The organism is Mesorhizobium sp. WSM4849, from assembly GCF_055811385.1.
The window spans coordinates 57672-165984 of sequence record NZ_JBVVPW010000012.1 but is presented as its reverse complement, the minus strand read 5'-3'; the positions used below and the strand labels follow the sequence as shown (position 1 = coordinate 165984).

The 108313-nt window shown below is 61.7% G+C and carries 118 protein-coding genes, 3 tRNA genes and 4 pseudogenes (2 of these 125 only partly in view); 61 read left to right on the top strand and 64 right to left on the bottom strand.

Features of this window, described 5'->3' with window-relative positions; translation table 11 throughout:
• Positions 1–1858 carry the 5' portion of an elongation factor G gene (locus tag AC0L3L_RS15935; RefSeq protein ID WP_473638272.1) on the bottom strand. Its footprint begins 194 nt before the window's first position, so 1858 of the gene's 2052 nt are visible here — the first part of the coding sequence; its start codon is at positions 1856–1858; its stop codon lies off the left edge, out of view.
• Positions 1859–2217: 359 nt separating this feature from the next.
• On the opposite strand from AC0L3L_RS15935, the gene AC0L3L_RS15930 reads away from it, so the two are divergent.
• Positions 2218–2625, top strand: coding sequence for a (R)-mandelonitrile lyase (locus tag AC0L3L_RS15930; RefSeq protein ID WP_473638270.1), 408 nt, complete (start codon positions 2218–2220; stop codon positions 2623–2625).
• Positions 2626–2682: 57 nt separating this feature from the next.
• The gene (locus AC0L3L_RS15925; RefSeq protein WP_473638269.1) at positions 2683–4200 is read left to right on the top strand and encodes a DHA2 family efflux MFS transporter permease subunit; all 1518 of its coding nucleotides are present in this window, start codon (positions 2683–2685) and stop codon (positions 4198–4200) included.
• Between the two features lie 65 nt (positions 4201–4265).
• Here AC0L3L_RS15925 and AC0L3L_RS15920 read toward each other — a convergent pair whose 3' ends face one another.
• On the bottom strand, positions 4266–5468 hold the full coding sequence (locus tag AC0L3L_RS15920; protein ID WP_473549119.1) for a pyridoxal phosphate-dependent aminotransferase: 1203 nt from the start codon (positions 5466–5468) through the stop codon (positions 4266–4268).
• Between the two features lie 206 nt (positions 5469–5674).
• Here AC0L3L_RS15920 and AC0L3L_RS15915 point away from each other — a divergent pair, with 206 nt between their 5' ends.
• The 3 genes from AC0L3L_RS15915 to AC0L3L_RS15905 all read left to right on the top strand — a co-directional run bounded on the left by AC0L3L_RS15915 (position 5675) and on the right by AC0L3L_RS15905 (position 8157).
• A complete protein-coding gene (locus AC0L3L_RS15915) occupies positions 5675–6568 on the top strand; it encodes an EAL domain-containing protein (RefSeq protein ID WP_123148391.1) in 894 nt (297 codons plus the stop codon).
• A complete protein-coding gene (locus AC0L3L_RS15910) occupies positions 6565–7419 on the top strand; it encodes an EAL domain-containing protein (protein ID WP_473638268.1) in 855 nt (284 codons plus the stop codon). The genes AC0L3L_RS15915 and AC0L3L_RS15910 overlap by 4 nt, the downstream gene beginning before the upstream one ends.
• 126 nt (positions 7420–7545) lie before the next feature.
• Complete coding sequence (locus AC0L3L_RS15905; RefSeq protein ID WP_473638267.1) at positions 7546–8157, top strand: glutathione S-transferase family protein; 612 nt, start codon at positions 7546–7548, stop codon at positions 8155–8157.
• Between the two features lie 235 nt (positions 8158–8392).
• Here the strand turns inward: AC0L3L_RS15905 and AC0L3L_RS15900 are convergent, their stop codons facing one another.
• A complete protein-coding gene (locus AC0L3L_RS15900; RefSeq protein WP_473638266.1) occupies positions 8393–8593 on the bottom strand; it encodes a hypothetical protein in 201 nt (66 codons plus the stop codon).
• 255 nt (positions 8594–8848) lie between these two features.
• Positions 8849–9061, bottom strand: a complete 213-nt coding sequence (locus AC0L3L_RS15895; RefSeq protein WP_023678332.1) for a cold-shock protein — start codon at positions 9059–9061, stop codon at positions 8849–8851.
• 330 nt (positions 9062–9391) lie between these two features.
• Between AC0L3L_RS15895 and AC0L3L_RS15890 the strand changes: the two genes are divergently transcribed.
• Complete coding sequence (locus AC0L3L_RS15890) at positions 9392–9718, top strand: hypothetical protein (protein WP_473638265.1); 327 nt, start codon at positions 9392–9394, stop codon at positions 9716–9718.
• Positions 9719–9879: 161 nt separating this feature from the next.
• Here the strand turns inward: AC0L3L_RS15890 and AC0L3L_RS15885 are convergent, their stop codons facing one another.
• Positions 9880–10449, bottom strand: a complete 570-nt coding sequence (locus AC0L3L_RS15885; protein WP_473638264.1) for a methylated-DNA--[protein]-cysteine S-methyltransferase — start codon at positions 10447–10449, stop codon at positions 9880–9882.
• A gap of 180 nt (positions 10450–10629) precedes the next feature.
• Between AC0L3L_RS15885 and AC0L3L_RS15880 the strand changes: the two genes are divergently transcribed.
• The 5 genes from AC0L3L_RS15880 (at position 10630) to AC0L3L_RS15860 (ending at position 14314) form a co-directional block, all read left to right on the top strand.
• Positions 10630–11493 carry a transglycosylase SLT domain-containing protein gene (locus tag AC0L3L_RS15880; RefSeq protein WP_473638263.1) on the top strand — a complete coding sequence of 288 codons (864 nt, stop codon included), beginning with the start codon at positions 10630–10632 and terminating at the stop codon, positions 11491–11493.
• 5 nt (positions 11494–11498) lie between these two features.
• Positions 11499–11987 (top strand): GNAT family N-acetyltransferase, encoded by a 489-nt coding sequence (locus tag AC0L3L_RS15875; RefSeq protein WP_473638262.1) that lies wholly within the window; start codon positions 11499–11501, stop codon positions 11985–11987.
• Between the two features lie 172 nt (positions 11988–12159).
• Positions 12160–12597, top strand: coding sequence for a lysozyme inhibitor LprI family protein (locus AC0L3L_RS15870; RefSeq protein WP_473638261.1), 438 nt, complete (start codon positions 12160–12162; stop codon positions 12595–12597).
• Positions 12598–12873: 276 nt separating this feature from the next.
• Positions 12874–13617, top strand: coding sequence for a DUF899 family protein (locus AC0L3L_RS15865; RefSeq protein WP_473638260.1), 744 nt, complete (start codon positions 12874–12876; stop codon positions 13615–13617).
• A gap of 145 nt (positions 13618–13762) precedes the next feature.
• Positions 13763–14314, top strand: coding sequence for a DUF4142 domain-containing protein (locus AC0L3L_RS15860; protein ID WP_473638259.1), 552 nt, complete (start codon positions 13763–13765; stop codon positions 14312–14314).
• A gap of 124 nt (positions 14315–14438) precedes the next feature.
• Here AC0L3L_RS15860 and AC0L3L_RS15855 read toward each other — a convergent pair whose 3' ends face one another.
• Positions 14439–14759: a DUF1476 domain-containing protein gene (locus tag AC0L3L_RS15855; RefSeq protein WP_123148382.1), complete on the bottom strand. Its 321-nt coding sequence runs from the start codon at positions 14757–14759 to the stop codon at positions 14439–14441.
• Between the two features lie 268 nt (positions 14760–15027).
• Here AC0L3L_RS15855 and AC0L3L_RS15850 point away from each other — a divergent pair, with 268 nt between their 5' ends.
• The 3 genes from AC0L3L_RS15850 (at position 15028) to AC0L3L_RS15840 (ending at position 18032) form a co-directional block, all read left to right on the top strand.
• A complete protein-coding gene (locus tag AC0L3L_RS15850; RefSeq protein ID WP_473489011.1) occupies positions 15028–15417 on the top strand; it encodes a DUF6152 family protein in 390 nt (129 codons plus the stop codon).
• The gene (locus AC0L3L_RS15845) at positions 15418–15879 is read left to right on the top strand and encodes a DUF6644 family protein (protein WP_473638258.1); all 462 of its coding nucleotides are present in this window, start codon (positions 15418–15420) and stop codon (positions 15877–15879) included. It abuts the gene before it with no gap.
• A gap of 401 nt (positions 15880–16280) precedes the next feature.
• Positions 16281–18032: an NACHT domain-containing protein gene (locus tag AC0L3L_RS15840; protein ID WP_473638257.1), complete on the top strand. Its 1752-nt coding sequence runs from the start codon at positions 16281–16283 to the stop codon at positions 18030–18032.
• A gap of 181 nt (positions 18033–18213) precedes the next feature.
• On the opposite strand, the gene carB is transcribed toward AC0L3L_RS15840, so the two are convergent.
• The 4 genes from carB to AC0L3L_RS15820 all read right to left on the bottom strand — a co-directional run bounded on the left by carB (position 18214) and on the right by AC0L3L_RS15820 (position 24498).
• Positions 18214–21711, bottom strand: a complete 3498-nt coding sequence (carB, locus tag AC0L3L_RS15835) for a carbamoyl-phosphate synthase large subunit (protein WP_473638256.1) — start codon at positions 21709–21711, stop codon at positions 18214–18216.
• Between the two features lie 200 nt (positions 21712–21911).
• A complete protein-coding gene (locus AC0L3L_RS15830; protein WP_473638255.1) occupies positions 21912–22826 on the bottom strand; it encodes an SH3 domain-containing protein in 915 nt (304 codons plus the stop codon).
• 212 nt (positions 22827–23038) lie between these two features.
• Positions 23039–23797 carry a metallophosphoesterase family protein gene (locus AC0L3L_RS15825; protein WP_473638254.1) on the bottom strand — a complete coding sequence of 253 codons (759 nt, stop codon included), beginning with the start codon at positions 23795–23797 and terminating at the stop codon, positions 23039–23041.
• A gap of 344 nt (positions 23798–24141) precedes the next feature.
• Complete coding sequence (locus AC0L3L_RS15820) at positions 24142–24498, bottom strand: ArsR/SmtB family transcription factor (RefSeq protein ID WP_473638253.1); 357 nt, start codon at positions 24496–24498, stop codon at positions 24142–24144.
• 195 nt (positions 24499–24693) lie between these two features.
• Between AC0L3L_RS15820 and AC0L3L_RS15815 the strand changes: the two genes are divergently transcribed.
• Complete coding sequence (locus AC0L3L_RS15815; RefSeq protein ID WP_473638252.1) at positions 24694–25872, top strand: MFS transporter; 1179 nt, start codon at positions 24694–24696, stop codon at positions 25870–25872.
• A 161-nt stretch (positions 25873–26033) separates the two neighbouring features.
• Here the strand turns inward: AC0L3L_RS15815 and AC0L3L_RS15810 are convergent, their stop codons facing one another.
• Positions 26034–26633, bottom strand: a complete 600-nt coding sequence (locus AC0L3L_RS15810) for a LysE family translocator (RefSeq protein WP_473638251.1) — start codon at positions 26631–26633, stop codon at positions 26034–26036.
• Positions 26634–26730: 97 nt separating this feature from the next.
• Between AC0L3L_RS15810 and AC0L3L_RS15805 the strand changes: the two genes are divergently transcribed.
• Positions 26731–27600 (top strand): LysR family transcriptional regulator, encoded by an 870-nt coding sequence (locus tag AC0L3L_RS15805; RefSeq protein WP_473638250.1) that lies wholly within the window; start codon positions 26731–26733, stop codon positions 27598–27600.
• 64 nt (positions 27601–27664) lie between these two features.
• On the opposite strand, the gene AC0L3L_RS15800 is transcribed toward AC0L3L_RS15805, so the two are convergent.
• Both AC0L3L_RS15800 and AC0L3L_RS15795 read right to left on the bottom strand, forming a co-directional pair.
• Positions 27665–28318 carry a dihydrofolate reductase family protein gene (locus AC0L3L_RS15800; RefSeq protein ID WP_473638249.1) on the bottom strand — a complete coding sequence of 218 codons (654 nt, stop codon included), beginning with the start codon at positions 28316–28318 and terminating at the stop codon, positions 27665–27667.
• Positions 28319–28465: 147 nt separating this feature from the next.
• Positions 28466–29308: a protein-L-isoaspartate O-methyltransferase family protein gene (locus AC0L3L_RS15795; RefSeq protein WP_473638248.1), complete on the bottom strand. Its 843-nt coding sequence runs from the start codon at positions 29306–29308 to the stop codon at positions 28466–28468.
• A 94-nt stretch (positions 29309–29402) separates the two neighbouring features.
• Here AC0L3L_RS15795 and AC0L3L_RS15790 point away from each other — a divergent pair.
• From AC0L3L_RS15790 to AC0L3L_RS15770, 5 genes and pseudogenes are all read left to right on the top strand, one after another.
• Positions 29403–29547: pseudogene (locus tag AC0L3L_RS15790) on the top strand (manganese-binding transcriptional regulator MntR); the annotation flags it as partial.
• A gap of 22 nt (positions 29548–29569) precedes the next feature.
• Positions 29570–29644 (top strand): annotated as a pseudogene (locus AC0L3L_RS15785) (manganese-binding transcriptional regulator MntR); the annotation flags it as partial.
• Positions 29645–29740: 96 nt separating this feature from the next.
• Positions 29741–29929 (top strand): hypothetical protein, encoded by a 189-nt coding sequence (locus AC0L3L_RS15780; protein WP_473638247.1) that lies wholly within the window; start codon positions 29741–29743, stop codon positions 29927–29929.
• A gap of 200 nt (positions 29930–30129) precedes the next feature.
• A complete protein-coding gene (gene ypfJ / locus AC0L3L_RS15775; RefSeq protein ID WP_473638246.1) occupies positions 30130–31065 on the top strand; it encodes a KPN_02809 family neutral zinc metallopeptidase in 936 nt (311 codons plus the stop codon).
• A gap of 193 nt (positions 31066–31258) precedes the next feature.
• A complete protein-coding gene (locus tag AC0L3L_RS15770; RefSeq protein ID WP_473638245.1) occupies positions 31259–32509 on the top strand; it encodes a TCR/Tet family MFS transporter in 1251 nt (416 codons plus the stop codon).
• Positions 32510–32521: 12 nt separating this feature from the next.
• Here the strand turns inward: AC0L3L_RS15770 and AC0L3L_RS15765 are convergent, their stop codons facing one another.
• The 3 genes from AC0L3L_RS15765 to carA all read right to left on the bottom strand — a co-directional run bounded on the left by AC0L3L_RS15765 (position 32522) and on the right by carA (position 34457).
• Entirely contained in the window at positions 32522–32905 is a 384-nt protein-coding gene (locus AC0L3L_RS15765) for a helix-turn-helix transcriptional regulator (RefSeq protein WP_473489207.1), read from the bottom strand.
• Positions 32906–32919: 14 nt separating this feature from the next.
• Complete coding sequence (locus AC0L3L_RS15760; RefSeq protein ID WP_473489206.1) at positions 32920–33171, bottom strand: type II toxin-antitoxin system RelE family toxin; 252 nt, start codon at positions 33169–33171, stop codon at positions 32920–32922.
• Between the two features lie 71 nt (positions 33172–33242).
• Positions 33243–34457, bottom strand: coding sequence for a glutamine-hydrolyzing carbamoyl-phosphate synthase small subunit (gene carA, locus AC0L3L_RS15755; RefSeq protein WP_473638244.1), 1215 nt, complete (start codon positions 34455–34457; stop codon positions 33243–33245).
• A 277-nt stretch (positions 34458–34734) separates the two neighbouring features.
• On the opposite strand from carA, the gene AC0L3L_RS15750 reads away from it, so the two are divergent.
• The gene (locus AC0L3L_RS15750; protein ID WP_292163708.1) at positions 34735–35184 is read left to right on the top strand and encodes a GatB/YqeY domain-containing protein; all 450 of its coding nucleotides are present in this window, start codon (positions 34735–34737) and stop codon (positions 35182–35184) included.
• A gap of 81 nt (positions 35185–35265) precedes the next feature.
• Here the strand turns inward: AC0L3L_RS15750 and AC0L3L_RS15745 are convergent, their stop codons facing one another.
• Positions 35266–35721 carry a DUF1801 domain-containing protein gene (locus tag AC0L3L_RS15745; RefSeq protein ID WP_473489204.1) on the bottom strand — a complete coding sequence of 152 codons (456 nt, stop codon included), beginning with the start codon at positions 35719–35721 and terminating at the stop codon, positions 35266–35268.
• A gap of 56 nt (positions 35722–35777) precedes the next feature.
• On the opposite strand from AC0L3L_RS15745, the gene AC0L3L_RS15740 reads away from it, so the two are divergent.
• On the top strand, positions 35778–36785 hold the full coding sequence (locus AC0L3L_RS15740; protein ID WP_473638243.1) for an arginase family protein: 1008 nt from the start codon (positions 35778–35780) through the stop codon (positions 36783–36785).
• 13 nt (positions 36786–36798) lie between these two features.
• On the opposite strand, the gene AC0L3L_RS15735 is transcribed toward AC0L3L_RS15740, so the two are convergent.
• Positions 36799–37308 (bottom strand): DUF1801 domain-containing protein, encoded by a 510-nt coding sequence (locus AC0L3L_RS15735; protein ID WP_473529641.1) that lies wholly within the window; start codon positions 37306–37308, stop codon positions 36799–36801.
• Between the two features lie 95 nt (positions 37309–37403).
• Between AC0L3L_RS15735 and AC0L3L_RS15730 the strand changes: the two are divergent.
• Positions 37404–37523 (top strand): annotated as a pseudogene (locus AC0L3L_RS15730) (GNAT family N-acetyltransferase); the annotation flags it as partial.
• A 10-nt stretch (positions 37524–37533) separates the two neighbouring features.
• On the opposite strand, the gene AC0L3L_RS15725 reads toward AC0L3L_RS15730, so the two are convergent.
• From AC0L3L_RS15725 to AC0L3L_RS15715, 3 genes are all read right to left on the bottom strand, one after another.
• On the bottom strand, positions 37534–38715 hold the full coding sequence (locus tag AC0L3L_RS15725; RefSeq protein ID WP_473638242.1) for an MFS transporter: 1182 nt from the start codon (positions 38713–38715) through the stop codon (positions 37534–37536).
• A 133-nt stretch (positions 38716–38848) separates the two neighbouring features.
• Positions 38849–39058 (bottom strand): DUF2061 domain-containing protein, encoded by a 210-nt coding sequence (locus AC0L3L_RS15720; protein WP_095491496.1) that lies wholly within the window; start codon positions 39056–39058, stop codon positions 38849–38851.
• Positions 39059–39291: 233 nt separating this feature from the next.
• The gene (locus AC0L3L_RS15715; protein WP_473489200.1) at positions 39292–40956 is read right to left on the bottom strand and encodes a Na/Pi cotransporter family protein; all 1665 of its coding nucleotides are present in this window, start codon (positions 40954–40956) and stop codon (positions 39292–39294) included.
• A gap of 387 nt (positions 40957–41343) precedes the next feature.
• On the opposite strand from AC0L3L_RS15715, the gene AC0L3L_RS15710 reads away from it, so the two are divergent.
• From AC0L3L_RS15710 to rpoD, 3 genes are all read left to right on the top strand, one after another.
• The gene (locus AC0L3L_RS15710; protein ID WP_473489199.1) at positions 41344–41709 is read left to right on the top strand and encodes an RcnB family protein; all 366 of its coding nucleotides are present in this window, start codon (positions 41344–41346) and stop codon (positions 41707–41709) included.
• 135 nt (positions 41710–41844) lie between these two features.
• Positions 41845–43821, top strand: coding sequence for a DNA primase (gene dnaG / locus AC0L3L_RS15705; protein ID WP_473638241.1), 1977 nt, complete (start codon positions 41845–41847; stop codon positions 43819–43821).
• Positions 43822–44192: 371 nt separating this feature from the next.
• Entirely contained in the window at positions 44193–46214 is a 2022-nt protein-coding gene (gene rpoD, locus AC0L3L_RS15700) for an RNA polymerase sigma factor RpoD (protein WP_029350162.1), read from the top strand.
• Between the two features lie 471 nt (positions 46215–46685).
• Here rpoD and AC0L3L_RS15695 read toward each other — a convergent pair whose 3' ends face one another.
• The 6 genes from AC0L3L_RS15695 to AC0L3L_RS15670 form a co-directional block, all read right to left on the bottom strand.
• Complete coding sequence (locus AC0L3L_RS15695) at positions 46686–47378, bottom strand: SCO family protein (protein ID WP_473638240.1); 693 nt, start codon at positions 47376–47378, stop codon at positions 46686–46688.
• Between the two features lie 51 nt (positions 47379–47429).
• Positions 47430–47894: a c-type cytochrome gene (locus AC0L3L_RS15690; protein WP_473638239.1), complete on the bottom strand. Its 465-nt coding sequence runs from the start codon at positions 47892–47894 to the stop codon at positions 47430–47432.
• On the bottom strand, positions 47891–48016 hold the full coding sequence (locus tag AC0L3L_RS15685; protein WP_473638238.1) for a hypothetical protein: 126 nt from the start codon (positions 48014–48016) through the stop codon (positions 47891–47893). Before AC0L3L_RS15685 ends, AC0L3L_RS15690 begins: the two co-directional genes overlap by 4 nt.
• A gap of 9 nt (positions 48017–48025) precedes the next feature.
• A complete protein-coding gene (locus tag AC0L3L_RS15680) occupies positions 48026–48466 on the bottom strand; it encodes a DUF411 domain-containing protein (protein ID WP_123148359.1) in 441 nt (146 codons plus the stop codon).
• Positions 48467–48494: 28 nt separating this feature from the next.
• Positions 48495–49991: a multicopper oxidase family protein gene (locus AC0L3L_RS15675; RefSeq protein WP_473638237.1), complete on the bottom strand. Its 1497-nt coding sequence runs from the start codon at positions 49989–49991 to the stop codon at positions 48495–48497.
• A gap of 138 nt (positions 49992–50129) precedes the next feature.
• Positions 50130–50486, bottom strand: a complete 357-nt coding sequence (locus tag AC0L3L_RS15670; protein WP_473638236.1) for a hypothetical protein — start codon at positions 50484–50486, stop codon at positions 50130–50132.
• Positions 50487–50865: 379 nt separating this feature from the next.
• On the opposite strand from AC0L3L_RS15670, the gene AC0L3L_RS15665 reads away from it, so the two are divergent.
• The 5 genes from AC0L3L_RS15665 (at position 50866) to AC0L3L_RS15645 (ending at position 53605) form a co-directional block, all read left to right on the top strand.
• The gene (locus AC0L3L_RS15665) at positions 50866–51159 is read left to right on the top strand and encodes a GYD domain-containing protein (protein ID WP_095491492.1); all 294 of its coding nucleotides are present in this window, start codon (positions 50866–50868) and stop codon (positions 51157–51159) included.
• A gap of 96 nt (positions 51160–51255) precedes the next feature.
• Complete coding sequence (locus tag AC0L3L_RS15660; RefSeq protein WP_473489191.1) at positions 51256–51891, top strand: sulfotransferase family 2 domain-containing protein; 636 nt, start codon at positions 51256–51258, stop codon at positions 51889–51891.
• Between the two features lie 126 nt (positions 51892–52017).
• Entirely contained in the window at positions 52018–52398 is a 381-nt protein-coding gene (locus AC0L3L_RS15655; protein WP_473489190.1) for a thiol-disulfide oxidoreductase DCC family protein, read from the top strand.
• Between the two features lie 135 nt (positions 52399–52533).
• Positions 52534–53205: a PadR family transcriptional regulator gene (locus tag AC0L3L_RS15650; protein WP_473638235.1), complete on the top strand. Its 672-nt coding sequence runs from the start codon at positions 52534–52536 to the stop codon at positions 53203–53205.
• Positions 53206–53311: 106 nt separating this feature from the next.
• A complete protein-coding gene (locus tag AC0L3L_RS15645) occupies positions 53312–53605 on the top strand; it encodes an HlyU family transcriptional regulator (RefSeq protein WP_095491489.1) in 294 nt (97 codons plus the stop codon).
• A 148-nt stretch (positions 53606–53753) separates the two neighbouring features.
• Here AC0L3L_RS15645 and AC0L3L_RS15640 read toward each other — a convergent pair whose 3' ends face one another.
• Complete coding sequence (locus AC0L3L_RS15640) at positions 53754–54389, bottom strand: FMN-dependent NADH-azoreductase (protein ID WP_473489188.1); 636 nt, start codon at positions 54387–54389, stop codon at positions 53754–53756.
• Between the two features lie 109 nt (positions 54390–54498).
• Between AC0L3L_RS15640 and AC0L3L_RS15635 the strand changes: the two genes are divergently transcribed.
• Positions 54499–55446: a LysR family transcriptional regulator gene (locus AC0L3L_RS15635; protein ID WP_473489187.1), complete on the top strand. Its 948-nt coding sequence runs from the start codon at positions 54499–54501 to the stop codon at positions 55444–55446.
• Here AC0L3L_RS15635 and AC0L3L_RS15630 read toward each other — a convergent pair.
• Complete coding sequence (locus tag AC0L3L_RS15630; RefSeq protein WP_473489186.1) at positions 55388–56005, bottom strand: TetR/AcrR family transcriptional regulator; 618 nt, start codon at positions 56003–56005, stop codon at positions 55388–55390. The two genes, AC0L3L_RS15635 and AC0L3L_RS15630, sit on opposite strands and share 59 nt — an antisense overlap.
• Before the next feature lie 67 nt (positions 56006–56072).
• Here AC0L3L_RS15630 and AC0L3L_RS15625 point away from each other — a divergent pair, with 67 nt between their 5' ends.
• Positions 56073–56495, top strand: a complete 423-nt coding sequence (locus tag AC0L3L_RS15625) for a VOC family protein (RefSeq protein WP_473638234.1) — start codon at positions 56073–56075, stop codon at positions 56493–56495.
• Positions 56496–56701: 206 nt separating this feature from the next.
• Positions 56702–57517, top strand: coding sequence for an arginase family protein (locus AC0L3L_RS15620; RefSeq protein WP_473638233.1), 816 nt, complete (start codon positions 56702–56704; stop codon positions 57515–57517).
• Between the two features lie 3 nt (positions 57518–57520).
• Here AC0L3L_RS15620 and AC0L3L_RS15615 read toward each other — a convergent pair whose 3' ends face one another.
• On the bottom strand, positions 57521–58468 hold the full coding sequence (locus tag AC0L3L_RS15615) for a S1C family serine protease (RefSeq protein WP_473638232.1): 948 nt from the start codon (positions 58466–58468) through the stop codon (positions 57521–57523).
• Positions 58469–58740: 272 nt separating this feature from the next.
• Here AC0L3L_RS15615 and AC0L3L_RS15610 point away from each other — a divergent pair, with 272 nt between their 5' ends.
• A complete protein-coding gene (locus AC0L3L_RS15610; RefSeq protein ID WP_473489182.1) occupies positions 58741–59613 on the top strand; it encodes a S1C family serine protease in 873 nt (290 codons plus the stop codon).
• An 8-nt stretch (positions 59614–59621) separates the two neighbouring features.
• Positions 59622–60272: a helix-turn-helix transcriptional regulator gene (locus AC0L3L_RS15605; RefSeq protein WP_473489181.1), complete on the top strand. Its 651-nt coding sequence runs from the start codon at positions 59622–59624 to the stop codon at positions 60270–60272.
• A gap of 7 nt (positions 60273–60279) precedes the next feature.
• On the opposite strand, the gene AC0L3L_RS15600 is transcribed toward AC0L3L_RS15605, so the two are convergent.
• Complete coding sequence (locus AC0L3L_RS15600) at positions 60280–60669, bottom strand: type II toxin-antitoxin system VapC family toxin (RefSeq protein WP_473489180.1); 390 nt, start codon at positions 60667–60669, stop codon at positions 60280–60282.
• The gene (locus AC0L3L_RS15595) at positions 60666–60932 is read right to left on the bottom strand and encodes a type II toxin-antitoxin system VapB family antitoxin (RefSeq protein ID WP_473489179.1); all 267 of its coding nucleotides are present in this window, start codon (positions 60930–60932) and stop codon (positions 60666–60668) included. Before AC0L3L_RS15595 ends, AC0L3L_RS15600 begins: the two co-directional genes overlap by 4 nt.
• 168 nt (positions 60933–61100) lie before the next feature.
• Here AC0L3L_RS15595 and AC0L3L_RS15590 point away from each other — a divergent pair, with 168 nt between their 5' ends.
• Positions 61101–61967 carry an SDR family oxidoreductase gene (locus AC0L3L_RS15590; RefSeq protein ID WP_473489178.1) on the top strand — a complete coding sequence of 289 codons (867 nt, stop codon included), beginning with the start codon at positions 61101–61103 and terminating at the stop codon, positions 61965–61967.
• Between the two features lie 369 nt (positions 61968–62336).
• Here AC0L3L_RS15590 and AC0L3L_RS15585 read toward each other — a convergent pair whose 3' ends face one another.
• Complete coding sequence (locus AC0L3L_RS15585; RefSeq protein ID WP_473638231.1) at positions 62337–64331, bottom strand: OmpA family protein; 1995 nt, start codon at positions 64329–64331, stop codon at positions 62337–62339.
• 210 nt (positions 64332–64541) lie between these two features.
• On the opposite strand from AC0L3L_RS15585, the gene AC0L3L_RS15580 reads away from it, so the two are divergent.
• The gene (locus tag AC0L3L_RS15580) at positions 64542–64988 is read left to right on the top strand and encodes a YcgN family cysteine cluster protein (RefSeq protein WP_095491649.1); all 447 of its coding nucleotides are present in this window, start codon (positions 64542–64544) and stop codon (positions 64986–64988) included.
• 294 nt (positions 64989–65282) lie between these two features.
• Positions 65283–65645, top strand: a complete 363-nt coding sequence (locus AC0L3L_RS15575; protein WP_473489176.1) for a hypothetical protein — start codon at positions 65283–65285, stop codon at positions 65643–65645.
• Positions 65646–65799: 154 nt separating this feature from the next.
• On the opposite strand, the gene AC0L3L_RS15570 is transcribed toward AC0L3L_RS15575, so the two are convergent.
• The gene (locus AC0L3L_RS15570; protein WP_123148533.1) at positions 65800–66510 is read right to left on the bottom strand and encodes an SIMPL domain-containing protein; all 711 of its coding nucleotides are present in this window, start codon (positions 66508–66510) and stop codon (positions 65800–65802) included.
• 232 nt (positions 66511–66742) lie between these two features.
• On the opposite strand from AC0L3L_RS15570, the gene AC0L3L_RS15565 reads away from it, so the two are divergent.
• Positions 66743–66818, top strand: a tRNA-Ile gene (locus tag AC0L3L_RS15565).
• Between the two features lie 107 nt (positions 66819–66925).
• Here the strand turns inward: AC0L3L_RS15565 and AC0L3L_RS15560 are convergent.
• The 3 genes from AC0L3L_RS15560 to AC0L3L_RS15550 all read right to left on the bottom strand — a co-directional run bounded on the left by AC0L3L_RS15560 (position 66926) and on the right by AC0L3L_RS15550 (position 68683).
• Positions 66926–68116: a site-specific integrase gene (locus tag AC0L3L_RS15560; protein ID WP_473638230.1), complete on the bottom strand. Its 1191-nt coding sequence runs from the start codon at positions 68114–68116 to the stop codon at positions 66926–66928.
• The gene (locus AC0L3L_RS15555) at positions 68116–68367 is read right to left on the bottom strand and encodes a helix-turn-helix domain-containing protein (RefSeq protein ID WP_473638229.1); all 252 of its coding nucleotides are present in this window, start codon (positions 68365–68367) and stop codon (positions 68116–68118) included. The genes AC0L3L_RS15560 and AC0L3L_RS15555 overlap by 1 nt, the downstream gene beginning before the upstream one ends.
• Positions 68368–68431: 64 nt before the next feature.
• Positions 68432–68683, bottom strand: coding sequence for a helix-turn-helix transcriptional regulator (locus AC0L3L_RS15550; protein ID WP_473638228.1), 252 nt, complete (start codon positions 68681–68683; stop codon positions 68432–68434).
• Positions 68684–68882: 199 nt separating this feature from the next.
• Here AC0L3L_RS15550 and AC0L3L_RS15545 point away from each other — a divergent pair, with 199 nt between their 5' ends.
• Positions 68883–69146: a hypothetical protein gene (locus AC0L3L_RS15545; RefSeq protein ID WP_473638227.1), complete on the top strand. Its 264-nt coding sequence runs from the start codon at positions 68883–68885 to the stop codon at positions 69144–69146.
• 89 nt (positions 69147–69235) lie between these two features.
• Positions 69236–69562: a hypothetical protein gene (locus AC0L3L_RS15540; RefSeq protein WP_473638226.1), complete on the top strand. Its 327-nt coding sequence runs from the start codon at positions 69236–69238 to the stop codon at positions 69560–69562.
• A gap of 426 nt (positions 69563–69988) precedes the next feature.
• On the opposite strand, the gene AC0L3L_RS15535 is transcribed toward AC0L3L_RS15540, so the two are convergent.
• From AC0L3L_RS15535 to AC0L3L_RS15460, 16 genes are all read right to left on the bottom strand, one after another.
• Positions 69989–70801 (bottom strand): ComEC/Rec2 family competence protein, encoded by an 813-nt coding sequence (locus AC0L3L_RS15535; protein ID WP_473638225.1) that lies wholly within the window; start codon positions 70799–70801, stop codon positions 69989–69991.
• A gap of 28 nt (positions 70802–70829) precedes the next feature.
• The gene (locus AC0L3L_RS15530; protein ID WP_473638224.1) at positions 70830–71558 is read right to left on the bottom strand and encodes a hypothetical protein; all 729 of its coding nucleotides are present in this window, start codon (positions 71556–71558) and stop codon (positions 70830–70832) included.
• Positions 71555–73795, bottom strand: a complete 2241-nt coding sequence (locus AC0L3L_RS15525) for a hypothetical protein (RefSeq protein WP_473638223.1) — start codon at positions 73793–73795, stop codon at positions 71555–71557. The genes AC0L3L_RS15530 and AC0L3L_RS15525 overlap by 4 nt, the downstream gene beginning before the upstream one ends.
• Positions 73796–73799: 4 nt before the next feature.
• On the bottom strand, positions 73800–74972 hold the full coding sequence (locus AC0L3L_RS15520) for a ComEC/Rec2 family competence protein (RefSeq protein WP_473638222.1): 1173 nt from the start codon (positions 74970–74972) through the stop codon (positions 73800–73802).
• Between the two features lie 732 nt (positions 74973–75704).
• The gene (locus tag AC0L3L_RS15515) at positions 75705–78152 is read right to left on the bottom strand and encodes an AAA family ATPase (RefSeq protein WP_473638221.1); all 2448 of its coding nucleotides are present in this window, start codon (positions 78150–78152) and stop codon (positions 75705–75707) included.
• A 519-nt stretch (positions 78153–78671) separates the two neighbouring features.
• Positions 78672–79979 (bottom strand): tyrosine-type recombinase/integrase, encoded by a 1308-nt coding sequence (locus AC0L3L_RS15510; protein WP_473638220.1) that lies wholly within the window; start codon positions 79977–79979, stop codon positions 78672–78674.
• Positions 79980–80191: 212 nt separating this feature from the next.
• Positions 80192–80267 (bottom strand) — tRNA-Phe (locus tag AC0L3L_RS15505).
• 197 nt (positions 80268–80464) lie between these two features.
• Positions 80465–80662 carry a DNA gyrase inhibitor YacG gene (yacG, locus tag AC0L3L_RS15500; RefSeq protein WP_095491465.1) on the bottom strand — a complete coding sequence of 66 codons (198 nt, stop codon included), beginning with the start codon at positions 80660–80662 and terminating at the stop codon, positions 80465–80467.
• A 13-nt stretch (positions 80663–80675) separates the two neighbouring features.
• The gene (locus AC0L3L_RS15495; protein ID WP_123146617.1) at positions 80676–81302 is read right to left on the bottom strand and encodes a Maf-like protein; all 627 of its coding nucleotides are present in this window, start codon (positions 81300–81302) and stop codon (positions 80676–80678) included.
• A gap of 27 nt (positions 81303–81329) precedes the next feature.
• Positions 81330–81548, bottom strand: a complete 219-nt coding sequence (infA, locus tag AC0L3L_RS15490; RefSeq protein ID WP_006200926.1) for a translation initiation factor IF-1 — start codon at positions 81546–81548, stop codon at positions 81330–81332.
• Positions 81549–81638: 90 nt separating this feature from the next.
• Positions 81639–82046: an arsenate-mycothiol transferase ArsC gene (locus AC0L3L_RS15485; RefSeq protein ID WP_123146618.1), complete on the bottom strand. Its 408-nt coding sequence runs from the start codon at positions 82044–82046 to the stop codon at positions 81639–81641.
• A 43-nt stretch (positions 82047–82089) separates the two neighbouring features.
• Positions 82090–82575 (bottom strand): UPF0262 family protein, encoded by a 486-nt coding sequence (locus AC0L3L_RS15480; protein ID WP_123146619.1) that lies wholly within the window; start codon positions 82573–82575, stop codon positions 82090–82092.
• 6 nt (positions 82576–82581) lie between these two features.
• On the bottom strand, positions 82582–83874 hold the full coding sequence (gene hisD / locus AC0L3L_RS15475) for a histidinol dehydrogenase (RefSeq protein WP_473638219.1): 1293 nt from the start codon (positions 83872–83874) through the stop codon (positions 82582–82584).
• A 10-nt stretch (positions 83875–83884) separates the two neighbouring features.
• On the bottom strand, positions 83885–84319 hold the full coding sequence (locus AC0L3L_RS15470; protein WP_473528186.1) for a DUF2948 family protein: 435 nt from the start codon (positions 84317–84319) through the stop codon (positions 83885–83887).
• 375 nt (positions 84320–84694) lie between these two features.
• Positions 84695–85987, bottom strand: coding sequence for a UDP-N-acetylglucosamine 1-carboxyvinyltransferase (murA, locus tag AC0L3L_RS15465; protein ID WP_473638218.1), 1293 nt, complete (start codon positions 85985–85987; stop codon positions 84695–84697).
• A gap of 128 nt (positions 85988–86115) precedes the next feature.
• A complete protein-coding gene (locus tag AC0L3L_RS15460) occupies positions 86116–86364 on the bottom strand; it encodes a hypothetical protein (protein ID WP_473638217.1) in 249 nt (82 codons plus the stop codon).
• Positions 86365–86623: 259 nt separating this feature from the next.
• Here AC0L3L_RS15460 and AC0L3L_RS15455 point away from each other — a divergent pair.
• Positions 86624–86698, top strand: a tRNA-Thr gene (locus AC0L3L_RS15455).
• Positions 86699–86810: 112 nt separating this feature from the next.
• Here the strand turns inward: AC0L3L_RS15455 and AC0L3L_RS15450 are convergent.
• From AC0L3L_RS15450 to AC0L3L_RS15430, 5 genes are all read right to left on the bottom strand, one after another.
• Positions 86811–87284 (bottom strand): DoxX family protein, encoded by a 474-nt coding sequence (locus AC0L3L_RS15450; protein ID WP_473638216.1) that lies wholly within the window; start codon positions 87282–87284, stop codon positions 86811–86813.
• Between the two features lie 11 nt (positions 87285–87295).
• Positions 87296–88081, bottom strand: coding sequence for an HvfC/BufC family peptide modification chaperone (locus AC0L3L_RS15445; protein ID WP_473638215.1), 786 nt, complete (start codon positions 88079–88081; stop codon positions 87296–87298).
• Complete coding sequence (gene bufB, locus AC0L3L_RS15440) at positions 88068–89099, bottom strand: MNIO family bufferin maturase (protein ID WP_473488546.1); 1032 nt, start codon at positions 89097–89099, stop codon at positions 88068–88070. The genes AC0L3L_RS15445 and bufB overlap by 14 nt, the downstream gene beginning before the upstream one ends.
• Positions 89100–89143: 44 nt before the next feature.
• On the bottom strand, positions 89144–89413 hold the full coding sequence (locus AC0L3L_RS15435) for a BufA1 family periplasmic bufferin-type metallophore (RefSeq protein ID WP_473638214.1): 270 nt from the start codon (positions 89411–89413) through the stop codon (positions 89144–89146).
• A 232-nt stretch (positions 89414–89645) separates the two neighbouring features.
• The gene (locus AC0L3L_RS15430) at positions 89646–90506 is read right to left on the bottom strand and encodes a patatin-like phospholipase family protein (protein ID WP_473638213.1); all 861 of its coding nucleotides are present in this window, start codon (positions 90504–90506) and stop codon (positions 89646–89648) included.
• A gap of 356 nt (positions 90507–90862) precedes the next feature.
• Here AC0L3L_RS15430 and AC0L3L_RS15425 point away from each other — a divergent pair, with 356 nt between their 5' ends.
• The 11 genes from AC0L3L_RS15425 (at position 90863) to AC0L3L_RS15375 (ending at position 101041) form a co-directional block, all read left to right on the top strand.
• The gene (locus tag AC0L3L_RS15425; RefSeq protein WP_473638212.1) at positions 90863–91012 is read left to right on the top strand and encodes a hypothetical protein; all 150 of its coding nucleotides are present in this window, start codon (positions 90863–90865) and stop codon (positions 91010–91012) included.
• Positions 91013–91082: 70 nt separating this feature from the next.
• Positions 91083–91481 (top strand): hypothetical protein, encoded by a 399-nt coding sequence (locus tag AC0L3L_RS15420; protein ID WP_473638211.1) that lies wholly within the window; start codon positions 91083–91085, stop codon positions 91479–91481.
• A gap of 242 nt (positions 91482–91723) precedes the next feature.
• On the top strand, positions 91724–92638 hold the full coding sequence (locus AC0L3L_RS15415) for a LysR family transcriptional regulator (RefSeq protein WP_473638210.1): 915 nt from the start codon (positions 91724–91726) through the stop codon (positions 92636–92638).
• A 194-nt stretch (positions 92639–92832) separates the two neighbouring features.
• Entirely contained in the window at positions 92833–93333 is a 501-nt protein-coding gene (locus AC0L3L_RS15410) for a cupin domain-containing protein (protein WP_473638209.1), read from the top strand.
• A 92-nt stretch (positions 93334–93425) separates the two neighbouring features.
• Positions 93426–94631 (top strand): MFS transporter, encoded by a 1206-nt coding sequence (locus AC0L3L_RS15405; RefSeq protein WP_473638208.1) that lies wholly within the window; start codon positions 93426–93428, stop codon positions 94629–94631.
• A 109-nt stretch (positions 94632–94740) separates the two neighbouring features.
• A complete protein-coding gene (locus AC0L3L_RS15400) occupies positions 94741–95205 on the top strand; it encodes a DUF302 domain-containing protein (RefSeq protein ID WP_123146630.1) in 465 nt (154 codons plus the stop codon).
• Positions 95206–95423: 218 nt separating this feature from the next.
• Positions 95424–96206, top strand: a complete 783-nt coding sequence (locus tag AC0L3L_RS15395) for a 3-hydroxybutyrate dehydrogenase (RefSeq protein ID WP_128169136.1) — start codon at positions 95424–95426, stop codon at positions 96204–96206.
• 26 nt (positions 96207–96232) lie between these two features.
• On the top strand, positions 96233–97390 hold the full coding sequence (locus AC0L3L_RS15390; RefSeq protein ID WP_473528175.1) for a patatin-like phospholipase family protein: 1158 nt from the start codon (positions 96233–96235) through the stop codon (positions 97388–97390).
• A gap of 44 nt (positions 97391–97434) precedes the next feature.
• Complete coding sequence (locus AC0L3L_RS15385) at positions 97435–98829, top strand: NAD(P)/FAD-dependent oxidoreductase (protein WP_473638207.1); 1395 nt, start codon at positions 97435–97437, stop codon at positions 98827–98829.
• A gap of 19 nt (positions 98830–98848) precedes the next feature.
• Positions 98849–100195, top strand: a complete 1347-nt coding sequence (locus tag AC0L3L_RS15380) for a dihydrolipoyl dehydrogenase family protein (protein WP_473638206.1) — start codon at positions 98849–98851, stop codon at positions 100193–100195.
• A 141-nt stretch (positions 100196–100336) separates the two neighbouring features.
• The gene (locus AC0L3L_RS15375) at positions 100337–101041 is read left to right on the top strand and encodes a peroxiredoxin-like family protein (protein ID WP_473638205.1); all 705 of its coding nucleotides are present in this window, start codon (positions 100337–100339) and stop codon (positions 101039–101041) included.
• Here the strand turns inward: AC0L3L_RS15375 and AC0L3L_RS15370 are convergent.
• Entirely contained in the window at positions 101025–101930 is a 906-nt protein-coding gene (locus tag AC0L3L_RS15370) for a LysR family transcriptional regulator (protein ID WP_192358417.1), read from the bottom strand. The genes AC0L3L_RS15375 and AC0L3L_RS15370 overlap by 17 nt on opposite strands.
• 545 nt (positions 101931–102475) lie before the next feature.
• On the opposite strand from AC0L3L_RS15370, the gene AC0L3L_RS15365 reads away from it, so the two are divergent.
• From AC0L3L_RS15365 to AC0L3L_RS15350, 4 genes are all read left to right on the top strand, one after another.
• On the top strand, positions 102476–103165 hold the full coding sequence (locus tag AC0L3L_RS15365; protein WP_473638204.1) for a Crp/Fnr family transcriptional regulator: 690 nt from the start codon (positions 102476–102478) through the stop codon (positions 103163–103165).
• Between the two features lie 194 nt (positions 103166–103359).
• Positions 103360–103605 carry a hypothetical protein gene (locus AC0L3L_RS15360; RefSeq protein WP_352952673.1) on the top strand — a complete coding sequence of 82 codons (246 nt, stop codon included), beginning with the start codon at positions 103360–103362 and terminating at the stop codon, positions 103603–103605.
• Between the two features lie 7 nt (positions 103606–103612).
• Complete coding sequence (locus AC0L3L_RS15355) at positions 103613–103837, top strand: hypothetical protein (protein WP_473488572.1); 225 nt, start codon at positions 103613–103615, stop codon at positions 103835–103837.
• Positions 103838–104417: 580 nt separating this feature from the next.
• Positions 104418–104717, top strand: a complete 300-nt coding sequence (locus AC0L3L_RS15350; protein ID WP_473638202.1) for a DUF1236 domain-containing protein — start codon at positions 104418–104420, stop codon at positions 104715–104717.
• On the opposite strand, the pseudogene AC0L3L_RS15345 reads toward AC0L3L_RS15350, so the two are convergent.
• Positions 104708–105073: pseudogene (locus AC0L3L_RS15345) on the bottom strand (transglutaminase-like domain-containing protein); the annotation flags it as partial. The gene AC0L3L_RS15350 and the pseudogene AC0L3L_RS15345 sit on opposite strands and share 10 nt — an antisense overlap.
• A gap of 37 nt (positions 105074–105110) precedes the next feature.
• A complete protein-coding gene (locus AC0L3L_RS15340) occupies positions 105111–106010 on the bottom strand; it encodes a transglutaminase family protein (protein ID WP_473638291.1) in 900 nt (299 codons plus the stop codon).
• Positions 106011–106226: 216 nt separating this feature from the next.
• Here AC0L3L_RS15340 and AC0L3L_RS15335 point away from each other — a divergent pair, with 216 nt between their 5' ends.
• Positions 106227–106427, top strand: a complete 201-nt coding sequence (locus AC0L3L_RS15335; RefSeq protein WP_123147414.1) for a hypothetical protein — start codon at positions 106227–106229, stop codon at positions 106425–106427.
• 147 nt (positions 106428–106574) lie between these two features.
• On the opposite strand, the gene AC0L3L_RS15330 is transcribed toward AC0L3L_RS15335, so the two are convergent.
• Positions 106575–106775: a CsbD family protein gene (locus AC0L3L_RS15330; protein ID WP_095483513.1), complete on the bottom strand. Its 201-nt coding sequence runs from the start codon at positions 106773–106775 to the stop codon at positions 106575–106577.
• A gap of 208 nt (positions 106776–106983) precedes the next feature.
• Positions 106984–107247 carry a hypothetical protein gene (locus AC0L3L_RS15325; protein ID WP_029348484.1) on the bottom strand — a complete coding sequence of 88 codons (264 nt, stop codon included), beginning with the start codon at positions 107245–107247 and terminating at the stop codon, positions 106984–106986.
• A gap of 218 nt (positions 107248–107465) precedes the next feature.
• Here AC0L3L_RS15325 and AC0L3L_RS15320 point away from each other — a divergent pair, with 218 nt between their 5' ends.
• Positions 107466–107750, top strand: a complete 285-nt coding sequence (locus tag AC0L3L_RS15320; protein ID WP_473638201.1) for a DUF3606 domain-containing protein — start codon at positions 107466–107468, stop codon at positions 107748–107750.
• On the opposite strand, the gene AC0L3L_RS15315 is transcribed toward AC0L3L_RS15320, so the two are convergent.
• Positions 107707–108313 carry the 3' portion of a YihY/virulence factor BrkB family protein gene (locus tag AC0L3L_RS15315; protein ID WP_473638200.1) on the bottom strand. Its footprint extends 395 nt past the window's final position, so 607 of the gene's 1002 nt are visible here — the last part of the coding sequence; the start codon falls outside the window, past its right edge; the stop codon is at positions 107707–107709. The genes AC0L3L_RS15320 and AC0L3L_RS15315 overlap by 44 nt on opposite strands.

Genomic DNA, 108313 nt, shown 5'->3' with positions numbered 1-108313 from the left:
CGTAGCCGAGGATCTGGCCGCGCCGCTGCGGGATCAGGGCGATGATCCTCGACGTGGCGTCGGACGGCGTGACGATCTCGACCTTCATGATAGGTTCGAGCAGCACTGGCGAGCAGGCGGCCATGCCTTCCTTCATCGCCAGCTTCGCCGCCATCTGGAAGGCCATGTCCGACGAATCGACGGCATGATAGGAGCCGTCGGACAGGTTGACCGCGACATCGACCACCGGAAAGCCGAGCGGGCCGGATTTCAGATAATCACGCACGCCGGTCTCGACCGACTGGATATAGGTTTTCGGCACGGCGCCGCCGGTGATGGTGTCGGTGAACTGGAAGCCGGAGCCGCGCGGCAGCGGCTTGATCTCGATGACCACGTCGCCGAACTGGCCATGGCCGCCCGACTGCTTCTTGTGGCGGCCACGCTGCTGCGCGGTTTTGCGGATCGTCTCGCGATAAGGCACGGCCGGCGGATGGCCTTCGACCGGGATCTGGTTCTTGCCTTCCAGCCGCTCGCGCACGACGCGCAGATGCATCTCGCCATGGCCCGACAGCACGGTTTCGGCCGAATCCTGATTGTGGCGCAGGCTGAGCGAGGGATCTTCTTCGGCAAGGCGCTGGATGGCCGCGGACATCTTCACCTCGTCCTTGCGTTCCTTCGGCCGCAGCGCGAAGGCGAAGACCGGTTGCGGCGGCGCCAGCGTCACCAGCGGCTTGATGCCGCCCTTGGCCGAGCTCAGCGTCTGACCGGTCGTGACGTCGTCCAGCTTGCCGAGCGCGACCGTGTCGCCGGCCTTGGCCGAGGTGAGCTTGGTCTGGTCCTTGCCGAGCATCCTGTAGATGCCGGAGACCTTTGCCGTGGCGCCATTCGAAAGGAACAGCTCGGAGGCGTCGGCAAGCTGGCCGGACAGGATGCGCGAGACCGACAGCTTGCCGCCATGCGCAGTATGGATGGTCTTCATCACCTGGACTACGGTCGTATTGCCGTCAGGTGCACCGAGGCGCTTGCGCGTTGCTTCAACATCAGGCGCGTCGTGGCGGATCGTCTTTAGAAGCCGCAGCACACCATTGCCCTTCTCGGCGGTGCCGATCAGCACCGGCGTCACCGCGCCGTCACGCAGGTCGGCGGCGAGGTCGTCGAAGATCGCGTCCTTCGGCGGCTCGATCTCTTCGAGGAGCTGCTCCATCAACTGGTCGTCATGGTCGGCAAGCGTCTCCAGCATGGAAAAGCGCGCCTCCAGCTCGCGCGCCTTGTCGTCGCTGGGAATCTGGGCGACCTCGCTTTCGGCATATTCGCGATAAATGTAGGCGCGCTCCAGAGCGAGATCGATCGAGCCGATGACGACACCGTTCTTGCGCAGCGGAATCTGGCGCAGCAGCAACGGCGCCGAGCTTGCCGGCTGCAGCATCTTCAGCGTGTCGCGCACGCCTGATATCGCCTTATCGACCTTGTTGAGGAACATGATGCGCGGCACGCCGAGATCGTCGAGCTTGCGCATGATCAGCTGCAGGGCAGGGATTTTCTTCGCGTCGGCTTCAGCGACGACCACGGCGATGTCGCAGGCGGCAAGCACCGGCTCTGCCTCGAAAGAGAATTCGATGGAACCGGGACAATCGACGAAGGTGAGTTGCTCGTCCATGAATTCGGTGGTCGCAAAGGTCGCCTCGACGCTCATGGCGTGGGCGCGTGCCTCGGGCGAATGATCGGAAACGGTATTTCCCGAGGAAACGGGATTCTGGCGGGGAATGGCGCCCGTGCGGGCCAATATGGCTTCGAGAAGTGTCGTCTTACCGCTTGCAAAGGGACCGACTATGGCAATGCATTTCGGTCCCGTGCGTCGTCCTCCGGCGCGAGTTCCCATGACTGACCTCCACTCAGGCGTTTCCCTGGGAGCGGCGGCCGGCCTGTCGACCGTCGCGGGCGGGCTTTTTTCAGTTTGCCACCTACCCAAAGGCATCGTCCCACGGGTTAGCCGGGAGGGCAAGTGATTTGAGAATCGGGGATTTGAGGATCGCCTGATGTCGCGGATGTTGAGCCATCATCGGCGAACCCGTCGGATGCGAGCCTAGCCTCCCATCAAATCCCGCGACAAAGCCTGTCGCCGAACAGCCGCAAAAGCGGTTGCGCCATAATGGTTATCGGACGAAACTGCCCGCTTCTTGCGACAAAAAGGAACGGCCGTCGCCGACCGATCCGCCATCAGCTTGAGGCCTCGCGACGATGAAGATCATTGCCTGCGGCAGCGTGCCGACCGTCATTGCGCCGGAAAAGTACTTCACCGGACGTGTGTGGCAGACGCCGATCATCGAGAAGGAAGCGCCAGCGCGGCTGCGCGCCATCATCGTCAGTTTCGAGCCCGGCGCGCGTACCCACTGGCATACGCATCCGCTGGGCCAGACGCTCTATGTCATATCAGGCGCCGGCCTCGCGCAAAGCTGGGGCGAGCCGGTACAGGCGATCAGGGCCGGCGACGTCATTTCGTTCGCGCCTGAGGAAAAGCACTGGCATGGCGCCGGCCCGAAATCGGCGATGGCGCATATCGCCATGCAGGAGGCGCTCGACGGCGTCCATGCCGACTGGCTGGAGAAGGTGACAGACGAGCAGTATGGCGGCGTTGATCGGACCTAAAAGCGCGTCGCGTCCGATCATTATAGGTGATTTTCCATACTCAGGTTTGGAGTCGACATGTCGAAGCGTCGCTTGCCTCTTGTTGCCGCCGTCTATCTCGGCACATTCGTCGCACTGCTCGACATCAGCATCGTCAACGTCGCCCTGCCGACGATCCAGCTTGCGCTCGGCATCGATTTCGCAGGGCTGCAATGGGTGATCGACGCCTACACGCTTTGCCTGTCGGCCTTCATGCTGTCGGCAGGCCTGATCGCTGACCGCTACGGGCGCAAGCGCTCCTGGCTGGCAGGGATCGGCATTTTCGTGGCCGGTTCCGCCATCTGTGCAATCGCGCCCAACCTGCCGGTGCTGCTGGTCGGCCGGGTGGTGCAAGGGATAGCCGGATCGCTGATCATTCCGGGTGCGCTGTCGATTCTTACGCAGGCGTTTCCCGACGGTCGCGAGCGTGCCGGCGTCATCGGCGGCTGGGCGTCGTTCGCAGCTGTCTCGCTGCTCGCCGGCCCGGTCCTCGGCGGCATCCTGATCGAAACCGCCGGATGGCAGAGCATTTTCCTGATCAACCTGCCGCTCGGCCTGGTCACGATCGTGCTCGGTGCGGCTTCGATCGTAGAGACTTCACACCCCGAGCATGCCCATCTCGACCTTGTCGGCCTGGCGCTTAGCATTCTGTGGCTGGGCGCCTTAACCTTCGGCCTGATATCGGCAGGCGAAAAAGGGTGGGGCGATCGAGAGGCTGTTATCGCCCTTGTCGTCGGCTTCGCCGGCCTAGTGGCATTCCTTGTCTTCGAGGCACGCACGCCGCGGCCGATGCTGCCGCTTGGCCTGTTCCGCGACATTCGCTTTGCCGTCGCCAATGTCGCCTCGTTCGCGCTCGGCCTCACCTCCTACACCAGCGTCTTCCTCTATTCGATGTTCCTGCAGCAGGCGCAGGGCTGGTCGCCGACACAGACCGGCCTGCGCATGGCGCCGCTGTTCCTTGTCCAAATGGTCGTGTCGCCGGCGATCGGCAGGCTCAGTCAGCGCTACGGACACTCGGCGCTGATGACATCGGGCTATCTTTCGAGCGGTCTTTCCATGCTGGGAATGTGCTGGGTTGGACCCTCGACAACCTATGTGACGATCGGCCTGCTGTTTGCCGTCGGCGGCCTCGGCAATGCGCTGTCCATCCCGACCGGCAGCGCTGCCGCGATGTCGTTTGCGCCGCGCGAGCGTTCGGGCATGGTGTCGGCGGTGATCAACGCAACCCGCCAGGGCGGCACCGCCATCGGCATCGCCCTGCTGGGCGCCTTGATGAGCATGCGGGCAACAGCCCTGCTGACGGCGCATCTTGAAAATGCCGGTGTCGCCAATGCCGGAGCGGTGGCCCGCGCCGCCGTTTCAAGGTACGATTTCGCAGCCGATGCGGCGATGGGCGAGGAGAGCCTGCGCGATCTGTTCGCAGCCGCTTATGCCGGCGGTTTCCATGCGGCGATGCTGACGGCGGCCATCGTTTCGTTCGTCACGGCCGGGCTTCTGGTCACCGTTCTGGCGCCGGCCGAGGCACGTTCGGCACGCGAAACCAATCAGCGGGGATGAGGCTGGTGCCTATCGTGATGAAAACCCGGCTCGCGGCAGGGTTTTGGTGTTTGAGATGCGCCTGATCAGATCAGCGAGGCGGTGAAGCGCTGGATTCGTGTGCAGGCCTCTTCGAGCAACGCCTCCGATGTGGCGTAGGAGATGCGGAAGTTCGGGCCGAGGCCGAAGGCCGAGCCGAACACGACCGCGACGCCCTCGGCCTCGAGCAGCTCCGAGCAGAAGGCTTCGTCGCTGTCGATCACCTTGCCGGCTTTGGTCTTCTTGCCGATCAACTGGGCACAGGACGGATAGACATAGAAGGCGCCTTCCGGCGAGGGACATGTAATGCCGCGCGCCTGGTTGAGCATCGACACGACGAGATCGCGCCGAGCCTGGAAGATCGCCTTGTTTTTCGCAATGAAATCCTGCGGACCGTTCAGCGCCTCCACCGATGCCCACTGGGCAATGGTGCAGGCGCCGGAGGTCTGCTGGCCCTGGATCATATCCATCGCCTTGATCAGCGCCACGGGCCCGGCCGCATAGCCGATGCGCCAGCCGGTCATGGCATAGGCCTTCGACACGCCGTTCATCGTCAGCGTGCGCTCATAAAGCTTCGGCTCGACCTCGGCGATGGTCCTGAAGACGAAATCGCCGTAGATCAGGTGCTCGTACATGTCGTCGGTCAGCACCCAGACATGGGGATGTTCGAGCAGCACGTCGGCCAGCGCGCGCAATTCAGCCTCGGTGTAGGCGGCGCCCGACGGGTTCGACGGTGAGTTCATCAACAGCCATTTGGTGCGCGGCGTGATCGCCTTTTCCAACGCCGCCGCCGTCAGCTTGAAGCCGTTGTCGATGGAGGTGTCGGCAAATGCCGGGGTGCCGCCGCAGATCGCCACCATCTCGGGATAGCTGACCCAGTACGGCCTCGGAATGATGACCTCGTCGCCGGGATTCAGCGTCGCCATAAAGGCATTGAACAGGATCTGCTTGCCGCCGGTGCCGACGATGGTCTGCTCCGGCCGGTAGTCGAGATTGTTTTCTCGCTTGAATTTTTTGGCGATCGCCTCGCGCAGCGGCACGATGCCGGAAACAGGAGGATATTTCGTTTCGCCGCGGCGGATGGCCTCGATCGCAGCGTTCTTGATGTTGTCCGGCGTGTCGAAGTCCGGTTCGCCGGCACCCAACCCAATCACGTCACGGCCGGCGTTTTTCAGCTCGCGCGCTTTCTGCGTCACCGCGATGGTCGCGGAAGGCTTTACGCGGGAAAGGACGTCAGCAAGAAAGGCCATGACGATGTTATCTCCTTGGGGATGCAGGCGGTCCATCCAACCGCGGCGCTTCTCATGTCGCATCATTCCGCCAAGCGCAAGCATTGTCGGATGAGCCAGATCACAAACCCCGGCAAATCCGGCAACAATAAATTCACCTACAGGCGGTAAAACCCCGAGTGGCTGGATCCACGACCCATTCCGCCAGTCTCGCAGAGCGAGGAACCGTGTCGCGCAGCATCGAGCATGCCCATATCGTCCGTCATGACGACGGCACCGCCAGCGGTGTCTGGGGCATCTATACGCTGCAGAGCGCTTTCCAGCCGATCTTCGCCTTCAGCAACGGCAAATTGTCCGTCACCGGATTCGAGGGGCTGATCCGGCCGTTCCGCGACGGCGAGCCGCAGTCGCCGGTGAGCTTTTTCAACACCTGTCCGACGGTCGACCGCCTGCATATCGAGGCGCTGACAAGGACGCTGCATCTTTTGAACGCCGGCGCTTGCCTGCCGCAAGAGGCATCCATCTTCATCAACTTCGATCCGTCGGTGTTCACCGACCGCAGCATCGCCGACAAGGCGCTGCGCGACATGCGGCTGGTGCTGCATGAGGCTGAGATCGATGCGAACCGCGTCGTCTGCGAGGTGACCGAGCAAAAATCAGCGTCGCAGGAAACGCTCTACAATTTCGTCGAGGCACTCAGGGCCAACGGGTTTCGCATAGCCGTCGACGACTACGGCGCCGACGAGTCCGACATCAACCGCATCAAGGAGCTCCGGCCGGACATCGTCAAATTCGATGCCCGCTGGGTCATGCAGCTGATGGAGTCCGGCGCCGGTTTCGCACTGCTGACCGCCATGGTGGCAAGTTTCGAACAGCAAGGCATCCGCACCGTGTTCGAGGGCATAGAGGAGGGCTGGCAGCTTGAACTGGCCGAGAAATCGGGAGCCTCGATGGTGCAGGGATTCGCACTGGCGCGCCCCGAGCTTGCACCGACCAGCTTTCACGCCTTCGGCAAGGACAGGCAGATGCCGGTGACAGTGCCAGATGCCGGCGAGGCGCCTGCGACTGTCTCGCCTTCGCCGCGGCCGAAACGGGCTTTCGGGCGCAAGGCGGTGCCATGACCGGGCGGCCGGACAGGCGGCGCAATGTCGGCGAAGCAATCTTTACCGATGAGGTCGGTATCGAATACGGCGTCTATGGCGCGTTCCGGTTGAGAAGCGCCTATCAGCCGATTTTTGCCCCGCGCGGCAGGTTTTTGAAGGCCGTCGCGGTCGAGGGCCTGATCGAGCCGCACCGCGCCGGCAGGTCGGTCGCGCCGCGCGTATTTTTCGAGGGCGTCCCCGTGGCGGATCGCCTGTTCGTCGAGACGATGTGCCGGGTGCTGCATCTCCGGAACTTCCGCAACATCGGCGTCGATGGGCTCGACCTATTCTTCAACTACAATCCGCTGATCAACGATGACCCCGGGCGAGCGCTGGCTGAGATCAGGCTGATGACCAGGCATCTCGCCGAGTTCGATCTCTACCCCGGCATGCTGGTCTGCGAAATCACCGAACAGGCGGCCGACGACAAGGTGCTCGTCAGCCTGGCGCGCGAGATGCGGCGTGACGGCATCCGCATCGCCATCGATGATTTCGGCACCGGGCATTCGACGGAAGAACGGGTCGCGCTTGTCCAGCCCGACATCGTCAAGATCGACGGCACCTGGTTCGCGGAATTCTGCCGCCATGCCGCCGCCGAGCGGTTTTTCCGGCCGCTGGTCTCTGCGCTGCACGACCGCGACACCAAGGTGCTGGTCGAAGGCATCGAGCAATCCACGCATCTGCGCGTCGCGCTGGACGGCGGCGTCGATCTTTTGCAGGGTTTTTACCTTGCCCGGCCGGCGCTGGCCGGCACGCTGTTCGACGAGGAACCGCTATCGATCGACAGGCTGCTTGGCAGGGACAACAACGTCGTGCCGCTGTTTGGGTGATCCATCAGCGGCGCTGATGGTTGCGCCAAAACAAATCACTGGATGAAGCCGTTGCTGCCGGGATAGAGCCCTGAGACCGGACTCAGGGCCCAAAGGGCTGTCGTTGCACAAGCGAGCGGAGCGCCAATGACCATACTCTACGGAATGATCGACAGCGGCAATTGCTACAAGCCGCGACTGTTGATGGCCAAGCTGGGCATGGCCTTCACCAATGTCGAGGTCAGTTCGCACACCGGCGACACGCGCAGGCCGGACTATATCGCCAAGAACCCGAACGCCATGGTGCCGCTGCTCGAACTCGACGACGGCCGGCGGCTTGCCGAATCCAATGCCATCCTGCTCTATCTCGCCGAAGGCACGCGGTTCCTGCCGGCCGACAGATACGAGCGGGCGCTGGCCTATCAATGGCTGTTCTTCGAGCAGTACAGCCACGAACCCTATATCGCGGTGCGCAAGGCGCTGCTGACCTTTCCCGAACGGGCCAAGGATGCGACGCCGGAACGGCTGGCGGTGACGCTGGAGCGCGGCAACAAGGCGCTCGGCGTGATGAACAAGCATCTGGCGGGCAGTGCGTTCTTTGCCGGTGCGGCATTGAGCGTCGCCGATATCGCGCTCTATGCCTATACGCATACGGCCGAGATGGGCGGATTTCAGCTCGATGCCTATCCGGCGGTGGCGGCCTGGCTGAAACGGGTCGAGGTCGATCCGAGGCACGTGCCGATCGAATGGCTGCCTTAGTTCTGTCCTCAGGCTCGTCGCCGCTTCGCGGCTCGCTCCGGACGGGGCGCTAGCGCACCCCGAAAATCGGAAATGATTTTCGGTAAGGATTGTGCGCAAGATCAAAGTGCTACGCGTCCTTTGCGCGTCCAAAAGGACGCGCGGGGCGCTGTAGCCGGCGCGACGCCCGGTCGGGCTTGCGGCCTTCGGCCGTGGCGCGTATTTCGGATTGTGTGATGAGGCGTAGCCGTGTGATTCAGAAGGGGCGGGTCTGGCCGGCGCGATGGTCAGCCAATGCCTGCTCGGCAAATTTGCCCAGCCTGCCAGCCTTGGCGTCGGCTAACATCTGCCGATCCCACGCGTCCGCTTGCAGCGCCTCGAACCAGGCGGCAAACGCCTTCAACTCCTCAGGGCTCAGTTCGGCAACGGATTTTTCGATCTGTTCGAGCTTGCTCATCGGCTAAAAATACCATGATTGATACAGGCCAAGGTGGCTGTTTCATTGGAAATTCGGACAGCAAAAAGGCGGGACATAATCCCGCCTTCCCATGCTTGGTAGCCTGATCGGGAGCGTTTGGTCCGGGCCGACAGCAATCTGCTGCTTCGGCTTGTCGGTGTCTTTCCGCTCCGGTGCGCTTCTCGCGCGACCGTCAGTACATCCGTGACTTGCCGCGCGCCCCGAGCTGTCGCCCGGCGCGCGCCATTCGCAAAATCAGGCTGCCTTGCTCAGAGACCCAGCGGACGACTTGCCAGTGCGGCGGTCCTGCTCGATCTCGAAGTTGATCTTCTGGCCTTCGACCAGGGTCGACAGCCCAGCGCGCTCGACTGCAGAGATGTGGACGAAAACGTCCGCGCCGCCGCTGTCAGGCTGGATGAAGCCGAAACCCTTGGTGGAATTAAACCACTTGACCGTACCTGTTGCCATTTCGATAGTCCTTATACGTTTGCTTTAGCTTGACCGAACCTAAGTCCAGCCGGTTTGTATCGAGATTTTGGGGATAGACGTCAGCAAACGCGAATATCGCGAGGCCCGGATCGATCGGCCGAAATATCAATGGACCTCATATAGTCTGCTTCTCCGCAAAAAACAAGACTGCACGAAAAAAGGTGCTGATGCGGCGCTGCCCAATGGCCGCCCCAATCGCCTGAAAGCCTTGCAAAGTCGCGCGTTGCGGAGGGTCGAATCCCTATCGCGCACGTTGCGGGGAAGGATCGCGCCGCCTTCGAGCGCCCGGTCCTGTTTGGGGAGAGGACCATGAAAACTGTTCTGCTTGCCGCCTGCCTGACGCTGGTGGCCGCCGAGGCGCAGGCGATCTCGCGCTACGACCCGAGCCGCATGAGTTGCGGTACGGTGCGGGCGACGATCCCGCGTGAAGGCGCCGTCATCCTGCGTTACCAGTTGACGCGCACGCCGGGGCTGCCGCTCTACGACCGCTATGTGCGAAGCCAGCGTTTCTGCAACATGGGGGAGGTCAGGGCACGCGCCTCGGTGCCGAGCGCCGATACCACGTCCTGCATCGTCTACAAGTGCAAGCGCGTGGAAACAGACCGGCATTTCCGCCGGCGCATCTTTCCGAACTAGGTCTTCGAGATCTGCGCCGGGGTGTGTTGAGATTTACGTCAGGCCGAGCCGAAAGCGGCGGGTTCCGAGAACCGGAGCGGAGCGTACTTTTGGGTACGTGAGCACCGGAAGCGCAGGAAGCCGCCGTTTGCAGGCCGGCAGCACCTGAAAATCAACATACCCTAGAAGCCGAACGAGACCTGCGCCGGAGGCGGCGGACCGACGCGCACGCCTTCCATCGCCAGCATCTTTTCCTTGGTGGTCGAGCCGCCGGGCGCAGAAAAACCGCCGATCTTGCCGCCGGCGGCAAGAATGCGGTGGCATGGGATGACCAGCGGCACCGGGTTGGCGCCGAGCGCCGCGCCCGTCTCACGCGCCAGCCCGGCATGGCCGGCGCGCTTGGCCAGTTCGCCATAGGTGGTGGTCTCGCCGAAGGCGAGCTTTCGCGCCGCGTCGTAGATGGCGAGGCGGAAATCGTCGACGCCGGTGAGATCGACCGGCACACCGGAGAAATCGACGTCCTTGCCGGCTGCATAGGCCTGTATCGACAGAATCAGCTCGCTAATCCATTGCGGTTGGGCGCTCGAAGCGGCACTGCCGGCATGTCGAAAAAGCCGGCGTTCCACGGCGTCGCGGTTGCGCTGGGGCAGGCAGAGCCGGGTCAATCCGGCCTCGCTCCAGGCGATGCCCATGAAGCCGATCACGGTTTCGAAGACCGCGTGGCCGGCGACGGCTTGAGAGGTGCTTTCCATGATGTGCTCCTTTCCGCAGAAACGGATGGGAATCCAGTACATATCGAGAACGAGATATCGCATTTTCAGGGATCTGCTGCCACCCGAAAACCATTCGAGGTCCCAACTGGCTGCGGATTGCCGGGGCAAAGGCGCTGGTGTAAGGACTTTCTTAACAGACGAACCGGACCCGAGCGCGGCTTGCCAGCAAAAATCATCTTTCCCGCGATCGGCGTGATGCTCGCTGCGGCCGGTCTCAGCGGCTGCACTTCGACCTCGCAGACGAAGGCCGTGCCTTCCCTGACTGAAACCACCGCCGCGGGCGCTGATGCCGGCTTTACGCTGGCGCTGCCCGACACGGTTTCGGTGCTGCCCGAATCGTCCGGCATCGCCCCTGTCCAGACGGCGGCGCTGGCTGTCGACCCCACCGCGATGCCTGCCCAGCCGTCCGCCTTTGCCGGCCCGACTCCGCTGGCCGCAACTGCACCTGCAGCCATGACGGCCGATGCCGCGCCAGCCGGCGCAGCACCTGTCTATGCGACGGCCGCTGTCGCCATGCCGGTCACCGGCGAGACAGGCAAGACGATGCCCGGCGTTCAGCAGGCCGCCTATGTCGTGCCTGAGAATCCGTCCGCCCTGCTTTCGACCAGCCCTGCCAAGGAGTATTCGGCGGGCCCGCGCGGCGAGATCGAGCGGCTGATCGAGAAATATGCCGTCCTCTATGAGGTGCCGGTCGATCTGGTGCGCCGTGTCGTCAGGCGCGAGAGCACCTTCAATCCCAAGGCTTACCATCGCGGCCATTGGGGGCTGATGCAGATCAAGCATGCGACGGCGCGCGGCATGGGCTATGACGGGCCGGCGAGCGGGTTGTTCGACGCCGAGACCAATCTGAAATATGCGGTGAAATATCTGCGCGGCGCTTGGCTGGTGGCCGGCGGCAACGCCAAGCGCGCCGACCGGCTCTACCAGAGCGGCTATTATTACGACGCCAAGCGCAGGGGCATGCTGGAACAAACCGGCCTAGGCCGCGACCGCGGTCGGCATCGCCTGCAGCCCGATGCCTGAACACCATGCCTGAGCCGCGACCGCCGGCGCCGAACGACATAAGGCTGCGCAAGATCCTCGATGACACGCTTGCTCCGCCGCGCTGGCCGGAAGGTTTTGTCATGCGCGGCTTCGAGGCCGCCGACGCGCTCGCTTTGCATGCGCTGCTGACCACTGTCTTCGACGATGGCGCCGATGGGCCGTTCGAGGAATGGTGGCCGCGCATTTCAAGCGACGCGGAATTCGACCCCGCTTTGTGTTTCCTGGTTATCGACAGCAAGGGTCGGCTGGCGGGCGCGGCACTGTGCTGGACGAGGGCGTTCGTCAAAGACCTTGCCGTCCACCCCGAGGCGCGCGGCCGAGGCATCGCCGAAGCGCTGATGTGGCACGTCTTCGCCGCCTTTCGCGCACGGGGCGCTGAGCATGTCGATCTCAAAACCAGCACGGTGGAGAACGCCGCCGCCGTCAGGCTCTACGAGCGGCTGGGGATGTTCGAAGTCGATTGGGCGGGATGAGGGGCGGTCGGCGAAGCCGATCAGCGAGCGAGCGGCCGAGGGGCAAAGTGGGGAAAGGAAGTGTCCACCAAGGCGGCGGGCTGCATCTTGCCGGCAACCGCTCGGGCGTTAAGCTGCGATCCTGCGGCTTTCGTGCCGCGGGCGGGGTCTCGACCGAAACCGGAGAAACACGATGCGGCTTTTGCTTTCCAAAACGGGTCTGGCCAAAACGGGCCTCGCCACCTTGATCCTCGCCATTCCGCTTGCTGCAGGTGTTGCGCGCGCCGACGATTGCGCCAACGCGCAGGACCAGGCGACCATGAACGAATGCGCCACCAAGTCGTTCACCGAAGCCGACAAGAAGCTCAACTACGTCTACAAGCAGATCGAGGGCCGGCTGAAGGACGATGCGGCGACGAAGAAGCTGCTGGTAAGTGCGCAGCGCGCCTGGGTCGCCTTCCGCGATGCCGAATGCGCTTTCCAGGGTGGCCCGACCGATATGGCAGGCAGCATGTATCCGATGGTTATCGCCGACTGCAAGGAGAGCCTCACCAACATCAGGCTGAAGGATTTTCAGGGCTATCTCAACTGCCAGGAGGGCGACACGAGCTGTCCGGTGCCGCCGCAGTAGCTTCGTTGTCCCGCTATCCCATGTGAGGTCCCCCTCATCCGGCCGCTTCGCGGCCACCTTCTCCCCGGCGGGGAGAAGAGGTTGGCGCCGGCGTTGATAGTCTCCTCTCCCTTGAAGGAAGAGGTCAGCCGAGCGAAGCGGAGGCTGGGTGAGGGGGTCTTCTGCCGCCTGTGTGCGCAAAAATGTCGGAACCCTCCTTCGCGATGCGTCCTTGAGAGGCAAAGGCGCGTTGCCGTACGGGGAGCGCCGCCACAAGCACGGCTGATGGAGATGACGATGATCACCTTTCCCAATGAATCCGCTGAATATCGTGCCGCCCGCGAAACCCTCTTGCAGAAGGAGATCGAGCTGCGCCGCGTCATGGAGGATGTGGCTGTCGCCCGCCGTGCGCTGCCGCCGGGCGGGCTGGTGCCTGAGGACTATGTGTTCGACGGGCTTGGCCCCGACGACAAGCCGGCCCGCATAAAACTGTCGGAGCTGTTTTCGCCCGGCAAGGACACGCTGATCGTCTACTCGATGATGTTTCCGCGCCATCCCCAGGAGACGCGCGACGTGGCGACAAGCGGCGGCACGGCGAAGCTCGCACGGCCGGACCAGCCATGCCCGTCCTGCACGGCGCTGCTCGACCAGTTCGACGGCGCCATTGGCCATCTTGAGGCCGCCGGCTTCAATTTCGCGGTGGTGGGCAAGACCGCGCTCGAAAACCTGATCACGCTTGGCCGCGATCGCGGCTGGACGAACATGCGGCTGGTCTCCTCGGCCGGCAACAGCTTCAAGCGCGACTACCACGCCGAGGCCGACGACGGCGCACAACTTCCGATGCTGTCGGTGTTCCATCGCGACGCTGACGGCATCCGGCATTTCTGGAGTTCGGAGCTTGGCTTCGCGCCGTCCGAACCCGGCCAGGATCCGCGCGCCGTCGGCACCTGCGAGAACCTGTGGAACCTGATGGATTTCACGCCGGAGGGCCGGCCGGACTGGAACGAACAGCTGCAATATGCCGGCGCCTGCTGCCACTGACCTTTGCCAAGCATATTTCCGGCGTATCGGCGCCGAGCGGGGGGTGTTGGCAGGATCGCCGACACCTCATTCCTGTCCCCGTCGCGCAACTTCGCTGCTTGTGTCGCGTTGAACTCTCCGAGGATCACAAACCCGGAGATTTCCTGTGAAAACGCATCTCACGCTTGCCATGGTCGCTTTGCTGGCCGGCGCGCCGGCGGCCTTCGCCCAATCCGCCACGCCGGCCGATATACCTGCTGTCGGCCAAACCAAGATCGAGACCGAGACCTTCACCAAAACGGTCCCCAGCGCCAACCGGTTCGAGATTGAAAGCAGCAAGCTGGCCGAACAAAAGAATGTCGCCGCCGATGTGAAGGATTTCGCCTCGCTGATGATTAGGGATCACACCAAGGCTGGCGAGGATTTCAGGGCAGCTCTCGAACAGAGCCAGACCACGGCCTCGGTGACAGCGAGCGGCCCCGCCCTGTTGTCGAAGGATCAGGCGACGCTGGACGAGCTCAAGAAGCTCGACGGCGATGCTTTCCAGGCGAAATACATCGTCCTGCAGACGGAGGCGCACAAGCAGGCGTTGGCGCTATTTTCCACCTATGCGCAGTCGGGCGAAGACCCGGCGCTGAAGGAATTCGCCAAGAAGACACTACCGACGCTGCGGATGCACGAAGAGCGCATAAAGGATCTGGTGGCCGCCCACAGCTAATGCATGTCGCCCAAAAGCATGTCCTCGGGCCTGACCCTGGGCCTGACCCGAGGGTGCGCAGCGGTTTTGGGCGACAAAAACAAGAAACGTAAAGCGCGTCGCGACGCGCTTTACGTTGGCGCCCTCAGGTGTTTTTGATCTGCTCGACCGCCGTCGCCAGCAGGTCGTCCATGACGCCGCGAATCTGAACATCCGACTGGGCGACGCCCGCCGCGTCGAAATCGGCGCGTATCTTGCGGAGCACATCGTCGTCCCCGGCCTCTTCGAAGTCCGCGCGCACCACCTCTTTCGCATAGGCGTCGGCGTCCGCACCGGTTTTTCCGAGTTTTTCGGCGGCCCATAGGCCGAGCAGCTTGTTACGGCGCGCCATGGCCCTGAACTTCGTGTCCTCGTCCATCGCAAACTTCTTTTCGAAGCCTTCCTGACGGTCTCTCATACTGCTCATAATTTGCCTCGTTCAGGTGTGAGTCTCCGACCTTCATCCGATGGAGAAGAAGAGCGGCGGGTAGGGGCCGAACATGGCGTGCATAGATGTCATAAGCAAGACCGGGCCGTTCATTCCAGTGATTGATCGGGCCGGTGACTAATCGGGCGGCGCCTGGACGAACGGCACATGGCGGCCGTCGCGGAAGGCCTTCGCACCGATGTGATTTGACGTTGCCGCGCCGTGACCTACTCTCGAATACTGACGGCATGAGCCGAGGAGACGAGCGATGCAGTCACCTTTCAACGGGATTCGGAGCGTCGCGCTGACAGCAGCAGTGATGCTTGCCGCCGCCACCGCAGCCTATGCCCATCACGGCTGGTCGTGGACCGAGGAAGGTTTCTTCGAACTCCGGGGCAAGATCACGGCCATCTATATCGGCAATCCGCATGCCACGCTGGATGTCGACGCAGAGGGCGAGGTCTGGCGGGTGGATTTGGCGCCGCCGTCCCGTACGATCGCCGCCGGCTTCACCGAGGAGGTCGCCAAAGTCGGCGACGAGGTGACCGCGATCGGCCACCGCTCGCGCGACGAGACCGAGAAGTGGATGAAAGCATCCCGCATCATCGTCAATGGCAAGACTTATGATGTTTATCCCGACCGCGTGCCGCCGGCCTGAATGGACGAGCTCCTCGCCGGCATCGAGCAACTCGCCTTGGTGCGGGCATTGAAGGCCTCCTTCGTCGCCTATCCCATAGTCAACGCGCTGCACATCATGTCGATCGGCGCGCTGCTGACCAGCGTCTGGCTGATGGACCTCAGGATCCTCGGCGCCTTCCGTTCGCTGCCCTACGCGGCGTTCATTGCGCTGCTGCGCCGCACTGCATTTGCCGCGTTCGCCGGCGCGCTTGTCACGGGCTCGCTGCTCTTTTCAGTCAGGGCGAGCGAGTACGCGGCGATGCCGATTTTCCTCACCAAGATGACACTCATCCTTCTCGCCGGCGCCAACTTCCTCGTCTTCATGCGCCGCGCAAAAGGCGGTGACGAGCCGGCTGGTGGGACCGCAACCATCCTGGCTGTGTTGTCGCTGGTGCTGTGGACATCCGTGCTTTTCGCCGGACGGTTCATTGGGTTTCTTTAACTGAACAGGGCGTTGGCATGACCTTCGCAAGCGGGATGATGAAGTCAATTAGCGACGACTCGGCTACGAGAAATTTGCCAAGAAAGCGCTGCCGCCTCCCCAAGATGCACGAAAGCACGTGAAAGCGCGTAAAGAAACGACAGGAGGCTTTTAGGTATGAAGCGACCTTAGAACGTCCGGGGCCGCCGTAAAATTCCAGGGTAACTAGCTCGAGCGATTGCCGGTTTAAAATCCTGTTGTTTCGTTCACTTGGGTATTAAGAGGTGCACTTGAAAGACTTCGAGCCTGGGCTGAATGGGCCTAAGGGCGCAGGAAAATTGTGTGTAGATCGAGAGTCCCTCTGGATGAATCGTATTATTTAATGATAATTCGTCAAGGGGCAAACATGTGTGGGGGCTTTAATGTCAGATCTGGATCCGAACAAGATTGCTATTGGAGTAGGGACAGCTCTCGTAAAAGATTTTCTCAGGAATCTTTCTGAATCTGTTACTAGAACAATAAGCAAGAAATATGCGAAATATTTTTCGAATTTCGCTCCATATTTGGAAAAAATGTACACTACGTGCAGCAGTGTAAAAACTATTGTTAATAAAGAGAGGCCTGTTAAGATAGGCGAGATATATGTAAAGACAAAATTTAGATGCGACAACGAAGTTGTGGACGACGACAGTCTTTGCCAAGAAATAAGAGACAACAAAAGAATTGTCGTTACTGGGTTTGGGGGAATTGGCAAAACGATATTTTGTAAGTATTTGTTCATGAGTGTTTTTCAGAACCCTGGCGGGAAGATACCCATATTTCTGGAATTGAGGCGACTGAACGAAATTTCGCAGAAGAATCTTTTAGCTATAATGCATGTCTCTTCGTCCGCCGAGGGAGACGTGGTTTCTGAAGATGTTTTTAAGGCCATGATGGAAGATGGAAGGTTTATATTTATACTCGACGGATTTGACGAGATCCCCGATGAGTTTAGGAACGATATACAGCGCCAAATACTAGAGCTGGGACACCTGTATCCGAACTGCGGTATCGTAGTTTCGAGTAGAAATGACGACCGGTTCTCATCTTGGCAGCAGTTTTTCCTTTTCCAGGCGCTGGCTTTTGAAAAAGATCAAACACTAGAAGTGATAACCAAAACCGAATTTGATTCGGATACGAAAAAAGAGTTTATTCAAAATATACTTAATAAGCGCTACGCCGAATACAAAGGATTTTTTTCTACTCCGCTTTTGACTCTGATGATGTTGATGACGTACCTGCAGATAAGGCACATTCCTGATAATATTCACGTATTTTATAGGTATGCTTTCCAAACTCTATTTACTCTGCACGATGCCAGCAAGCAAGGGTTCCAGAGGAAAAGACGCCTTTCTCTAGGTGAGCAGGAGTTTATTGAGATTTTTTCTTACTTCTGTATTTCAACTTATGTTGAAATGGAGCATACGTTCACGGAGCAGAAATGCCTAGAATATATTGACCGTGCGAAAAGACGAGCGAACCAAACGTTCGACTCCAGGGACTTCTTGGTGGATGCGACAGAGTCCGTCAATATGCTTTTTAAAGACGGTGATCAATACTCGTTTATACACAGAACTTTTCAAGAGTATTTCACGGCTTACTCCCTTACTCACTACTTTGTGCCCAGCTTGAGGGAGGCAATCAAGATAGTTCCACTCCGCGAGACAGATTCTGTCTTTGCGATGATCAGGGCCATAAATCCTACCTTAGTCGATGATTTGTACACAATACCCGAGTTCAATTATTGGGCAAGGGTGATAAGGGAGATACTGCGAGAAAGAGATCCCGTAGAAATACTGAAGTTAAATGACCATAATATTCAAATTGGATTTACCCTCAAGGGAACTCACGCCTCTACCTACATGTATGGTTCCTACGCCGACTCGGGCGTAGAAAATTTCATCAATTCGGTTTATTTGATGTTCAAGCCTGAAGCTCCTAGGGAGCTGGATTATCCAACAACTATGAAGCCGGTATTAGATTCTACATCAGCAATCGGAAGATATTTGGCCAAGAGAGGTATGACGAAAAGAGGCCGAGAAATGGAATTTGAAGCCAAATTTGATTTTGAAAAGCGAGTTGTTCTGCTTCGATCCGATATTAATGTTACCATGACAGCGGAGCGTCACCGGTAATACTTTCTTTTGAGGAACGACAGTGGTATAAAAGCTTACCTATAATAATAACATCTGCCGAAAAACTGAAAGCGAGAGTCGCTTTCGTTAAGCGAAAGATAGACGAGATCACACGTAGCCGCAGACACTCTCGCGGGACTGGAGGAGACATACTCGCGTTATAGTTCGTTGTCTGACAAGCTCAGGCAAAATACTCCTGCAGCGGCCTGACCTCCAGGCTCCCCGCCCTCAGCGCCGCAATAGCCTCAGCCACCGCAGCCGCACCCGACAGCGTCGTGTAATACGGCACTTTCTGCATCAGCGTGGCGCGGCGCAGCGACTTTGAGTCCGACACCGCCTTCTGGCCGTCCGTGGTGTTGAAGACGATCTGCACCTGGCGGTTGCGGATGGCGTCCTCGATGTGCGGGCGTCCTTCCAGCACCTTGTTTATTTTCTCCGCCACAACGCCGTTTTCGGCGAGGAAGCGCGCAGTGCCCGAGGTAGCCATCACCTTGAAGCCTTGGCCGGCGAGGCGCTTGACCGCTGGCAAGATGCCCTTCTTGTCGTCGTCGCGCACCGAGACGAACAGCGTGCCCGCGCGGGGGAGATCAACACCCGCCCCGAGCTGGCTCTTGGCGAAGGCCAGCGCGAAGTCGCGGTCGAGGCCCATCACCTCGCCGGTCGAGCGCATTTCCGGCCCGAGCAATATGTCGACGCCCGGGAAGCGGGCGAACGGGAACACCGCTTCCTTGACCGCGATGTGGCCGGGATCGCGTGGGTCGGGCATGGCGCCGTAGTGGGCGAAGGCGTCTTCCAGGCTCTCGCCGGCCATGATGCGGGCGGCAATTTTCGCTATGGGACGGCCGATGGTCTTGGCGACGAAGGGCACTGTGCGCGACGCCCGCGGATTGACCTCCAGCACATAGACCGTGCCGTCCTTGATTGCATACTGCACGTTCATCAACCCGCCGACATTGAGCGCGCGGGCGAGGGCCGCCGTCTGACGCTCCAGTTCGTCGACGAGGTCGGAAGGCAGGGCGTGCACCGGCAGCGAGCAGGCGCTGTCGCCCGAATGGATGCCGGCCTCCTCGATGTGCTCCAGGATGCCGGAGACGAAGGTCGACTTGCCGTCGCACAGGCAGTCGACATCGACCTCGATGGCGCCCGAGAGGTAGGTGTCGAACAGCAGCGGGTTCTTGCCCAGGAGCGTGTTGATCTGGCCGGTCTTGTCGTTGGGGTATTTCTGCTTGATGTCCTCCGGCACCAGGCCGGGCACGGTGTCGAGCAGGTAGGTCTGCAGCATGCTTTCGTCGTGGATGATCTGCATGGCGCGGCCGCCGAGCACATAGGACGGGCGCACCACCAGCGGGAAGCCGAGCTCGCCGGCGACGAGGCGGGCCTGCTCGACCGAATAGGCGATGCCGTTCTTTGGCTGGCTGAGGCCAAGCTTGTGCAGCAGCTTCTGGAAGCGGTCGCGGTCTTCGGCGAGATCGATCATGTCGGGCGAGGTGCCGAGGATCGGGATGCCGGCCTTCTCCAGCGCATCCGCCAGCTTCAGCGGCGTCTGACCGCCGAACTGGACGATGACGCCGACCAGCTCGCCCGACGCCTGCTCGGCGCGCAGGATCTCCAGCACGTCCTCCGGCGTCAACGGTTCGAAATAGAGCCGGTCCGACGTGTCGTAATCGGTCGAGACGGTCTCCGGATTGCAGTTGACCATGATCGCCTCGAACCCGGCATCGCGCAGCGCGAAAGCCGCGTGGCAGCAGCAATAGTCGAACTCGATGCCCTGGCCGATGCGGTTCGGGCCGCCGCCGAGGATGACGACCTTCTTGCGCGACGAGACCTGCGCCTCGTTGGCGAGCGTGCCGGCGAAGGGCGTCTCATAGGTCGAATACATGTAGGCGGTGGGCGAGGCGAACTCGGCGGCACAGGTGTCGATGCGCTTGTAAACCGGATGAACGTCGAGCTTTTCGCGTATCCTTTGTACATCTTCGACGTCTTTCCGGACCAGCGACGCGAGGCGGGCATCGGAGAAACCCATCGCCTTCAGCATGCGCAGATTGGCGGCGTCCTCGGGAATGCCGTGCTCGCGGATGCGGTCTTCCATGGCCAGGATGCCGGCGATCTGCTCGAGGAACCACGGGTCGATCTTGCACATGGCGTGGACGTCTTCGAGCGAGGTGCCCATGCGGATGGCCTGCGCCACCATGCGCAGCCGGTCGGGCGTCGGCGTGCCCAGCGCGGCGCGGATGGCGTTGCGGTCGTCGGCGTGGCTGGCTGCGCCGTGCGCGATGCCGGGGATCTCGATCTCGTCGAGGCCGGTGAGGCCGGTTTCCAGTCCGCGCAGCGCCTTCTGTAGCGATTCCTGAAAAGTGCGGCCGATGGCCATGACCTCGCCGACCGACTTCATCGCCGTGGTCAGCACCGGCTCGGCGCCGGGGAATTTCTCGAAGGCAAAGCGCGGAATCTTGGTGACGACGTAGTCGATCGACGGCTCGAACGAAGCTGGCGTGGCGCCGCCGGTGATATCGTTCTCCAGCTCGTCCAGCGTGTAGCCGACGGCGAGCTTTGCCGCGATCTTGGCGATGGGAAAGCCGGTCGCCTTGGAGGCGAGAGCCGACGAGCGGGAGACGCGCGGGTTCATCTCGATGACCACCAGGCGGCCGTCGGCCGGGTTGACGGCGAACTGAACGTTGGAGCCGCCGGTCTCGACGCCGATCTCGCGCAGCACCGCGATCGAGGCGTTGCGCATCATCTGGTATTCTTTGTCGGTCAAGGTCAGGGCAGGGGCGACGGTGATCGAATCGCCGGTGTGCACGCCCATCGGGTCGATGTTCTCGATCGAGCAGATGATGATGCAGTTGTCGGCCTTGTCGCGGACAACCTCCATCTCGTACTCCTTCCAGCCGAGCACGCTTTCCTCGATCAGCACTTCGGTGGTCGGCGAGGCGTCGAGGCCGGACTGGACGATCTCGTAGAATTCGGCGCGGTTGTAGGCGATGCCGCCGCCGGTGCCGCCCATGGTGAAGGACGGGCGGATGATGGCGGGAAGGCCGACATGGTCGAGCGCCTGTGCGGCGATCGCCATGCCGTGGCTGATGTAGCGCTGCTTGCGGTCGCCCTCGCCGAGGTTCCAGCGCGTTTCCAGCGCGTCGAGCGCGGCGTCGAGGTTTTCGGGCTTCTCGGCCTTCAGCGCGGCGCGTTCGGCCTCGTGCGTCTTGCGGTCGGCGTTCTTGACGTCGGTGGCGTTGGCCAGCATCGACTTCGGCGTTTCCAGGCCGATCTTCCTCATCGCCTCGCGAAACAAAGCGCGGTCCTCGGCCTTGTCTATTGCCGTGGCGTCGGCACCGATCATCTCGACATTGTAGCGCTCGAGAACGCCCATGCGGCGCAGCGACAGTGCGGTGTTGAGCGCGGTCTGGCCGCCCATGGTCGGCAGCAGCGCGTCCGGCCGCTCCTTGGCGATGATCTTGGCCACCACTTCGGGCGTGATCGGCTCGATATAGGTGGCGTCGGCCAGTTCCGGGTCGGTCATGATGGTGGCCGGGTTGGAATTGACCAGGATGACGCGAAAACCCTCTTCCTTGAGCGCCTTGCAGGCCTGGGTGCCGGAATAGTCGAACTCGCAGGCCTGACCGATGACGATGGGGCCGGCCCCGATGATCAGGATCGACTTGATGTCGGTGCGTCTTGGCATATCGAGGGTCCGTTCGGCAGGCGGCTTGCACGAAAAACCGGACGGGAAGACCCGGCCGGTTGTGCTCGCGATTCTGGTATCAGGCTAGGAGGGCCTTATAGGGAAGAGTTTTGCCTGATGTAACCCCCTAAAATGCGAGTAGGGCAGTAGGGCAGTAGGGCAGTGGTTCGAGCGCCTTTTAAACATATTGCCCTACTGCCTTACTGCCTTATTCCCCTTAGCCACTCATCCCCCAGCGCCAGGTCGTCGGTAATCTCGAAGCGTTCGGAAACGCCGACACGGATCAGGTTCAGGCTGCCCTCGCGGGTGTAGCGGAATTCGCCTGATGCATTCGAACCGGCGGGCCGACCGGCCTGGAAGCTGATGACGCGGGTGCCGCCATCGGGCCAGGTCACGGTCACCTCGGCTTTGTCGCCCGTGTGGACAACGCCCGCCTTGCAGCTGGTCATCGGCTGGCCGACATAGCGGGCACAGGGAATCTCGTTGCGGGCACCCAGCGCCGGCGCGGGCCGCCCTGGCGGCTGCAGCCGCGCAACGGTTTGTGCATTGGCCGGAGCCGCTGCATTGGCGGCGCGATTTTGGCTCGCTTTCGCCGCCGCGGGCGTCTGCATCTCCCCGGTCGAAGGATTTCCGCTGGCAGCGAGCGCCAGGCGGTAAGCGTCCTCGATGGCGGCCCTGCCGATTGCCTCAGCGGCTGTCATTGTGGTTTCGGGATCGGTCGCGCCCAGGCGCGCTGTCAGGTCGGGCAGCGGCTGGTCTGCGGTCGGATCAGTATCCGCATCCGAAACGGCCACCGGATTCTCGGGGTTCAGGTAGCGCGCAGGAGCCCATCCGGCCAGCTGCGGGTTTTCGATTTCTGCAACCTTGCACCAGCGGTAGCCATTGACGTCGTTGCAGCCGAGATTGTTCACGCTCGTACCATTCGGCAGCCGAGCCTTGATCTTGCCCATCGCCGATGCCGTGGCGCGGACGTTCAGGAGATCGCCTGGAGCGAGGTCGGTCACGATGGACACGACCGGCGCCTCCTCGGCCCTGGCCGGCAGCAGCGCCGTCAACAGGAGAGGGGCGGCAGTGAGCGCGTACAGTGTCGTTCGGAGCGTAACTGTGCGCCTCATTATGTTGGCCGTGGCGATAGATTCATTACCGAAGGCGCGGCCAGGCACGGAAACGCCACCGCAGGCCAAGTCGATTTTATAAGGGACGACATGGCACTATGTAAGCCCGAAAATGCGGCTGCGACGTCAACGTGTTCAGTGTGCGGCATGAGCAAGCTCAGCGTGCGGCATGAACGCGTTTCCGCGTTCAGCCGGACATGAACGCGTTGCGTTCAGCCGGACATAAATCCGGTGCGCAGCGCGTGGGCCCATTCCGGCCGCCCCGCCTGTTCGGCTTGCCGCGCCGCCGCCTCGTGATCATAGTCGACGGCAATGGCCTCGAAGCGGTCGGGGCGGCCCGGCTCACCCAGTTCGACGATTCCGTAGCGTGCATGTGGGGAGCCTTGCTCGGAGACATGCGCCGGCGGTGTCGAATCGCCATAAGCGGGACAGCCGATGCTGCCCGGATTGAAGACGACCGGGCCGCCTGGGATTCGGATCAGCTCGCTGCGGTGACTGTGACCGCACAGCACTATGCGGCAAGCCGGATCGAGCGCGGCCAGCCGTCGCTTGATGGCGGCTAGTGGTGCTCGCACCAGCCGGCCATCTTCTATCGTGTCGGACAGATATTTTTCGTCGTGGTCGGGCTGGGCATGGAAGGCGGTCACCCCCGGCGCGATCTCCAGCGTGAGAGGCAAGGCGAACAGCGCCTCGCGCTGCGCCGATGTCAGCCGTTCCTGCGCATAGCGGTCGGACGGCCACATGGCTTCATCGGCGGCGTCGCGGGCGACGCGGCGGTCGTGATTGCCGCGCACCGTCGGCAAGGCGAGCGCTTCAAGCCGCTCCATGGTTTCGCGCGGCCAGAGCGGGCCGGAGACGCAGTCCCCGAGATTGACGATGAGGTCAGCACTGCCGCGCTGCCTGAGATCGTCGAGCACGGCGTCCAGGGCGACGATATTGCCGTGAATATCGGCGAGGACGGCAATGCGCATATGGGTAGCTCCGTTGGGTCGACGAATGACTGGTCGGGAAGGGCGGGCCTGGCAGACTTTGGTTCCTCTCCCCTGTTACACCAGGGCTACCGCAGCTGGAAAGCCGAGGCTTTCGCTCTACGATGTACCCCACCCCTAACCCCTCCCCACAAGGGGGAGGGAGACTTCCGTTGGCGCTGATAGTCGTGTGTGTGTCTTCTGCTGGCGTGGCATTCAGCGGTGACGTTGGCGTGTCCGCCGCGCGGCGTTCCCTCCCCCTTGTGGGGAGGGTTAGGGTGGGGGTCCACCTTCGCAAGAATCCAAACGCGGTTGCCCTGCCTGTTACACGGGGGCGAGTTACGGCCTCAGGCGCGGACTTCGATCTCGGGGGCGCCTACCGCGGGCAGCGCCATATCGTTGGCGGCAGCGGCAATGACGCTATCGAGCAGCCCCGGAAAGCGGGCATCGAGATCGTCGCGGCGCAGCGTGATCAGCCGGCTGGTGCCGACCACCTCGGTGCGGGTGACACCGGCTTCGCGCAATTTGGCCAGATGGTAGCTGAGATTGGTCTTCGAACCGAGATCGAGGAACTGGCTGCAATTCAGCGGCACGCCTTCCTTGCTGGCGAGATAGCGCACAATGGCCAGCCGGGTGGGATCGCCGAGCACGGCAAGAACGTTCGACAGGCTGATTTGGTCGGCGGCGGGGTGGGGCAGTGTCATGCCGGAGAACTAAGCGCAATCAGGACCGATTTCAACGCATCTCCTCCTTGGCGGATGCACGCAGTTTCTACCTGCTGCCACCTTGTCCTGACATAGAGCTGTCAGGAGAGTTCCGCTATTCTCGGGTGGCTTCATTGACACCATGCCCCATTATGTACAATTGTTCAATAACTTTTGAACTAAGGATTTGCCGCTATGGACAAGCGCCTCATCTGGCTTGCGCTCGGGTCTTTCACGATCGCGACCGAAGGTTTCGTCATTTCAAGCCTGTTGCCGGACATCGCGGCCGATGCCGCCATCTCCGTTCCACTCGCCGGCGCGCTGATCACCGCCTTCGCGCTCGCCTATGCGCTCGGCACGCCGATCCTGGCGACGCTGACCGGCGAATGGGACCGGCGGCGCGTCATCTTATGGACGCTGGTGTTTTTCGTGCTGGGCAATCTGGCGGCGGCGCTGAGTTCCTCTTTCGAATTGCTGCTGATCGCGCGCATCGTCATGGCGCTGTCGTCCGGCCTGTTTGCGGCGACGGCGCAGGGGACGGCCGTGGCGCTTGTCGATGATCATCACCGCGCCCGCGCCATTGCCGTCGTCGTCGGCGGCACTACGGTGGCGGTGGCGGTCGGCGCACCGCTCGGCGCGCTTGTCGCGACCGTTGCCGGCTGGCGCGGCACGTTCTTTGCCATCGCCGGGCTCGGCGCGCTGGCCGGCGCAATCCTGTGGTACCGGCTGCCGCGCGGCATTGTCGGCACCAAGCTGCCGCTCAGGCAGCGGCTGGCCGCAATCCTTCGCCCCGGCGTGCCATCGATCCTGCTGACCACGCTGCTGGCGCTCACCGGCGCCTTCACGGTCTTTGCCTTTGTCGCGCCGCTAGCCATCGAAGGCGGCGGCTTGAGCCCGATCGCGCTGCCCGGCATGCTGCTTGCCTTCGGCGTCGGCGCCGTTATCGGCAACATCGCCGGCGGGCAGGCTGCCGATCGCTTCGGCGCGACGCGCACCGTCAGCTGGTCGCTGGCGCTGAGTGCGGTCATGCTGGTCATGCTTTCGGTCATCCCGGCATTCCTGCCGCAAAGCATCGCCGGGCCGGCGCTGATGGCCATGATGGTGCCGTGGGGCATCGTCGGCTGGGCCTTCCCGCCGGCGCAGGCCAGCCGCATCATCAGGCTGGCGCCCGACGCCGCGCCCATCGTGCTGTCGCTCAACGGTTCGGCGCTCTATCTCGGCGTGGCGCTGGGCGCCGTCGTCGGCGGCGCAGTTTTGCGCTATGGCGCGCCAGCCGATCTCGGCCTGGTCGCAGCAGTGTTCCCGATCCTGGGTCTTGGCGTCATGCTGGCCGGCCACCGGGCGGCGCGGGCGATTGCCATGCCGGCGGAGTAAGTCTGACTACCGCCGGCCGTCCGAGACCTCAGGGCGCTGCCGGCGGTATACCAAAATCCAGCGCGGCGATGTTATCCAGCGCCGCGCGCAGCCTTGCCGCCTGCTCCTTGTCGACCATGTCCTCGAAACGCTGCTGGGCTACGCCGCCTGAACATCAGCATCTATGCTGGCTGCCACATCGGAATGATCGAGGCGGCCAGCAGCAGCCCAAGCACGGCGTTGAGCACGCGCCACTGCCGCTCGGTTCTGAGCAACCGCGCGAGCAGCGTGCCCGCCACGCACCACCCCGACAGTGACAGCGCGGCTGCCAGGCCGAAGACCGTGCCGAGCAGAAAGGCGAGCTGCAGCGGTCCGTTGGCGAGGGCGGCAAAGGATGCCGCCGCTCCCAGACCCATGGCCCAACCCTTGGGGTTCATCCATTGCAGGCCCGCGCCACTGAAAAAGCTGTTCGGCTTGGACATGGCCACGTCCAGATTGGGTGGACCGCTGCGGCCGATCTTCCATGCGAGCCAGATCAGATAGAGCGATCCGGCTATCTTCATCGCCAGCTGCAGGGACGGAGCCGCCGCCAATAGGCCGGCGAGCCCGGCCGCACCTGCCGCGGCCACCGTGGCCAGGCCGGCCGCACTTCCGGCCATCAGCGGAACAGAGCGGCGAAAGCCGAACTGTGCCCCGGACGCCGTCGACAAGGTCGTGGCCATGCCGGGCGTGGAAGTCGAGACCAGCGCAAACAGGACGAGCGGAAAGATGGTCTCAAACATGCCGTTTCCTCTGTTGGGAACCAGCATGCTAAGCATGAGCGTGCATCAGTAAATGCAATGTTTGTCATATTTGGCATTAGAGAATATAATACAAGCCATGATCCGCAATCTCGACACGGCCCTGATCCGGACCTTCGTCACCGTCGCCGACACGGCCAGCATGACGGCGGCGGCGAACGCGCTGCACCTGACGCAGGGCGCCGTCAGCCAGCAGATCAGGCGGCTGGAGGAGGTTCTCGGCTGCAGCCTATTCGAGCGCGACCGGCGCGGCCTGAGACTGACCCGTTCCGGGGAGCGACTGTTCGGTAAGGGCAAGCGCCTGCTCTCCCTGAATGACGAGATCTGGGCCGAGATGGCGACCAGTGCGGTCGCGGGTGAGGTGCGGTTGGGCGTGCCATACGACCTTGTCGGCACAATGCTTGCGCCAGTGCTGAAGACCTATGCCGAGACCTATTCGCAGGTCGAGATTTCGCTGGTCTGCGCCTCGTCGCCGGAGCTTACGGCGGCCCTGGCAGCTGGCACGATAGACCTTGCCGTAATCGAGGAACCGGTCGGTCCGTCCGCCGGCGAATGTCTCGCCATCGACCGGCTGGTCTGGGTCGGCGCCAAAGGCGGCATAGCCCGGCGCAAGCGGCCTTTGCCGGTTTCGATGGTGGCCGACACCTGCGCCTTCCGCCCAGCGGTGCTGGCGGCGCTCAACGAGCATGGGCTGGAATGGCGGACCGTGTTCGAGAACGGCAACCTCGACGCAACGACGGCGACGGTGCGTTCGGACCTGGCCGTCACCACCTGGCTGGCCTCCACCGTGCCGGCCGACCTTGATATTCTGGCCGCCGATCCGGAGCTTCCAGCCTTGCCGAATTTCTCGATCAATCTGCACCTGCCGAAGCATGGTGTCGGGCCGGCGGCGCGGGAATTTGCCGCGTGTATCCGCGACGGACTGGCCCGGCGGCAACAGGCGGCGTGATCGGCAAAATAGCAAGGGGACAGCTGGTGCCCGGCCATCCCCTGTTAACGCAATGCGCGGTCGCCTATTTCCAGTTCTTGCGCCTCTCGATTTCGGCCTCTGAAGGCTGTTGTTGGGCGAAGGACCCAGTCTTGATCTCACCGCCACGTTCATAGGTCGCCATGATGACGCCGGTGGTCGATGCCTGTGAGCGGTTCAGCTTGAAAGCCGCCGGGATTGCGCCGCTGCCGAACAGCCGCTTGCCCTTGCCCAGCACCAGCGGGAAGGTCAGCAGGCTGATCTGGTCGATCAAGTCATTGGCGAGCAAGGTCTGGATCAGCTCGCTCGAACCCTGGACGAGCAGGTCGGGGCCGTCCTCCTGCTTGAGCTGGCGCAGTGCGGCCACGACGTCGTCGCCCAGCGACTGGCTGTTTTGCCACGACAGCGTATCGGGCCGGTGAGTGGCCACATATTTGGTGGCGGCGTTGAAGCTGTCGGCGATCGGACCGCTCTTCTGGTACGGCCAATGCGCGGCGAAGATGTCGTAGGTCTTGCGGCCGAGGAGCAGCGCGAAGGGTTTTGCGAAGATCTCACCGATAAAGGCGCCCCCGACGTCATCCCAGTAATGGAACGTCCAGCCACCGAATTCGAAGCCGCCGACCGGGTCTTCTTCCGGCCCGCCAGGCGCCTGCATGACGCCGTCGAGGCTGACGAATGTCGCAGTGATGATCTTCCTCATTGGATTCTCCCTTTTCATTATCCGGGCCGTCGGTGCCGGATTTCGGCCAAAGGACGTGCGAGCGGACGCCGGTCCGACAGGGCCGGAAAAAAGTTCCTGCGCTGCCGCGGGCGACGGGCAAGCATCGGATGCCTCGCCTCGGCGACGTCATTGCGACCGCCTGCCGCCAACATCTTGCGACGAGAACCAGACGTCGCCGATGATGGCAATGACGGTGCGGTTCGGTGCCTTGTCGGCCGTCAGCCAGATCGAACGGCTGCGTGCCGCCTTATCGCGGTCGAGGATCTTCAGTGCGGGAGTTGCCGCCGAGGCACCGATGCAAGGGATGAACCATGACCGCATGAACGGGTCGCAGGCAAAACCCTGCTCGGTGCGGGTTACCATCACCGCCAGGCCAACGCGCTCGGCCGGACGCCACGGAAAGACCATGCGGGCGCCGGGCTTCAGCGCCTTCAGCCACTCGGCCGGTGGTGCTGCGACGCCGGCATTGACATAGATGATGTCGGACGGTGGCAAGCTGCAGATGACCGCATCGCCATGGATGACGGTCACATTGCCATAGGCTTCGAGATTCTTTCTCGCGCGGTCGGCGAGACTGGATTCCAGTTCGAAGGCGGCGACTGCGCCGTCCGGCGAAACCAGCTGTGCCAGCAGAGCTGTGTAGTAGCCGGTGCCGGCGCCGACATGGGTGACCGTCTCGCCGGGTTTTGGCGCCACTTTGCCGATCCACATGGCGTGCAGGAACGGCTCGCCATTGTTGATGCCCTTGTCGGCGTCGAGTGACACCAGCACGTTCTGATAGATGTGAACAGGATCGGCACTCGGCGTTTCGACCTTGCCGTTGCCGGCGACGACCGTCCACGGCCCGGGCCCGAGAAAAGCTTCGCGCGACACCGCGGCGAAAGCTGCTTCGAGACGTGGATCGGCCGAACCTGCATTGGCAGCCATCAGTCGTGCGTAGAATTTTCGGGCTTCGGCAATTCTGGTCATGTTGCGTCAGAAGATAGCGCAACCGGCCGAATTGTCGCGCTAGCCCCACGAGCTCACTCAATGCACGGCCGAGAAACCCTCAGCCGAAGCCGGCGAAGCGCGTCGCAGTGCGCTGGTCGAGGATTATGTCAAGCTCATCGCCGACCTGATCGAGGACGGCAACGACGCGCCAGGTCGATATCGCGGCGCGGCTCGGCGTCGCCCGGCCGACCGTGGCCAAGATGCCGACACGGTTGTGCTCGTTTACCCATCGTGGCGTGTGCCGAGGGCATCGAGCACCATGTCAGGGCCGAGACGCTAGAAGCGTTTCGCAACGCAATGACGGCGACACGCTAAGTCTACCGCCATTGCCGACAGTCCTGCCGGAACCGCCGCGTTGCCGCTGCGTTTGAGATCGTGCCACGCGATTGGCGCGAGGCCGAGGAAGATACCATGGGCATTGAACAGGCACCGACAGCGAAGGGCAAGCAAGCGGCCAAGGAATTGAAGCAGGCATCGGCGAAGGACGAACGCAAGACCGAAGCGGATACTGGACGCCCGCTCAAGAAGGGTGAGGCCCGCTTCGAGGAGCGCTCGAAGAGCTCGGACGGCAAGAGCGCGGGTACCAAGCAGAAGATCTGAGCTAGCCGCCAAGTCCGGACCAAAAAAGGCGCCGGCAGGCTTCTCAGCCGCGGGTGTCGTGCATCGATCCACCCCAGAGCCTGCGGCCCTTCATACGAAAAATACTGTGACTTGGCGCAACCATTGAGATAATTGTTTGTTGGGTCGGATCGGGCCATGAGATCGGCAGGTTACCGATACGCGCGTCGCGGAGAGTTGCCATGCTCTGGAAGGGTCGTCGTCAAAGTGACAATGTCGAGGACCAACGCGGCCAGGGCGGCGGGTTCAACCTGCCGCGCGGCGGCCCCGGCCGTCTCCGCATCCCGATCGGCGGCCGTTCCGGCGGCGGAATGTCGCTGTCGACTATCGTCATTCTCGTGGTTCTGTATTTCGGTCTGAAGGCCATTGGCATCGACCCTCTGCAGATCCTGGCCGGCGGCGGTGGCGGCTTGCTGCCAGGCGGCGATCAGATCACCGACAACAGCGGAGAACAGGGCGGTGGCACCGGCGCGCCGGCCTCCGACGAGATGAAGCAGTTCGTCTCGACGGTGCTGGCCGAGACCGAGGAGACCTGGACCGGCCTTTTCAAGGCCGAGGGCCTCACCTACGAAGACCCCAAACTGGTTCTGTTCAGCGGGCAAATCCGTTCGGCTTGCGGCTTCGCCTCTTCCGCGGCCGGCCCGTTTTACTGCCCCGGCGACCGCAAGGTCTATCTCGACACCACTTTCTTCCAGCAGCTCGACCAGCAATTCGGCGCCTCGGGCGATTTCGCCCAGGCCTATGTGATCGCGCATGAGGTCGGCCACCATGTGCAGAACATCACCGGTATCCTGCCCAAGTTCAATCAGATGCGGCAGCAAATGGGCGAGGCCGAGGCCAACCACATGTCGGTGCAGGTCGAGCTTCAGGCCGATTGCTTCGCCGGCGTCTGGGCGCATTTCACCGGGCAGAAGGGAATCCTGGAGCAGGGCGACATGGACGAGGCGCTGAACGCCGCCCAGCAGATCGGCGACGACACGATGCAGAAGAAGATGCAGGGCTATGTCGTGCCGGAAAGCTTCAATCATGGCACCTCGCAGCAGCGGCAGACCTGGCTGGCGCGCGGCTACAGGAGCGGCAAGCTTTCGGACTGCGACACGTTCAAAACTCCGATCTGAGGTGCTCGGACCTTCCTGTCGAATGACCGTTGAAGCGCCGGCGGTTATGCAGGGTTGTGGCCGCATTCATGTCGACAGTTGATGTCAGGATAAAAAAATCCTGGCGTGTTCCCTTATTGTTCTGAGCGGCTGACTCGCCTATAACGAGCCCTTCCGCCTTCGCTCCGAGGCGGCTCCAGGAGTCGATACCGTCATGATCGAAGCCAAAACCGCCAGGCGGGGCCTTGCGCTTGTTTTCACCACGCTGCTGCTCGACATCACCGGCATCGGCATCATCATGCCGGTGCTGCCGGCCTATCTGCAGGAGCTGACTGGCGTCGGCGTCAGCGAAGCGGCAATCGAAGGCGGCTGGCTGTTCTTCGTCTACGCGGCCATGCAGTTCCTGTTCGCGCCGCTGGTCGGCAATCTCAGCGACCGCTTTGGCCGGCGCCCGATCCTACTGGCCTCGGTGCTGACCTTCGCCATCGACAATCTGATCTGCGCGGTGGCCTGGTCGTATTCGGTCCTGTTCATCGGCCGGGTGCTGGCCGGCATCAGCGGCGCCAGCTATTCGACTGCCTCCGCCTTCATCGCCGATGTCAGCACCGACGAGAACAGGGCGAAGAATTTCGGCCTGCTTGGCATCGCCTTCGGTGTCGGTTTCATCATCGGCCCGGTGCTGGGCGGGTTGCTTGGCGAGTTCGGGCCGCGGGTGCCGTTCTGGGGCGCGGCGGTGCTTGCTCTCATCAACTTCATCGTTGGCTGGTTCTTCCTGCCGGAAACCCTGGAGCAGCACCACCGTCGGCGATTCGAATGGCGCCGCGCCAATCCTCTCGGCGCCCTCAAGCAGATGCGCAACTATCATGGCATCGGCTGGATCGGGCTGGTGTTCTTCCTGATGACGCTCGGCCACATGATGTACCCTGCCGTGTGGTCGTTCGTCGGCAGCTATCGCTACGGCTGGAGCGAACAGCAGATCGGCTTCTCGCTCGGCGTCTTTGGCCTCGGCGGCGCACTGGTGATGGGTTTTGTCCTGCCGCGCGTCATTCCACGGCTCGGCGAATGGCGGACCGCTGCCATCGGCCTTGCCTTTACCGCGCTCGCCGCCTTCGGCTATGCCGCAGCATGGAAGGGCTGGATGATCTATGCGGTGATCGTGGCGACCTGCCTCGAGGCGCTGGCCGACCCGCCGCTGCGGAGCCTGGCGGCGGCCAAGGTGCCGCCCTCCGCGCAAGGCGAATTGCAGGGTGCCATGACGAGCGTGTTTTCGATCACCAGCATCGTCACGCCGTTGCTTTATACCGGAATCTTCGCCTGGTTCACCGGGCCAAGCGCGCCGGTGGCGTTCGGCGGCGCGCCCTTCGTGCTCGGCGGCATTTTTCTTGCTTTGTCGCTGATCGCGTTTGTGCTCAGGGTCGAAAGACCGGTCGCGGTGAAGAACGTCACGACGGCGACGGTGGCCTAAGGGCCATGCGCACTAGGATTCAATCCATTCGCCCGGAATATCCAGTGCCTTCGCCAGCATCGCGCTGGTCTGCGCCGATGGCTTACGGCGATTGGACTCAAGATCCGACAGAAAACCCTGGCTGACACCGACCGTGGTCGCCAATTCGGCCTGCGTCAGGCGCCGCCAGTTGCGCAGCGCCTTGAGCCGGCTGGAGCCCCGCAGAATTTCCATGGTCACATCCGCAGGCAGGGGTTTTTCCGTTTTGAGACTAGCCTTTCGCTCGTCGTAAATCGCCACATCCGCAGCGTCTTCAAGAGCCTCTTCGGCCGCATGCAACAGAGCCTCGTAGTCCGCCTTTGGGATAACGACCAGCTCTTCTCCGGTTGGCGTCTTTATGATTTGCGGGGCGTTCATGGTGTCCTGTCCTGCTATGACCGACGGTAGGTTGTCGTTTTGCGTTTGCCGATATAGATCGCGAGGATCGTCGTGCGGTCTTCATCAAATATGACGCGGTAGCGACCGATCCGCAGTCTGTAGCCGTCCCTGCCAGCAAGGCGCTTGATATCTCCCCGCCCGCTGACGGCATAGGAGATCAGGCCTTCGGCGATCTGCTCGCGGACATCGGCCGGCAGGTTGTCGAGATCGCGAGCCGCCGACACCGAGAGGATGATCGTCTTCACGGTGATGATATCGCAGATTTATCGCGGAAAGTTAAGCGATATTATTGCCAGGGCTTCTCGCGTACAGATAGTCAGCGCTCTGCCAGCGCCGGCTCGCCGCGCTTTTCGCGGATGAGGTTGACGAAGCGGCGGAACAGATAGTGCGAATCCTGCGGGCCGGGCGAGGCTTCGGGATGATGCTGGACCGAGAACACCGGCCTTCCTGTCAGCGTGATGCCGCAGTTCGAGCCGTCGAACAGCGAGACGTGGGTTTCTTCGACTCCCGTGGGCAACGAGTCGGCATCGACGGCAAAGCCATGATTCATCGAGACGATCTCGACCTTGCCGGTGGTGTGATCCTTGACCGGATGGTTGGCGCCGTGATGGCCCTGATGCATTTTGGCGGTCTTGCCGCCCAGCGCCAGCGCCAGCATCTGGTGGCCGAGGCAGATGCCGAAGACCGGGATGTCGGTCTTCAGCAGGTCCTGGATGACCGGAACGGCATAGTCGCCGGTGGCTTCCGGGTCGCCGGGACCGTTGGAAAGAAAGATGCCGTCGGGCCGCATGGCGAGGATCTCCTCGGCGCCGGTGTTGGCCGGCACCACGGTGACCTTGGCGCCAAGACCGGCAAGCAGGCGCAATATGTTGCGCTTGACGCCGTAGTCGATGGCGACGACGTGCATGGACGGATCGATCTGTTCGCCAAAGCCCTCGTCCCAGACCCAGGGCGTCTCGCGCCAGACCGAGGACTGGCCGGAAGTGACGTCCTTGGCCAGGTCAAGCCCGATCAGGCCGGACCAGGCGGCGGCGCGGCGCTTCAGATCGTCGATGTCGAAGATGCCGTCGGGCGCATGCGCGATGACGGCGTTGGGCATGCCCTTTTCACGGATCAGCGCGGTCAGCGCACGGGTGTCGATGCCCGAAAGCGCGACGATGCCGCGTTTCTTCAGCCATTGGTCGAGACCAGCTGCGGCGCGATAGCTGGACGGGTTGGTGACATCGGCCTTGAACACGGCGCCGACAGCGCCGGCGCGGGCAACCGGATTGAGATCCTCGATGTCCTCGTCATTGGTGCCGATATTGCCGATATGCGGAAAGGTGAAGGTGACGATCTGGCCGGCGTAGGACGGGTCGGTGAGGATTTCCTGATAGCCTGTCAGCGCGGTGTTGAAGCAAACCTCGGCGACGGCGGAGCCGGTGGCGCCAAGGCCGCGGCCCTCGATGACGGTGCCGTCGGCCAGCACCAGCAAGGCGGTCGGCTTCTCGGTGGCCCAAGGGGGGGTCGACGCGGCGGTCATCGTTGCCATGGCGGCACTCCTAAAAGGCTGCACCCTTCAATCGGTCCGGCGAACCATTCTGCGCAGCAAACCGCGCGCAGCGGCGATTTCGCAGCCAGCGCGCGCAACAAAAATTCAGTTCATGCAAGGCCCAGTACATAGGGGAAGGCGCCAGAGCGGTCAATGACGCTACGCCCGCAGGCGCGATTTATTTCGTCGAACAATATCAGCGGTTTGCCGGGCGGCGTCGAATTGCCTTGGGGTTTCGGCACGGTTATTGTTCGTCGCATTCGAAGGAGAAAGCATCATGCGCGGCAAAATCGCCGAATCCCTGAAGAGCGCGATGAAGGCGCAGGACAAGCGCCGGCTGCCGACATTGCGGCTGATCCAGGCGGCCATTCACGATCGCGACATCGCCAATCGCGGCGCCGGCAAAGAACCGGCCAGCGATGACGAGATCCTGCAGATCCTGGCCAAGATGGTAAAGCAGCGCGAGGAGTCGGCCAAGGCTTTCGACGACGGCAAGCGGCCGGAGCTTGCCGCGCAGGAGCGCGACGAGATGGCCATCATCCGCGATTTCCTGCCGACGCAACTGGGCCAGGCAGAAACCGAAACGGCGATCCGCGCCGCCATCGCCGAGACCGGTGCCAGCGGCGTCAAGGACATGGGCAAGGTGATGGCTGCACTCAAGGAGAAATACGCGGGCCAGATGGATTTCTCCAAGGCGAGCGGCATCGTCAAGGGACTGCTGCAGTAGGGATTTTCCCGGCTGCAGCGATGCTCAAGGCCGTGAAGGAGGCGGCTGCAAGGAGCAGCGCTGGCCGGTTGTTGATGATCCTCAAGCGCCCTTTGGTTTCTGAGAGCGGGCGGTAGCTCGCCCCGACATGTTCAGTGCCACGGCGCCGCGAATGAGAGCCTTCAACGCCTCTTCATCGATCTTGTCGCCCTCATGGATATCGATAGCGCGCCTGGTGTTGCCTTCGAGGCTGGAGTTGAAGAGGCCTGAAGGATCCTCCAGCGAGGCGCCCTTGGCGAAGGTCATCTTGACGACATTCTTGTACGTCTCACCGGTGCAGATTATTCCGGCGTGCTCCCACACCGGAACCCCTCTCCACTTCCACTCCTCGACCACTTCGGGATCGGCCTGCTTGATGAGGGTTCTGACCCGAGCGAGCATCTCGCCCCGCCAATCGCTCAGCTCGTTGATTCTCGCATCTATCAACTGAGAGGGAGTGTCTCCTCCTGCTCCTTCCATCGAGCCGCTCTTCTTCATGGCTGTTGTCGCTTTGGTCATGATTGGTCCCAGTGGCTTTGAGAACGTTCGGCGTCCGGCGTCTCACGACGGCATCAATGCGGCAAGCCGTTTGCCGTTCCGGCGCGGGCGACAAACTCTCGACGTCGAGGAGGAACCTTCCTCCCTCCAGACCCGTTTTGCAACGAGGATCATACGAAAATGGAGCTTCGATTTTGGCGGCGCGTCTGTTGAACATTATCGGCGCCGCCACCAGCGCCGGCGCCTATTCGCCGGGGCAGGAACGAGCCCCCGCGGCGTTTCGGCGACATGGGCTCGCAGAAGCGCTCGCGAGCCGAGGCAGAGCCGTCAGGGACCATGGCGATGTTGCATCGTTCCGGTGGCGGCCGGATCCCTCGCGGCCGCAGGCCATGAACCTGGAGGCCGTGCGCGGGGCTTGTGACTTGGTCGCAAGCCACGTGGCGACGGCGATTGCAGCGCAGGAAGACGTGCTTGTCTTAGGCGGCGATTGTACTGTGGAGCTGGGAACGGTCGCTGGAGCGAACGCGGCCGGCGCGCGGATCGGACTCGTCTACATAGACTTTGACGCCGATCTCAACACACCTGACACGAGCGACGGCGCCTTGGACTGGACTGGTGTCGCTCATCTGCTCGACATCCCGGGACGCGAGCCTTCGCTCGCCGGGCTCGGCCCAACCCGTCCGATGCTCGTGCCTCAGCAGCTCCTCTATTTCGGCGTCGAGAATATCACTCCGCCCGAAGCCGCCGCCATCAGAGATAATGCGGTCAAGGTTATATCGCGTGAGGAGGCTTTGAGTGATATCGAGGCGGCGGCGGCGCGCGCGGCCGAATGGGCGGCGCGCTTTGACTGCGTGCTTATTCACTTCGATGTCGATGTGCTCTCCTTTATCGATTTCCCGATTGCTGAGAATGTGCGCCGTTGCGACGGTCTCAAACTGGAGCAAGCCGCCTTCGTGCTAAAGCAGTTAACCGCCCTGCAGCAATGGCGCGGCCTGACCGTCACAGAAGTTAATCCGGCCCATGCGCCAGACGAGCCCACCGCGTTTGCACGCTTGAATGAGGTTCTTGCGGATGCCCTTGGCTAATTCGCGATGCATCTCACAGTCGTTCGCCTGGCAATTGGCTGGCTTGCTTCACCCAAGCGGCGAACTGAGCTTCGTCGAGCTGGTCCTCATAAATATCGAGATAGCGCACTTCCTTGTGCTTGGACTCGCCGAGAGGAAGAGGACGCAGCGACGTGCCTCGGAAGAAGGTCACTTTGACGTAGCGGGTGAAGACGTGGAGCGACAGGAACCAGCCCTGGCCTTCGATGCCGTAAAACGGCGAGTTCCATTTGACTGCCTTGTGCACGCCCGGCACGGTGCGCTCGATGATCGCGTCGAGACGGCGCCCGATGTCGCTTTTCCAGCCCGGCATGGCCGCGATGTAGGCCTGCACGGGAGCGTCGCCTTCGGCCTTCGCGATCTGGGGGTTGCCGCCTGCGAGGAGGGTCGGCTTCGCGGCCTTGCCGGACTGCGGCTTCGGCGTCGCCTTGCGCGGTTTGGTCGCCTTCGTAGCGGCCCGCTCGGCGACGGCCTTCGCCGATTTCTCGGACGTGTTGCCGGCCATTGGGTTCACTCCAAGTGGTAGTGTGTAGTCGATGATATCTGATTTTAGAAAGCCGTCCCTGAAGATCAACTTCCGAATCCTGTTGATCTCCGCCCAGACCCGTAAATCTCGCCCCGCAGAAGGTGGTGCTGGCCAATGGCGGACGGCTCGTCGGGCGTTTCTTCGAGGATGCTGCCTATGGCGGCGCCGAAAGCCTACGCCGGATCGATTTGTAGAGTCTGCTGTCTACTCGGCTGCAGCCTGTAGCGGTGGCGTCGTGTTGCGGCGCCACTCCCAGACATGCGAGGCAAGCGCGACCGCCACGGCGACCAGCATGGCTATGGCGCCAACCACCGGCAGGCTGCGATAGCCATAACCGGCATTGAGCATGGCAGCGCCGAGCGAGGCGGCCAGCGCGATGCCGACATTGAAGCCGGCCGGGATGAGCGATGAGGCCAGGTTGGAGGCATCCGCCGTCCAGGTCAGGATACGGGTCTGGATCGGCGTGCCGATGGCAAAGCTGAGACCGCCCCAGATGATGATCGCCACCACCATCGGCACCGGGTACGGGCTGACGGCGTAAATGACGGCAAGCGTCACCGCCTGCATGAAAAGCATGGTGATGAGCGACGGCATCAGTTTCCAGTCGGCGAGCCGCCCGCCAAGGAAGACGCCGATCGTCGCGCCGACACCGTTGAGCAGGAGCACCCAGGGCACGAGGCTCTTGTCGAGGCCGGTGATTTCAAGCAGCGTCGGTGTGATGTAGGTGAAGAGGCCGAACTGGCCGATCATCAGCATCAGCATGAGGATCAGCGACGTCCAGACCTGCTGGCGTGCGAGCACGCGAACCTCGCTGCCGAAACTGACGGACTGGCGCGACGATCCCGTCTTGCGCGGCAGCAGCACGGTCATGGCAGCGATGGACGCCACTCCAAGCGCGCACATCACCCAGAACGTCGCGCGCCAACCCCATATGTTGCCGATCGCCGTGCCGGCCGGCACGCCGATGACATTGGAGACCGTGAGGCCCGACAGGATGAGCGCCACGGCCATTCCACGCTGGTCCTGGCGGACCAGGCCGACCGCGACCACCATCGCGACGCCGAAATAGGCGCCGTGCGCCACGGCCACCGCAATCCGCAGCAGCAACATGGAGGCGAAGTCGGGTGCAAGGGCGCAGGCGGCCTGGCCGATGGTGAAGGCTGCGGCAAGGCCAACCAGCAAGGCCTTGCGGGAAATCGTCTTGGTGGCGAGCGTCAACAGCGGTCCGCCGATCGCGATCCCACCGGCGTAGCCGGAGACGAGGTAGCCGGCAGTTGGGATGGAGACGCCAAGGCCATCGGCAACTTGCGGCAGCACGCCGGCGATGACGAACTCGGTGGTGCCGAATGCGAATGCAGCGATGAACAGAGCGATAAGGGGAAGCATGGCGCTGGGAGGCGATCCTTGAATGAGATGGCCTCAAATCACGAGCGAGAGCCGCGAGCAATCCAGAAATTGTCGACGACGCTTTAGGTTTTCTTGATCGGTTCAGCCAGGCTCCGGCCGCATCCGGCAAGCGCTAGATGGTCGTCTTCCTCCCATAGGGAATTTTCAGCCACGCCCGCTCGTGAAAATAATAGAGCAGCGACTTGGTGATGACTTCGGTCAGGCCGATGGCCGCAGCGAGCTTGATGCTGCCTGTCACGACGAGCGAAATGATCATCGTGTCGATGGTGCCGGTGACGCGCCAGGAAAGCGCCTTGGCGAAACTGCGCGAGTGGGTATCCATTTACTTTTCTCCCGGCGGATTGACCGATCCTTAGAGCGCTTTGCGTTTGGTGGAGCCAAAACCGCGCCCCACGTCTTTGTTGAGGCATTCTGTCGGACGCCAAATGAAGGCGTCTGGCTGCAAAATGCTCTAGCCGACAGACGGGAGGTTGAGCAAAGGCTAATTTTCGCGGCTGGCTCGAAGCAATTGCCGCGCTGATGGTCGGGCAATTGGCTTCCGCCTGCAGGCCCAGTCTATCCCGCCTTCAGCCGCGAACCGGTGAGCAGGCCGCGTTCCTCGAGCACGGGATAGGCCATCGAGGCGAGCAGTGAGTTGATCTGCTTCAGGTCGCGGATGGTGTCGAGATGGATGGAACTGGTCTCGACGCTCTTGGCGGTGCCGTCGCGCAGCCGCACGAAATGGCTGGCGCTGGTCTCCTTCTCGCGGTCGCGCAGCCGGTCCTTTTCGAGCACCAGCTGGCGGGCGGTCTCCGGATCGCGCGAGACCAGCACGTTGAAGGCAAGCCGTGCGTTGGCGAGCACCGAGGCGTGGAAGGCGCTAAGCTCGCGCCAGCCCTCGGGCGTGAACTCCAGCCCGCGCTCGAGCTTCTTTCTGACATGCACCAGCATGTTGCGCACGATGATGTCGCCGACCTGTTCGAGCTTGACGCAGGCGCCGATCAACTCCTGGCAGCGCAGCGCCTCGTCCTCGCTCAGCGGGTTCCTGGTCACCTTGGCCAGGTAGAGCTTTATCGACGCATGTTTCTTGTCGACGCGGTCGTCGAGCGCGGCCAGCGCCTTGATCTTGTCGGCGTCGGCGCTCTCATAGAGCTCGATGATGCGCTTCAGCATGATCTCGACCGTCTCGCAGACCCGCACCACCTCGCGGGTGGCGTTGGCCAGCGCCTGGCTCGGCACGTCCAGGGCGCTGTCGTTGAGCGCGGAAAGCTCGACGACGTCGAGCGCATCGGCCGGCGCCGGTTTGGTGCCGAGCGCCACGATCTTTTCCGAAACGCGGTAGACGAGGCCGGCCAGTGGCAGGCCGGCAACCAGGATCAGGATGTTGAACAGAACATGCGCGTTGACGATCTGGTCGGGCACGGTGGCGCCGATAAAGGCGACCGGCGGCTTCAACCACATAAACAGGATCAGCATGGCCAGAGAGCCCATGCCGCGCATCAGGAGATTGCCGATCGGTACGACACGCACACCCGGGTCTGCGTTGCGGGTGAGCAGCGGTGCGATGATCGACGAGCCCAGATTGACGCCGAGCACCAGCACGATGCCAAGTTCGGGCGGGATGAAGCCGCGACCGGCCAGCGTCACCATCAGCAGCACCGCGGCGATCGAGGAATGAAACAGCCAGGTGACCAGCGCCGCCAGGAGATAGGCGGTGACCGGGTCGCTGGAAAAGTAATCGACGATGACCGGCATCAGCGTGCTCTGGCGCAGCGGCTCCGATGCCTGGCCGATCATCTCCAGCGACAATACCAGCAGGCCGATGCCGACCAGGATACGGCCGAACTGGCGCCAATCGCGCCGCTCGGTGGCCATGAACATGACAGTGCCGGCGACAAGACAGATCGGCACCAGCAGCGACAGGTCGAAGGTGAGCAGCTTGACCACCAGCGCCGAGCCGATCTCGGCGCCGCGCACGGCAAGCTGGCCCGATATGCCGCTGACAATGCCGGCGCCGGCGAAGGAGCCGACCAGCAAGGTAACGGCGGTGGAACTTTGCAGCGCGATCGCCAGGCCGCAGCCGGCCAGAACCGCCATGAAAGGATTGCGCATGGTGGCGCGCAGCTTGTGGCGCAGCACATCGCCGTAGGCGCGCTCGACGCCGGTCTTCACCAACCGGGTGGCAAACAGCATCAGCGCCACCGCGCCGGCAAGATGCAGCAAAACGACCGAACCGCTCATATCAGGCTCGCAGCCTGACAGGCGCCAGCGATACGGTCACCGTGACGGCAAAGGAGCAAAAGAGGGAGCGAATCAAGGGCATTACAAAGATCGATGCTACTCCGATTAATTTTAGCCGGATAATAAATTTTGCCCAATTCGGCCGGCTGTTGGTGCGCGACAGGGCGTGTCGGAAATGGATGGATCGCAAAATGGTTGCATTGCCGGCCGGCTTCCGGATGACCGCGCAGTCAGTGCAGGCGACACCTTCAGATCCGGTTTGAGTGGAGTGTTGAATTAGTTATTATAAATATATGAAATCATTACAAAAACGTAATTCTCATGTTCAGTTTCGGTTCATTCTTCGGGCCCTATTGCTTGGGTATCGACAACCAAGGAGTACCCGTGATGAAACGCATCATTCTTTCCGCAGTCGCCGTCTCGATGCTGGCTGCCACGTCGCTGCAGGGCCAGGCCGCGCCGCTGAACGTACCGAACGCGCCGCAGTCGACCCACAGCCAGGTCGACTGGAAGAAGCCGGACAGGCACGTGAAGAAGCGCGTCGTGGTGAAGAAGAAAGTCATCGTGAAGGGGAACCATTGGCGCAACGGCCAGAAATATTCGAGCTGGAAGCGTCACCAGCCGATCCGCGACTATCGCCACTATGGCCTGCGTCGTCCGGGCCGTGGCCAGGAATGGATCCGCGTCGGCAACGACTATCTCTTGGTCAGCGTCGTCTCCGGCATCATTTTCGGCGCGATCGCCGCGCACTGACCGTCGCCGGAATAGGAAAGAAGGCGGCCCGCAACGGCCGCCTTCTTTTGCCCTGTGAAAACCGGGTATGGTCCGCATTAGGAGTCGTCGGGTTTCGCCGGCGTGATTATATGGAGGACAAACGAGCCGTTCCCGATGCGCTTTCCACCTGCCTTCCTCGACGAGATACGCGACCGCGTGCCGATTTCATCGGTGATCGGCCAGCGCGTGGCGTGGGACAGGAAGAAGACCAACGCGCCGCGCGGTGATTATTGGGCGTGCTGTCCCTTCCATGGCGAGAAGAGCCCGTCCTTCCATTGCGAGGACAAGAAGGGCCGCTACCATTGCTTCGGCTGCTCGGTTTCGGGCGACCACTTCAAATTCCTCACCGAACTCGACGGGATGAGCTTTCCCGAAGCAGTCGAGAAGATCGCCGACATGGCCGGCGTGCCGATGCCGGTGCGCGATGCCCAGGAGGAACGGCGCGAAAAGGAACGCGCCAGCCTGACCGAAATCATGGAAATGGCGACCGCCTTCTTCCAGGAGCGGCTGCAAGGGCCGGAAGGCGCAAAAGCCCGCGCCTATCTGCGCGACCGCGGGCTGACGCCGGCGACGCAGCAGTCGTTCCGGCTCGGCTATGCGCCCGACAGCCGCAATGCGCTGAAGGAGCATCTTGCCGCCAAGGGCGTGCCCAAGGCCGATATCAAGGCATGCGGGCTGGTGCGCCATGGCGACGACGTTCCGGTTTCCTACGATTGGTTCCGCGACCGCATCATGTTCCCGATCCCGGACTCCAGAGGCAAGATAATCGCCTTTGGCGGGCGGGCGCTGGCAGCCGATGCGCTCGCCAAATACATGAATTCGCCCGACACCGAGCTCTTCCACAAGGGCAACGTGCTCTATAATTTCGCCCGGGCGCGCCAAGCGCTGGCAAAGGGGGCGCTGGCCAAGGGCGGCACGGTCATCGCCGTCGAGGGCTATATGGACGTGATCGCGCTGGCGCAGGCCGGTTTCGAGAATGTGGTGGCGCCGCTCGGCACCGCGCTGACGGAAAATCAGCTCGAACTCCTGTGGCGGATGGCCGGCGAGCCGGTGCTGTGCTTCGATGGCGACCAGGCCGGACTGAAGGCGGCGTGGCGCGCCGCCGACATGGCGCTGCCGGCGGTCCAGGCAGGCCGCTCGGTGCGCTTTGCGCTTCTGCCCGAAGGCAAGGACCCCGACGATCTGGTCAAAGCCGATGGGCCGGACGCGTTTCGCGCCGTGCTTTCCGAGGCGCGGCCGCTCGCCGACCTTTTGTGGGTGCGCGAAACGGCCGGCGGCATCTTCGACACGCCGGAACGGCGGGCGGAACTGGAAAAGACGCTGCGCGAACTGACCAGCCGCATCCGCGACGAGAGCTTGCGCTATCACTACCAACAGGAAATGCGCGAGCGGGTGCTAAGCTTTTTCGGCACCCAGCGTGGCGCGCGCCAAGGCTATCCAGGGGGGCGTCAAGATGGCCGGCCCGGCGGGCGCTTTCAGGGCAAGGGCTCAGCTCCTGGCGGACAGTTCGCACGCGGCGGCAATGCCGGTGGACGCACCGCGATTACCGAAAGCCTTGGCCGCTCGGCGCTAGTCAAGCGCGGCGGCGAGGGGATGTCGGTGCGCGAGGCGACGATCATCGCAGCCCTTGTCAATCATCCGGCGCTGATCGACGAGAATTTCGCACATGTCGAGTTCCTCGACCTCGCCAACACCGATCTGAAGCGATTGCATGCGGCCATTCTCGATGCGATGGCGCATGACATGGCCAACGACCGCAACGCGGTGATCGCGACCATCGAACGGGCGGGCTGCGGCGAGATCTGGGCGCGCGTGGTGGCGCTGATCAAACGGGCGCGGCAATGGCCGGCGCTCGAAACAGCCGGACTTGACGATGCCCGCGACGCCTTCAGCCAGGCGCTCCACTTGCAGCGCAGCGCGCGCACCTTACATAAGGAGCTGAAACAGGCGGAAGCGGCGCTCGCCAGCGATCCCACGGACGAAAACTACCGGCATCTCGTCGAGATCCAGGCGCAATTTCGTGATGTGCAGGCAACGGAAGCGCTGATCGAAGGGTTCGGCGTGTCTTCGGGCAGGGCCGGGCGGGTGTAGGTCGAAGCTTACGAAAGAGTGAAAGTGCAGAACCGTGCTTGCGCGTCGAATCAGCCGCGGCGCTTTAAGTCGGGTAATTGATTCGCTTTTTTCATGCGAATCATGCGAGAGGCGCTTGACCTTCGGGCAGAATGACGGAATCAGGACGATTCGAAACGTTAACCCGTGCCGGCGTCGACGGGAAATGCAGCGATGTGAGGTACCGGTCACTGGACAGGCAGTCAGCCTGCCACAGATACCAGGGTTAATCTGGACTTAACGAGAGATGCAGTTACTGGCCCGGGGAAGCGCGTTCTAGAGCGAGCGCATCTGATTTAACCGGTACGGCAGCTTACGCGGCTTGATACTTGGCCGCTTGGAGAAAATAAAGAATGGCGACAAAAGAAAAGGAAGAGGTCGAGACCGAACGTGAAGGCGCCACCGATGGCCCTCTGCTCGACCTTTCCGACGATGCTGTCAAGAAGATGATCAAAGCCGCCAAGAAGCGCGGCTATGTCACCATGGACGAACTGAATTCAGTGCTGCCCTCGGAGGAAGTGACCTCCGAGCAGATCGAGGACACGATGGCCATGCTCTCCGACATGGGGATCAACGTGGTCGAGGACGACGAGCAGGGCGAGGAGCCCGAAGCCGCCGACGCGGCTGCCGACGCCGAGGAAGACGCCAACGAACTGGCCGAGCAGACCGGTACCGCCGTTGCCGCGACGACCACCAAGAAAGAGCCGACCGATCGCACCGACGATCCGGTTCGCATGTATCTGCGCGAAATGGGCTCGGTCGAGCTTCTGTCGCGCGAGGGCGAAATCGCGATTGCCAAGCGCATCGAGGCTGGCCGCGAGACGATGATCGCGGGCCTGTGCGAAAGCCCGCTGACCTTCCAGGCCATCATCATCTGGCGTGACGAGCTCAACGAATCGAAGATCCTCTTGCGCGAGATCATCGACCTCGAAGCGACCTATGCCGGACCGGAGGCCAAGCAGGCGCCGGTGGTCGAGCGGATCGAGGAAGCCAAGACCGAGGACAAGCCGCGCCGTTCGCGCGAGGACGAGGACGACATCACCAATGTCGGCGGCGACACGCGCGGTCTGACTGATGACGACGAGGAAGACGAGGACGAAGCCAGCCTGTCGCTGGCGGCGATGGAAGCGGAGCTGCGCCCGCAGGTGATGGAGACGCTCGACGTCATCGCCGACACCTACAAGAAGTTGCGCAAGCTGCAGGACCAGCAGGTCGAGAACCGGCTGGCTGCCGCCGGCACGCTGTCGCCCAGCCAGGACCGCCGGCTGAAGGAGCTGAAGGATCAGCTGATCAAGGCGGTGAAGTCGCTGTCCTTGAACACGGCGCGCATCGAGGCATTGGTCGAGCAGCTCTACGACATCAACAAGCGCCTGGTGCAGAACGAAGGCAAGCTGTTGCGGCTGGCCGAAAGCTATGGCGTGCGCCGCGAGGAATTCCTGAAGGAGTATCAGGGCTCGGAACTCGATCCCAACTGGACGCGCTCGATCGGCAATCTGACGTCGCGCGGCTGGAAGGAATTCACCAAGAACGAGAAGGACGCGATCCGCGACCTGCGCGCCGAGATCCAGAACCTCGCCACCGAAACGGCGATCTCGATCCTGGAATTCCGCAAGATCGTCAACCAGGTGCAGAAGGGCGAGCGCGAAGCCGCGATCGCCAAGAAGGAAATGGTGGAGGCCAATCTGCGCCTCGTCATTTCCATCGCCAAGAAGTACACCAATCGCGGCCTGCAGTTCCTCGATCTGATCCAGGAAGGCAATATCGGCCTGATGAAGGCGGTCGACAAATTCGAATACCGCCGCGGCTATAAGTTCTCGACCTATGCGACGTGGTGGATCCGGCAAGCGATCACCCGCTCGATCGCCGACCAGGCGCGCACCATCCGCATTCCGGTGCACATGATCGAGACGATCAACAAGATCGTGCGCACCTCGCGCCAGATGCTGCACGAGATCGGACGCGAGCCGACGCCGGAGGAACTGGCGGAAAAGCTCGCCATGCCGCTGGAAAAAGTGCGCAAGGTGCTGAAGATCGCCAAAGAGCCGATTTCGCTCGAAACGCCGGTCGGCGACGAGGAGGATTCGCATCTCGGCGATTTCATCGAGGACAAGATGGCGATTCTGCCGATCGACGCGGCGATCCAGGCCAATCTGCGCGAGACGACGACGCGGGTGCTTGCTTCGCTTACCCCGCGTGAAGAGCGCGTGCTCAGAATGCGCTTCGGCATCGGCATGAACACCGACCACACGCTGGAGGAGGTCGGCCAGCAGTTCTCGGTCACCCGCGAGCGCATCCGCCAGATCGAAGCCAAGGCGCTGCGCAAGCTCAAGCACCCGAGCCGCTCGCGCAAGCTGCGGAGCTTCCTCGACAGCTGATGCCGGGTAACGGATAGGCAATCTCTGAAGGGCGCTGCGCAGGCAGTGTGAGAATCGAAACGATCCCGCTGGTTGGCGGGGTCATTTCGATGATGCAGCCCTATGCGGATTGGGCTGATCTGAGATTGATGCTGCGGATGATGTCGTAGGCTAAAGCGCGTCGCGTTCGAACGGATTCATGCTACGCGCTTTAAGCTTTTGTTTTTATGCATGTCGTTATCGCAAAACCGCTGCGCACTTTTGCGCGACATGCATTAGGACCGAGAGCGCCATTTCGGTTCTGATTCCCCTGAGGCTTCTGATGAGGAACCGGCCGCCTGGCATCATTCGCTTTGTGGTTCCGGAAGCTCGGCGGCGCATTGTCGCTTTCGCCTCAGATTCGAATCGGCCATCCAGCGATCATTCATGCGTTGCAGCGCTTCCTCATGGATATGTCGTGAACCGCGGCATCGCCGAAAGTGGCGTCAATGTTCATCGGAACATTACCTTGAGCCTGTCCCACCAGCCGGGCTCGGGTTTTGCCGGTTTCCGGACGCTGTTGGTGAGGCCGTTGATATAAAGAACCATATTCAGCGGGTCGAACCTGAGGCCGTGGAACTTGGCAGCGAAGCGTCCGCCGCGATCGATGACGTGGGTGACGGCCCCATGCATCTGCTGGCCGTCTTCCAGCGGCTCGAAGCGTACATTGTAAGCCTCTGACAGTTTCCGGGTCGTATCGTCCGGTTGGCCTGGCCGTGTCGTCAAAAACATCCAGTTGCCCGCATCCAATCCATGCGCTGGACCATAGGCCTCGAGGACTTCGGACGTGTCCCTTACCGGGTCGGTTGTCACTGCCAGGAACTGCACCCTGTCTTTCATCAGCGTAGCGTTGACCTTGCGCTGAACGTCCGCGATCACCTCGGAATGGATTGGACACAGATCGGTGCAACTCGCGAAGATGAAGTAGAGCACCACGATCTTGTCCGAGAAATCAGAAAGGCGGACGGCCTTTCCGTCCGCGTCGGCCAGTTCGAACGGCGGCGCGGCCGGTTCGTCGATGATCTGAAAGAACTTCTCCTCACTGCCCATCATCTTGTCGAGATCGGCGCCCGGATGATGCGCTCGCGCGGGCGACGCGGCGGCCAGCAACAGAGAAAGCGTTGCGATCAGGATTCTTGCTTTCATACCCATGCTTCCAGTTGAGGAGGGATTTGGCGGGGCGCGGTCGGACCGCGTTCATCGCGCCTGCTCCTGCTCCCGGCGGCTCATCTCCGCCTGATATTGCCGTTCCCGTTCGGGCCAGGTGCTCTTGATGAAGGTGAGCACGGCCCGGATTTCCTCGTCGGCCAACACACCCGCAAATGCCGGCATGTCGCTCTGGTAGCCGCCGCCGACGACCGCGGCCGGTCCTTCCTTGGTGACACGGAAGAGCACGCCGTCCGGATGATGCCAGGAGTGGCCGGAGGCATCGTGCGGCGGAGCCGGCATGCGTGCCGAAGGCAGCTGGCTTTTCCAGTCGCGTTGTCCTTCGAGGTTGGCGCCCTGACAGGTGGCGCAACGCTCGGCATAGATCGTCTTTCCGAGCGCGACAGTGGCAGCCGAGGCGCCGCCGGCCATCCGGTCCGCGAGCCAGGGCCAGGAAAATCCAAGGACTGCCGCAGCCACCCCGAGCATCGAGAAGAGGACCGGCGTTCTTTTCATTTGCTGCCGCCGAAGAACAGGTACTTGACCAGTGCGGCCACCCCAAGGACGAGCACAAGCACGGCGAGCAGCCACACGAGGCTCATGCCCCACATCATCATTCCGCTCGTGCCATCCATCATCGCAGCCTCCTATTCCTTGGCGTAGACGCCGCCGGTCCCACCAGACTTCTGGATTTCGAGAATCTCGAACGGACCCTCTTTCGTGCCGCTCATGCCGGGGGAGCCCATTGGCATGCCAGGCAGCGTCACGCCCTTGATGTCGGGCCGCTCGGTCAAGAGCTTGTTGACCGTGCCGACCGGCACATGGCCGCTCACCACATAGCCGTCGATGAAGGAAAGATGGCAGCCCTCGGCTTCCGCCGGAATGCCCGCTTCCCGGCTCATGGCAGAAAGGTCATGCGTCGGCTTGACGGTGACCGCGAAGCCGTTCTCCCTGAGATAATCGGCATAGCCTTCGCAGCAGCCGCATTGCGGGTTCTTGTAAAGCGTGACGTCCTTTTCGCCCGCAAGCGCCGGAGCGGCACTGGAGAGCAAGGACGCAAGGGCGAGAGCTTTCAGAATATTGGACATGTTTTTCTCCTTTTGGTTTTTCGGAAGATTAGGCGACGCGGAAGACCCCCATCATGCCACCAGCCTGGTGTTCAAGAATGTGGCAGTGGAACATCCAGTCGCCGGGGTTGTCGGCGACGAAGGCGATCTCGACCTTTTCGCGGGGCGAAACCAGCACTGTGTCCTGCCATTCGCGATGACGGGTGGGCTGGCCATTGCGGGAAATCACCCGGAACGAATGGCCGTGGAGATGGATCGGATGATGCCAGGCTGTCGCATTGGTCATGGCGATGACATGGCTCTTGTTCCGCGCGAGCGTCAGCGCCGGTTTCATGTCGTGGCGAGCCTGGTCGGCGGCGATGCCATTGATGAACCAAGCAGTGCTGGAATTCATCATCTGCATCATCCCTCCGCCCATCATCGAATTCATGTCGCGCGTCATGCCGCCCGGCGCACCCGGGCCCATGATTTCACCCATGTCCTGGGCGACCATCTGGCCCATCATGCCGCCGGTGAAAACGACCTCGTTGTGGGACGCGGTTTCCAGGTCCGGCTCCAATAGCGGGTTGGCCGGCAAGGCCAGCGGCCAGTCGGGCGCGCCCTCGCGGAGCGGAGTGTCGGAATAAGCGATATCGACGAGCTTGTATTCCAGCCCTTCGTAGAACCGGTCGAAGATCGAAACCCGTCTACCGGGCTTGCCCGTCATGTCGAGGATCAGGTCGGCGCGCATGGCCGGGCCAAGCATCACCAGCCCGCCATCCGGCGGGTATGGCGCGACCGGCTGGCCGTCGAGCGCGATGACGATGGGCTGAAGATCCGTGAAGTCGGGGCTGAAGATGCGCGCATTGGCGGCGTTGATCAACCGCAGGCGGATGCGCTCACCCGCCCTGACGGCGAAGGTATCCGGCACGCGACCGTTGATGGTAACCGTGTTGCCGACGCGGCCGTTGTGGTGGATGTCGTGCCGGTTGCCGAAATCCTCGCTGATTGCGCCCGATTTGGTCAATCGCCAGTCGTCGAGCATCCAGGTCACGTCGCGGTCGACGTGCGCCGGTTCGCGTTCCTCGATAATCAGCGGTCCGTAAAGCCCGCGCTCGACCTGCTCGAAACTCCGCTGGTGCGGGTGATACCAGAAGGTGCCGGCGTCGACCGCATCGAATTCGTAGACGAAGCGCTCTCCCGCTCCGATCGGCTTCTGGGTGAGGTGCGGGACGCCGTCCATGGCGTGCGGCACGCGCACGCCATGCCAGTGCACGGTCGTTTCCTCGGCGAGGCCGTTCTCGACCACGACCCGCAGCCGCTCGCCCTGCCGGACCCGTATCTCGGGACCGGGAACAGTTCCGCCGTAGCACCAGGCGGCAATCTCGCCGGATGGTTCGGGCATAAGCCGCGTACGACCCGGCGCCGCCCGCAATTGCACCTCGTGCGGAGCCGCGGCATGGACGGGCGACCGCCACAACACTGGAAGCACCGCACCCGCCGTACTCGCGGCTGCCGATGCAAGAAAGGCTCGACGCGTCTGCGCCGGCATGGGAAATCTGGACATGGTTCAACCATCCTGAAAAGTCGGTCGTTCGCGCACATGGCGGCGCGGAAAAGACACCTCATGCGAAACTGCGATCACGGGCGGTACGACGCGCCCATGGTCGTTGCACCGGCAACGGGCAAGCCCTGCCGGCGTCAGCTACAGGATGATGGTTCGGGGAGGAGAGGGATCGGGTGGGTCGGTGTGGCCGACCAATTCCACCAGCGGTGAAGTCGCAATTTCGGCTGCCACAAAGGAAAGCACGAGACTGATCCGCGCAGGAATTGCTGCGAAAGGCACAAGGCAGGCCGCACTGCATAGCTGAGGCTTGCCGCTGTCGTCGGGAGGGCAGGCATTACAATCGCCCATGTCTCCGTCAGCCCCCATGTCTCCGTCAGTCATCGCGGCGGAAGACATCGCCAGTGCCATGCTCGTTGCGTTAGTTGCATGCGCAACCGTGCCTGCTGCGAACACTACGAGCAGCACAATTGCGAAGATGCGGGCAAGTCTGCGCATGACGCGGCATGCTAGTCTGTTTCTGCGCCAAGTCCAGTTACAGGTTGTCGCAACTCGACCTCGCGAATTGCTCCCTAGTCCTTCCGTTCGGGGGCAGGAAGGCGACATTCCACCCGATTCAGACTTTATCCTGCTTGTTCACGCGTCAAGAAATCGAGCGAAGGCCAGCGCCTTTGCAGGTCCTCATCATTTTTAACACAGCCTGTGCGGCGTCCTTTTTCGTTCGTGCCAGGAATTGTCTCGCCAGACGGTGCGGTTGTTGTTGCAGCACACCTGCTGTGGGAGGATAATCTCGTGTCGGATGCATTTTTCGGGCGACAAACCCGGATGCCCGCCCCGGCGGTGACGCCGTGCTCCGAGGCTCCGGAGGGAGGTGTGCATGACAAACTATATCGTGCTGATCAACTGGACGGAGCAGGGCGCCAAAAATGTGCGCGAGTCGCCGAAGCGGCTCGATGCCGCCAAGAAGCTGCTGGGAGACATGGGCGGCTCGTTCAAGGCGTTTTATCTCACCATGGGCGAATGCGATATGGTGGCGATCGTCGAAGCGCCTGACGATGCGGTGCTCGCTCGTTTCTCGCTGATGCTGGCGTCAGGCGGTAACGTGAGGACGCGGACGCTCAAGGCTTTCCCGGAATTGGCGTATCGCGAGATCATCGCCTCGCTCGGCTGAGGCTTGCGCGGCTACAGATCCGCGCAAGCTGCCGAGCCCGGATATCGACGGTCAGGCGCCGCTTGACGGCGCCCGATCCGCTGATCATGAGGAGGAATGCTGCTCTCGCTCGAAAAGAACTTCATTTTCATCCATATCCCGAAGACGGCTGGGACCTCGGTCACCCGTGCGCTGGAGCCGTGGAGCCCGAAACCGCAGCGAACGCAATGGCGTCGCCTGCTGTCACACCTTCCCGTGCGCGAGACGCCCCAAAATGCGTTCCTCAGGCAGCATGACAAAGCAAGCTGGGTGAAGCACAAGCTGCCGGCCGAGATTTATGACAGCGCGTACAAGTTCGCTGTCGTGCGCAACCCTTTCGAACTTGCTGTCTCGACCTACTATTTCCGCCGCGACTATCTCTCCGGCCGGCGCCGGAACAGAGCCAGGGTTCTGGATTTCAAGACTTTCCTGCGCTATCTCGAACGCAAGAACCGTTTTGTGCAGGTGGACCAGACGAGCTGGATTTCGGACAGGCAAGGAAACCTTATCATCGACGAGGTTTTGCGGTTTGAAACACTGGCCGAGCAATTCAATGCCCTGGTCGAACGGCTCGACCTGCCGGGCGAAGTGAAGCTTCCACGGGCAAACGTCAATGCACCCTACGACTATCGCGCCGTCTACGATGGCGAGGCGAAAAGCATCGTGCGACGGCTCTATTCCAGGGATTTCGAGCGCTTCGGCTACGAATTTTGATTTTTTCGAGACATCCGCAATTCATCGGCACGATGCCGCGGCGCGGCCAGTCTGGTCCGAAATATTGCGGGCCGAAGGGATTTCCCGGATAGTCAGCGCAGCCCTTCAGCTCGCGTCTCGAAACACATGCCCAAGCCTCAACTGACCGTCTGGTACAACACCTGTTGTCCGGTTTGCGATGCCGGGATCAGCCGGCAAAAGCGGCGGCTGGTCGAGGCGATCAAGGCCGGGCGGATCACGTTTCGCGACATCAATGCCGAGCCGGCGGCACTGGCCGGATACGGCGTGTCGCTGGAGGACATCCGCCGCCGGCTGCACGCAACCGAGGCGGACGGTAAACTGCTGGTTGGCGCCGATGTCGCAATTGCTGTCTGGCTGAGAACGCCGGGCGAGGGCTGGCTTGCAACGCTGTTCGGCAATCCCGCCGCGCTGCCGTTGACGCGCTATGCCTATGATCGCTTCGCCGATCTTCTCTATGCCTGGAACCGGCGCAAGGGCCGCTGGTAACCGGTATTAGCCAAGCTCGGTGACGAAATCAATCTGGTGGCACCGTTCTCAGATACATCGTAAGATATATCTTGACTCAACGGCCTCATCCGCATAATTGAGATATATCGTAAGACATAACTCAAGGAGCAGACAATGCACGGACATCATCATTTCGGCGAGCATGCCGAGCGCGTTTTCATGCATACGGCCGGCAGGTTCGGCGGCCGTGGCGGCGGCTTCGGCCCATTCGGCCACGGCATGAGGGGCGGCGGGCGCGGCGGGCCGGGCGACATGTTCCGCGCCGGGCGTATGCTGGCCGACGGCGATCTCAAGCTGATCACGCTGTCGCTGCTGGCCGAGGCGCCGCGCCACGGCTATGACATCATCAAGGCGCTGGAGGAACGTACCAGCGGCGTCTACAGCCCGAGCCCAGGCGTGGTCTATCCGACGCTGACCTTCCTGGAAGAGGCCGGCTATGCCGTCTCATCGGCGGAAGGCAACAAGAAGGTGTTTTCGATTACCGAGGCAGGGCAGGCGCATCTCAACGATAATCGCGAGATAGTCGACCACGTGCTCGACCATCTCGAGCGTTTCGGCCGCAAGATGGCGAAGGCGCGCGAGTGGTTCGGCTGGAACGACGACGGCGAAGACGGCGGACGGCGCGGCCGCGGCGGTTCGGAAAAGCGCGACGAATTCCGCGCCGTGCGCCACCGGCTGCGCGCAGCCCTCGGCAATATCGTCGACGCGCCCGCGGAAAAGCAGGCCGAGGCGATTGCGATATTGAAAGGGGCGGCCGAAGCCCTCGAAGCGCTGTCGCGCGACTGACTTCCGGGCCGGATGCGGCCCTTGCCCGTTTGCCTAAGGACCGCTAGTGAAATCATCCTGCACCACGCTATGTGATGCAGGATGATTGCCGTTGGAGGGCGCTCCCATGTCTTTTCTGAAACGTCTTTTCGGTGGTGGCGGCGGTGACGCGGGCGAACCAAAGAGTGCTGCACCGGCAAAGCAGATCGAGCACAAGGGATTTTTGATCAGCGCCACGCCCTACAAGGCAGAAGGCCAATACCAGACCTGCGGCGTGGTTTCGAAGGAAATCGACGGCGTGGTGAAGGAACACAAATTCATCCGCGCCGATCGTTTTGCCGGGCTCGACGACGCTGTCGACATCTCGATCAAGAAGGGTATCCAACTGGTCGACGAGCAGGGCGAGAAGATCTTCGGTTAGCTTGGCGAATGGCGATGTCGCGCGACAGCGGAGCGACGTCAGAAAGCTGTAGGAACCGCCGACGCCTCGTCGGGCATCAGGCGGCAAGTGCAAAAAAGGCAGGCACCCGGCGCCTGCCTTTTTTGGTTCTGATTACCTGTTGTTCGCGCTACGCGGCAGCGGCAACTGCCCCGGTCGAGGCCACCACCGCATCCACCTTGGCCGATGCCTTGGCCAGAGCGGCCGTGACGGCCTCGGGGCCCATGCCGACACCTTCGATGCGGATGACGTCGACGTCGGTCATGCCGATGAAGCCAAGCACGCTGCGCAGGTAAGGGATGGCGTGATCCATCTGCACGGCAGCGCCTTCCGAATAGATGCCGCCCGAGGCAAGGACGATGTAGACCTTCTTGCCGGTGACGAGGCCCTTCGGGCCATTCTCGCCATAAGCGAAAGTCTTGCCGGAGCGGGCGACGTGATCGACCCAGGATTTCAGCGTCGATGAGATGCCGAAATTGATGAAGCCGGTAGCGAGGATGATGGTGTCGGCCGCAAACAGTTCATCGAGTACGGCGTCGGAAACGCCGACGACTTCGGCCTGGCGCTGGGTGCGGGCCTCAGCGGGGGTATAGATGCCGGTCGAATAATCAGCATCGATGTGCGGTAGCGGGTTTGCGACGAGATCGCGTACGACAAGCTTGGCCGAAGGATCGGCGGCAAGCAGCTTCTCGGCGAGGTCGGTGGCGATACGGGTCGAGTGCGAGGCATTGCCGCGCGGGCTGGATGTGACGAGAAGGATGGACACGGCGGGTCTCCAAGGTTGGAATGAATTGTCCCGACCTATATGGACTCGCTGACCCATTTGAAAAACCGGTATATTTTATGTATGTTCCATCTAAACATTGGATATAACGATGCAGCCAAACCCGACGCTCGATCAACTCCATATCCTTGTCACCGTCGCCGACACCGGCAGCTTCTCGGCCGCCGGCCGCAAGCTCAACCGAGCGCAGTCGGTCATCAGCTACGCTATCGCCAATCTCGAGGCACAGCTTGGGCTGAAACTGTTCGAGCGCGAGGGGACGCGCGAGCCGCAGCTGACCGATGTCGGACGGGCGACGCTGGAAGATGCGCGGCGAATGGTCGGCGTGCTGCAGCGCATTCGCTCGCGCGTCGATGGCCATCGGCAAGGGCTTGAGGCTGAAGTCGCGCTGTCGGTCGATGTGGCGCTGCCTTCCACCGTGCTGGTGCGCGTGTTGAAGGCGTTCGAGGCGCAATTTCCAACCGTGATGCTGCGCCTGCATATCGGCACGCTCGGCCTGATCCCCGATCATGTCGTCAATGGACAGGCCGATCTCGGTATTGGCGGCCTGCTGGGCGAGGTCGACGCGCATCTTGTGCGCATTGGCTTCATGTCGATGGTGCCGGCGGCCGCGCCAAGCCATCCGCTGGCGCTGCTTCCCAAGCCGGTGCCGCTCGAGGAGGTGCGCGAACACATCCAACTTGTCGTCAGCGACCAGTCCGAGCGCACCAAAGGGCGCGATTACGGCGTCTTTGCCTACCGCACTTGGCGACTTACGGATATGCGAACCAAGCATGCGCTGATGCGCGAAGGGTTGGGCTGGGGCGGACTGCCGCGATGGTTGATTGCTGACGATCTGGCCAACGGCCGGCTGGTGGAACTCGATCTGGAGCCGTATCGCGAAGTCCGCTCGCCACTTTATGCCATGCACCGCGCCGACCGCAGCCCGAAGCCGGCTGCGGCTTGGCTGATTGATCAGTTCAAGCGCCAGCTTGGCTGTTTCAACGAGTTCGAGCCGAACCAGGTGCCTGAGGAGACAGCCCATCAATCAGCGCCATGAGAACGGCGCGATAGTCCTCGGCTGAAGCGCCAGCCTCGACGGCAAGAGCAGCACGGTCGAAGGCGGCGGCGAGCAGCGCGGTCAGCGCTTCCACCGGCAATCTCATCATGGCCTGCGAGCGCATCGCCGCGACGAGGCCCTCGCGCAGCGAGCGGTTGCCATAGCGGTTGTCGATCTCGTCCATGGCGGCGCGACCGAGCACGGCCGGCCCGTCGAGCAGCAGCAGTCGGGTGCGGCCGGGCGCGCGCATGGCCGCGAGGTAGGCATCCGAACCGGCGATCAGCGCGTCGCGGGCAAACAGCGAGGGAGGCGAGGCGCGTTCGATCTCTTCAGCCACCGCCGCCGCCTCCTGCTCGACCACGGCGGCAAACAGCGCCTGCTTGTCGGCAAAATGGTGATAGAGCGCGCCACGCGTGACGCCGGCCGCAGCCACGATCTCGGGCGTGCCGGTCTCCGCATAGGACTTTTCGGTGAACAGTTTTCGTGCCGCGGCGATCAGGTCGGCGCGCGTCGCTTCGGTGCGATCGCGGTTGGAGCGGCGCGTGGATTCCTGTTGCATACATGCAGCCTGTATGTTAATGTAAATCTACATGCAGACTGTATGTTATTCGATAGGAGAAGGAAAGATGAGGACGACGAGCTATTATCCAGTGCTGATGACAGGCGACGTTGCCGGCACAACAGCCTTCTATGTCGCGCATTTCGGTTTCCACCCATTGTTCGAAAGCGACTGGTACGTGCATCTGCGCTCAGTCGCGGATCGCCGTGTCAATCTCGGCATCGTGCAGGGCGATCATGAAACGATCCCTGAAGAGGGGCGCGGCCATACATCCGGCCTGCTGATCAATTTCGAGGTCAAGAACCCGGATGCGGTCTACGAGCGGATCACCGCCGCCGGCCTGCCGATCCTGCGAACGCTGCGCGACGAAGCCTTCGGACAGCGCCATTTCATCACCAAGGATCCCAATGGCGTGCTGATCGACGTGATCAAGCCGATCCCGCCAAGCGCCGAGTTTCTGGAGCAGTATGCCGAAGCGGCGGCGGGCTGAGCGAGATGGGCTGGCAGGAACTGTCTGTAAATGTGACGTGAGGGCTTCGGCCGCGTGGCCGATCATGTCTTTGCGGTCTATGCTGAGGCTCATCAGCCTGGGCCCATTCCATGCGTGAAATCTGCCTTGTCCGCGCACCCTCAAACCTTGGCCTCCGCCCGCTGAGGCCAGGTCATATACCGGGGACTTGGCGTGCGCCGCAGGCATTGACCGAAGCCGGCTTGATCGAGACGCTTTCGCCCCTCAATGTGGTCGATCTTGATCGGCCCGCCTATAGCACGGAGCCGCAGCCTGGCACCCGGCTGCGCAACGGCAACGAGATACGCAGCTTCAATCTCGAACTTGCAGAAGTTGTTGCCGGCGCGCTGGGACGAGGCGAATTCCCGCTGGTCGTCGGCGGCGACTGCGCGGTCCTGCTTGGCGCACTGGCTGCTGCACGGCGATCTGGTCCGCTGGCGCTGGTCCATGTCGACGGCCACAGCGATTTCCGCCATCCGGGCAATTACGACATCAACGCTTCGCTCGGCTCGGCCGCCGGCATGGACCTTGCGCTCGCCACCGGACGTGGCGAGCCGTTGCTGACCGATTGGCCCGATATCGCAAGCCCCCTTGTTGCGGACGAACAGGTGATTCAGATCGGCGAACGCGAGAACCGCGACCCCGACTTTGCCTGGCCGGACATCAATTCGACTGCGATGACGCTGATCGATGTCTTTGCCGTGCGAGAGCTTGGCGCGGCAAAGGTTCTGGAAAAGACCTGGAACACGCTGGCGCGAACCGGCTCGCCCTATTGGGTGCATTTCGATGTCGATGCGCTCGACCAGACGGTGATGCCGGCGGTCGATTCACCAGGCAGTCCCGGCATCGATCCCGACGATCTCATCGCCATCCTCGCGGCGCTGGTGGCGGATTCGCGCTGTACCGGAATGGACATGACCATTTTCGATCCGGACCTCGATCCGACCGGCGAGTTGGCAGTGCTGTTGGTTTCGCTGCTTGGCCAGATCTGTGCGCCGCGATAGTTGTCAGGTCCGCGCCACCGGCATCACCGTGACCTGAGTAATGCCGGAGCGGCGCACCACCGTGCACCGCGTCTCGCGGCCGATGCGCTCGGCGTCGAGCAGGCGCACCAGATCGTCGACGCCGGTGACCGGGCGTCCGTCGATGGCGGCGATGATGTCGCCTTCCCTGAGCCCGGCCTTGGCCGCCGGGCTGTTCACCTCGACGCTGCGCAGGCGCACTGCCGTGCTGCTCGACACTTGCGACAGAAGGGCGGCGCGGCGCGGCAGGTTTGTCGTGTCGGCCGAGACGCCGATGAAGGCGCGGCGGACGCGGCCGAAGCGGATGATCTCCGAAATGACGAAATTGGCGGTGTTGGAGGCAACCGCGAAGGCGATGCCTTGCGCGCCGTGGATCATGGCGGTGTTGACGCCGATGACCTCGGCCGCCGACGACACCAGCGGTCCGCCGGAATTGCCGGGGTTGAGCGCTGCGTCGGTCTGGATGACATCGTCGATCAGCCGGCCGGTGGAGGCACGCATCGAGCGGCCGAGCGCCGAGACGACACCTGATGTGACGGTCCATTCGAAGCCGAGCGGGTTGCCGATGGCAATGGCGATCTGGCCGCGCCGCAGGCGCTTGGAATCGCCGAGCGGAGCGATATCGGCAAAGCTGCCGTCGGCACGCACCAGCGCGATGTCGGTGTCGGGGTCGCGGCCGAGAACACGGCCTTCTCTGGAGACGCCGTCCGGCATGGTGACGCGGACGCTGCGGGCATCGCCGACGACGTGGAAATTGGTGACGACCAGCCCGTCCGGCGTGATGACGAAGCCTGAGCCTTGGCCGCCGGCGCCACCGATGCGCTCAATGCGGCAGACGGCGGGACCGATGCGGTCCACGGCATCAGCGACCGTTGCCGAATAATCATCGAGCAGCGCATCGTCGAACTGCAATTGCTGGGCGGGGAGGGACATGGCAGGGCTCCGTGTCTTTAGAGCAAGAAAAAGGATGCCTATATGTGCGGAGCGGCCGGATCGGCCGCGACCTGACCAGATGGCCAGTCCAACGCCCAACTAGCCGTCAGGCGAGTATCCGCCAACGCGCTGCCGAGCGATATCTGGGTTAGAGCGATGGCCGTCCATTGGACGCTCAAGTGCGCTCTAAGACTTTGAGTTCTCGCATCGTGCTTTCCGGAAATCGATTTCCGACTTTCGGGCCGATGCGATAAAAACCCAGGAGACCCAAGATGAGCGACTTCAATCTGAGAGCATTTTCCGACGCCATCGCCGATATCGCGGCCGCAGCGGCGCCGGCGACGGCGAGCTTCGCCACGCATCAGCATCGCACCGCGACCGCCTTCCACTGGCGCGACGGCTATTTTGTCGCTGCCGAGGAGGCGGTGGAGGCCGGCGAGGAGATTGAGCTGACGCTTTCTTCGGGCGACAAGGTGAAGGCTGAGCTGGTCGGCCGCGATCCATCCACTGGGACGGCCCTTCTGAAGCCGACTGGCGCGCCGGACGTGCCGCCGCTGGCCAAGGCAGGCACGGTGCGGCCGGGCAATCTCGCCATCGCCGTCGGCAATGGCGACGGTGCGGGACTCGTCGTATTCGGCACGGTCGGTGAGGTCGGTCCGGCCTGGCGCTCGATGCGCGGCGGCACGATCGACCGGCGCATCAATCTGGCCGTCAATGCCGGCGGCCGTTTCGAGGGCGGCCCTGTGCTCGACGCCAAGGGCGCACTGATCGGTATGCTGCTGTTCGGCCCGCGCCGGCGGGCGCTGGTCATGCCTTACGAGACTATCGAGCGGGCGGTAACGACGCTACGAGAGAAGGGCCATGTCGCGCGCGGCTATCTCGGCGCCGGCCTGCACCCGATCCGCAATGGCGACACGCATGGCGCGATGGTGATGAGCCTCGACGATAATGGCCCGGCGAAAGCGGCCGGCCTGCATCTTGGCGACATCATCGTGTCGTGGAACGGCGAAGCCGCGCATGGTCCGCGCGAGCTGATCCGCAGGCTCGGGCCGGACAGCGCCGGCGCGTCGGTGACGCTCGGCGTGATACGCGGCGGCGAGCAGCGCGATGTCGTGCTGACCATCGGCGAAAAGCCGCTGAACTGAGAAGATCGATGGCAAGTCACGGGATCACGAGGCGGCGACTGACGGTACTGATCGCGCTCGATGACGCCGTGCGTGCCGAACACCTGTCCACGGCCCTTGCCGCGACTGACGATCTGCTGCCGATTGTGGCTGGCAGCAGCGATAGCGGCGACAGAGCGGATGTCGCGATCATCGATGACAATAGCCTGGAAGGCAGGGGGCTGGAAGGCCGGGTGACTGATCCAGCGATACCACAGGTGCTCTTGTCCCAACGAGTGAGCCGGCAGCGGCCGGCCGACACCGTGTTTGCCGTGTTACCGGCGGCAGCTGACGATCTGCTGATCGCTGCCGCCGCGCGGCTGGCGGCGGCTGGCTACCGGATCTCGGGCGAGGGCCGCCCCTTGTCCGATCGGCATGACGATTTCGCTTTCCATGACGACGATCTCTCCGACGAGGAGCCGGTCGACGACAGGGCCGGCCGGCCGGCGCTGTCGCCGCGCGAGAGCGAAGTGCTGGCGCTTTTGGCCGAGGGCGCGCCCAACAAGGTGATCGCGCGGCGCTTGAACATTTCCGTGCATACGGCGAAGTTCCACGTCGCGGCGATCCTGATCAAGCTAGGTGCGGCCAACCGCACCGATGCGATCGCCATCGCCATGCGGCAAGGCCTGGTGCTGGTCTGACGGTGGACTACACAGCCGGTTCGATATCCGTCAGCCGGAAATCGTCGCCCTTGAACAGCAGTGGCATGGCTTCGAGACGGGCCGTGGCATAGGAGATGCAGTCGCCGAAGTTGAGAGCGGCCGGATGTCGGCCCTTGCCATAGCGCAGGAAGGCCTGACGGGCCACAGCGGCGTGGTCGGCCGTAAAAGGAATCGTCTCGATCGAAGCGGTGCGCAAAAAGGCTTCGAAGCGGTCGACGATCTCGTCCTGCCAGCGGCCGACTAGCACCATCGTCGTCTCAAGCAGGGTCGGTGCCGCGAGCAGCCGTCTCTCAGCCTGAGCAATCGCCAGCACGAAACGATCATAGCCTGGTTCCGTACGCAAAATAGCGACAAGGACAGAGGAGTCGATGATCATCGCGTCGGGATTCCGAGTTCGTCGTAGCCGAGGATTTCGTCGTCGGTCATCGCATCTTGGCGTTTCGGTACCTGCGCGGCTCTTTCGGCGATCGCCATCAGGCGCTGAAAAAGGTCGTCGGCCTCATCGCGCGGCACAAGCCGCTCGCGCGCAACCTCGCGCTCGAGGCTTTGACGGATCGCTTCCGTCACCGACACGCGACGGCGGCGGGCAAGTTCCCGCGCCAATTGCTCGACTTCCGTGTTCTTGATCGACAGGGCCATTCTATATTCAACCTCTTTTTACAGAATATATATATTACTCCTCCGTTGAGTCCATGGCTTTCGTGGCGCCTCCGCAGCGTCACCATCTCTCGATGCTCCCCGCTCTTGTATCCTGCGACGGCGCGGGCAAGGATCGCGACCAACAGATTTGCAAGGGAGGCGCAAGACATGTCGCTCAAGGGAAAGACGCTGTTCATCTCCGGCGGGTCGCGCGGCATCGGGCTGGCGATCGCGCTGCGCGCCGCGCGCGACGGCGCCAATGTGACGATCGCGGCCAAGACCGCCGAGCCGCATCCAAAGCTGCCGGGCACGATCTACACTGCGGCGCAAGAGATCGAGCAGGCCGGCGGCAAGGCGTTGCCGATGTTGTGCGACATACGCGAGGAGGGGCAGGTGGCCGAGGCGGTCGCCAGGACCGTCGAAAAATTCGGCGGCATCGACATCTGCATCAACAATGCCAGCGCCATCCAACTCACCGGCACGCTGGAAACCGATATGAAGCGCTACGATCTGATGCACCAGATCAACACCCGCGGCACGTTCCTGGTTTCCAAAATGTGCATTCCGCACCTGAAGTTGGCTGACAATCCTCACATCTTGAATCTGGCGCCGCCGCTCGACATGAAGGCCAAATGGTTCAAGAACCATGTCGCCTATACGATGGCCAAATTCGGCATGTCGATGTGCACGCTGGGCATGAGCGCGGAGTTCGCCAGGGACGGCATCGCCGTCAATTCGCTGTGGCCGATCTCGACAATCGATACGGCAGCGGTGCGCAATCTTCTGGGTGGGGCGACAGTGGCGGCGATGAGCCGTTCGCCCGATATCATGGCCGATGCCGCGCATGCGATCCTGCTCAGGCCGTCGCGCGAAGCGACCGGCAATTTCTACATCGACGAGGAGGTGCTGCGCGCCGAGGGCGTCAGCGATTTTTCGATCTATGCGCCTGATGCGACAGGTCCGCTCGCCGGTGACTTCTTCGTTCCCGACGAGGTGTTTGCGAATTCGGAAACCAACATCAAAAGTATCTACTGACGGGCACCGGACGCCGTTCGGGCTTCAGTTCAACACCGAAGCCGGAAACAAAAACCCCGCCGGCGAGGGGGTACCGGCGGGGCTCATGTGTCCCGCTGGAGTCGGGACAGGGCAGGGAAGCCCTAGCCAGAATCTGGGGTGGACGACCTCGCGATTCAATGCCTGGTTAAATCGCGACTTACATTCTCCTTCAACCTCGGCTCATTGCCGGAAATTGCCCATCCCGGTGAAACCGGGGTGGGCTACGTCTTCCGTATAGATTCCAGAAACCAGTTCAGGTTTCTGGAATCGTTGCTTTTAAGCTGGCCATGGTCTTTACGAAAACCGGTTTCCGCCTTGCGTCGCTGACCTTCGGTTCGGGACCATGGCCTAATTCGCACTGGCGACCGGCGCCACCAGCGAGGTGATGCGGCGGATGGCGACGCGACGGTTCTCGCGCTCAGGCTCCGACGTGTCGACCTTGAGGTACTCCTCGCCATAGCCCTGTGTCGTCAGGTTCTCCGGCGGGATGCTGAAGGCATTGGTCAGGGCTTCGGCGACCGCCTCCGCGCGACGGTCGGACAGAGCGAGGTTCGCCTCCGGCCTACCGACGGCATCGGTATGGCCTTCGATCAGGAAGGTTTCCGCCGGGTTCTTCTCCAGCAGCTTCTCCATGGCGCTGGCGACGCCTTCCAGTTTCTGCACCTCGGTGTCGGGGATCGAGGCTGAACCGAATTCGAAGTTCAGCGTGTCGAGGTCGATGCGGCGGGCGATGTCGCGGACGCGGGCAGAGCGCTTGACCTCGTCGATCGAGTAAAGGCGCTGAACCCTTTCCACCGGCGGCTGTTCGAGGAAGGTATAGTAGTCGTCCGGATCCTCGACCTCTTCGGAATCCAAAATGTACTCCTCGCGCGAAATGTCGATCCGAATCGGCGGCAGGTCGTCACCCGGATCACGCCAGTCGCCATAGTCCTCATAATACCGCTCGTCGACATAGCTCAGCACATATTCGCGTCCGTCGGGCGCGATGCGTGAACGCTGGATGACGTCGCCGTAGCGGTTGCGGATGGTGACGATCTGGATTCCGTTGTCACGCTCGACGATTTCCCGGGTGCGATCGCCCGACAGCTCCTCATAGTAGACGTTCCTCGCGCCACGGCGCATGCGCGGGGTATCGTCGCTTTCCACGATCGTCTGGTTGTTGAACTGGAGGATAACGCGGTCGCCGAGTTCCCTGACGACGTCGACCCCTTGCGGACGGGGACGGCGGCGAATGTCCTCGACGTCGGGCACACGCTCGACGCGTTTGCCCTTTTCCTCCGTCACCGGAACCATCCTCTCAAGCTTGATCGCCTGCTGGGCCGTCCTGTCGTCGGTGGGCGGCGGTCCCTGGTCGACCGGAGCCGGCTTCGGGGCCTCCGCCTGCTCGCCGTTCTGCTGGGTGGGCTGACCACCCGCGTCCTGGCCGACCGTCTCTTGCGCGTTGTCCCTGCCGCCCTTGCGCTTGCGCCTGGCATCCTTCTGGCTGTCGAACACGGGAGCCTCGCCCTGGGCCGGACCTTCCCCTTCGGCGGGCGCGGCCTGTTGGTCCTCGGCGGGCTGTTCGCTGGTTGCGGGCTGCTCTTCCGTCACCGGCTGTTCGCCGATAGGCTTCTTGCGACGTTCCTTAGCCTGCTCCCGGGGCTTTTCGCCCTCAGCCGGAGCCGCTTGCTGGTCGGTCGGAAGCGGCTCGCCCTGCTCGCCGGCGGGCGTTTCCTTCCTGGCTGGCTGTTCGGCTGGCGCAGCCTCGATCTGCTGATCCTGGTTCCGCTTCTTGCGCGGCTTGACCTGCTCGTTGTCATTTGCAGGTGCGGCCTTCTCGCCTTGCGCCGCCTGTCCGGCAGGCTCTTCGGAAGGTGCCGTTTCGATCTGCTGTTGCTGGTCGCGCTTCTTCCTGCGCGGTTTTTGCTCTTCAGCCGGGGCGGCCTGTTCGGCAGGGGCTGCTTCGATCTGCTGTTGGTCGCGCTTCTTTCTGCGCGGTTTTTGCTCTTCGGCCGGGGCCGCCTGCTCGGCAGGGGCTGATTCTGTCTGCTGTTGCTGCTCGCGCTTCTTCCTTCGTTGATTGCCCTGCTGCTCGTCGCCGGAAGGCGCGGCCTGTTCCGCAGGAGCCGATTCAGTCTGCCGCTCGCGCTTCTTGCGGGGCTTCTGCTCAGGTTCTGCCTGCTCTGCGCAGCCTTCCGCCGACTCGCCTTCGGGGCAATTCGATTGCGCCAGGATCAAGGGCGTTGCGGTACGCTGCAGTGGGCCGAACGCGGCGCCGCCCTGCAGCGGGAATGCGCCCAACGGCGCGGACGCCATCAACAGGCCAAGTGCCGTGCCTGCCAGAATCCGTGGTTGGCGTTTCATTAGAAATCCTCCTTTGGCGTCCCATCCCGGCCCAAACTGTTCATCAACCGGATTGGTTCCGGTTAGCAGGCATTAACGGCCACGAAGGGCGATTGGCCGGCGTTTTGAAGGCGACTTCGTGTCATTCCTATGGTGCCGGCCTATGGTGCCGGCGGGGTTTGCGTCGCCGCGGTGCTTGACCTTGACGCCGGCGGGGGCCACATGCCGTCAATGGAAACGCCGTTCTGGAAAACCAAGACGCTCGAAGCGATGACCCCGGCCGAGTGGGAATCGCTTTGCGACGGCTGCGGCAAATGCTGCCTGTCGAAACTCGAGGACGAAGACACCGGCGAGATCTACTGGACGAGCGTCGGCTGCCGGCTGTTCGACGCCGAAACGTGCCGCTGTTCGGACTATGCCAACCGGCTGGCGCGCGTTCCGGACTGCGTCGGGCTGACGCCGCAGAATGTGCGCACCATCAGCTGGCTGCCCAAGACCTGCGCCTATCGACTGGTCGCCGAGGGCCACGATCTCTACTGGTGGCACAGGCTGGTGTCGGGGAGTGCCGAGACGGTGCATGAGGCCGGCATCTCGATGCGCGGCCGGGTCAGCGCCAGCGAGACCGATCTTGCCGAGCCGGACGACTATTTCGAGCACATGCTGGACGACGAGCCTTAGGGGAGCCTTGAGCCAGGACCCGGAACCGGCTGCGCGACAGGGCGTTTTCTATCCAGATTGTTCAGAACCGGCCAGTTGTTCAGAACCGGAAAGTTGTTCAGAACCGGAAAGCGGAGAAAACTGCGAAATTACCTCTTGTTGCCACATGAACCCAATATGAACGGCTGGTTCGTAAAAAGTTCAGATACGCAGGCGCATTCTCCTCCCCATCGGTTCGACCAAGACACATCGGTTCGATCAAGACACACCAGTTTGATCAAGACAGGCGGATGCCCTGAACAAGGAGAGAAGACAATGTTCAACACGATCAAGACGGCGGCCCTTTCGGCGCTTATCGGCCTCGGCACGCTTGCCGCTATCCCCGCCACTGCCCAGGCAGACAGCATCTATCTCGGCTTCGGCAATAACGACGATCCGCGCGTCGGCGTCTATACGGGCGACGACGATGATTTCTACCGCGAACGCCGCCGCGAACGCGACTGGCGCCGGTCCTGCTCGCCATACCGTGCCCTCAATAAGGCAGAGCGCTTGGGTCTGCGCCGCGCCCGTATTGTCGACGTCAGCCGCCGGACGGTGAAAGTCGCGGGCCGCCAGTACGGCGACCGCGTGATGATCGTGTTCGCCAACGAGCGCGGCTGCCCGGTCATCTACCGGTAATCATTCATCTGCCGGCAAACGGCACGTTGCCGACCGGCAGCGGCCTGGAGTAGTAGAGCCTTTCCGGGAGGAAGGGTGTGGTTCGGAAAAAACCCCGGAGGACCAGTCCTCCGGGGTTTTTTTGATGCAGCAAAGGCTGAACCGCAGGCGGCGGTCACTTCAACTCGAAAGTGACAGTGACCTGCACCGTGTAGGAATTCTCGCCGGCCTGCAGCGGGACCGATTCGCGGGCCGCGTCGAAGGCCTTGGCGTTCATCGGTATCGGCGGCGGCGCGACATTCTGGTCGGTGATTTCCAGCACCCGCCCGATGCTGACGCCGGCGGCTTCAGCCAGCGTCTTTGCCTTGGCCATGGCGTCGGCGACCGCCTTCTTGCGGGCTTCGGTGAGAGTTGCAGCCGGATCCTCGTTGGAAAACGAGATGCCGCCGCCCTGGTTGACGCCGAGCGATACCGCCTTGTCGAGAATCTCGCCGGTTTTGTCGATGTCGCGGATGCGCACCGAAAGCGTGTTGGTCACCTGGTAGGCGATGAGTTCGGCTTCCTGGCTGCCGTCCGGCTTGTTGGTGTAGTTGTAGCGCGGGCTGATCTGGATGCCGGCTGTCTGCAGGTCGCGCTCCTTGATGCCAGCCGACTTCATAGCGGCGATCACGGAGGCCATGGCGTCGTTGTTGGCATCGAGCGCGGCACGCGCGGTCTTGGCCTCGCGCATGACGCTGAGCGTCAGCAGCGCCAGATCGGGGGCCGCGGTCGCTTCGCCTTCGCCGGTGACGACGATACGGGGCGGGGGCGGCGAATCGGTCGCGCCGGCCATCGTCGGAAACGCGATTGCGGCGGCGAGCGCCAAGGGCAAAAGATGTCTGGTCATAAAAATCTCCTCGGTCTGCGATCCAGTGGCGCTGTCGACTACCGCATCGGCCCAAGAATCGGAATCGATTTCGGGAAGCACGATGCGTAGATTCAAAGCGTTAGAGCTTCGCGCGTCTAAGTGGACGCACATCGCTCTAATGTCTGAATATGGGCTGATTTGGACGATCTCGGCCAGCCAGTTCGGAAAGCCTTGTGCGATTCGGGGAAAAACATTAATCCAGCCGCGTGTGGGGCCTGTAGCTCAATGGTTAGAGCCGGCGGCTCATAACCGCTTGGTTGGGGGTTCGAGTCCCTCCGGGCCCACCATAACCATTGATTTCATTGGCAAAAACTGCCATCGGCCCAAAACGTTTTGGGCCCATTATGGGCCCAAAGCAAACACGGTGGTCCCGGTTTGTTCCGACTCGATTTGATTATTTGACAATGCGGAGGTTTGCCCGCCGCTTCATGGCATCACGCTTGGCCTCGCGCTCGTTGATGGCACGAGCGATATCGACCGCGATCCGCTTCTTGTTGGCCTCACGCACATATTCATCTGTTACCGTCATGGAGGAATGGCCCATCGCCTCCATGATAGCCCGCGCTTGGATGTTGCATTCAGCGAGGTAGGTGCCGAAGGTGCGGCGCAGGCCATGGAGCGTGTAGCCGCTAGGAAGTCCCGCCTGCCGCGTCCAGTGCTGCATCATCCCCGTCAGGCTCTTTTCCGAGAATGACCTGCCATAGGCGTTCTTTAAGACAGTGCCGCCTTTCGAGCGTTCAAGCGGCTCCAAGGCCGCTGCTAGCTTGTCTACGACTGGAATGAACATCTCCCGCCCGCCATGGCGGTTGCGGTTCTTCTTCTGGCGGAAATCAAAGGCCTCGATTAGCACCAGCGAGCCGTCGAACAGTTCGATCTCTTCGGTTAAAAGATCGTCCCACTCAAGAGCAGCGATATCCCCGCGCCGATTTCCAAGCCAGAAGCCGAGTGCATAGCAGGTGCGTGCGGCTGTGCCGATGGGGTGTCGCTCCTCGAACCTTTCGCGCATCGCAATTGGCCAAGCTGGGTTCTTCGTCGATTTGGGCACCCGCACACGGATAGATAGCGATGGATCATCCTGCGGCTTGATCCATTTTTCGACATCGGTCGCGACCCATAGAAGTTTCTTGATGGCGCCCAACATGTGTTTGGCGACTGTGCGGTTTGTCCTGAAGATGCCTTCAATGACGGCGCGAAGCCGATCCGCGTCGAGATGTTCAACAGGAGTATCGCGCCAGGTGAGTGGGTAGTTGGGATCGACCCGCAGGTTGAGAAAACGCTCAATCAGTCGCGCATTCTTCCGCTGCGTGGCTTCATCAAAATCCAGCCACTCCATTGTCGTTTCAAGCCGGCGCGCGGCATGGCCAAAGGTTTTTGGCAGTGCCCGACCGGGCAAATCGATGATAACTGCCTTCTTGCCTTGACCCTGCGTGGCCTTCTCGTAAGCCGCCTCGAACTCGGGATCGCCGGGCTTACCGGGAAGGCGAATTTCAGGCATGCCCTTTGCGCGGTAGCGATAGACGAGCTTGCCGTCCTTGAGGCGCGACGAGACCCCAGGGTAACTGGCATCCTTGAATGGCCTGCCCATCAAAAGCTCCTTTCAGGCTTTTGCCGCCGATGCGCCACGCGCGGGGAGTCTTCCAGCATCGCATGTAGTGAAAGGGTGTTGTTTTTGATGGCAACGCGCAGGAGCACCGGGTAAGGGAATCCTCTGCCTTGCTCTATGCCTTCAAAGGTGCGCTTCGGTATTCCAAGCACCTTGGCCGCGGCTTCGGCAGTGAATCCTCCCTTGGCCCGCCAAGCTTTCACTTCTTGCGCAAGTTTCTCATTCTCGTTCACGTCATGCCTTTCGCCCGGCACTGATCGTACTACGCCTACAGCGTATACGCAATGAGCGTATTTGTCATCTTCTTTCTCTGTCCCGCCTGCTTCTTTCCAGCAGTTCCTGAATACCGCTATCTTTATCCGGCAACGAGGTGAAAGCTATGTCAAGGGCCACACGATCCCAGACAGCGCGGCTGTTGATGCGCTTGGGCTTCGGCATGCGCCCATCGGCAACCATTTCATCAAAAAGTGTTGATCCGACACCGATGTAGCGAGCTGCTTCCTCACGAGTTAGCCCTCGTGGGGGATACGAGATTGCATCACTCTTCATGGGCGTTGCCTCGCTTCTGAGACTCCTGGCGTGTTGTTGTCGAAGCACAAAGTTGCATCCTAGTTGCCATTTCGCAGCGAGGAGATTGTCTCGCCGTAAAATAAGAAGAGCCTCGCCAAGCGGAAGCGGCCTGACTCGTTCGTTCGGCATAAACTGGCAGCAATGTGTCAAGGTGTGGATCACGGCAGGAAAGCGAGAAGTGGGACAAGTCGGCGGACGGCTTTGCGCCGGGCTGGCGATGAGCGAGCCACTACTGGCGTCGCGTTTGGGCCGGAAGCGGAAAGGCTCCGATGCCGTGCAAACCCGAATCGGCATCGCCGCCGCCAAAATGATCGACCACGAGACCATGATGATGTTTAAGGCGGACGTGGAGCTGTCCACGGCGCAAGAAATTGGCGGATGGCAGCTATTGAGCCAACAACCAGAGCCTGTTGATGCAACCAGGTCGAGCGGTCCGAGATAGGCTTTGAGCGTGGGGCTGGCCGTGGGCGTATATCCAGGGCCTGTCAAATCGCTGGTTAGCCCGATCGGCACATTGGCATGCTCCCGTCAGTGAAACTGCTGCAATGGCTTCTTGAGATAAATACCCTGTCCATGGACCGTATCAGAAGCATTTTGTTCCGCGACCTTAACGCCGTGCGCGTAAACGGCAGATACCATGAGCCGGATTTGGTTGAGCATGCCTCACCAAGCTCTCTTGACGAGAGCACGGTCCGTGAAGAGCGGAGTGGGGCCGATGTAGTCAAGGTCGACTGTCGAAGGAAAGGGTTGTTGAAGATTTTCAACCCTTCGAAGGCTCGCTCGCTCGCCTCCGAGGGCGAACGGATCGATTTCATCAATGATTCTGGCGTCCTCGCAGTCGTATTCGGGCGGACATGACGACCATCGTGCCATCCCCGGCCTCGAAAATGATGATAACGACCATGAGAGTGCTCGCTAGGCTGAAGGCGAATGCTGGGCGTCGTTGAGGCATCGTTTCCGGCTCCTGTCGCCGAGGCGGGAGGTCGTCTCCCGCTTGAGAGGCGCCCGATGGCCGATGGCCGCAACGCCCGCGTCCGCGAGCCGAGCCGCAGTATCCTCGCATAGCGACCCTTTGGGTTGATCGCTCCAGGCCCTCGGTTGAACCAAGAATTAGCCCATCGACAGCGGAGGGAGTGTTGCCCCGAGACCGGTCTAAGGCGCCGCAGGCAACCTCGATGACGTCGTCGCCGCAAAAGTCGCGCGAAGTAATTTCTCGGCCTCGTGCGAGATGCGGCCGAGAGAGGCCTGGTGGCTTCAGGGCTTGGGGCCTCAGAAGCGACCTGGTCAGAACGTGTCGACCAGGCAGTTCCCTTGATGGGTCGTTTGGATGCGGATGCGACCGTCGCGGCGGGTGGTCAACACGCGTCGCGTCTCCCCGCCGAGTGTGAAGCCTCGGCACCGTGCGCGATACCAGGCTACCGTTTCCTGTGTCGTATACTCGACACCGGAGTCGGAGATTATGACAAAGACAGGATACATACCGGTCGCATCGAACAGACGCTCGCTACAGCCGTTACGCCTGCCGTGGTGCGAGGCCACGAGGATGTTCACGCCGCTCATGGCTTGGCGGAAGTCCTCGCGCCGAAGCAACTTCTCCCAGCCATCGACTTCCATGTCTCCTGGAAAACAGATCTTCCATCCCTGACTTTCGAAAATCGTTACCAGGCTCAGGTTGTTTTCATCCTCGAACTCGTACGGGTAGCTGTTCCAGAAATGTGTCATCGCTACGTCGCCATAGTCGACGGCACTTACTGTTCCTGTATAAGACGCCATCATGTCAGCCAGCGTGTCGATCCCACGGCCTATGCCTCCGAGTTTTTTCAGATTCCTGAGGTCCGCGGCCCTGACGGAGGGATTTTTGGTCAGCGTGCCCACGTCAATCGTTTGGACCAGGTTGTGCAAATCGCTGACGTGATCCTCGTCGTAATTCGAAATAATCAGCTGGTCGACGCGGTTAATGCCACGTGCAGGCAAGTACCGCGACGGGCGCCAATTCGAGGATGAATTGTGGCCGGCATCGATCATGATGTGCCTGCCGGTGCTTGTTTGGATTAGCGAGCACTGGCCGTGTTCGACGTTAAAGATCTTGAGATCCACGGGTCATTTGTCCGCATTGGCCTGGGGCCTATTTCATCTGTACCATCAGTGTCTCGCAACTGAGCGTGAGCTGACGTGCGTAAGCCTTCGACGCGTCCAGCGCAGCCTTTTTCGTCACCCCGAACAGCAGATAACTTGCGTGCACGGCGGCCAAAAGCCCCAGCGCAACCAGCTTGCCATGGGTAAGCTCGGCAAAATCAGGCTTGTAGCGGATGATCGCGGCCGCCGCCGCGATGGTCAGCAGGTTGAGCGCGATCCCATACGGCTTGAGCGCAAGCAGGTTCCGGTAGTAGCCGTAAGCGATATTCTCGTTGAACAGGATGTGGAATTTCTCGGTGTCGCGGGTGTTTTCGCGCAGCCAATTGTAGCACTGCACGTAGAATGCGACCGCCTCGTCCGGATCTTCGATTTCCATGTCTCGCGACGGCGCCGGCTGGCCGAGCTGCTTGGCAAGGAACTTGCGGTAACGGTCCTTGGTCTTGTCATCCAGTGTCTTGTCGAGATGGCTAAGCTCGCGATTTTCTGGCCGTCCGCCGGTCGTCGCGAAGAGTTGCCGCTCCTTCCTTTTGCCGAGACGGCGGGCCACATTCGAAGCGGCGAAGAACAACACCATCACGGCGAGGCCGATGATGGCTTCAGGAAGGCTGGGCTGCACCCAGTTGAAGGCCAAAACGATCAACACAATCGCCGGGGCAATCGCCAACGCTGCCGGTGCGAGGCGCGCTTTGATGGAATAGGCGTCGAGGTAATCTTTCATGGCGCGTCCTGATGCATGATGGCGTGATAGGTGCTGGGGGTTGCGATGAGCAGGATCGCGGGCGGGGAGCGCTCGGCCGCCACCTGCCTGGCCGTCTTTCGGTCGGTCCGGGAAGGCCCCTGTTCGGCCAGATGGCTGTGCCAGGTCCCGACATCAAGCAGCGAGCGGCCGCTGTCCTCGAAACGGGCTTCGATACGCTTTTTCATACCGCTTGTGCCGAGCATGAACAGCGTCGGCGTTCGCTGGCTGTCCTCCGGCGCTTCGATCAGATCGACAACGGTCACTGTCTTCATGAGCGTACTGCAGGAGCCAATCAGAAGGCCGCCGGTTTCGACGCCTGGAAACTGTGCGATGTCCTCGCGGATCAGGCCGGCCACCTGCGCGGAGAGGCGTAGCGTCCACTCGCCCCCCTCAACCGGGATATCGAGAAATTCGGGGACGGTTAGGCGGCGCCAGGTGGTCGAAGCACTGTCGGGCGCCGATACCCCGACTGCGATTTCGCCGTGGTCGGCATTGGCGCCGGCCAGCCGCATCAGCTCCTCGGTGGCCATGGCAGTCATGGCCGAAAGCCGGGCGTCGGTCATGGCCATGGTCAGCGAACCGCAGCCTTCGCCGATTTGGATCTGCGCCAGGCCGAAGGCCGGATCGAACAGCAGTCGCCGTTCGTCCGCCGTGACATTGGCACAGAGCACGGCGTGCAGGTCGGACAGACTTGGATTGCGGTTCGCCCCTTCATGGTAGACGAACGCACCGCGGCCGCGGCCAAACAGCGCGATTTCCGCGACGCGGGCGGGCAGATCATGCGGCGCGACGATCGACAAGGCTTGCCGCGCCAGTTTCGAGGCGGTCGAGTTGATGAGTGTCGTGGTTCCAGGCGGCGCGATTCGCAATCGGTCGTCGGCGGTCTTCAGGGCCTTGACCACGTCGATGACGCAAGCCGCCGGCATCTGTCCGAGACTTGACAGTTCGTCGGCAAGTTCGAACGCCTTCGGCCAGGGCAGCGGCGGCCGAACCAGAGCGTGGCGGGCCATATTGTGCGGTCGAAAATCGCGGCTGTCCGACACCGCGCGTATTTCGCCGCCGGCGCGGGCCAGATGCAGGGCGACCTTGGATCCAACGCTGCCGCAGCCGACCAAGCTGAACGGCGCGAAGGGCGGCGCCGCTGAAAGAGTGCGCAAAAGCTTCGGGGTCGTGCGGTCAAGCTGCTCGACGGGCACGGCACCCTTGCCGTTGGGGCCTTCGAACAGCGACTGCCGCTCTTGTGGAGCGGTGATTTCCAAGAGATAGGGGAGCAGCTCGATTGCTGAGTCCCGGCCGATCAGCGGGAAAGGGCGCCGCACACAGAACACCACCGCCACCGGAAACACCGTGCCGGACCGCTTGCGGCGCCAACGCCGGTCAAGCCGGTCCAGGAAGGTGGCAAATTCGGCGCCACAGCCAACCTCCCCAGCGCGTTTGGCCAAATCGTCGAGGTTCTCGATCGTTTCGCCAAGGACCTCTTTGGTGACGGCTCCGCGGGCGGGCCAGATCAGCGCGGTGACCGTAACGCCGCTGTAGCGGGCCTCGGTTCCCGAATCGAAGGGGAAAGGGGCTAGGTCGCCCACCGTGGCGGCAAATTCGTTATTGGCCGAAAGCAGGAAGGATCGTCTGCCGCCGCGGGTGTCTTCTGGCATATACCTGGTCGCCAGCCACACACAGCCGGCCTTGTTGGTGATCTGGCTTCGCGCAAAGTCGGCATCGACGATAAGGCGGTTCGGCAAACCTTGTCGCATCACCGGTTCCCAGCCCTGTTCGGCATTCATCAACGTGCCGATCGCCGCCCGACCCAGCCAGATGCCCATCTGATTAACGATCGCACCGATGCTGAGCTCGAGAAGACCGTGCTGGTTGAAGAATTCGTCCGGACTGCCGTCCACCAGACAGGGACTCGGGTTGAGGCTCTCCGACCCGGGCGTCAGGTGGGCAAGGTTGCGCGGGAAATCCTTGCGCAGGCTGAAAGACGGGCAGCGCCACGGATAATCCGACCCGAGCACGACCTCGACGCGTTCGACGGGCAGGACGCCGTTCGGGGCGCAGCCCCTGGCCTGCCAGTGCGTCGGCATCTCGACGGCCAAGTCGAGGAAGATTGTCGCAACCTGATCACTGACGGCAACCAGCCCGCAGCCCTTGCATTGCGGAATGTCTTGCGCGACACGCAGAAAGTGTTCCGCGTGTCGCTGCATGTCTGCCAGGGCCATTGGATCAGCCGTGTTCCCTGGTGGCGGTGGTTACCTTGCTGACACCGGCGATGGCGGCGGCCTTCTTCGGCGTCAAGGTCTGCTGTTTGGAGGTCCCGACGCTGGTGATGTTGAACTCGACCGGACCGTCGTGCTGTTCGGCATATTCGGTCGTGCAGATGAAGCGGTCGCTCGAGGTGATCGAGACATACTCGCGCTTGGCCCGCTCATGCGGCGGGTTGTCGTCGTCCTTCTTGATGGGCTTGCACGAGGCGACGATGATGGCGCCCTCGCGGGTCTGGGACAGCGCATTCCTGGCGTCCTCGGAGACCTTGACCTTCTCGCCCATCTCCGACCAGCGGTCGTGGCTCAGGGTGCGCCACGAGCAGTGGTGCGGCGTTTCCATCACATCATAGCTCAGCCAGTCCTTGTTGCTGTCCTTGTGGCGCAGCCACAACCGGTCCCAGATCGAAACGTCGGCGTCGCCGCCGGTCAGGAAACGGCATTGGTCGGCCACGCCGTCGCCGGCAATGGAGAACCGCACGATTGCCGACGAGTTGTTCTTCTCGAGTATCTCGATCAGCTCCTTATCATTTTCGTCAACAGACATCGGCGCCAACAGGCGGCCCGCGAACTGGTTGGCCTGGACGCGGTCGGCGGCGGTGAGCAGGCCGTCCTGCTCGATCAAGATAGCCGTGAGGTCGTCGGTCTTGCCGTCCTTGTCCTTGCCGAGGATAAGGATGCGGTCGCCCGAGCCCGTGCCGGCCAGACCTTTCTCCCGGAACAGTTTGACGCGGCGCCGGGCTTCGCTGGCCCAGGCCTTGGCCTCGTCACAGAGCGTGTGCTGCGTGCTGGCCCGGCGAAACACAATCGGCGACGACCACATCTCGCGGATGAGAATGCGGTCTTCATCGCCCTCCGGGAAGTCCTCCGGCGGGCCGAGATGGAAGTGGGTTGTGAGGCCCGTCACATGGTCCGAGTCCGGATGGGAGAGCAGGAAAGCGTCGAGATAGAGCCGGCCCTTGTCGTCGCGCGAAAGTCTCTCCTTGAGGTCCTTAGCGACATCGTAGGTTGCGTCATCGGGATCATCGGCGGCGGCGCGGATGTTGATGTCCACGAGGATCGTCTGCTTGTTGTCGAGCTTGATCAGAGCCATGTCCCCGTTGCCGACGGGGAAGAAGGTCAGTTTTGCAGCCATTAACGTCGGTTCCTCTGAGGCCGGAACGGGCACGCAACGGAGCAACTCCGCGTGCGCGCCGCCGGCAGCTAAGCCTGTGGCTTGTCAATGGGGCCTTTGGGCACTAGAACCGACTTGCTACGGTACGGACCGGTGGTCTGGGCAGCCTTACGGCGCCACGTCCGCAGGTACGCACAAACAAAAGGCAGGCGGTAGAATCACCGTCTGCCTTTTTCTATGGCATGAAGTAAAGTTTGGGTAAATACGTTTCTGCAGCGCGTTACACTATGGCGACGAGTTATTTTCTAGTTATCAACAGCTCGTGTTGTTTCGAGATGGCCCAACTACTCTGGTTGGACCAGATGGCTTCATGTGAGTGCAGATCTGCACCCACGCAAACTTTTCGGCGTTATTTGTATCTACGGCCAAACAGGTCGTCGCCAGCCTACGCTTTTTGTAGGTGGGATCGCGCTGCCGCCGATGCTCCGGCTTGTCGTGCACCAGGTCACAACACCGGCGGAAGGCGCGAAAGTGCGTCGGTGCATTTTTCGACCATGGTGTCTAGGTACAGCATTCGGCGTAAAACACCTATTTTGAACTTTTCCGACGTTGTCGAAAAACAGCGCTTGCCAACTGCCGTTTGCGGGTTGGACGGACAGCATCGGCTAAGTCAGCTCCGAGGCGCGCTGCCGACAGGCTTCTTAGGAGCTTTTGCGGACTGACAGTTAAACTGGCATTCGGCCGCCCCTGCCGTCACCCCTCGGGTCCATCAATCGCCGTCTTCTTGACGGCTTCGGAGGCGGCAGCCGAGGCGGTTTTCACTGCGGACGCGATCACCTCGGTGCCCTCGTCCCCCAAGTCCAAAGCCATCCTCAGGTTGGCGAGATCGTCCATGAACTTGCCAAAATTTCCGATGTCAGCGGCGGGATCCTCGGCCAACGCATGGCGACGCTGCATCATCTGAATTTGCACGCGCACTATATCGGACTGGGGCGTGTCGTCGAGTTGGCTCTCGATCTCTTCGAGAATCTCGGCACCTTGTTCCCTCGTCGCCTGTGTCTTGTGATCGCGTCCGAAGATACGGTGATAGCGCATTACCATCGCGCCGAGTCGTTCCCGGTCCGCCTCGCGCTGCGCCTCGCGCCGAGCTTTGTTGATTGCGCGGAAGAGCTTAGCCATTCGAGTAAGAAACTCGTCGATCTCCGCGATGAGGTGGTCCGGACGCTGTTCCACCACCTCGATCAGCGCTCGGGCGAAACCAAGCTTTTCGATGTGTCCGCCCTTGTCCCCAGCGACCTGTTGCAGCGCGTCGAAAGAAGACCTCGCCTTCTTCAGCTTTGCATTGATCTCGGCCACCGTCACCGTAGGCGTCTCAGTCTCCCTGAAGCGCGTGACCTCCGCGATGCAGGCGTTCATAGCAGCTGCGGCGAGAGCCACCGGGATTAGGTCCTCCAAATCCTTGATCGCAGTGTCGTCGACGAGCCCGAGCTCGCCGAGCTGAAGAACATGTTTGGGATCAATCAGCCGCTTCGCCTTCTTGTCGTTCCGCATCTGCCTGGCTGCCTCATCGCCCGACCCGTCAGAATCGAGCAGAGCTACAACGGGCGGTTTCTCCGTGTCGCGCCCACGAACCAGGTAGAGCATGTAGACCACCTCGCTTGCCGAGCCGCACGGTACGATCACCAGGTTGTTGAGGTCGAGAGTCTCCGCCCCCACGCCAGGCTTCAACATGCGGAGCTGTCGGGCGGCGCCCGCCATTACTACTTGGTCAGTCACCCCCTCAACGAGGAGATTCACTGAGCCCACAAACGCTGTTTCGCCGACGAACGCACCGAACGCCGATCTGAGTGGCTCGTAGTGGTTGCGCGAAACATTCCTCACGACCCGCGTGCCATCGTAGCCTCGCCCCTTCTCTAGCACCCGAATTCGCTCCGCATGATTCTTGTCGAGCAGGAAGGGCGAATGCGTGACATAGACGACCTGCACCGGATGACGGTCGTCCTGTGGTTCCGCCAGTCCCTGTAGCACCTTCAACAGATCCTGCTGGGCCTCAGCCGACAGATAAGTGTCGGGCTCGTCCATAAGCAGGATACTCTCGCGGTCAGACTGCGGTCGGTGCGACTGAGCCTGGATGAGATACGAAAGGAAATACTTCAGGCCACTGCTGCGCTCGTCGAAGGTATATTCGGTTCCAGTCCGATCCCGGATCGTGAACACAAGCTCATGCTCGCGAGGCGTCACCTTCAGCGAGAAGTCACGATCCTGGACCCACCACTTCTTGAAGTTCAGATTGCGTTCGAGGAGATCGTTCACACCTTCCACGAGCGCGTTGGCGTAACCCTCCTTTCCGTCCGCGATCGCCTCGTGCAGCTCGGAAAGCCGCGCTGGATCGACGTGGGCCAGATCGATCAGCAGTCCCCGTGCGAGACGCAAGGAGCGCTCGCTCTCCTTTGAAAGCGTCTCGGCACGGTGCGCGTCGACCAGGGGAGATAGCAACTTACGGATACGGGGGCCGTTCGCCTGAGCGGTGTTATCGTCCACAAGAAATTTACCGAGGTCAAACACGGAATCCAGTAGCGTCGCCCGCGAGCGTCGATCGACGCGTGAGGCGTGCTGACCGTCCGGGGAGTTTAGCCATCTCATCGGAACTGCGGCGGGTAGTGCTACATCGGGCATGATCCGAAAGGGCTTGGGCAAAATGCCGGTGGCGAGCTGAGTGGCATCGCCCCGCGCCACCTGATGCTTGGCCCACCCGTTCTCGGCGTCGGGAATCCAGAGGTCCAAGAAGTCCGGCCTTTCCCAGAACATCATGAAGCGGTCGAACGAAGCCTGCGACTTCGCAATGCGCGCAATCCGCTCGGCCTCGCCGGGTTCGACCATTGTCCAACCGATCCCCAGGTGCGGCCAACAGCTGGCGCCCTGCTCGACGCTGAAAAATGGCGAGTAGCGACACAGGTCTCGCTGCTCGAATCCCTCGCCGGACACGGCCTTCTCGATAGCGCTCAGCAGGTGGCTCTTACCGGACTCGTTTGCGCCGACGATCGTGGTAATCCGACTGTTGAAGTCCACTTCGACATACGGATACCAGCCACCCCTAAACATCTCCCAATCCCCGTTCGGCTGGCCGCTCAGCGATGCCTTACGGAGATGGTCAAAGTTGAACGACTTATAGAAGCGCGCGTAGACCGTCGACAGCCGCATCCGATGCCCCCTCAATTGCAGAAATGCCCGCCGGCTGCATTACACTGAATCCTGCGCGAACCAAACACGAACCTTCTATCACGCCGGCCCGAGGTAGTTCGGGTTGTGGCGGTGTCGAAACAAACCAAGGCCGTTTACTGAGGAGTTCGCAACGATTTGGGTGTAATGCTGAGGGGCGCACACTTGGGATACTTAAACAACGGCTGCTTTCAGATTTCGTCTCAGCGAGTGCAGGTGACTGCAAAGAGGCGCAGAGCTGCCTTCACTCGACGCTATGCATAGGTCGGATTCGGGGGAGAGTGATTGGCTTACCGGAAATTTCTGGATATTGAGGCGTCCGACAGAGCGGAGAAATCACCCTAACGCAGGGTCCAATTCAGCATGGTACAGCGCTTCCAATCACTGTTCGCCTTGGGTTCGCCAGACCACATGAGAGAATACGAGGGGAACGGCTTGGTGAACCACCCGCTAACCCTCCGGGGCCTACCACTTGGTCCTCAGTTTCGGCGTTTTCTGACATTAGTGTGATTTTCGGAGGTTTGAGATTCGCCTCGGCGTTTGGTGAACCGTCGATGTTGGGTTCAAAGTGAACCCTCGCGATGGTGTGTGGACGGCGGATTTGCCGCATTCCCCGATTGGGATCACGCGCACGTTTTTGCTCTCGAGCTCATCCAGATAATCGGCCCACCATTGCATCATCTTGACGCGCTCTTCCCAGTGCTCTGCCCGGGCGTAGGCGCGACGAACGTCGTTTTTCTCAATATGGGCCAGCTGCCGCTCTATGGCGTCGGGATGCCATTTTCCACATTCGTTTAGCAGAGTTGATGCTGTTGCTCGAAAACCGTGCGCGGTAGCTTCTTCCTTACCGTAGCCCAGGCGGCGCAGGGCGGCGTTAAGCGTGTTGTCGGAAATCGGACGCGAACCCGATCGAACACTAGGAAACAGCAGCAACCCACCACCAGAGATTTCTCTAAGTGAGGTCAGGGCGCTGACGGCCTGCTTTGCTAGGGGGACGCGGTGCGGCCGTCGCATCTTCATGCGTCCTTCAGGGATGGTCCAAACCGAGCTTTCGAAATCGAACTCGTCCCATCCGGCCGCGCGCAGCTCGCCGGGGCGGGGAAACAGCAGTGCCATCAGCTTCAGGGCGGCTCGGGTTGTAGGCTGTCCGTCAAATGCATTTATCGCCCTCAGCAAGCCTCCGAAGGCCTTAGGATCGGTAACCGCGGCGCGTGGCGTGACCGTGGGACCGACGAGTGCGCCCCTCAGGGCGACCGTCGGATCTACATCGGCGCGTGCGGTTGCGATTGCATATCGAAACACGCTGCCGATGGTGGAGCGCAGTCGCCTGGCCGATTCGTATCGACCGCGAACCTCCACGCTGCGGAGAGCGACAAGAATTGTGGCCGGATCGATCTCCCGAACGCTTTTGTCCCCAAATATTGGATAGGCAAAGTCGAGCAACCATTTGACCTTGGTGATAGTCCGGTCGGCACGTCCCTCCTTCTTCAGCTTGTCGACGTAGTCCTCCGCGATTGACCGAAAGGTGTCCTCTGCCGAAGCCTTTTGCAACTTACGCTGTTGTGCGGGGTCGATGCCACGTAGGAGGAGACGTTTGGCGGTATCGCGCGCCTCGCGTGCCTCAGCGAGGGAGATGAGGGGATAGCTGCCCAACGCCAGAAGCTTCTGCTTGCCGCCAAAACGATAGGCGAGGCGCCATAGGCGAGATCCAGTAGGCTGCACCCAAAGCTGGAGCCCGCCACCGTCAGTCAATTTCACGAGCTTGGAAGCGGGTCGGGCATTTCGGCATTTCACGTCGGAAAGGGCCATTTTCGGGACCTCCATTTGGCTGCATCGATACCATCAGGATCTCCAATACCAGCGAAAATACCAGCCCTCCGCCTCGTTGGACCAACTACGCCGAAATCCCACAAAACCCGACCAACCGCGCCTTGCGTGCCAAAATCACCAATGATTCCAGTTAGTTGCCGAGACAAAAGCGTAGATGCTTCGGCGAAAGAGACTGTCGGGAGAAGAGGGGATGGTGCCCAGAGGCGGATTCGAACCACCGACACGCGGATTTTCAGTCCGCTGCTCTACCAACTGAGCTATCTGGGCCTGTTCCGGCACGCGGGCAGTTCTGCACGCCGGATTTCTTGAAAGCGCCGCAGGCGCCCCTTGAAAGCGGGTGGGTTATAGCACGGGAATCCGGCCTGTCCAGCGCTTAAGCGCTGATTTCAAGCGGGAAACCAGCAGTTGCTCGACGGGCGGATTCACGGGACGCGGTCGAGGCCCGCAGGCTGCTCTGAACAGCCTCATTTGGGAGGATCGTTGTCCGTTTCGTCCTCGTCGTCGCGGGCCGGAATGACATAGGCGCCCTTGAGCCAGCGGTTGAGGTCGATGTCCTTGCAGCGCACGGAGCAGAACGGGTAGGTCTCACGTGCCGATGGCTTGCCGCACTCGGGGCAGGGCCGCTTGGGGCGCAGCGGCGTGACCTTGTCGTCCGAGCTCATAGCCGCCCCGAACTCATGGCCGAGCTGACTGCCATTTGGCATGCACCTTGAAACCCTCGCCGGTCAGCAGCGCCACCGTCTCATAGAGCGGCAGGCCGACGACATTGGTGTAGGAGCCGACAAGCTTGACGACAAAAGCGCCGGCCAGGCCCTGGACGGCATAGCCGCCGGCCTTGCCGCGCCATTCTCCCGAGGCGACATAGGCGTCGATCTCGGCGCGCGGCAGCCGCTTGAAACGCACCCTAGTCTCGATCAGCCGCTGGCGCAGCTTGCCGCCCGGCGTGATCAGGCAGATGCCGGAATAGACCCGGTGCGAACGACCTGACAGCAGGCCGAGGCAATTGGCGACGTCGTCGAACGTTTCGGCCTTGGGCAGGACGCGCCGGCCGACGGCGACCACCGTGTCGGCGGCCAGCACGAAGCTCGGCACATAGTCGTCTTCCGCCTGCAGCGAGGCCAGCGCCTTCTCGGCCTTTTCCTTCGAAAGGCGCTTGGCCAGCGAGCGCGGATGCTCGGCGCGCAGCGGCGTCTCGTCGACACCGGCCGGCAGCACGCGGTCCGGCTCGATGCCGGCCTGCTGCAACAGTTCGATCCGGCGCGGCGAACCCGAGGCAAGCACGAGCTTCTGCAAAATGCTCATCGCGATCCCGGCCGAACTCTGACGATCTTACTTGAAACGGTAGGTGATGCGGCCCTTGGTCAGGTCGTAAGGTGTCATCTCGACCAGGACCTTGTCGCCGGTCAGCACGCGGATGCGGTTCTTGCGCATGCGGCCGGCCGTGTGGGCGATGATTTCGTGTTCGTTTTCGAGCTTCACCCTGAACATCGCGTTGGGCAACAATTCCGTGACGACACCCGGAAACTCGAGGACTTCTTCCTTCGGCATTCGATACCTTTGCTTGGATGGATTCCCAGCGCGCCGGCCGGAATTTGCGCGGAACCTATATGATAATCGTGCGCTTGTGAACATGCTTAATCAGCGCGGTTTTTTGCCTTCCGGCGCCACAAAACGGCGGCCGATCCGCGCCTTCAGCCGTTCGCGCACCTCGCGATAGGCGGCCATGATCTGCTCGCGCGTGCCGCCGACGTCTGTCGGGTCCGGCATCGGCCAATATTCGACGTCGACGGCAAGCGAGCGGGTAAGCTCGAGCGCGGTGTGATGGGCTTCCGGCGATAGCGTGACGATCAGGTCGAAATAGTCGTCCTCGAGATCGTCCAGTGTCCTTGGGTGCCGTTCGCCCAGCGAAAGCCGGTCCTCGGCCAGCACGGCGTCCACGAACGGGTCGCGTTCGCCGCCGCGCACCCCGGCCGACGCCACGAAAGTTGTCGCCGGAAGCACCTGGCGCGCCAGCAGTTCGGCCATCGGCGAGCGCACCGCGTTCATGCCGCAGAAAAACAGGATCGAGCGGGGCAGAGGGGCTGGCAGCTTAGCCTCGCCAGTGCAGCACGCAGACCAGCGTGAACAGCCGGCGCGCCGTATCGAAATCGATATCGATCTTGCCGGCCAGCCGGTCCATCAACGTCTGCGAGCCTTCATTGTGCAGCCCGCGCCGGCCCATATCGATCGCCTCGATCTGGCTGGGAGTCGAGGTGCGGATGGCGTCGTAGTAGCTTTCGCAGATCATGTAGTAGTCCTTGACGATGCGCCTGAGCGGCGTCAGCGACAGGATATGGGTGACCACGGCAGCGCCGTCCTCACGCGTCACCGCGAAGACCAGGCGGGATTCGGCCAGCGACAGTTTTAGCCGGTAGGGTCCGGCGCCGTCGTCATTGACCGGCTGGAAGCTGTTTTCCTCGATCAGGTCGAAGATCGCCACCGCCCGCTCATGCTCGACATCGGGCGTCGAACGGCCGATCGATTCGTCGAGTTCGACATCGATCAGCCTGGCAGGGGTTCGATCGTAGTCCGCCATCTCAGTCTACATATTCAGCCGTATGGCGACGGAGCGTCCATGCGCGTCGAGGCCTTCCGCCTTGGCCAGCGCGATGGCCGCCGGCGCCAGCGCCCGCAATTGCTCCGGCCCGAGCTTCAGGATTGAGGTGCGCTTGACGAAATCGAGCACCGAAAGCCCGGACGAGAAGCGCGCCGAGCGCGCCGTCGGCAGCACATGGTTGGAGCCGCCGACATAGTCGCCGATGGCTTCCGGCGTGTGGCGGCCGAGAAAGACGGCACCGGCATTGCGCATCCGCGCCAGGAAGGCTTCTGGCTCGTCGATGGCAAGCTCGACATGTTCGGCCGCGATGCGGTCGACCAGCGGCGGTGCTGCCTCGATTCGCGGAACAAGGATGACGGCGCCGAAATCGCGCCAGCTCGCCGCCGCCGTCTCGGCGCGCGACAGGTTTTTCAACTGGCGTTCGACCGCCTGTTCGACCGCCGCGCCAAAGGCGGGATCGTCGGTGATCAGGATCGACTGCGCCGACACGTCATGCTCGGCCTGGGCAAGCAGGTCGGCGGCGATCCAGTCCGGATCGTTGCTGCCGTCGGCAACGATAAGCACTTCCGAAGGCCCGGCGATCATGTCGATGCCGACCGTGCCGAACACCTGGCGCTTGGCCGCGGCGACATAGGCATTGCCGGGGCCGACGATCTTGGCGACCGGCTTTATCGTCTCGGTGCCATAGGCCAGCGCCGCGATCGCCTGCGCGCCGCCGACACGGTAGATTTCGGATATGCCGGTCAGATCCGCCGCCACCAGCACCAGCGGATTGATGATGCCGCCGGGCGCCGGCACCGCCATGACGATGCGCTCGACGCCGGCGACCTTGGCCGGTACGGCGCTCATCAGCACCGAGCTTGGGTAGCTCGCCGTGCCGCCCGGCACATAGAGCCCGACCGCCTCGATCGCCGTCCAGCGCGAGCCGAGCTCGACGCCGATTGCGTCTGTATAGCGGTCGTCCTTTGGCCGCTGCCGCTCGTGGTGGGAACGGATCCGATCACGGGCGAATTTAAGCGCATCGATCGTCTGCGGGTCGGCCGCATCGTAGGCCTTGGCGATGTCGTCTTGCGACACGGCTATGCCGAGGTCTTTCAGATCGGCCTTTTCGAATTTCTGCGTATACTCGATGAGCGCCGCGTCGCCCTCGGCGCGCACCCGCGCGATGATCGCGCGCACCACGGCGTCGACGTCCGCCGAGACTTCGCGCTTGGTCAAAAGTAACGCGGCAAAACGCTGCTCGAAATCGGCATCGGACAGACGAAGGGTGATGGCCATCTTGTGCTGCTCAGGCTCTGTGGAACGGGCGTGACGTCGCTTCCCAGGCGCCGCCAATGTCAGCCAGCCGTGCCTCGATGCACTCGACATCGAGCATGATCGCGCCGCCGCCTGAAAAGATCAGCTCGACAATGCCGGCCGGCTTGTCGAGCGCGAGGAAGCTGATCGCCAGCAGCGACAGCACCTCATCCGGCGTGTCGCGGGCAATGCCGCTGGTCTTGGCGCCCAGCACCCGGTCGAAATGCAGCACGCTTTGCCGCCGCTCATTGTGCTGGCGGAACAGGCCCGGTTTCGCCTCCCAGACGAAGCGGTTCATGGTCACCACGAAGCGCTTGACCGCCGGCATGTATTCGAGATCGCCGACCTTCAGCACGGCGTCCTGGACATGGGCCGAGACGATGCTCAGATCCTGATCGTCGAGCGCGACAAGCTTGAGAAGGTTCATGCGGATTTCGCACCTGCGAAGGTTTACATCAGTTTTCTGTTAGGCGGTCTTGGCGATCCGTGCAACTGCGCCACGGACTCTGACCAGGGCAATCGCATTTGGATTCTTACGAAGATGGACCCCCACCCTAGCCCTCCCCACAAGGGGGAGGGAACGCTGCCGCGCGCCTTTAACGTCCCCTTTGGCGCCGAAAGGCAGGCAATCTGCCGAGGTCAGCGCCAACGAGAAGTCTCCCTCCCCCTTGTGGGGAGGGGTTAGGGGTGGGGGTACATCGTAGAGCGAAAGCCTCGGCTTTCCACCTGCAATAGCTCTGGTCCAGACGGAGAGAAGATGCCGAACATGCAAGGGGCAGCGCCGACCTCAGGCCCGCTACCTCTAACCCGAAATCCGTTCGATCACCGCGCCGCAGCCGGACAGCTTTTCTTCCAGCCGTTCAAAACCGCGGTCGAGATGATAGACCCGGTTGACCGTGGTCTCGCCTTCGGCCGCCAGGCCGGCGATGACCAGCGACACCGAAGCGCGAAGATCGGTCGCCATGACCGGCGCGCCCTTCAGCTTCGGCACGCCGTCGACGATCGCCGTCTGGCCGGACAGCGTTATGTGGGCGCCGAGCCGGGCAAGTTCCTGGACGTGCATGAAGCGGTTTTCGAAGATCGTCTCGGTGATGCGCGACTTGCCGTTGGCCATCGTCATCAGGCCCATGAACTGCGCCTGCAGGTCGGTCGGGAACGCCGGGAACGGCGCTGTCGTCACGTCGACCGGCGCAATGCCGGCGCCATTGCGCCTGACACGGATGCCGGAATTGGTCTGCGTGATCTCGGCGCCGGTCTGGGAAATCACGTCGAGCGCGGTCTGCAACAGGTCCGCCCGCGCGCCTTCGAGCATGACGTCGCCGCCGGTCATGGCGACGGCCATCGCATAAGTGCCGGTCTCGATGCGGTCGGGTATCACCCGGACGCGCGCGCCCGACAGCGCTTCGACACCGTCGATGGTGATGGTCTCGGTGCCGGCGCCATAAATTCTGGCCCCCATGGCATTGAGGCATTCGGCGAGGTTGACGATCTCGGGCTCGCGGGCGGCGTTTTCGAGCACCGTCTCGCCCTTGGCCAGCGAAGCCGCCATCATTAGCACATGGGTGGCGCCGACCGATACTTTCGGGAAGACGAAGCGGTTGCCGACAAGACGGCCGTTCCTGGTCTTGGCGATGACATAGCCGGTGTCGACGTCGATATCGGCGCCCAGCACCTGAAGGCCTTCCAGGAAAAGGTCGACCGGGCGCGTGCCGATGGCGCAGCCGCCGGGCAGCGAAACCTTCGCCTCGCCCATGCGGGCGAGCAGCGGGCCGATCACCCAGAACGAGGCGCGCATCTTCGACACCAGCTCGTAGGGTGCCGTGGTGTCGACGATGTTGCGGGCGGAGAAAGTGATGGTGCGCGAATAGCCCTCCTGCTGCTTTTCGCGGCGGCCGTTGACCGAATAGTCGACGCCATGGTTGCCGAGGATGCGGATCAGCTGCTCGACATCGGCCAGGTGCGGCACGTTTTCCAGGGTCAGCGTGTCGTCTGTCAAAAGCGAGGCGATCATCAGCGGCAGCGCGGCGTTTTTCGCGCCGGAGATCGGAATGCTTCCGGCAAGCTTGTTGCCGCCGACAATTCTGATGCGATCCATGGAAGAGCGTCCCCTCGGCCGAAAGGCCGGTTTTCAATCGGTTGAGTCTGTTGTGGCCGGTCTAGACCATTGGCCGGCTTGGTTCAAGAAACAGGATTCCCGCGCCCTGGCCAGCCTGTTGATATAGGTCAATCCTTTTGCGTTTCCCCTAAAGCGCCGAGCCCGTCCGGCCGCTTGTCAGCGTCGCCGGTGCGCCGCTTGTCGGCGTCACCGGTGCGCCGCGAGCGCGACTGCGCCTTGCGCTTCTGCAGATTGGCGCGCAATTGCTCAGCAAGCCGGCTCTTGCGGTCGGCCTTTTTCGATGGGCTGTCCTTTTTCGAGGAACCGCCCTTGTCAGGTGGACCGCCCTCGTCCAGTGGAGTTGTCTTGTCGTTCATGGTTCCGTCCCGGCTGACGATTAGGGCGACGCGCGTCCGCTTGGACGCACAAAGTACGCTCTAACACTTTTGAATCTCCGCATCGTGCTTTCCGAAAACCGATTCCGATTTTCGGCCGCTGCGCCAGCCCGCTGTTCAGGGATAGCCAACATTGTGGCGCCGCCATGTCGGCAAAACCCGTCGGAGCGGGCTTTCACAGATGGCTTGCGCTTGGCCTTGCGCTTGCCGGTTCGATATGGCAGAAGCCCCGCCATCAGCGGCTGCGGTAGCTCAGTGGTAGAGCACTCCCTTGGTAAGGGAGAGGTCGAGAGTTCAATCCTCTCTCGCAGCACCAGCCGATCCCATTGAAATCGCTGAAGTGTTCTGCGACGAACCAGCCTGCAGCGACGGGAGCTGCCATTGCGCGCGGAAGGCGTAGACCGCGTGCTCGTGCCCCGACGACGATTTCAGGCTCTTCGTCCAAAAGCCCAATCAGCCAAACGATCGACCGAAACCACGCCGGCGCCGCGTGTCAATACGAGAAGAAGCAACGACGCCCACAGCAGGTGTTCGGCCCAGTTCTCGGGGAAAACGAAGATCTGGATAACCAATACGACGCCGAGCAGCATCAGCGCGCCGAGGCGCGAGAAAAGCCCCAGGAAGAGCAGCACCGAGCCGGCGATTTCGACGGTCGTCGCCAGGGGCGCGGCGATCGATGGATCAACGAACGGCAGATTGTATTCGTTGGCGAACAGCTGCAGCGTTACCGGCCAGGATGCGAGCTTCGTCTGAGCGGACTGCCAGAACACATGTGCGACTGCGATTCGGGAAGCGAGCTGAACCAGTGAAAGCGGAATGCGTTCGGGTAGTTTGATAATACGCCTGTAGAAGCCGACAAGGCCAGCCGGGGTGAACGAAGAATATTCTGGTATCGCAGTCATGACTGTCTCCATCAGTTTGCAAGGGGATGCGTCGGGATCCGGACATCTGTGACGAGCCCGTCGCCGAACAGACGCACGAGCGCGGACACGAGATCGAACGCCGGATCGAGAGCGAGGGCGCGGGTTGTGGCGTGTTCCAGGCCGAGGCCGTGCTTCAGGGAATGCCTAAACGCGAAATTCGCTCGATCAAGGAGAACCAGGCGGACACTCTCACCGGCCCGCCACAACGCCACGCGTTCGGGACGCCTTTCCCAGGCGCTGTGCCGGTCGACCGCCGTCTCCTGCTGATGGGCTGTCCATACGGACAGGATCGACCAGTGCGAAACGATCAGCCGCAGGGATGGCTGCAGCACGATATCGGGCGAAGGCCCCAGATCGGTGCCGTCATATTCCGAGAGGGGGCGGGGTGGATGCGAAGCCGCGTCGAGCGCTTCGGCAATGGCCCATTCGAGCCGCGCCGTTTCAGCCACGACCGGCATATCGGAAAGCGTGTCGATGGTTTTCAGGAAGCGTGGGAAGCCGGCGCCATAGCGCGCCAGCCGGGACTCCACCGGCGGATGGCGTCGAATGAACTCGCTCGCCACGAAACGAAAGAAGCGCTCGTCGACCAAGCGAACCGTGACGGGAAAGACCGCCATCAGCACTGCGGTAAGCGAACTGCGCGTGTTGTTCTGGTAGATACGCAGGCGGGCCAATGGATCGGCCTTGCCGGCGGTTAGCATTTTCGCGGTAACTATTGGCTCCATGGCGAGCACCGAGCGCGCCATGGTGGTCTGCAGGTGTTCAAGCGGCAGCATGGTATCCCCTCTCTATTGGCGGCATCGCCGCAGGCATGGCCGGTCCAGCCTTGGCGGCAGCAAATGCCGCAAGCACGGGCATGCCGCTCCTCATGTCACTTTCGAAGGGGAGGAGGTTGGATATCGGCCGGGGCTTGGCTGTCGTAGTTTGTCTCGCGGCCTGCTTGCGGTTAAACATGATCGAAGCGGAGAGCATGTCGGCCCACATGGCTTCGCCCAGCAGCACATCGAGAACCGGGACATCGGTATCCCATTCGATAAGCGTCGGGCGCGGTCCGAGCCGGTCTATGGCATGATGGTAGAGCGTCCAGACGACCGGCGGCACGCGTGAGCCATGATCGTCGATAAGCACGGTGTCGGCTCCGACCTGATTGGTCGCATGGCCGGCAAGGTGGATCTCGCCGATGGAATCGGCCGGCAGCGCGTCGATGAAGGCTTTTGCATCATATTGCAGGTTGTGCGCCGAAACCTGCACATTATTCACATCCAGGAGCAGGCCGCAGCCGGTCCGTGTCACGAGTTCGGCCAGGAACTCTGCCTCGTTCATCGAGGAATCTGCAAAGGCTAGATAGGCGGATAAGTTCTCGATGAGCACCTGTCGCTTTAACGCGTCCTGGACGGTCTCGACGTTGCGTGCCACCACCGCCAATGCCCCCTCGTCATAGCGCAGCGGCAGCAGGTCGTTGAGATAAGCCCCGTCGGCTACGCTCCAGGCGAGATGCTCCGAGACGAGATCTGGCTGGAAGCGCTCGCAGACCTTGCGCAGCCGCTCCAGATGATCGCGGTCCAATCCCTGTGCGCTGCCCAGTGACAGCCCAACGCCATGCACCGACAGCGGATAGATCTGGCGCAGCCTCTCCAGCGCCTCGACGCCGGCGCCGTCTCCCATATAGTTCTCGGCATGCACTTCGAGCCAGCCAGCGGAGGGCCTGCGGGTCAGCATCTCGCTGATGTGGGGAGAGCGAAGACCGATGCCCGCGGTTGCGGGGATCGCGAGGGGTTGAAACGCACGGCACATCGGTCTGCTCCCTTTCAAAGGGGTTGGCTCGAAGTCTGGATCGCTCAGGCTTTCGGCTTGTCGCTGCCGCCGGTGATCTTGGCGCAGCTGCCGGCAGGCAGGTAAAGCCAGGAATCCGGCTGGTTGTCGGCGGTCGCGGTGCCGGCACAGGAATGCGTTGCGGTCTGGCAGTCGTTCTGGCCGGCCTTGACGACGCCGTAGCATTTCTCGAAGGCGAAGTCGGGCTGGGCGGCGGGGCCGCTGTAGGCGGCCGTGGCGGCCAGCGAAGTGGCAGCCGCGAGGGCCGATCCAATGAGGGTTTTGGCGTTGATCACAGTCGTGTCTCCTGGTTGCGTTTCGAGGGAAAGACTGACCCTGCGGCCTGTCTGCAAGCAGTGTCCCTGATCAGACGGCCGAGCTGAAATGCTGTCTCGGCATGGATTTGATACGCGGTCACTATGCTGAAGGGGCCTCAAGCAAAAAAGCCCTCCGGCGGGGAACCGGAGGGCTTGGCGCCTGCATTCGTGAACAGGGCGAAGCAGGCGCGGCCAGGCGGGAGGGAGGCGCCTAGACGTATCGGTTTTTGTTATCGACGGCAGAGCGTTCGCCCACAAAGAGGTGATCGCCCAGAAGCCAATCATCGGCTCTTTCCCGCCCTCTGTCACGCATGTCGGTCAACTCACCCCAGTCGGTCCAGGGTCTCAAGAATAGCGCTGCGCCAGCCCGGTGCCGACCGTCGAAGATGGTGTGAATCTGTGTGGGCTTCATTGCACCATGACCGGCGGCGAGGCGACAAGCCCCGCACGGCGTCATGGACGTGGAGGGCTTGCTGGCGATGATTAGCCGATGACCGCCTTCAGCCGGCTGGACCGGTGGTAAACCCGAAAGGTCGCCGTCGCCCCAATAGGTGTCGCCGTCGATCTCCACGGCCGGGAAGAGGAATGGGATTGTGGCCGCCGCCACGATCGCGTCGATCGACAATTGATCGCTGGTGAAGGTCTTCACAGCATCGGTGCGGGCATTTGAAGCCAGGATGCTGAGTTTCACCGGGCAGCTATTCTTACGAATCTCCGCAATGTCGATTGACTGTTCCAGAATCGATCTCAGCGGACTGGCTGTATCGGCTGCGAACATCGATGCGTGACTGACGCGTCGCCAGAAGTTGGTAAGCGCCGTCCGTGCGCCACGCCGATCGCCCAGAGCAAGGCCATAGGCCAGAACCGCCGCCTCCATCGCACCGAAACCGGACGCAGTGATGTTGCCGAAGCAAAGGCCGTGCTTATCCAACAGGCGGTCGAGCACGCCCCAGACAAATGCACCGTGTGCGTCGCTTGTCAGGACAATGTCGATGAGTTGCCCGTCGTCCACCGCAGGTCTTGCGGCGGCAATGACGGCGTTGTTGTTTTCAGTTCCGGTCTGGACATGCATCTTTTGGTCTCCATCCCAAAAACGCCGGCCAGGGCGTCATATGGAGAGACTGCCGCATCATCCCCTCAGGGCGAAATGCCAAGGTAGCATGAACTCCATAGGCAGATTGCATTGGCTGCAATTCCGCGCGGCAAGGTTCGTCCAAGCAGGCAAGACAACGCGATCTTGTCCGATCTGACACCGGCGCCCCGACGACGGCTTGAACAACTTCCAGCGTATAGAGGGTGCGTCATGAGAATTCGAACTATCTGGCTGGCGGCGATTGCCATCGGTCTTCTTGCCGGGGTGGCTTCTGCAGACCCCTTCAGCGACCTGGCGGCGTTGCCCACCTTCTATACGGAAGCGGGGTGAAGACGATGAAACCGATGACCGGTTCAAGAAGGGCTTGGTCCGCCATGCCAAAGCACAATCGAGTCACGATGACCAAGGCCTGCAACGCCCCGGCAATGAGCAAGCCCCATGGCGCATTCTGCGCCAACATCCTGGCGTTCGGCGGCGCCAATTAGCGGTTGTGCCGCCAAGCATCCATGGGATGCAGAAGCGGCATAAACTCCATACGCAGATGGCATTGGCGGGTTGGCGGTCGATTGCAGCAACGTTTCGTCTCGGCAAGCAGGAACCGCAGGTTTTTCGATTGCTGTCGATCATTACCGCGGCCGTCGATGGGACGATCGCCCAACCTCAGAGAAGGATCATGCCATGAATATCAAAGCTATCTGCCTCAGCGCCTTTGCCCTTTCCATTCTCGGCAGCGTCGCGTTTGCCGGGGCGCTCGACGAACCATCCAACATGCAGCCGTTTTACGCCGATGCGGGCATGAAGACGATGAAGTCGGACAGAGAGTTCAAAGCAGCCTGGAATGCGATGTCGAAGGATAAGCGGAACGCGATGAAGAAGGAATGCAACGACGCGGCGATGAGCAAGCCGTATGCCGAGTTTTGCGTCAAGGTCCATCAGCTTGGCGGCAACAGCTAATCGCTGCTTGACCTATTTCGCCGCAATAAGAGCATGATGGCGAGCAAATGCTCGCCATCATTGTTTTTAGGTCAGCCTGAGCGACGCTTTAGCCGTAGCGAAGCGATCCGCACCTTGACCTCAGAAGGCATCATGACGGGCCGTTATCGACTTTATAGCGGCAGCGCATTGGCACGACGGGACGCTTTGCGGCAGGCTCCGAAGCCAGCATATGAACCGTATGCAGTTCGGGGACAATCGGCATGGACATTCATCACATCCGCTATTTTCTTGCTGTCTGCGAGACACGGAATTTCACGCGCGCTGGCGAAAAATGCAATGTCACTCAACCGGCGCTGTCGCGCGCCATCCAGCAGCTTGAGGAAGAGGTCGGCGGCTTGCTTTTTCGCCGCGAGCGAAACCTCACCCATCTCACGGATCTAGGTGCTCTGCTGCGACCCCGTTTCCAGCAGATCCTCGACGAACTGACCGGCGTTCGGCAAGAGGCATCAAGGTTTCTCTGTCTGGAAAATGCGAACCTCAAGGTTGGTGTCATGTGCACCATCGGCCCGCGCCGGTTCACCGGGCTGCTGGCCGACTTCAACAGACGTCAGCGGGGGATCCAGCTCCAACTGGTAGAGGGCGTGCCGGCATCGCTTTCCCAACTGCTCGAATCAGGCGAGATCGACGTCGCCATCATGGCATCGAGCGACAGTTTTCCGGAGCGCTTCCACGTGACGCCGCTTTATCGCGAGCGCTTCGTCCTGGCATTTCCCAACGGCCATAGATTGGCCCGCAACGACAATGTTTCCATTTCCGAACTCGACGGTGAAAACTATCTCAGGCGTCTCAACTGCGAGTATCGCGATCATCTTGCCGGCCTGTGCAACGATCGGGGGGTGAAGCTTAGGATCTCCTATGCCAGCGAGCGCGAGGACTGGATCCAGAACCTGGTTTCCGGAGGGCTCGGAATCTGCTTCATCCCTGAGTTCAGCGCGGTGATCCCGGGCTTGGAGGTCCGGCCCGTCATCGACCCCGAAGTCTGGCGGGAGGTATCCCTCGTCGTTGTGGCGGGACGTCGGTTCTCGCCCGCGGCATTGGCCTTCGTAAACAGCGTGAAGGCGCATGGCTGGCCGGAAAGTGCGATACCTTTGGCACCCCGCAAGACAGCGGCCTAAAGCATAGTCGAAGAGTTTCCATTCTCGCGGCATGCTTTTCCCGCGCCTCCTATGTGTCGGCACGAGTGGATTACCATAGTTTTCAGGTATCGAATTGAGAGCCAGGCAGCATTTCTCTTTCTTTGCGGATCTCGTCACTCTCCTCCTCATGCCCCGCCTCCCGCGTTTGGGCACCGACAAAGGAGAAACAAGATATGGCTTCCAAAGCAATCGCATTCAGCGCGCCACTCAACGTGGCGCTAGCGCTCGGCCTTCTTTCCGCAACCGCGGCGTTTTCCGTCGCACCGGCTTTTGCAGGAGACTGCCCAGCCGGACACGCCGCGACCGTTGACATCCAGGAGCATCCCAGCAAGCCGGTTGGCGTTACCGATGATGTCCTTTCAGCCATCGATCTGAGCCCGAAGGGCGAGGCCTGGAAAGGTAACATGCTGCGCCTGCGCAAGCTCGTCGTGCAGCCGGGGGGTGTCGTGCCCTGGCATGAGCACACCGTTCGTCCGGCCAACATCCTCGTCGTCGAGGGTTCGATCACCGAATATAGCAGCACCTGCAAGGTGGGGATCGAGCATTCGGCTGGCGACGTGAGCGTCGAATTCGGCCAGCTCGCTCATTGGTGGAAGAACAACGGCAAGGTCCCGGCGGTGCTCTATTCGGCCGACATCCTGCCGCCGGAAATGCGCGAAGATCACACGATGTGAGCCACGCGTTGCGGTGACCGTTTCCCAGCATCAGCAACTGAAAGCGCGTCCTCAGGCAGTCACCTGGGGACGTGTCGCCAAGGAGCCTCGTTATGGTGACAACGACGGAACAGACTTCCTCGACGCGGCTCCACATGGTTGCCGCGGACAGCTGGCGCTTCGGCATGATCGCTGTGATCGCCTTCCTGACACTTGTCGATCTCTTCGCCACCCAGGCAATCCTGCCTTCCCTGGTGGTAAAGTTCGGTGTCAGCCGCGCCACGATGGGCTTTGCTGTAAATGCCAGCACTTTCGGCATGGCTGTGGCCGGCATTGCGGTGGCGCTTTTTGGCAGGAACCTCGATCGCCGCAACGGCATCTGGATCAGCCTTGCGGTGCTGGCGATACCGACTACGCTTTTGTCACAGACAGACAGCATCGTCGTCTTTGCCCTGTTGCGTGTCGTCCAGGGCTTGTGCATGTCGACCGCGTTCACGCTGACGATGGCCTACCTGGCCGAGCATTTTTCTGCGCGGCAGACGACAGGTGCGCTTGCGGCCTATGTAACCGGCAATGTTGCCAGTAACTTCTTCGGACGGCTCATGTCGGCCGCCGTCGCCGATACGTTTGGCATCTCCACCAATTTCCTGACGTTCGCCGCCCTCAATCTGATTGGCGCGGCACTTGTCTGGTTCACGCTGCAGAAGACATCCGCAATGATGCGCGCCGACGCGATAGGCGAGCCTGCCCGCGCGGCCTGGAAGAGCCCGCTGAAGAACGCCGAGCTGCGCGCCTGTTTCGCGATCGGCTTCCTGATCCTCTTCGTCTTCATAGGCACTTTCACCTATGTCAACTTCCAGCTCGTCGCTGCCCCGCTATCGCTGTCGCCGATGGCGTTGGGACTGGTGTATTTCGTCTTCCTGCCTTCCATGCTGACCACGCCGCTCGCCGGGCGGGTCGCTGCCGGCCTCGGCCCAAGGATCGGCATCGATGCGACGCTTGCGCTGGCGATCCTGGGTTTGCTTCTGCTGCTCACGAGCCGCCTTCCCATTGTTCTCGGCGGGATGGCGCTGGTCGCCATTGGCACCTTCCTGGCGCAGGCAATAGCGACAGGACACGTCAGCCGGACCGCCTCGCGCGACCGCGCCGCCGCAAGCGGCATCTACCTTGCTTCCTACTATGCAGGCGGGCTCGCCGGCAGCTTCGTCATTGGACAAATCTACGACCGGATCGGCTGGACCGCATGCGTGGCCGTGCTCGCCGCAGTCCTCGCCGGCGCGATCGCGGTCGCGCGGTCGTTGAAGTCGCCGACCGCCTGACGATCGGGAATTCGTCGACTGCAAGGCGACTAATCTAAGGCGGGAATGAATAAGGATATCAATGTAATAGCCAAAATCCATGCAACCCACAAAACCAAAGGAGACTGATATGACCACCTACCTGAAAACCTTGATTGGCTGCGCCGCCATGCTGATGGCGATCGTCGTCCCGGCTGCCGCTTCGGATGGCGTCGTCACGGTGAAGAGCGACTATTCCATCGCGGAGACAGTTGCCCGCATCAAAAAGGACGTCCTCAAGAAGGGCATCAAGTTTTTTGGCGTCATCGACCAGGCAAGCCTTGGCCAGAACGCCGGCAATGATGTCAGGCCGTCGCGGCTGGTGATGTTTGGCAATCCGGCGCTCGGCACGACCTTCATCACGTCCAATCCGCAAGCCGGTCTCGACTGGCCGGTGCGCGTGCTGGTCTACCAGGCCGCAGATGGTTCAGTTTATGCCGCCTACAGCGATTTCGACTGGATCGCCAAGCGGCATGGAATTACCGACCGCGCGCCGCAGTTCAAGATGGCGACCGAGGTCATTCAGTCCGTGACCTCGACGATCAGAAAGAACTGAGGGTGGACATGTGCCAGAGAGCCGCCGCCCGGGCATGCGAGGCCGGCGCCGAGCTGATGATCTGACCGTCGGCTATCGAATCCATGTCTCAACGGCATTTCCGCTGCTTCGAGCGGTTCGCCATACTTGCTCCAGAACTCAAGACTGGGCGCGGAAGCCCGTTGCTCGCAGCCGTTTGCCGGCACTTCCGGTCGCAGCTCCAACCGAAGGAAACAACGATGCTCAGAGGAAAGACAGCACTCATCACAGGCTCGACGAGCGGCATCGGCCAAGGCATCGCCGAGGCCTTTGCGGCCAAGGGCTGCAATATTGTGCTCAACGGTTTCGGCGATGCCAAAGAGATCGAGAAATTACGCGCCAGGATTGCTGCCGACCATAGGGTCACCGTTCGCTACGACAATGCTGACATGAGCAAGGGCGGGGCGATCACCGCGATGATGGACAAGGCAATCGCCGAGTTCGGCGCCGTCGACATCCTCGTCAACAATGCCGGCATTCAGCATGTCGCGCCGATCGACGACTTTCCGATCGAGAAATGGGAGGCGGTCGTGGCGATCGATCTGATGTCGTCGTTCTACACGATCCGGCGCGCCCTACAGGCGATGAAGGAGCGCAAATGGGGCCGCATCATCAACGTTGCGTCCGCTCACGCCCTTGTCGCCTCGCCATTCAAGTCCGCCTATGTCGCCGCCAAGCATGGGGTCGCCGGCTTGACCAAAACGGTCGCGCTGGAAGTCGCCGAGCAGGGCATCACCGTCAATGCGGTTTGCCCCGGATACGTCCTCACCCCGCTGGTCGAGAAGCAGATACCGGACACAGCCAAGGCCCGCGGCATCACCGAGCAGCAGGTCATCAAGGACGTGCTTCTGGCGGCCCAGCCGACCAAGCAGTTCGTGACCGTGGCCGAGGTTGCGGCGCTCTGCGTGTTCCTGGCTTCGGATGACGCCGCCTCGATCACCGGTGCGATCATGCCGATCGAAGGCGGCTGGACCGCCCATTGAATGCGGCAACGAGGAGCGAAAAGACAATGAACAAGATCACGCAAAATCCTTCGACGTCGGAACCTGCGCCGGAGGCCGGCCGTGTGGCCGATGGTTCCATCCAGCGCCAGACCGTGTTGGTCCTCCAGGGCGGTGGCGCCCTCGGAGCCTATCAGGCCGGTGTGTATCAGGCGCTCGTTGAAGGCGGGATTGAACCGGATTGGGTCATCGGCACCTCGATCGGCGCCATCAACGCGGCATTGATTGCCGGAAACGAGCCGCAAGACCGCCTGCCGAGGCTGCGCGAGTTCTGGGACGGCGTCAGCCGAAGCAGCCCGTTCGATGAGTTTTTCCGGATGATGGTTCCAAGCAACATCTTTGCCAACATGGGCACGGTGATGCACGGCATACCGGGGTTCTTCGAACCGAACCCAAGCGCCATGTTCGGGGTGAATCGCGAAGTTGGTGTGGAGAATGCATCCTACTACACCACCGATCCGCTCAAAAGGACTCTGAGCAACCTGATCGACTTCGATTATCTCAATCGGCGCCACACGCGGCTGACGGTCGGCGCGGTGAACGTCAACAACAGCGAGCTCAAATATTTCGACAGCCGCGAGATGACGCTGTCGCCAGCGCACATCATGGCATCGGGCGCCTTGCCCCCGGCGTTTCCGGCGGTTTGCATCGACGGCGAGCCCTATTGGGACGGCGGCATCTATTCCAACACCCCCATTGAAGTCGTGCTCGATGCCCGGCCGCGGCGCGATGCGCTGATCTTTGCCGTCAACATGTGGCAGCCCCGCGCCACCGAGCCGAAATCGATCTGGCAGGTGATGGGGCGGCAAAAGGACCTTCAATACGCCAGCCGAGGCCGGAGCCACGTGGCCCGGCAGGAGCAACTGCATCGTCTTCGGCACGTCGTTCGCGAAATGGGAAAGCTGGTCCCCGAGGAGCGGCGCGAGGATCCGATGTTCAAGGAACTCGCGTCCTACGGCTGCCCTTCGGTCATGCACCTGGTTCGGCTGCTTTCACCGCGCCTCGATGGCGAGGACCACACCAAGGACATCGACTTCACGCGGGCAGGCATCCGCACGCGCTGGCAGGCAGGATACGACCATGGCGAGCGCGTGCTCTCGGAGAGGCCGTGGGAATGCGACGTCGACATGCTGCAAGGCATCGTCATCCACGAATCGCAAGAGTGATTTTTCAAGCGCGGCGAGACCGAGGAAAGTGACGGAGAATACCAATGCAGATCATCACTCCGGGAATACGACTGGTTCCGGAAGCCGTGCTCGCCAACAACGCCGCGCTGTTCCGCACGATACCGGAGACACCATCCCATGCGGATAGCTCGCTGCATCGCGTGGTCATCGTTGGTGGCGGTGCGGGTGGACTGGAACTGGCGACCCGCCTCGGCCGCAAGTTCGGCAAGCGTCGGCTTTCCGTCACGCTCGTCGACCGCAATCGCACCCATGTCTGGAAACCGCTTCTGCACGAGGTCGCCTCAGGTGCACTGAGCGCATCCAACGATGCGGTGGAATACATCGCCCATGCCAGTCGCCACCACTATCGATACCGAATCGGCGAGGTCGTCGGCATCGACCGCACCAGGCGCCAGGTCTTTGTCGCGCCAAGCTTCGATGACGATGGCAGGCAGATCATACCGCCACGTGTGCTGGGCTACGACACGCTGGTGCTGGCCGTCGGCAGCGTCAGCAACGATTTCGGCACGCCAGGGGCGGCCCGTCACGCAATCGCGCTCGACACGGCCGATCAGGCCGCCCGGTTCAACAAGCGCATGATAGACGCCTGCCTGCGCGCCAATGCGCAATACGAGCAGCTGTCGCCAGGCCAGCTCCATTGCGTCATCGTCGGTGCCGGAGCGACCGGCGTGGAGCTGGCCGCGGAGTTGCACAAGTCGATGCGGGAAATTGCGTCGCACAACCTCGACAACATCGATTTCGAAAGACTGATCCGCATCACCATCGTCGAGGCGGGGCCGCGCATCTTGCCGGCTTTGCCGGAACACCTCGCACGCGCTTCAGCACGCTTGCTTGTCGATTTGGGCGTCCAGATACGGTGTGGGACCAAGGTCACCGAAGTGACTGAGGACGGCGTCAGGCTTGGCGAGAAGCTGTTTGTGCCGGCCGAACTCGTCGTCTGGTCCGCCGGGATCAAGGCGCCGGATTTCCTGAAAAAACTCGATGGCCTCGAGACTGACCGCATCAACCGCCTGGTTGTGGATGAGACATTGCAAACCAAGGGCGACGAAAACGTATTTGCGATCGGCGACTGCGCGAGCTGTGTCCTGCCCAATGAGGACAATCCCTTGCCGCCGCGCGCCCAGACAGCCCATCAGCAGGCTGATCATCTGGTCAAGGTGATTGCCGCGCGTCTCAAGGGACGGGCCGCACCGACATTCCGTTACCGCGACTACGGATCCCTTGTTTCGCTTGCCGACTACGGCTCGTTCGGCAACCTGATTGGCGGACTTAGGATTGAAGGTCTGCTCGCCCGGCTGATGTATCGCTCGCTCTACAAGCTGCATTGCAAGGCTGTGCACGGGACCTTGAAGACCGCACTGGACACGATCGCCGGGATGCTGGTGCGTCACACCAAACCCCGAGTCAAACTGCATTGAATCCCGGGAGAGCAAGACGGTGGAAAAATATGATGTGGTGATCCTCGGCGGCGGCAATGCCGGGATGGGTGTGACGGTGCCCACGCGCGCTGCCGGGATGTCGGTGGCCATGATAGAGGCACGCGACCTCGGCGGCACTTGCCCCAATCGTGGCTGCACGCCGAAGAAGGTCCTCGTCGCGGCGGCCCACGCGCTCCATGAGATCGAACAGGCCGATCGGCACGGGATCACGGTCGATACGCCGAGGATCGACTGGCGAGCCCTGATCGACCGTGAAAAGGATATGATCAGGGACATTCCCTCCCGCCTGTCCGGATTGATGGCCGAGCGCGGCGTCGATGTCATCGTCGGCGAGGCCGTGTTCATCGGCAGCAATACCATCAGCGTCGCCGGTCGCGAGCTTGAAGCCAGGAACATCGTCATCGCAACCGGTTCGAAGCCGCGTTCACTGCCAATTCCAGGCGCCGAGCACCTGACCATTTCGGACGATGTCCTGAACGACCCGGTGCTGCCCCGCGCGGTGGTGTTCGTCGGCGGCGGCGTCATTGCCTTCGAACTGGGCCACGTTTATGCGCGCGCCGGCGTCGACGTGACGATCCTCGAAGCACTGCCGCATCTGCTCGGAGGTTTCGACGCCGATGCCGTTGCCCGGATCCGTGGCGCGAGCGAAGGCATAGGCATTCGTATCCGCACACTGGCCTGGGTCAAGAGGATCGATAAGGTCGACGGGCGGTTGCGCGTCACCTTTGTGGCGGATGGCGTCGAGTGCGCCGTGGATGCGGACAGGGTTGTGAATTGCGCCGGACGTGTCGCCAACGTCGAGGGGCTCGATCTCGGCGCCGGCGTCATCGCGCATCGCGAAGGCCGCATCGAGATCGATGATTATCTGCGCTCGCGTTCCAATCCTGACGTCTACGTATGCGGCGATGCGGTGTGGAATTCTCCGCAGCTTTCGCCAGTAGCGACCTATGAGGGCGGCATCGTCGGCCGAAACATCGTCGATGGGCCGGGACACCGGCCGGACTATAGCCAGATACCGGCGTGTCTCTACACGGTCCCCGCCCTGGCCAGCGTCGGGCTGACCGAGGCCAAAGCGAAAGAGCAAGGCGTTGGCGTCAGGGTCCATGTGAACGACATGCAGGGCTGGCTATCCGCGAGGACCTATGCCGAGACCGTCGCGTGGTCGAAGGTCATTGTCGAGGAGACCGCGGACAGGATCGTCGGCGCCCACATGGTGGGCCATGCCGGCGAAGAGCTGATCCATCTTTTCGCGCTTGCCATGAAACACGGCATCACGGCATCGCAGCTATCGGACATGGTCTACGGCTTCCCTACTTTCGCCTCGGATGTCAGGAACATGATGTAACGAATTGAGCGGAGGCAGCGAACAGAATATGAACCTCGCTTGTGCTCGATGCACGCAGGACATCGAATCCATGCAAGAAAAGCATGGCCGTGGCCGATGGGTTTCGATGATAGGCTGCATGCAAGCTATGAAAGAGCAGAAATGGCCGCCGACGACCAGACAATGACACTTGAACAGTCCGTGCAGGCTGCCGTCGAACTCGATGCGCCGTTGAGTGAGCGGCTGGAGGTGGTCGCAAGGGCTGTTCGCCGCCTCAACGGCGATTTTGCCGATGCGGTCGACCGCCTGGTGTCACGCCTGCAGGACCAGGGGGCAGGGGCGATGGCGCCGGCGCCTGGCGATCTCATGCCAGCCTTCCTCCTGCCTGACGACAGCGGCAAACTGATCGGATTGGCGGACCTACTGAAGCAGGGGCCGGCAGTAATAATCTTCCAGCGGGGTCACTGGTGCCCCTATTGCCGCTTGAATGCGATCGGGATCGTAGAGGTCCAGGAGGAGATTGCCGCACTGGGTGGCCAAGTGGCGGTGATCATGCCCGAACGACGCAAATTTGCGAAGGCGATGAAGGCTACGGTAGGTGCCCAGTTTCCATTCCTGACCGACATGGACAATGGCTATGCGCTCTCACTCAACCTCGCTATCTGGGTCGGGGCTGAAATGGAACGGTTGATGGGAGTTGGTTATGATCTCCCTAGCTATCAGGGCAACAGCAGCTGGTTCCTGCCGATCCCGGCGACTTTCATCGTGGGCACGGACGGGCGGATTACAGAGCGCTTCGTCGATCCAGACTACCGCCGGCGAATGGACATCGACGACCTGATTATGGCGCTCAGGCGGGCTCGCTAACGCCAAATGGCGACCAGTCCGTCGATCGCAACAGGTTGAGCAGCGTCGTGGCGACTGGCGAACGATGCCGGCCGGCGACCGCGTATACGGCGACCACGCGCGAAATGTCGACATCCCGCAGCTTGAGTCTGCGGACACTCGACGACCGCGGCGCTGTCGTGGAGACGAAGCCCACACCGGCGTTGGCCTCCAGCAGCGCCAGTAGGTCGTGGTCAGTCTCGACCTCATGGGCGGCCTGAGCCGTGAACCCTTTCGCAGCGAGGCGACGCGACAGCTCCTCGCTTGTTTCCCAATCGATCCGGCTGAGCACCGGTTCTCCGGCAAGCTGATCGAGCGCAACGTCGGATTCGTTGCGACGGGCGAGCGGATGATCGGAATTCACCACCAGCTCGATCTCCTCCTGGAAGAGCGGCCAAGTGTCGAGCCGATCCCAAGCCGCCCCCAGCGGGCCGGCCACCGCCAGCTCGACGTCACCATTCTTGAGCGCATCGACGACAGCGGTCGGCGAACCGCGACTGATCTTGAGATGCACACCGGGATAAGCCCGAAAAAGCTCCGTAAACGGCGAAACCAGCAGCGCTATGTTCACGCTGTTGGAAATGGTGACATTAAGCGGTGCCACGTCGCTGCTTTGCACTGCTTTGGCGAGTGATTTGGCGGACGTGGCGGCATCATAACATTGCTGCAGCAAAGGCAGCATGCGCCGGCCCAGTTCGGTCAGGTGAGAATGCTGGCGCTCGCGCCGAAGGAGCTCTCCACCCAGCTCGTCCTCAAGTGTCTTGATGGCGCGCGTCAATGCCGGTTGCGTAACGTTGCACTCTTCCGCCGCCCTGGTGAAGTTCAACGTGCTGGACAGGGCCAGAAAATAGCGGACCTGCTGCATTTCCATGAACCTTCGCCCCCCTCAGCGAAATCCGATTCGTCAGCAATAGCTAATTTGCGCCTATGCTAACGCAACAAGGGGCCGAGGCAAAGGCAGGAGCACGTTTCCTCAGATGTTGGCCGATTTCGACTTACTGATTGAGATCATTTAGATGTTTGTCACAATGTTACAAAGTTCATTGCAAGTTATTGATTTCATTGACACGAATTAGAGTTCAATCCTCTCTCGCAGCACCAGTTACCAAGGCTATCTAGAAGGGCTTCGATGCCGCGCTGTGCCCAGCTGCGCAGGGTTGCGCGCCCCGGTTGTGGCACAAATCCGGCTCAGTATGTCCGCTAGGTTTCTGCCGCTGAAGAAGCGAGCGCGCAGGGATGCGCAAAGGGGTCGGATCGACTGCTGTCGGGGCCGTGTCTCTGTTTTAAGCTCGGCCGCGGGTGGCGAAGGTTTTGCCAATCGCACGTTTGAAGCCTATGCTTCGATATCGGCCGCCAGTGCTTCGGATGCAGCCGACAGTGAGAGGGTACGTGCTCTTGCCCGTCCGGGAGAGAGCCGTGCCCCAGTCCCTTCCTCGCAATCATGTATTGAAAGCCCTCTCCCCGGGGGATTTCGCGCTGTTACGGCCGTCAATGCATCGTGTCGAACTTGGAATCAAAGCCCAACTGGAGGTTGCATATCAGCCGATCAAGCATGTGTATTTTCCAGAGATTGGTATCGCTTCCGTGGTCGCCACCATGACTGGAGGGCGGCAGAGTGAAGTCGGGATCGTTGGCTATGATGGGATGACTGGCGTTGCCGTCATTCTCGGCCAAGACAGCTCTCCCAATGAGACCTATATCCAAGTCGCAGGCAATGGCTGGTGCCTGCCGGTTGAAAATCTTCGTCCTGTGATTGCAGAAAGCCAGTCCCTTCGCGCGTCGCTGCTTCGCTATGCCCACGCCTTCCTTGTCCAGTCGTCCCGGACGGCACTCGTCAACGGCCATTCCAAGATCGAGGAACGGCTGGCCCGCTGGTTGCTGATGGTCCACGACCGGACCGAAGGAAATAAAATCAACCTGACGCATGAATTTCTGGCGACCATGCTCGGCGCTCGGCGCCCCGGGGTTACCACCGCCCTCCAAATGCTAGAATATCGCGGGCTGGTTCACGCCAGGCGCGGCGAGATCACGATCGTCGACCGGGCCGGAATGATAAAGCTCACACATGGCGCCTATGGCGACGAGGAGCAACGTCACTTCGGCTAATGCATGTCGCGCAAAAGTGTGCAGCGGTTTTGCGATAACGACATGCATAAAAACAACAACCTAAAGCGCGTCGCATGAGGCCGGTCAAACGCGACGCGCTTTAGCCTCGGCCTGATTGTCCGATATCAGACATAAGCTTGAAGGCCGCCGCATGTTAGACGAAAGTCGTATTGGCTGGCAGGGAGGAACTGTTGATGAGCAACACTTTTCACACAGTCACGGTTGAAGGGGCGGCGGAGGCCTATGTCCTTTCCAGAGGCAAGGCTCGGTATCTCTCGATCGCACAGGCGATCCGCGCCATTCGAACACTCATGCCGGCTTGCAAGGCCACTAACCACGAGTTGGAGGAGATGCTGGCGGCAGCATGCGTGGTTCACGGCGTGCCCGTCGCCTTCGACGCCAAAACAGCCGACGGCCTAGAACCACGGCTCCATTCGTAGGCCGGAAATGTCCGCGCCGATGCAGAAGCCAAATTCATTGGATGTTCGGCAAGCGATTGTCCGCTACCTGATCGATAATGTCGACAAGCCGAGCGTTTCGATATTCGAAGTGACCAGCGCCGTGAGGAAGATGTTTCCACTTTGCGAACTCACGGATTGGCAAATTGGCGATCTCATTGCGCGAAGCGCCATCGATGCGGGATTTGCGATCGATTTCGATGCGGCCCCCTAGACGCCTGTAGCAGCAGTGTGGCGTTACGGTTTCGCGCAGTCGCCTCGGTCTCTTACGGCGGAACTAAGCTGGTAGCGCACATCGTTCGGGACGATGGGTCGCAGGTTCACAGCCTGCCATTTCGGATCAGCGAACGCGCCCGCTCACGGCTTGGTTTCTTCCTGAGGAGGCGCGTTTGGAACCGGACAATCAGGGTGGGGCCATTTTTCACACGGAGAAGGCTTGTCGCTAGCGTCGCCATAACGTTCCACGAGTTTTGCGAATCCGTAGGCGAAGGCGGCAAGAAGCGCCAGGATAACCACTATTCGAGCGGCCATACGGGATTGTAGCAGGATCCCGCTTAGGATTGACCCCAGCACCAGTTCGCGCTCTGCAGCCTACCCGTCACTTTTTTGCGAAACTTGTTTGTCCCAAGCATAGTAGTAGGCGGCCATGATGCAGGGCAGCCCGATACCGATCAACAAAACAAACCGACCCCACCATTCAGTGGAACCAAGAATTGCTCCGCACCGTTCAGGTGGTAAGCAACCCGTGGCGGCAGCAATCAAGCACCGCAGCTGAAGGTTGCTCGGAGGCTAACATGGGAAAGCAACTTACATCGGCTACGGCAGGCATCCTTCTGCTCGTTGGTGTCAGCGCCGCCGCCGCTCAGGACGTCATTATTCAACCCGAGCAGGACGTTGTGATCCGCGAATACGTGAAAAAGAAACCGGTGGCATCACTCAGCCTTCCCGGCGTGGAGCTCAACATCGGCACAGCTTTGCCCGAAACAGTCGAGCTTTACGAGGTGCCGGACGTTCAGTACCGCTACGTCGTCATCGACGGCCGAACCGTCCTGGTCGATCCAGGTACCCGCAAGATTGTGAAGGTCTACGACTGACGTGACCCCTCACGCTGAAGCCCGTCATGCCGAAAGGTGCGGCGGGCCGGCGCCTTCTCAGGCTCGGCTTGGATCTCTTCCGTGACGACTTCGAAGCGTGCGAGCCGCGAAAAGACCGAAGCTCGTTGAGACGGGCGACGTCCTTCGCCATCAAGATTCTGCCTATGCGAGGCTGGTTATGCCGTGCATCAAAGGTGAACCAATGACCGCTGAGATAGGCTTGCAACCGTGCGTTGAAATCCATGGGATATGGCATCGGTATGCCGATGTCGCCGAGATAGCCGGTGCAGTATCGCGCCGGAATGTGCATGCAACGGCAGCGTGATTGCCAGATGTGCAAAATCATGACCGACGCCGGCGAGCAAACTCTGGATTGCCGCGAACCGAAACACATTAGAAGATACTAATTTTTATTGATGCCGGCTCCTTCACCACCTTGACCTCCACCGTCATGCCGAGAAAGCTCGACGCGCTGCCGCAGTAGCTTCCGGAAAGAGGGATGGCTTGCCCAGGATGCCTGGCCACAGCCACCCTGATCAGATCCCGGTTGCCGACAATGCCATTGGTGGGGTCGAACTCGACCCAACCCGCGCCAGGCAAATAGACCTGGCACCAGGCATGCGTCGAACCGCCGCCGAGGACAGAAGCACTGTCGCGGTTCGGCACATAGACATAGCCAGTCACAAAACGCGCGGCAAAACCGAGCGAACGAACCGCTTCCATCATGAACAGGGCAAAATCGCGGCATGTGCCTCGACGCAGGTGCAAGGTCATGAGAGGCGGCTGCGTCCCTGATTCAGTTCGACGGGAATACACGAAGCTCTCGTGGATGGCGTAGCAAAGCGTCATCAACAATTTGCCCGTCTCGGTGTGGCCTTTGGCACTCACGAACTGTCGTGCCCATTTGCCGATCTCGTCGCCGTCATCGGGATGATGTCGCTCGATGGTTTGGGTGAGGTCGGTCGCCTCATCGGGATCATAGGAAAAGGGATAGCTGAGCGCTGCTTCATCGATGCGGAAATCAGGCGCATGCTGCGGCGTGTGATCGAGCCGAATATCTGTCACGAAACGCAGTTCGTCACCCGAGCCCTTGAAGTCGATTACCGCAACGCAGTTTCCGAAAACGTCATGGATCCAGCGAACCTCTTTCGGCTCGGGGTCCACGAACAGGGCGTGATCCAGAAGTCGCTGATCGAAACTATCACGCGGCCTAAACATCAGCCGATGCTCGCCGAACGTCACCGGTTGCGTGTAGCGATAGACGGTCGTGTGCTTGACTGAAAAGATCGGCATTGGCTTGCGTCGACCACCTGCGATATCAGCGCAATCATATAATCTTTTTCGATGTGCAGCAGACAAAATGGGGGCTTCCGCCTCGCCACGGGCTGCATCAGGCCCGGTAGGCCTTTTGCAATCTCCAATTGGTAGACTCTCTCAATGCCCCGGAAGTTAATCGTTGCGCCCAAGGAGGGGCCAAGGCGAGGAACGTCGCAAACGGGAGGAAGCAAAATGAACGAAGACTACGATCTGGCCATAGACCACGACAAGCCTTACGAAATAGCTGCTTTCGCTAAAAAACACGGCCTTACGCTACGCGCTGCCGAGCTGATCCTTTTCGCCTATAGCCCGTCCCGAGCGGCGTGCGATACTGCCGCAACGGCTTTCCTCACCGCCGTCGCCGCACAAGCCAAGAGACAATCGGCGCGCTAGCTCTCGTTCCGAAAACCCTGGAGCGACGGGTGGCGCAGATCACCCCGCCTCCGTCGCCTACACATCGCCCGCCGCTCATTTCGGAGCGGCAGGCTTGGACGGTGTCAAGGCTGCGCTGATCGACGGCGCAGCCTCGATACTGAACGCTCAGGTGAGGCTTCTGGACCAATCATCTATCTGGCGCTCGGCCTCTTCCTTGGCGATGCCATACCGCTCCTGAATGCGGCCTGCGAGTTGGTCACGATTGCCCTCGATGCGATCAAGGTCATCGTCGGTAAGGTCACCCCATTGCTCCTTGGCCTTGCCTTTGAACTGCATCCATTTTCCCTTGATTTGATCCCAGTTCATGAATTCCTCCTTTGTTGTCTAGAGGAAATGCAACTGGACACCACATGTTCCCGACAGCGGATCGCCCATGACGATTATTGCCCGTGACGATTATCATTGGCGACGCAGCAAAAAGCCGCCGGCCGAAGCCAGCGGGCGCGAATTTGGAGCAGGATGGGAACGATCCGCGTCCAGAAATCACATTCGGCAGAAACGTCCCTCAGCCGGATCAGCTGGCGCGCGCCAAGGCGATCGATATGACGTTGTCTGCATCTGCCCCCGGTAGATCGAACAGCATCGGAAGTTGGCGGGTCATGGCCATTTCAACGATCAACTCTTCGATGGAAGCTGTCGGCAGATCGGTCTCGACACTATTCGAGATCATCGAAGCAAGCTTGTGGACTGGCACTGGTGCCGACTTCGCACGGTCGTCGAGCAACCTGCTGATTTCGATTACAACGTCTGCGTCAATGCTCTTTGGCAATTCGCGCATGGCTTTTCCTCCCTGCTCATATCATGCGCGTGCCAGGGGGCTGAGTCTCGAAAAATCGACGTATGGACTTAACCAAAGCGTGCGCCGGTCCGGTTGCTTTGGCCATGTGTTCGGGCCTGCGGCGAAAAAGCGCTTTGGTGTCGCATACGGCAACGAATTCGCCCGTTTTGCGTTGGCCAATCATACATCGTGAGCAAACGTGACAAAGGAGAGTAAGCATGACACCCGACGCGGCGAAGCTCTATCCCCGCCACCGGGATCGGATCTCCGGCAGCGAGGATTATGTAGTAAGGTATTTTGCCCGGCAAAACGGCATCACCCCAGCGCAAGTCCATCAGTTGATCAAGAGATATGGAAGCAACCGCGCCAAGCTGGTGGCTGCGGCGAAGGAACTTCGCACGTCGCTTCGGCCGGATGTCCCCAAGGCCATGCTTGCATCGGGGCGCCGCGCCGGACGTCTCAGCGCCGGTATTGATGCCAGAAATGGCTTAAAACCGCAGTAAGGAGACTGCTGAAAACAATCCAGCCGACGACTTCGTTTTCGGACTTTTCAATCCTGGCCGCCGTCGCCAGCTTCTGTTCGCGATCACTTGCTTTGATGGTCGCCTCCAGATCGGACCGGCTGCCGTATCGAACCGAGTAGGCTCGTGTAAATTCGGCGCCCAACAGAAAGATCTCGGACGAATAATAGACCCACAGCAGCACGACGAGCAGTGCACCGGCTGCCCCGTAGGACGATGCGATGGCGCTGGTCCCGATATACCAGCCGATCAGCGACTTGCCGATCGTGAAGAGAAACGCCGTTACTATGGCGCCGACGCCAACGTCGCGCCATTGCAGCGCGCGGTCGGGCAGCACCTTGTAGATTGCCGCGAACAACAGCGCGATCAGCGCAAACGAGACGATCTCGTTGATTGCACTCAGGATAACGGCGCCGAAGGGCAGGTATGCGTTGATGATTTCGCCAAGCGCCGAAATTGCAGCGCTCGCGACCAGCGACACCAGGAGCAGGAAGCCAAGCGCCGCGACGAGCCCAAGGCTTGCGGCGCGAGCCCGCACAAGGCTG

Excerpts from the sequence above, each read along its gene's own strand:
- AC0L3L_RS15710 (WP_473489199.1), top strand. The coding sequence starts at position 41,344 with ATGAAACGCATCATTCTTTCCGCAGTCGCCGTCTCGATGCTGGCTGCC.
- murA (WP_473638218.1), bottom strand. The coding sequence starts at position 85,987 with ATGGATCGCATCAGAATTGTCGGCGGCAACAAGCTTGCCGGAAGCATT.
- AC0L3L_RS15350 (WP_473638202.1), top strand. The coding sequence starts at position 104,418 with ATGGGAAAGCAACTTACATCGGCTACGGCAGGCATCCTTCTGCTCGTT.
- AC0L3L_RS15810 (WP_473638251.1), bottom strand. The coding sequence starts at position 26,633 with ATGTTTGAGACCATCTTTCCGCTCGTCCTGTTTGCGCTGGTCTCGACT.
- AC0L3L_RS15825 (WP_473638254.1), bottom strand. The coding sequence starts at position 23,797 with ATGCGCATTGCCGTCCTCGCCGATATTCACGGCAATATCGTCGCCCTG.
- infA (WP_006200926.1), bottom strand. The coding sequence starts at position 81,548 with ATGCCGAAGGAAGAAGTCCTCGAGTTTCCGGGTGTCGTCACGGAATTG.
- bufB (WP_473488546.1), bottom strand. The coding sequence starts at position 89,099 with ATGTGCCGTGCGTTTCAACCCCTCGCGATCCCCGCAACCGCGGGCATC.
- AC0L3L_RS15695 (WP_473638240.1), bottom strand. The coding sequence starts at position 47,378 with ATGAAAGCAAGAATCCTGATCGCAACGCTTTCTCTGTTGCTGGCCGCC.
- AC0L3L_RS15395 (WP_128169136.1), top strand. The coding sequence starts at position 95,424 with ATGCTCAGAGGAAAGACAGCACTCATCACAGGCTCGACGAGCGGCATC.
- AC0L3L_RS15385 (WP_473638207.1), top strand. The coding sequence starts at position 97,435 with ATGCAGATCATCACTCCGGGAATACGACTGGTTCCGGAAGCCGTGCTC.
- AC0L3L_RS15615 (WP_473638232.1), bottom strand. The coding sequence starts at position 58,468 with ATGTCCCTCCCCGCCCAGCAATTGCAGTTCGACGATGCGCTGCTCGAT.
- AC0L3L_RS15415 (WP_473638210.1), top strand. The coding sequence starts at position 91,724 with ATGGACATTCATCACATCCGCTATTTTCTTGCTGTCTGCGAGACACGG.
- AC0L3L_RS15850 (WP_473489011.1), top strand. The coding sequence starts at position 15,028 with ATGCAGTCACCTTTCAACGGGATTCGGAGCGTCGCGCTGACAGCAGCA.
- AC0L3L_RS15625 (WP_473638234.1), top strand. The coding sequence starts at position 56,073 with ATGAGGACGACGAGCTATTATCCAGTGCTGATGACAGGCGACGTTGCC.
- AC0L3L_RS15580 (WP_095491649.1), top strand. The coding sequence starts at position 64,542 with ATGGAAACGCCGTTCTGGAAAACCAAGACGCTCGAAGCGATGACCCCG.
- AC0L3L_RS15460 (WP_473638217.1), bottom strand. The coding sequence starts at position 86,364 with ATGAACGACAAGACAACTCCACTGGACGAGGGCGGTCCACCTGACAAG.
- dnaG (WP_473638241.1), top strand. The coding sequence starts at position 41,845 with ATGCGCTTTCCACCTGCCTTCCTCGACGAGATACGCGACCGCGTGCCG.
- carA (WP_473638244.1), bottom strand. The coding sequence starts at position 34,457 with ATGGCAACGATGACCGCCGCGTCGACCCCCCCTTGGGCCACCGAGAAG.
- AC0L3L_RS15910 (WP_473638268.1), top strand. The coding sequence starts at position 6,565 with ATGACCGGGCGGCCGGACAGGCGGCGCAATGTCGGCGAAGCAATCTTT.
- AC0L3L_RS15665 (WP_095491492.1), top strand. The coding sequence starts at position 50,866 with ATGACAAACTATATCGTGCTGATCAACTGGACGGAGCAGGGCGCCAAA.
- AC0L3L_RS15805 (WP_473638250.1), top strand. The coding sequence starts at position 26,731 with ATGATCCGCAATCTCGACACGGCCCTGATCCGGACCTTCGTCACCGTC.
- rpoD (WP_029350162.1), top strand. The coding sequence starts at position 44,193 with ATGGCGACAAAAGAAAAGGAAGAGGTCGAGACCGAACGTGAAGGCGCC.
- AC0L3L_RS15525 (WP_473638223.1), bottom strand. The coding sequence starts at position 73,795 with ATGGCCCTGGCAGACATGCAGCGACACGCGGAACACTTTCTGCGTGTC.
- carB (WP_473638256.1), bottom strand. The coding sequence starts at position 21,711 with ATGCCAAGACGCACCGACATCAAGTCGATCCTGATCATCGGGGCCGGC.
- AC0L3L_RS15925 (WP_473638269.1), top strand. The coding sequence starts at position 2,683 with ATGTCGAAGCGTCGCTTGCCTCTTGTTGCCGCCGTCTATCTCGGCACA.
- AC0L3L_RS15870 (WP_473638261.1), top strand. The coding sequence starts at position 12,160 with ATGCGGCTTTTGCTTTCCAAAACGGGTCTGGCCAAAACGGGCCTCGCC.
- AC0L3L_RS15575 (WP_473489176.1), top strand. The coding sequence starts at position 65,283 with ATGTTCAACACGATCAAGACGGCGGCCCTTTCGGCGCTTATCGGCCTC.
- AC0L3L_RS15875 (WP_473638262.1), top strand. The coding sequence starts at position 11,499 with ATGCCTGAGCCGCGACCGCCGGCGCCGAACGACATAAGGCTGCGCAAG.
- AC0L3L_RS15725 (WP_473638242.1), bottom strand. The coding sequence starts at position 38,715 with ATGCTTCCCCTTATCGCTCTGTTCATCGCTGCATTCGCATTCGGCACC.
- AC0L3L_RS15425 (WP_473638212.1), top strand. The coding sequence starts at position 90,863 with ATGAAACCGATGACCGGTTCAAGAAGGGCTTGGTCCGCCATGCCAAAG.
- AC0L3L_RS15900 (WP_473638266.1), bottom strand. The coding sequence starts at position 8,593 with ATGAGCAAGCTCGAACAGATCGAAAAATCCGTTGCCGAACTGAGCCCT.
- AC0L3L_RS15750 (WP_292163708.1), top strand. The coding sequence starts at position 34,735 with ATGCGCGGCAAAATCGCCGAATCCCTGAAGAGCGCGATGAAGGCGCAG.
- AC0L3L_RS15515 (WP_473638221.1), bottom strand. The coding sequence starts at position 78,152 with ATGCGGCTGTCGACGGTCTACGCGCGCTTCTATAAGTCGTTCAACTTT.
- AC0L3L_RS15720 (WP_095491496.1), bottom strand. The coding sequence starts at position 39,058 with ATGGATACCCACTCGCGCAGTTTCGCCAAGGCGCTTTCCTGGCGCGTC.
- AC0L3L_RS15330 (WP_095483513.1), bottom strand. The coding sequence starts at position 106,775 with ATGAACTGGGATCAAATCAAGGGAAAATGGATGCAGTTCAAAGGCAAG.
- yacG (WP_095491465.1), bottom strand. The coding sequence starts at position 80,662 with ATGAGCTCGGACGACAAGGTCACGCCGCTGCGCCCCAAGCGGCCCTGC.
- AC0L3L_RS15585 (WP_473638231.1), bottom strand. The coding sequence starts at position 64,331 with ATGAAACGCCAACCACGGATTCTGGCAGGCACGGCACTTGGCCTGTTG.
- AC0L3L_RS15690 (WP_473638239.1), bottom strand. The coding sequence starts at position 47,894 with ATGAAAAGAACGCCGGTCCTCTTCTCGATGCTCGGGGTGGCTGCGGCA.
- AC0L3L_RS15770 (WP_473638245.1), top strand. The coding sequence starts at position 31,259 with ATGATCGAAGCCAAAACCGCCAGGCGGGGCCTTGCGCTTGTTTTCACC.
- AC0L3L_RS15830 (WP_473638255.1), bottom strand. The coding sequence starts at position 22,826 with ATGAGGCGCACAGTTACGCTCCGAACGACACTGTACGCGCTCACTGCC.
- AC0L3L_RS15885 (WP_473638264.1), bottom strand. The coding sequence starts at position 10,449 with ATGGAAAGCACCTCTCAAGCCGTCGCCGGCCACGCGGTCTTCGAAACC.
- AC0L3L_RS15635 (WP_473489187.1), top strand. The coding sequence starts at position 54,499 with ATGCAGCCAAACCCGACGCTCGATCAACTCCATATCCTTGTCACCGTC.
- AC0L3L_RS15410 (WP_473638209.1), top strand. The coding sequence starts at position 92,833 with ATGGCTTCCAAAGCAATCGCATTCAGCGCGCCACTCAACGTGGCGCTA.
- AC0L3L_RS15480 (WP_123146619.1), bottom strand. The coding sequence starts at position 82,575 with ATGGCGGACTACGATCGAACCCCTGCCAGGCTGATCGATGTCGAACTC.
- AC0L3L_RS15920 (WP_473549119.1), bottom strand. The coding sequence starts at position 5,468 with ATGGCCTTTCTTGCTGACGTCCTTTCCCGCGTAAAGCCTTCCGCGACC.
- AC0L3L_RS15780 (WP_473638247.1), top strand. The coding sequence starts at position 29,741 with ATGGGCATTGAACAGGCACCGACAGCGAAGGGCAAGCAAGCGGCCAAG.
- AC0L3L_RS15495 (WP_123146617.1), bottom strand. The coding sequence starts at position 81,302 with ATGAGCATTTTGCAGAAGCTCGTGCTTGCCTCGGGTTCGCCGCGCCGG.
- AC0L3L_RS15450 (WP_473638216.1), bottom strand. The coding sequence starts at position 87,284 with ATGACTGCGATACCAGAATATTCTTCGTTCACCCCGGCTGGCCTTGTC.
- AC0L3L_RS15660 (WP_473489191.1), top strand. The coding sequence starts at position 51,256 with ATGCTGCTCTCGCTCGAAAAGAACTTCATTTTCATCCATATCCCGAAG.
- AC0L3L_RS15765 (WP_473489207.1), bottom strand. The coding sequence starts at position 32,905 with ATGAACGCCCCGCAAATCATAAAGACGCCAACCGGAGAAGAGCTGGTC.
- AC0L3L_RS15610 (WP_473489182.1), top strand. The coding sequence starts at position 58,741 with ATGAGCGACTTCAATCTGAGAGCATTTTCCGACGCCATCGCCGATATC.
- AC0L3L_RS15855 (WP_123148382.1), bottom strand. The coding sequence starts at position 14,759 with ATGAGCAGTATGAGAGACCGTCAGGAAGGCTTCGAAAAGAAGTTTGCG.
- AC0L3L_RS15560 (WP_473638230.1), bottom strand. The coding sequence starts at position 68,116 with ATGGGCAGGCCATTCAAGGATGCCAGTTACCCTGGGGTCTCGTCGCGC.
- AC0L3L_RS15685 (WP_473638238.1), bottom strand. The coding sequence starts at position 48,016 with ATGATGGATGGCACGAGCGGAATGATGATGTGGGGCATGAGCCTCGTG.
- hisD (WP_473638219.1), bottom strand. The coding sequence starts at position 83,874 with ATGGCCATCACCCTTCGTCTGTCCGATGCCGATTTCGAGCAGCGTTTT.
- AC0L3L_RS15400 (WP_123146630.1), top strand. The coding sequence starts at position 94,741 with ATGACCACCTACCTGAAAACCTTGATTGGCTGCGCCGCCATGCTGATG.
- AC0L3L_RS15735 (WP_473529641.1), bottom strand. The coding sequence starts at position 37,308 with ATGGCCGGCAACACGTCCGAGAAATCGGCGAAGGCCGTCGCCGAGCGG.
- AC0L3L_RS15905 (WP_473638267.1), top strand. The coding sequence starts at position 7,546 with ATGACCATACTCTACGGAATGATCGACAGCGGCAATTGCTACAAGCCG.
- AC0L3L_RS15840 (WP_473638257.1), top strand. The coding sequence starts at position 16,281 with ATGTCAGATCTGGATCCGAACAAGATTGCTATTGGAGTAGGGACAGCT.
- AC0L3L_RS15375 (WP_473638205.1), top strand. The coding sequence starts at position 100,337 with ATGGCCGCCGACGACCAGACAATGACACTTGAACAGTCCGTGCAGGCT.
- AC0L3L_RS15895 (WP_023678332.1), bottom strand. The coding sequence starts at position 9,061 with ATGGCAACAGGTACGGTCAAGTGGTTTAATTCCACCAAGGGTTTCGGC.
- AC0L3L_RS15355 (WP_473488572.1), top strand. The coding sequence starts at position 103,613 with ATGTCCGCGCCGATGCAGAAGCCAAATTCATTGGATGTTCGGCAAGCG.
- AC0L3L_RS15670 (WP_473638236.1), bottom strand. The coding sequence starts at position 50,486 with ATGCGCAGACTTGCCCGCATCTTCGCAATTGTGCTGCTCGTAGTGTTC.
- AC0L3L_RS15675 (WP_473638237.1), bottom strand. The coding sequence starts at position 49,991 with ATGTCCAGATTTCCCATGCCGGCGCAGACGCGTCGAGCCTTTCTTGCA.
- AC0L3L_RS15865 (WP_473638260.1), top strand. The coding sequence starts at position 12,874 with ATGATCACCTTTCCCAATGAATCCGCTGAATATCGTGCCGCCCGCGAA.
- AC0L3L_RS15740 (WP_473638243.1), top strand. The coding sequence starts at position 35,778 with ATGCGGCAAGCCGTTTGCCGTTCCGGCGCGGGCGACAAACTCTCGACG.
- AC0L3L_RS15600 (WP_473489180.1), bottom strand. The coding sequence starts at position 60,669 with ATGATCATCGACTCCTCTGTCCTTGTCGCTATTTTGCGTACGGAACCA.
- AC0L3L_RS15590 (WP_473489178.1), top strand. The coding sequence starts at position 61,101 with ATGTCGCTCAAGGGAAAGACGCTGTTCATCTCCGGCGGGTCGCGCGGC.
- AC0L3L_RS15595 (WP_473489179.1), bottom strand. The coding sequence starts at position 60,932 with ATGGCCCTGTCGATCAAGAACACGGAAGTCGAGCAATTGGCGCGGGAA.
- AC0L3L_RS15630 (WP_473489186.1), bottom strand. The coding sequence starts at position 56,005 with ATGCAACAGGAATCCACGCGCCGCTCCAACCGCGATCGCACCGAAGCG.
- AC0L3L_RS15570 (WP_123148533.1), bottom strand. The coding sequence starts at position 66,510 with ATGACCAGACATCTTTTGCCCTTGGCGCTCGCCGCCGCAATCGCGTTT.
- AC0L3L_RS15605 (WP_473489181.1), top strand. The coding sequence starts at position 59,622 with ATGGCAAGTCACGGGATCACGAGGCGGCGACTGACGGTACTGATCGCG.
- AC0L3L_RS15800 (WP_473638249.1), bottom strand. The coding sequence starts at position 28,318 with ATGAGGAAGATCATCACTGCGACATTCGTCAGCCTCGACGGCGTCATG.
- AC0L3L_RS15650 (WP_473638235.1), top strand. The coding sequence starts at position 52,534 with ATGCACGGACATCATCATTTCGGCGAGCATGCCGAGCGCGTTTTCATG.
- AC0L3L_RS15795 (WP_473638248.1), bottom strand. The coding sequence starts at position 29,308 with ATGACCAGAATTGCCGAAGCCCGAAAATTCTACGCACGACTGATGGCT.
- AC0L3L_RS15360 (WP_352952673.1), top strand. The coding sequence starts at position 103,360 with ATGAGCAACACTTTTCACACAGTCACGGTTGAAGGGGCGGCGGAGGCC.
- AC0L3L_RS15335 (WP_123147414.1), top strand. The coding sequence starts at position 106,227 with ATGAACGAAGACTACGATCTGGCCATAGACCACGACAAGCCTTACGAA.
- AC0L3L_RS15485 (WP_123146618.1), bottom strand. The coding sequence starts at position 82,046 with ATGAACGCGGTGCGCTCGCCGATGGCCGAACTGCTGGCGCGCCAGGTG.
- AC0L3L_RS15890 (WP_473638265.1), top strand. The coding sequence starts at position 9,392 with ATGAAAACTGTTCTGCTTGCCGCCTGCCTGACGCTGGTGGCCGCCGAG.
- AC0L3L_RS15820 (WP_473638253.1), bottom strand. The coding sequence starts at position 24,498 with ATGACACTGCCCCACCCCGCCGCCGACCAAATCAGCCTGTCGAACGTT.
- AC0L3L_RS15320 (WP_473638201.1), top strand. The coding sequence starts at position 107,466 with ATGACACCCGACGCGGCGAAGCTCTATCCCCGCCACCGGGATCGGATC.
- AC0L3L_RS15815 (WP_473638252.1), top strand. The coding sequence starts at position 24,694 with ATGGACAAGCGCCTCATCTGGCTTGCGCTCGGGTCTTTCACGATCGCG.
- AC0L3L_RS15405 (WP_473638208.1), top strand. The coding sequence starts at position 93,426 with ATGGTGACAACGACGGAACAGACTTCCTCGACGCGGCTCCACATGGTT.
- AC0L3L_RS15550 (WP_473638228.1), bottom strand. The coding sequence starts at position 68,683 with ATGAAGAGTGATGCAATCTCGTATCCCCCACGAGGGCTAACTCGTGAG.
- AC0L3L_RS15390 (WP_473528175.1), top strand. The coding sequence starts at position 96,233 with ATGAACAAGATCACGCAAAATCCTTCGACGTCGGAACCTGCGCCGGAG.
- AC0L3L_RS15325 (WP_029348484.1), bottom strand. The coding sequence starts at position 107,247 with ATGCGCGAATTGCCAAAGAGCATTGACGCAGACGTTGTAATCGAAATC.
- AC0L3L_RS15370 (WP_192358417.1), bottom strand. The coding sequence starts at position 101,930 with ATGGAAATGCAGCAGGTCCGCTATTTTCTGGCCCTGTCCAGCACGTTG.
- AC0L3L_RS15340 (WP_473638291.1), bottom strand. The coding sequence starts at position 106,010 with ATGCCGATCTTTTCAGTCAAGCACACGACCGTCTATCGCTACACGCAA.
- AC0L3L_RS15645 (WP_095491489.1), top strand. The coding sequence starts at position 53,312 with ATGTCTTTTCTGAAACGTCTTTTCGGTGGTGGCGGCGGTGACGCGGGC.
- ypfJ (WP_473638246.1), top strand. The coding sequence starts at position 30,130 with ATGCTCTGGAAGGGTCGTCGTCAAAGTGACAATGTCGAGGACCAACGC.
- AC0L3L_RS15680 (WP_123148359.1), bottom strand. The coding sequence starts at position 48,466 with ATGTCCAATATTCTGAAAGCTCTCGCCCTTGCGTCCTTGCTCTCCAGT.
- AC0L3L_RS15430 (WP_473638213.1), bottom strand. The coding sequence starts at position 90,506 with ATGCATGTCCAGACCGGAACTGAAAACAACAACGCCGTCATTGCCGCC.
- AC0L3L_RS15745 (WP_473489204.1), bottom strand. The coding sequence starts at position 35,721 with ATGACCAAAGCGACAACAGCCATGAAGAAGAGCGGCTCGATGGAAGGA.
- AC0L3L_RS15470 (WP_473528186.1), bottom strand. The coding sequence starts at position 84,319 with ATGAACCTTCTCAAGCTTGTCGCGCTCGACGATCAGGATCTGAGCATC.
- AC0L3L_RS15520 (WP_473638222.1), bottom strand. The coding sequence starts at position 74,972 with ATGGCTGCAAAACTGACCTTCTTCCCCGTCGGCAACGGGGACATGGCT.
- AC0L3L_RS15510 (WP_473638220.1), bottom strand. The coding sequence starts at position 79,979 with ATGGCCCTTTCCGACGTGAAATGCCGAAATGCCCGACCCGCTTCCAAG.
- AC0L3L_RS15715 (WP_473489200.1), bottom strand. The coding sequence starts at position 40,956 with ATGAGCGGTTCGGTCGTTTTGCTGCATCTTGCCGGCGCGGTGGCGCTG.
- AC0L3L_RS15930 (WP_473638270.1), top strand. The coding sequence starts at position 2,218 with ATGAAGATCATTGCCTGCGGCAGCGTGCCGACCGTCATTGCGCCGGAA.
- AC0L3L_RS15530 (WP_473638224.1), bottom strand. The coding sequence starts at position 71,558 with ATGAAAGATTACCTCGACGCCTATTCCATCAAAGCGCGCCTCGCACCG.
- AC0L3L_RS15845 (WP_473638258.1), top strand. The coding sequence starts at position 15,418 with ATGGACGAGCTCCTCGCCGGCATCGAGCAACTCGCCTTGGTGCGGGCA.
- AC0L3L_RS15445 (WP_473638215.1), bottom strand. The coding sequence starts at position 88,081 with ATGCTGCCGCTTGAACACCTGCAGACCACCATGGCGCGCTCGGTGCTC.
- AC0L3L_RS15655 (WP_473489190.1), top strand. The coding sequence starts at position 52,018 with ATGCCCAAGCCTCAACTGACCGTCTGGTACAACACCTGTTGTCCGGTT.